We start from the raw sequence: 112959 nt of genomic DNA on the forward strand, positions 1-112959 counted from the left end.
GAAAACTACGGGAGTGGACTGATGTACCCGGAGTCGCACTCCAAGTTCTTCCACTCGGCCGCACCTCGCACGCCGGCCTCGACGGGCCGTTCATCCTGCTGGAGACCCCTGAGCACCAGCGGCTCGCGTACATGGAGACGCAACGCGGCAGCCAGCTGATCGCCGATCCGGGGGAGGTAGGGATCCTGACACAGAAGTATGCGATGCTGCGGACGCAGGCCCTGAACACCGAGGACTCAAGGGCCATCTTGGATCTTCTCCTGGGAGAACAATGACTGGCACCGCACTTGCGTGGTTCAAGTCCAGCTACAGCGGCAGCGAAGGCGGCGCCTGCCTCGAAGTCGCCTACACCTGGCGCAAGTCGACGCACAGCGGCAGCGAAGGCGGCCAGTGCATTGAGGTATCCCCCCACCCCACCGCCATCCACATCCGCGACTCCAAGACCCCGAACGCCGCCCACCTCACCGTCACCCCCAAGGCTTGGGCCGCGTTCCTCCCCGTACCGTCGGAGCGGAGCTAAAGCGTCACCGGCATGCGGTGGTCGGATGTGCGGCCGTGCGTCGGGCAAGGTTCACCGGACGCCTGTGGGCAGAGCATGAAGTGTTCGGTCACCGACGCCCGATACGCACGGTATCGTCCGGGAGGCCGGAACGCCGCCGGCCCCTGACCGAACGGCGCTGCCCCGAGGTAGATCTCCAGGCCCCGGTCCAAGTCCGCCCCGGCCAGCTCGCACGCGGTGGCGCTCATGTACACCGCCTCGTCGGAGCCCGGCTCCTGCTGCGAGTTGAACACCACGATGCCGACGCGGGGCCGCACCGCTATGTTGCGGACCTGGGTCGCCTCGGGTGAGGAGATCCAGTAGAAAGTCGCATACCCGTCGGCCACATAGAAGACGGGCGAGACCCAGGGGTCGCCCTCGGCGTTCGCGGTTCCCAGCGTCATGAACCGGTTGCCGTCGATAATCGCGCGGCCCTTGACCTCTAGTTGCCCAGTGCCCATGGCGTAGACCGTACATCCGAGCTCCCACAGCGGTCGCCGAACTGCGGAACAGGACGGAACCACCACCATGGCCGGCGTTGTCGAGCTGACGTACTACCCGGTCAAGGGGTGTGCCGGGACGTCGGCGGGCGAGGTGATGCTTACTCCTGCCGGGCTCGCGTACGACCGGGTGTTCATGGTCGTCGGTGAGGACGGGGTGGGGCGGACGCAGCGGCGGGATCCCCGGCTGGCGTTGGTGCGGCCCTCGGTCGGGGACGGTGGAGCGCGGCTCACCCTCCGTGGGCCCGGTGTCGAGGCGTTGGAGCTGCGGACCGACACCGTCTCCGCCCGGCGGAAGGTGCAGATGTTCGGGAACATCCACCAGGGCGTCGATCAGGGAGACGCCGTCGCCGGGTGGTTGTCCGACGTGCTCCGTGCGCCCAGTCGGCTCGTGCGGGTGCCGCCCGAGCATGAGCGGGTGACCGGCGGCCGGACGCCCGGCACCTCCGCCTACGCCGACAGTTGCGCCCTGCACGTCCTCTCCCGGGCCTCGCTCGATCTGCTCAACCGCAAGCTGGCCGGGCACGGACTCCCGCCGCTGCCGATGAACCGCTTCCGGCCCAACATCGTGATCGACGGCTGGGAGGACCCCCATACCGAGGACCGCGCCCACCACATCCGCATCGGCGACACGGAGTTGGGCTACGCCAAGCTCGCCATCCGCTGTGCCGTCACCATGGTGGAACAGGGGACCGGCGCGAAGGCCGGCCCCGAGCCGTTGCGTACCCTCGCCGGGTACCGGCGCGCCGCCGAGGGCGGTGTCGCCTTCGGGACGAAGTACGCCGTGCTCCGCACCGGCACACTGGCCGTCGGTGACACCGTGGACGTCACCTCGTGGGGGCGGTCCGAGTTGTAGAGGCTGACTGCTCCTCAGTCGTCCAGCTCGGCGCAGAGGGTGCTCACCTTGTCGTGGGCGGCGACCGCCTTGGCGCCCTCCACCTCGAAGCTCTGCACCAGTCCCGTGGCCTTCAGCATCGCCTTGTCCAAAGCCTCGTAGCGGTCGTCGAGTACAGCCGCCGAATGAGCCAGGGTCGAGGCACCGCCGACCCGGTTCCAGTAGACCTCGGTGACCTTGTCGTCATCGCCGACCACCTTGTCCAGCGCCGGGACCCTCGCCCACACCTGGCACGCGCCCGCCGCGTCGGCCGCCGCGTCGTCGAGGCCGGTCCCGGAGGCCGCGCTGTCGGCGCCGGACCACAGCAGCCAGCCCAGCCCGATGCCCGCACCCGCCGCGACGACGGCGGCCACCGACGGCACCACCCACCGGGCGGACGCGCGGCCCTCGGTGGAGGGAACCGGCGGGGCGGAGGGCGGAGGCGGTATGGGGGCAGAGCCAGTCATCGAACGGAGTCCTTCGGCATAGGCGTACGGGCGGACGGCCTCGGCGGCCGCGAACCGCCCCAGTGAACCACCTCCCTCACCGGCCGCGGAGCCTGATGTCGCGCTCCCCGACGTCGGTGCGGGAGTTCAGCCGTACACCACCGACCACGGGCGCGGAGTGTCGTCGGGCGGGTGGGAGGTGACCGCGCGCCGTGAGGTGGCGGTGTGGTGGCGGGCCAGGACGTCGGCGGCGAGTTCGGCGAAGCGGCGGGCAGCCGGGTGGGCACCGCGGCCGGCGGGCCAGGCACCGCTGATGCGCAGGGTGAGAGGGCGGCCCGCCAGGGGACGCCATGCGACGCGGGGTTCCTTGCGGGCCGCCGGTCCCTGATCGAAGGCGACTCCGTGTCCCGCCGTCACAAGGGCGAGCAGGAACTCGGGGTTGGAGGCGTGGCGCAGCCGGCCGGGGACGAAGCCTTCGGCGCGGCACGCGTCGAGGATGTGGTCGTGCCAGCCGGGTGCGTGCGCCCGGGGGAAGAGCACCAGGTCGTGGCCGGAGAGGTCGCCGAGCGTCACTTCCGGCAGCCGGGCCAGTGGCGAGGTGCGCGGGAGGACGACGCCCAGGTCCAGTGAGACGTCGGGGCCGAGCCGCAGTTCGGTGGCGTCGACGGGGTGGTGCACCAGTCCGACGTCCAGGCCGCCGGAGGCCAGCAGCCGCAGTTGCTCCGCGGTGGTGACCTCCTGCAGGTCGACGGAGAGCTCCGGAGCGTGTTCCGCGCACGCGGAGAGCAGCGCGGACAGTACGGCGGCCGTGGTGTCGGGCGGCACGCCCGCGCGCAGCACGCCGAGGCCGCCGTCGGCGGCGCGACGGGCCAGGGTGCGCAGCCTCTTCTCCCGGGCGAGGAGTTCGTGGGCCTCGTCCAGCAGCGCCGCTCCGGCGGCGCTGAGCCGGACGCCCCGCTGCGAGCGGTCGAACAGTTCGGTGCCGAGTTCCCTCTCCAGCCGGCGGATCGCCTGACTGAGCGGTGGCTGGGCCATGCCCAGTCGCCCGGCGGCCCGGCTGAAGTGCAGCTCGTCGGCGACGGTGACGAAGAAACGCAGGTGGCGCAAGAGATCCACAATCAATGATCCTATGCGGAAGCCGTCTTGGGACGGATGGACCACTGGCCGGCCGATGACGGGGAACGTCGATACCCGGGAATGAGCAGCGATGAGCACGCGAACAGCGACCGAGGACCGGATCAGGCAGGTCTTCGCCGAGGCGGGCGCCAGGGGGCAGTTGCACGCTGTTCCGGTCCGGGCGGACCTGCCGGCCGCCGACGGGACCGACGGCGAGCGGGAGGCCCGCGAAGTCGCCGTGGGCGCCGACGACGCCGTCGTCATCGCCTCGATCTTCAAAATACTGCTGGTGCTGGAGTTCGCCCGCCAGGTCGTGGCCGGCCAGCTCGATCCGAGGGAGCGGGTCCGGGTGACCTCGGCCGACCGGCTCGGCGGCTGGGGCACCGCCGGCTGTCTGGACGATGTCGAGCTGTCGCTGCGCGATCTGGCGTACTTCGCGATGTCGGTCAGCGACAACTCGGCCGCCGATCTGCTGCTGGGCCGGGTCGGCCTGGACACCGTGGGACTGCTCGCGAAGGAACTCGGCCTGGACCGGACACGCGTCGTGGGCGGCCCCCGGGACCTGCTGGATTCGATGCTCGCGGAGGTCGGGGCACGCGACGAGAGGGAGTTCGCCGTGCGCTACCCGGCCCTGCCCGACGAGAGGAAGCGACGGCTGGCGGTGCTGGACCCCCACCACACCACGGCCAGTACGCCGCGCGAGATCACCCGGCTGCTCCGGCTCGTCTGGACCGATGCCGCCGGCCCGCCGGAAGCCTGTGCGCTCGTGCGCGATCTGATGGGCAGGCAGGTCTTCCGCCACCGGCTGGTGTCGGGTTTCCCGGACGACGTCATGGTCGCGGCCAAGACCGGCACCCTGCCCGGGCTTCATATGGAAGCGGGCGTCGCCCATTACCCGGACGGCGAGCGCTACGCGATCGCCGTGTTCGCGCGCACGCACGATCTGACCGCCTCGCGTGCCACGGTGGACGCCGCGATCGGCCGGGCCGCCGGAATGGCGGCCGCCTTCCTCCGCGGCGACGACCGCTGACCGGGGCACATATGCGTTCGCGTATCAACAGTGCCTCGATCCGGTCTTGGACAGTGCACTTCACGCCCTGATCTGCTGACGCCATGACCAAGGACACACACGCCGCGCGCAGAGCAGACGTCTCCTCCGGCCGCGGGTTCGACCGCCGTACGGTGCTGCGGGGCGCCGCGATCGGTGCGGCGTCCCCGCTGATCCCGGCCACGGCGGCCACGGCCGCCGCCGCGTCCGCGAGCGCCGGCCAAGGCCGCGGCGGGACCACCCCTTCCGTTTCGTTCCGCTGGCTCGGCACCGCGGGCTGGCGCATCGACGTGGACGGCCGCACCGTGCTCTTCGACCCCTACCTCACCCGTTTCCGGACCGGCCTGTTCGACGTCGACGGCCTCGACTCGAAGACCGAGCTGAAGACGGATCCCGTCGTCGTGGACGCGCACATCGGCCGTCCCGAAGTGGTGCTGGTGAGCCACTCCCACTGGGACCATCTCGGTGACGTGCCGTACATCGCCAAGACCACCGGCGCCCGCGTCATCGGCACCGAGACCACGTATCACCTGCTGGTCGCCCTCGGAGTCGACTCGGGACAGATCTCCGTGGTGAAGGGCGGCGAGGTCCTCGACATCGGCGGGCTCACCGTCGAGGTCGTACCCAGTCTGCACAGCCGCAACAAGAAGTGCGCGTACTTCGCCCCGGGCACGCTGAACGCTCCGCCGGCGAAGGTTCCCAGCACCATCGCGGACCTTCCCGAGGGCGACACCCTGGCCTTCCGGGTCACGGCCGGAAAGCACGGCCCGTCGGCGTTCCTGATGGGGGCCAGCGACTTCTCCGAGCGGGCCGTGCGGGGACTGCGCCCCGACCTCGCGATGGTCGCCGTACCCACCGTCACCAGCACCACCCACGACTACGTGTCCCGGCTGCTGAGCGCCCTGGACACTCCCGATGTGGTCGTCCCCGTCCACTGGGACAACTTCGAGCTGCCGTTGAGCGGTTCCCCCGTCATCGACCCGGCGATGGACCTCGACGCCTTCCTCAAGCAGGTCCAGAAGGCGTCGCCGGCCACGCGGATCGTCGTCCCGGACTACCGCACCGTGTACGACGGCGCCATGCGGCCCACGCACCGGTAGGCGAAGCCGGCCGGGCCGTTCCGATCCAGGGGCCCGGCCGGGGCCGTTCTCGTGCGGTCCCGAAGGGCCGGCCCGGAGCTTCTGGGAGCGGCCCACCCGCGGGGTGTCTACGCTGGGACCCGCAGGTGAGCGAAGGGAGGCCGTGGTGGCCACGACGACGGCGGCCGAGGTGATGGCCGAGCTGGCCGCGCTGGAGGACCCGAAGATCCGCGCGGTGAACGAGAGGCACGGTGACGATCACGGTGTGAACCTCGGCAAGCTGCGCGCGATCGCGAAGCGGCTCAAGACGCAGCAGGAGCTGGCACGCGAGCTGTGGCGGACGGGCGACGGCGCGGCCAGGCTGCTCGCGCTGCTGATCTGCCGGCCGAAGGCCTTCGAGCGGGACGAGCTGGACGGCATGCTGCGCGAGGCGCGCACGCCCAAGGTGCACGACTGGCTCGTCGGCTACGTGGTGAAGAAGAGCCCGCACGCGGAGGAGCTGCGTACGGCCTGGTTCGCCGACCCGGATCCCGTGGTCGCGAGTGCCGGGTGGGCGCTGACCACCGAACGGGTTGCCAAGCGGCCCGAGGGACTCGATCTGGAACGGCTGCTCGACCTCATCGAGGCCGGGATGAAGAGCGCCCCGGACCGGCTGCAGTGGGCGATGAACCACTGCCTCGCCCAGATCGGGATCGAGCACCCCGAACTCCGTGCCCGCGCGCTCGGCATCGGCGAGCGGCTGGAGGTCCTCAAGGACTATCCGACCTCCCCCGGCTGCACGTCCCCGTTCGCGCCCATCTGGATCAACGAGATGGTGAGCCGGCAGAGCTCCTAGCGCTCAGTGCCGGCGCAGGGCGCCACTGCGGCGCAAGCGGCCCACTATCGAACGGAGTTCGGGGGACGGGGCCGTGTCCGATGCGGTGGGTGTGGTCCACAACGCCAGTTCTCGGTCCCGGGGGCCGTGTTCGACGTGCGGGGCGCCGTCGCCGTAGATCTGCACCGGGTGGTGGGAGTCCCAGCGGTCCCAGCCCGGCGCGCCGTCGGTGACGAAGCGCACCCACGCTCCGTGCATCGCGTCGGCCAGGTCCTGCGGGGCGCCCTCGCCCGCGAGTTTGCGGGCGTCGGGCTCGTCGCTGCTGTCGAAGACGAAGCCGAGTTCCAGGGCGTGGCAGGCGCCCATGCCGGGGCGGCGGGAGGGCCAGGCGAACTCGTAGACGTACGACGGGTCCCGGCGGCCGTCGGCGAGGCGGTGCAGCGGATTGCGGAGCAGGTGGTCGGTGACGAGCTGGCCGACGAGTTCGGCGGTGCCGGCGTCGGGATGCAACGCACGGTATCCGCGCGGGACTTCGCTGCCGCAGCGGCAGCGGGCCATCGCGCCGGCGAGGGCGACCGCGCCGAGTCGGTCGACGCGTTCGACCAGGCCGCCGGGGACGAGCCAGAGGCGGTACTCGTCGCGGGTCCAGCCGGTCAGGAGGTCGACGCCGGGGGCCGCGCCGTCGATCAGGGCGTCCAGGGGGTCGCGCGGGACCAGGTCGCCGTCGACGACGACGCCGAACGCGGGGCCGCCGAGGACCGGGCTGCTGAGGCGGCCGACGTCGGCCTGGGCACGCAGGAGTTGGTCACGGTCGGCGGCGGCGAAGGCCTCGGCGGTCGCGGGGATCCTCAGCCGGCCGGCCATACGGCGCACCACGCGCCGTACCTTGTCGCGGTCGGTGGTCTCCGGCGCACCGCTCTGCAGGACCGCCCGCCGGACCAGCCCCCGCGTCTGCGGGGCGGCGATGAGCGCGCCCGTGCTGATCGCTCCCGCGGACTGGCCGCCGAGGGTGACGCGGTCCGGGTCGCCGCCGAAGGCGCCGATGGAGTCGTGGACCCAGCGGAGCGCGGCGAGCTGGTCGCGCAGGCCGGCGTTGGCGGGGGCGTCCGGGAAGAGGCCGTAGCCCTCGACGCCGAGACGGTAGTTCACGGACACGAACACCACGCCGTCGCGGGCGAAGGTGCTGCCGTCGTAGACGGGGACCCCCGAGGAACCCCTGGTCAGGGCCCCTCCGTGCAGCCATACGAGGACGGGGAGGCGGGCGCCGGGGGCGGGGTGCGGCGTCCAGACGTTGAGGTTGAGACAGTCGTCACCGGGGACGGCCGGGTCGGCGAGGTACTGCGCGAAGGCCTCGGAGTACGGGGGCTTCGGGGCCGTGGGGCCGAACGCGGCGGCCTCGCGCACGCCCTCCCAGGGCGTTGGCGGGAGCGGCGGGCGGAAGCGGTTCGCGCCGAAGGGCGGTGCCGCGTAGGGGATGCCCCGGAAGACGGCCACCTCCCGTTCCCAGCGGCCGCGCACCGCGCCGTACGGGGTTCTGATCAGGGGATTCGCCCGGTCTGCCGTCATGTGCCCACCAGCCCTTCACCGCGCCGCGCCGCGTCACGCGCCGGCCTGACCCGCCGGTAACACAAGAGCGCCACGGAGCCCGTCGGTATTCCTGGGTACGCGTGAGAGTTCTTCCCGCGGAAGGGTGCCGGATCTACAGTAGGAAGCGCTTTCTACTCGGAGAGGTGGGTGCTCGATGGTCCGTGCGGGGAGTGCGGGGAGTGCCGGCGTGACGGCCGGGCCGACGCTGGCGGTGGTGGCCCGGGAGGCGGGGGTGTCCGTGCCGACCGCGTCCAAGGTGGTCAACGGCCGTGAGGACGTGGCCCCGGAGACCCGCCGCCGTGTCACCGAGGCACTGGACCGGCTCGGCTACATCAGGAGACCCCGGTTCGACGGCGGGAGGGCGCCACGCATGGTGGACCTCGTCGTGCACTCGCTGGAGACCTCCGGGGCGGGCTCGGTGCTGCACGGCGCGGAGGAGGCGGCGCACGACGCGGGGCTCGAGCTCGTCGTCTCGGCGGCCCTGACGCGGGGCCGGCCGGAGGCCTCGGGGCGGGGCTGGCTGGACAAGCTCGTGCTGCGGGGGTCGTCGGGCGTGCTGTTCCACCTCGCCGAGCTGAGCGATCCGCAGTACGCCTGGCTGCGGCAGCACCGCATCCCCTTCGTGATGATCGACCCGGTGCTCGCACCACCGCCGGGCGTCGTCTCGGTGGGCGCGGCGAACTGGCAGGGCGGGGTGACGGCGACCGAGCATCTGCTGGCCCTGGGCCACGAGCGCGTCGCGGTCGTGGCCGGCCACCGGCACTCGCCGTCCGCCGACGCCCGGATCGCGGGCTACCGCTCGGCGCTGGCGGCGGCGGGCGTACGGCACCGGCCGGAGTACGTCCGGCACGCCGGGGCCGGTGAGGGCGCGGCCGGCCGCCGGATGCGCGAACTGCTCGAGCTGCCCGAGCCGCCCACGGCCGTCTTCGTCGGCTCGGACCGGATGGCGCTCGGTGTCCACGAGGCCCTGGCCGAGCGGAAGTTGCGCGTACCGGACGACATGAGCGTGGTCGGCTTCGGCGATCTGCCCGAGGCCCGCTGGCTCACCCCGGCCCTCACCACGGTCCGCCAGCCGCTCTCCGAGATGGCGGCGACGGCCCTGCGGCTGCTGCTGCGCATGATGGACGGCCACCGCCCGGAGAGCACCCGCACCGAGCTGTCCACCCGGCTCGTGGCACGTGCCAGCACGGCACCGCCCCGGGACGTGTCCCGTCCTCCAGGGGAGGTGTGATAGCACAACGAAGCGCCGTCACGGGCCACTTCGTACGGTAGTCAACCGCACGGGTGACACCGACCGGTATGCCACCTTGTGCGTCTCTAAGCTGCGCGCGTGACCAACGACGTGACGAGCGCCGCCGCGAGTCCCCCGACGGGCGCCGGTCCCCCGGGCGACGACGGTCCTCGTCCCTCGTGGCTGCGGCGTGCGGCGCTGCGGGTCCGCGACGCCGCCGCCGGCGCGTGGGTGATCACCTTCCTGCTGCTGGCCGACCTCGTGACCGTCCTCGGGGCGGGTGCCGTGTGGCTGACGCTCGGCGGGGACGCCACCCTGGTCGGGGTGACGGCGGCGGCTCTGCTGGCGTTCGCCGCCGCCATGCTGCCGCTGATCGGGCGCCGGGGCCCCGACGGGCAGGCACCGCTGTGGCCGCCGTTCGTCCTCGTGGTGATCCCGCTGGCCGTCCTCGCCGTGGGACTGCCGGCCTGGGGCACCTGGGCGTTCCTGGACAGCCGCCCCGTGGATGTGGCGCACCGCGTCGAGCTCGACACCGCCGCTCCCCTGGTGCACGACGACACCGTCCACGCCTCCCTGCACACCGACGACCCGAAGCCCCGGCTCACCATCACCTTCGACGTCACCCCGCACGACCCCGCCGCCCCGGTGTGCGTGCCCGGCACCGAGCTGACCGTGACCTCCTCGGCCGGCGCCGGGAAGGACCAGGTGCGGGCGGGCGCCCCCGGTACGGAGTTCACCTTCACCCTGGGGCGCGGGGTGACCGATGTCGAACTGTCCGTCCTGCTCGACGCCGAGCAGGGCTGCGAAGTGGACCTGTCCGTCGCCTCCGCGTACCTGGATGACTAGGAAAAGAGCCAGTGACAGCCAAGACGCACGCCCCGCGCCGCACGCACTCCCTCCGCTCCCCCGGTCACCGGTGCGCGCGGCTCACGGCGGCCGCCGCCCTGCTGTTCACCGTCGCGGCCTGCGGGTGGACGGCGGACGGGGCGGACCAGGAGTCCTCCCTCACCGGCACCGTCTACATCGGCGGCAAGACCGACCAGCCGGGGTTCAACCTGCACAGCGAGCACACCGACCGCGGTTTCGAGCCGGACCTGGCCGCCTATCTCGGCAAGCGGCTCGGCTTCTCTCCGAGATGGCACGACGTGGTGTCCGCCAAACGCGAGCAGGAACTCGTCGAGAAGTCGTCGGCGCTGGTCATCGGCACCTACTCGATCACCCCGTCGCGGGACGAGCAAGTGGACTTCGTGGGACCGTACTTCGTCACCAAGCAGGCCTTCCTGGTCCGCGCGGACTACGACGGCATCACGACCGAGAAGGACGTCGGGGACAAGGTGATCTGTACGGTCGAGGGCTCGACGGCGCTCCGCGCCGCACTGCCCGGCGGCGCGACCCGGCACACCGAGAGCGACTACTCGACGTGTGTGCGCAAGGTGCAACAGGGCGATGTCGACGCCGTGTTCACCGATGAGGCGCTGCTCTACGGCTATGTGGAACAGCAGAAGAACAGCGCCACGCCCGTCAAGGTCGTGCCCGACGTGTCGTTCGGCAACATCAACCGGTACGGCATCGCGCTGCCGGAGGGCCGCCGGGCCGACTGCGACAAGCTGCGGGACGCCCTGCGCCGCTACATCACCGACGAGTGGGCCAGCGATGTGAAGGCCCAGCTGCCCGCCCTGGTCGCCGCCTATCCCGGTGACTGGGAGAACCGCTTCCGTCCCGAGCCGCAGGACGTGAACACGTACTCCTCCTGCAAGGAGTGATCAACGGGCCTCGGTGGCCCAGGTGATGCCGCCGAGCAGATGGGCGCGGAAGTCCGGGTCGTCGTAGGCCTCGTCGGCATGGCCGAGGGCGGTGTAGAAGACGCGGCCCGCGCCCTGTTCCCTGCACCAGGCGAGCGGGTGGTCGGCGCCCATGCCACCGCCCTCGTACGACGTCTCGTCGGCGGATATCAACACCCGTACCGACGCACGCGGGTTGGTGCGGAAGTCGTACCACTCGTCGATGAACTCCCATACGGCGGGCAGGTGTCCGGTCGCCGGGTGGTCGTGGTCGTCGGTCAGGACGCGGCCCGGCTGGAAGGCGGGGTGCTTGTCGAAGCGGGCGCCGAGGAGTTCGCCGTAGTACGGCCAGTCGTACTCGGTGCAGGCGGCCGCGTGGACGCCCACGAATCCGCCGCCCGACTCGACGTACGCCGCGAGCCGTTCCCTCCCCGCCGGGGTGAGGACGTCGCCGCTGGTGGAGAGGAAGACGATGCCGGCGTACGCGTCGAGCGGTGCCTCGAAGGCGGCCGGGTCCTCGGTGACGTCGACGGTGAAGTCGCCGAGGGTGCGCAGGGCGGCGACCGCGGCGGGGATGGAGTCGTGGCGGTAGGCGGTGGTGCGGGTGTACACGAGAAGCGCGGGAGCGGACATGGGGCCGAGCCTATGCGGCGGGCGGCGGAAACCCGATGCCGGGCGGGCGGGCCGGTCCTCCAGAATGGGCGGATGATCGGCAACCGGATCACCTCTCGCATGGCGGACGGCATACGCGTTCCCGGAACCTGGCGGCACGCCTTCATCCGCAACGGCGACTACCACCTCACCGACCTGTTCATCTACGCGGACGGGCTCATCGACTGCTGGGGGCTGGTCACCCTGGAGGAGTTCGAGGAGAAGCTGCGCAGCGGCTGGGTCGCGACCGAACTCCCGGAGGGCGCGCGGGCGTCCGCCTTCGAACTGGCCCGGTGGAAGTTCACCGAACCGCGGACCTGGCTCACCCCCGAGTTCCTGATCGCCGAGATACGGGACACGATCGACCAGCTCAACAAGCGCCCGGACTCCACGGACCGCTGTCTGGCGGCGGTCGACGTGTTCCTGGCGGACCGCACCGAGGAGAACCGGGAGGCGGCCCGCGAGGCGTACTTCGCCATTCCCGAGACCCAGCGGCACTACGCGCTGGGCGACATGGACCACAAGGACTGGCCGTTGCAGATCCTGGTGACCGGCCCCGGCGGGAGGGGCGACCGCCGCCCGGACGAGGAGATCACGCAGGAGGACTACGACTGGGCGCTCTCCTACTTCGAGGAGCGGGCCGAGTGGAGGGCGAAGGCGCCTTCGCGCGTCCCGGCCGACGGTCCGGCGACCGGCGTCGCCCCCGCGATCCACGTGTACGAGAGCCACCCGCTCAAGCCGTCCGACGATCCGGGCACGCGGGCACTGCGCAACGAGTACCCGGCGCCCGTAGAGGCCGACGGTGTCACCTACCCGACCGTCGCCCACGCCTACTGGGCCCTCTCCGTCGCCGACCCCGCGCTGCGGGAGGAGATCGCCACCGCCGACAACACGTTCCACGCCCGGAACCTGGCCGCCGGCGCCGAGCGGAGCGAGGACTGGGAGCGACGGCGGACCGCGGTCATGGCCTCGCTGCTGCGCGCCAAGTTCACCCGGCATCCGTCGCCGGCCCGGGCCCTGCTCGACACCGGGGACGCGACGATCGTCTACGACGACTCCGACTCCGCGTTCTGGGGCGACCGCGGTGGCCGGGGCCGCAACTGGACCGGCCGGCTGCTCGAGCTGGTCCGGTCCGAGCTCGCGTGTCCGATTCCTTCAAGACCGGCGTAGGGGCCCGGCCCTACGGTGGCCGTATGAGTGCACGATTCGATGCCATCGGGCTGGTCGTCTCCGATATGACCGCCACTGTTCAGTTCTACCGGCGACTCGGGTTCGCCATCCCGGAAGGGGCCGAGACGGAAGGACACGTGGAAGCCGAACTGCCCGGCGGGCTGCGGCTGTTGCTGGACACGGAGGAGGTGGTCCGGTCCTTCCACCCGTCCTGGGAACCGCCGTCGGGCGGGGGCCGGACGTCACTGGCGCTGCGGTGTGACAGTCCCGGGGAGGTCGACTCGCTGTTCGCGGAGCTGACCGGTGCGGGGAGCGGGTTCGAGCTCAAGCCGTGGGACGCGGTGTGGGGGCAGCGGTACGCGGTGCTCCTGGACCCGGACGGGAACGGCGTGGACCTGTTCGCGCCGCTGGCCGGTGGCCAGTAGGGCGGTCAAGGGCAGGCCCGCCAGGTCCCGGATGTCACGGGAAAGGTGGGCCTGGTCCGCGTAGCCGGTCCGGGTGGCCGTTTCCGCGAAGGGGACGCCCGCGCGGGCGAGGGTGAGGGCGCGGCGCATGCGGAGGATACGGGCGAGGGTCTTGGGTCCGTAGCCGAAGGCGGCGAGGGAGCGGCGGTGGAGTTGGCGGGGGCTGAGGTTCAGGTCGTCCGCGGTCGCCGCGACGGGGTGGCCCGCGTCGAGGGCTGCCACGAGGTGGGTGAGCAGGGGGTCGGGCGGGGGTGTCTCCGCCGCTCGGTGCAGGGCGAGGGTTTCCAGGGCCCGGGCGGGGTCGGGTGCGGCGTTCACCCGGGCGGTGAGGTGGCGTACGGCCGTCTGTGGCCAGAGGTCGGTCAGGGGTACTCGGCGGTCGCGCAGTTCGTGGGCGGGGATGCCGAGGAGGGTGGGGGCGGTGCCGGGGTGGAAGCGGATGCCGGCCCAGGTGCGGGGGGTGGCTTCGGTGAGGTGGGCGTGGGTGTCGGGGCCGGCCACCAGGAGGCGGCCCTCGGTCCAGAGGAGGTCCATGCAGCCGTCCGGGAGTACGCGGGTGCTGCCGCCGCCGGTCGGGGTGTTCGTCCATACGACGGCGCCCGGCAGTCGTGAGGGCCGCTCGGTGTACACGGAGGCCAGGGTACGTCGTGGGTGTCTCCGCCCCCGCCGCCCTTCCCGTCCCGACCCCGGGGCTCCGCCCCGGACCCCGCTCCTCAAACGCCGGAGGGGCTGACTTACTTCCCCTCCTCCTTCGGTCCCTCCCCGTTCCGCGGGTGCGGGGACTTCGCGTGGGTGCGCAGGCGTGCCGTGACGTCCTCCGGAGGGAGGAAGCGGGACCACCGTTCCGGAAACTCCGACGGCATGTCGGGATCGGCCTCACCGGCCGCGGAGGTGCGGGCCACGTACTCCGCCACCTGCGCCTGCCGCAACCGCTCGTTCGCCTCCCGCGCCGCCGCCGTCGCGGCGGCCGGCCACACCCGGTCGATCGCCGCGTTGACCGCCGCACCCACCAGCACGGCGAACGCCGACACACCGATCCACAGCAGCACGGCGACCGGCGCCGCGAGCGAGCCGTAGATCGTCGGCCCCTCGACCGTGTTCGTCAGATAGAGCCGCAGGAGGAAACTTCCCAGCACCCACATCGCGAGCGCCACCAGCGCACCCGGAACGTCCTCGATCCACGGCGACCGCACCGGCACTGACACGTGGTACAGCGTCGTCAGGAACGCGACCGACAGCACGATCACGACCGGCCAGTACAGAATCTGTACCAGCGTCGTCGACCACGGCACCACCCGGACCACCGCGTCCGGCCCCGCCACCATCAGCGGCAGCGCGATCGAGCCGATCACCAGCGCCACGATGAACAGCAGGAACGCCAGCAGCCGCGTCTTGACGATGCCCCGGACGCCGTCGAGGCCGTACATGACGGTGATGGTCTCGATGAAGACGTTCACCGCGCGGGAGCCCGACCACACGGCGATCAGGAAGCCGAGGGAGATCACATCGGGTCTGCCCCCTTTGGTGACGTCCCGCAGGATCGGCTCCGCGATCTCCGTCACGCCCCGGTCGGACAGCACCGTCTGCGAGGCGTCCAGGAGGTTGCGCTGCAGGCTCTGGATGGTGTCGGCGCCGGTCCAGGCGTCGACGTAGCCGAGCAGGCCGATCATGCTGAGCAGCAGCGGGGGGACCGACAGCAGCGTGAAGAACGCCGCCTCGGCCGCCAGACCCAGGATGCGGTACTCCATGCACGAGTTGACGGTGTCTTTCAGCAGCAGCCAGGCGGTCCTGCGTTTGGAGACGTTCCGGTACAGGGCCCGGGCACGGTGGAGGCGGCCGGAGGGCTCGTCGGGGGATTCACTTGCTGGCTGCACGAACTAAAGGTATCCGTCGTAGCAGGTGGCACTCACCCACAGGCCGGATCGACGGGTGAGGCCGGCGTACGGCGGGGTACGTTCGTGGACATGGCAGGCACCACGCACACCGTGACCAATCAGGCTCCCCCACTGGTGCAGTACGACGTCTTCCGCGCCGACCGGGTTCTGGTGGAGGCGGTCGAGCGGCATCTGGACCCGGACGTGCTGGACGAGGGCCTCTCCGAACTGTCGGGGCTGGGCCTGACCGCCGGGTCCGCGCAGGTGCAGGAGTGGGGGGTGCTGGCCAACGAGAATCCCCCGGCGCTGCGCACCCACGACCGCTACGGTCACCGGATCGACGAGGTCGACTTCCACCCGTCCTGGCACCGGCTGCTCGGCAAGGGCGTCTCGGCGGGGCTGACGGCGGCCTGGGACCGGCCGGGCGGGCATGTGCGGCGGGCGGCGGCGTTCCTGGTGTGGACGCAGGTCGAGGCGGGCAACTGCTGTCCGCTGTCGATGACCCATGCGGCGGTCCCCGCGCTGCGTACCGATCCGGCGCTGGCCGCGGAGTGGGAGCCTCGGCTGACGTCGCTGGTCTACGACCGTGCGCTGCGGCCGGCCGGGCAGAAGCCCGGTGCCCTGTTCGGGATGGGCATGACGGAGAAGCAGGGCGGCAGCGACGTACGGGCGAACACGACGGCGGCGCGGCCGCTGGCGGAGGACGGCGCGTACGAGCTGACCGGGCACAAGTGGTTCTGCTCCGCGCCGATGTCCGACGCCTTCCTGGTGCTGGCGCAGGCGCCCGGCGGCCTGACGTGTTTCCTGGTGCCGCGCGTGCTGGGGGACGGCACGCGCAACGTGTTCCTGATCCAGCGGCTCAAGGACAAGCTGGGCAACCGGTCCAACGCCTCCGCCGAGGTCGAGTTCGCCGGGACGTGGGCGCGCCGGGTCGGGGAGGAAGGGCGCGGGGTGTCCGCCGTCATCGGGATGGTGGCGGCGACCCGGCTGGACTGTGTGCTGGGTTCGGCGGGGCTGATGCGGCAGGCCGTGGCGCAGGCGGTGCACCACAGCTCGTACCGGGAGGCGTTCGGCGGGAAGCTCGTCGACAAGCCGCTGATGCGGAACGTACTGGCCGATCTGGCGCTCGAGTCGGAGGCGGCCACCACGCTGGCACTGCGGCTGGCGGCGGCGTACGACGACGGCGGCGAGGGCGAGCGGGCGCTGCTGCGGATCGCCGTGCCGGCGGCGAAGTACTGGGTGACCAAGCGGTGCGCTCCGCTCGCGGTGGAGGCGGCGGAGTGCCTGGGCGGCAACGGGTACGTCGAGGAGTCGGGGATGCCCCGGCTGGTGCGGGAGTCCCCGCTGAACTCCATCTGGGAGGGCGCGGGAAACGTCCAGGCGCTGGACCTGCTCCGGGCCCTGCGCCGGGAGCCGGCGGCCCTGGACGCCTATCTCCGGGAGGTCGGCCGGGCACGCGGCGCGGACCATCGCCTGGACGCGGCGATCAAGAACCTCCTGACGGACCTGGCCGACCTGGACGCCGTGGAGGGCCGCGCCCGCCGCCTGGCCGAACGCCTGACCCTGACCCTCCAGGCCTCCCTACTGGTCCGCCACGCCCCACCCGAGGTGGCCGACACCTTCTGCGCCTCCCGCCTCTCCGGCGACGCGGGCACGACCTTCGGCACCCTCCCCCACACCCTGAACCTGAAGTCCCTGGTAGCCCGGGCCCACCCGGCCGCCTAGGGAACCGCGCACGGCGGCAGAGCAGGGGCGAGCCCTCCGGCGCGGGCCCACACCCGCCCCCTCAGGGGCGCGGGGAACTGCGCGATCAGCCACCGACGGCCCGCAGCCGCCGGCGCACAACACACCCCACCCCGTGCCGCGACCCCAAGAAAACAAACCGCAGGGGTGGTGCTGCGCCGACACGGCACCACCCCTGCGTGACTCAATCTTCAAACACCCACACCCACCGATCCAGAGTTGCAAGGGGTTGCAACTTCCCGGCACGACCCGCGTACTGAGCCCCCACGCCGTGGGCAGACGGCAGTATGGCTCCGACAGCTTTCTCCCGGGAGGACCGGTGGCGCTCTCGCCGATGGACGTGCCGCATCTGACCGCCGTGGACACCACGCGCGCGGCGCGGGTGCTCGACGAGGTCCGCTCCGCCGCGCTCGCCGGGCAGCGCACCCCGGTGGCGCCCCGCCCGGTGATCGGTCAGTCCTGGCAGCGGATGCTGCGAGGCGGCGTGGACCCGGACCACGGCGTCCGCAGCGGACTGCTCACCCACGAGGAGGTGCAACGGCGACGCGAGTCGTCGGCGCTGCGGCATGTGCTGCCGATACTGCGCGAGGGCCTGCTGTCCGTCGCGGACGTCGCCCACCACATCATGGTGGTGGCCGACGAGGACGGCCGGCTGCTGTGGCGGGAGGGCAGCGCCCCGGTGCTGCGCAAGGCCGACGGCATCGGCTTCGAGGTCGGCGCGGACTGGCGCGAGGAGGTGGTCGGCACCAACGGGGTGGGCACCCCGGCGGTGACGGGCCGGCCCGTACAGGTGTTCGCGGCCGAGCACTTCGTACGGTCGCATGCCGCGTGGACGTGCGCCGGGGCACCGATCAGGGACCCGCGGGACGGGCGGCTGATCGGCGTGGTCGACGTGAGCGGCCCGCTGGAGACGATGCACCCGGCCACACTGGCGTGGGTCGACTCGGTGGCCAAGCTCGCCGAGGCGCGGCTGCGGGAGACGCACGTACGGTCCCTGGAGCGGCTGCGCGCGGTGGCGGCGCCGGTGCTGGCCAGGACCGGCGGGCGGGCGCTGGTGGTGGACCGGCAGGGGTGGACGGCGGCGGTGACCGGGATGCCGTACACGGAGCGGCTGACGCTGCCCGCGTCGGTGTCGGCGGGGATGCGGTGGCTGCCGGCGCTGGGCCGCTGCTCACTGGAGCCGCTGGCCGGGGGCTGGCTGGTGCGGGCGGCCGACGAACCGGTGACACGTGCCGCGACCCGGATCGGGCTGGACCTGCGGGCGTCGCGCCGCTGGTCGGTGACGGCGTCCGGCGGGGCGGGCTCCTGGACCAGGGAACTGAGCCCCCGGCACGCCGAGTTGCTGTATCTACTGGCCGTGCACCGCGCGGGGCGCAGCGCCGCGGACCTGGCCGGGGACGTGTTCGGCGACCCGGCCCGTACGGTGACGGTCCGCGCGGAACTCTCCCGCGTACGCCGCTATCTGGGCCCGCTCCTGGACCACCGCCCCTACCGGTTCACGGAGACCGCCGAAGTGGAACTCCTGCTTCCGGACGACCCCCACGACCTGTTCCCGTACTCCACGGCACCGTTCCTGCGCCCCCGGCGGCGGCCGGTACGGGGCTGCTGACCGGCGTCCGTCAAGGCCGCCCGGAGTCGTACAGACGTCCCCTGGGGCACGCTCCGGAGGTCGCTGTTTCGCATATTTGCAGGGTCTTCCTCTTCAGGGCGGGTCGGCTGCCGTAGCATCCGGGTACGGGTCACCCCAACTGCTCCACGGTCAACGCTCGGACCAACGGACGCAGTTGGCTCGCCTCGGGAGGGCATCATGAAGCATCGCGGCAGACACCGCCGGCGCAGGCGGGGCAGGGCGCTGCGGGCCACGCTGGCCGGAACCGCCCTCGCGCTGACGGCGGCGGCCACCATGATCAGTGCCTCCCAGGCCACCGACGCCGACGACCCGGGGGCGCTGAAGCCGCTCACCGCGTCCACCGCGACCGCGCCGCTGCGGCTGACCGAGCACCCGGTGCCGGGTGACGCGCTCGACCGGCTGTCGAAGGGGATGGGCAAGCCGGTGGGGGTCGCCTCCCTGCTCGCCGATCCCGACGGTTCGCTCGGCGGGGCGGAGGACTGTACGGACGACGACCGGCGGGCCCTGCCGGTCGAACCCGCCGCGACGCACGCCTACTGCTGGCCCGGCGCGGACACCGACGGCTGGCGGTCCGGCGCGGTCACCACGTCCGGGGACGCGGACGACGACGGCCGCTGGGGCGAGAACCGGGTGGTCCTCTCGGGCTGGAGCCGCAGCACCGGCACTCCGGCCGAGGACGGGCTCGCCCGCGTCGCCTTCGTGGACGCCGCCGATCCGGACGACCTCCGCTACACCTGGGCCCTGCTGGCCGTTCCGGTGGACGGCGGCCGTGACTACCGCGGTCTCGGCTCCACTGTGTCCGGCATGGTCTGGTACCAGGACAAATTGCTGGTCACCGCCGGTCCGGCGGACGACAGCGCGCTGTATGTGTACGACGTCGACCGGTTCCAGCGGGTCACGGCGGACGGGACGAAGGTCGGCCGGGTGCCCGGCGGCTGGTCGGCGGCCGGGGCGGCGAAGTACGTGCTGCCGGCCGTCGCCTCCTACCGGACGAACGGGGCCGGTGCGCCCCGGCCGGGCGGTATCTCCCTGGACCGCAGCACCGCGCCCGACAGTCTGGTCGCGTACGAGGCGATGCCCGCGGACGAGAACGGGCCGACCCGGCTGTGGCGGTACGACTTCAGCGGCGAGCCGCAGCGGGCGGGGCTGATCGACACCGATCCGGTCGGGGTGTACGAGACGGAGCTGACCGGGGTGCGCGGCGTGCTGTCGTACGGGGCGGGCTGGTATCTGGGCCGGATGACCGGGACGCCGGAGGAGCGCGGCACGCTGTGGCGGCAGGACACGGACGGTGCCCGTCCCACCCGGTGCGGCGCGGACGAGACGCACCGCTGCTGGAGCGGCCCGGCGGCCGCGATGTCGTACTGGCAGGAGACCGGCGAGGTGTGGTCCCAGTCCGGCCGGATGCTGTTCGCGCTGCCGCTCGTGTCGGTGGACCGGTCCCTCGACCAGTAGACAGGCGTTCGACAGAAGCTCGTACCGGATGGTTCCCTTTCCGGCATGACGACCATCTCCGTGACCACCTGGTCCCTGGAGCAGACCGCGCCCGCCGATCTCCGCCCGGCCACCGTGCCCGACGGGGACGTGCGGGTCGTCCGCTCCGAGGTGCCCTCCCCCGAGTTCAGCCGGTTCCTGTACGCCTCGGTCGGCGGCGACATCCGCTGGACCGACCGGCTGGGCTGGACGTACGCGCGGTGGCTGGAGCATCTGGACCGGCCCGAGGTGGAGACCTGGGTCGCCTACGACCGCGGGACGCCGGCCGGGTACGTGGAGCTGGAGGCCCAGGCGGACGGGGTCGTCGAGATCGTCTACTTCGGGCTGCTGCCCGCCTTCCGGGGCCGGCGCATCGGCGGCCATCTGCTGTCGTACGGCACCGCCCGCGCCTGGGACATCGCGGAGCGCCTGCCGGGGGCCAAGCCGACCACGCGGGTGTGGCTGCACACCTGCAGCAAGGACGGCGAGCACGCCCTGGACAACTACCGGCGCCGCGGCTTCACCCTGTTCGACACCAGGGCCGAGGACGAGCCCGAGGTGCCGGCGCCCGGACCCTGGGCCGGGGCCTACCCCGCCTGACCAGCAGCGACAAGAGCGCCTGCGGCGCTTGTGACCAAGCACACCCTTGTCTCGTTCTTCGAGACAAGGGTGTCCGCATCTCGGACGATGCTGGACTGTGTCCAGAACGCCATGACACGCTTCCGTCATGTCTGGAACTGGAATCGCCTTGGTGAGTCGGCGGCACGTCGACCTCGGCCGCATGTCCAGCGCCATCTGTCCGGCGCGCTGAGAGCACCCAGCACCCCCGGCTTCCCCTTCTTCGTCTCCCTCCCCGCGCAATGACGCGCACTCAGCTCAGTGCGCACGTATGCGCAGGTCAGAGCCGTACGTTTCCGTCTGTCCCGAAGGGCATATCAACCATGGCCGCCACCCCGCAGAATCCTGCCGCCGCGCAGAAGCCTGCCACCGCGACTCCCCGCCGCAAGGTGAGCCGTCACCGCGGGGAGGGACAGTGGGCCGTGGGGCACCTGACCCCGCTCAACGGCGCCGAGCAGTTCAAGAAGGACGACGACGGTCTCAATGTGCGGACACGCATTGAGACGGTCTACTCCAAGCGCGGCTTCGACTCCATCGACCCCAACGACCTGCGCGGGCGCTTCCGTTGGTGGGGCCTCTACACCCAGCGCCGCCAGGGCATCGACGGCGGCCGTACCGGGATGCTGGAGCCGGAGGAGCTCGAGGACAAGTACTTCATGATGCGGGTGCGCATCACCGGCGGCCGGCTCACCACCGAGCAGCTGCGGGCGATCGGCGAGGTCTCCGAGTCGTACGCGCGCGGCACCGCCGACATCACCGACCGGCAGAACATCCAGTTCCACTGGGTGCGCATCGAGGACGTGCCCGCCATCTGGGAGCGCCTGGAGTCCGTCGGCCTGTCCACCACGGAGGCGTGCGGCGACTGCCCGCGCGGCATGCTCGGCTCCCCGGTCGCCGGGGTCGCCGAGGACGAGATCATCGACGGCACGGCGGCGCTGGACGAGATCGCCCGCCGCTACATCGGCGACCCGCGCTTCTCCAACCTGCCGCGCAAGTACAAGACGGCCGTCTCCGGCTCCCCGCTGCTCGACGTCGCCCACGAGATCAACGACATCTCCTTCGTCGGCGTGGTCCACCCCGAGCACGGGCCCGGCTTCGACCTGTGGGTCGGCGGCGGTCTGTCCACCAACCCCAAGTTCGGTGTGCGGCTGGGCGCCTGGGTGCCCGAGGCGGACGTGCCGGACGTGTGGGAGGCCGTGACGTCCGTCTTCCGTGACTACGGCTACCGGCGGCTGCGCAACCGCGCCCGGCTGAAGTTCCTGATCGCCGACTGGGGCGCGGAGAAGTTCCGCCAGGTCGTGGAGGACGAGTACCTGGGCCGCAAGCTGATCGACGGGCCCGCCGTCGAGATGCCGGCGCAGCGCTGGCGCGACCACATCGGCGTGCACCGGCAGAAGGACGGCCGCTTCTACGTCGGTTTCGCCCCGCGCGTCGGCCGGATGGACGGCTCGCTGCTCACCAAGGTCGCCGCGCTGGCCGAGGACCACGGCTCGGGCCGCGTCTCCACCACCGTCGAGCAGAAGATGATCGTCCTCGACGTTCCGCGGGACCGGGTCGACTCCCTGGTCGACGGGCTGGAGGCACTGGACCTCAGGGTCAGCCCCTCCCCGTTCCGGCGCGGCACGATGGCCTGCACGGGCATCGAGTTCTGCAAGCTCGCCATCGTCGAGACCAAGGAACGCGGCAGCGACCTCATCGACGAACTCGAGCGCCGGCTCCCGGGCTTCGACGAGCCGCTCACCATCAACATCAACGGCTGCCCGAACGCCTGCGCCCGCATCCAGACCGCGGACATCGGTCTCAAGGGCCAGCTGGTCACCGACGACGAGGGCAAGCAGGTCGGCGGCTACCAGGTGCACCTGGGCGGCGCGCTCGGCCTGGAGCCGTCGTTCGGGCGCAAGGTACGTGGTCTGAAGGTGACGTCGGACGAACTGCCCGACTACATCGAGCGGGTGCTGCAGCGCTTCCAGGCGGAGCGCGAGGACGGCGAGCGCTTCGCGGCCTGGGTCGGGCGGGCTTCCGAGGAGGCCCTGTCGTGAGCGAGCGCGCGGCGCCGTTCTACTGCCCCTACTGCGGGGACGAGGACCTGCGTCCGGGCGAGCAGGGCCATGGAGCCTGGGAATGCGGTGCGTGCAACCGGGGCTTCCAGCTGAAGTTCGCGGGGCTGCTGGCCCGCGGGTTCGAGCGATCCGACACGGGAGGGGACCGGGCATGACGGCGGTTCAGGAAGAGCGCACCACCGAGGAGTTGAAGGCGCTGGCCGAGCGGGCGGGCCGGGACCTGGAGGACGCCTCCGCCCTGGAGATCCTGCGGTGGGCCGCCGAGACCTTCGGCAGGCGGTTCTGTGTGACCTCCTCGATGGAGGACGCGGTGGTCGCCCACCTCGCCTCCCGCGCCATGCCCGGCGTCGACGTCGTGTTCCTCGACACCGGCTACCACTTCCCGGAGACCATCGGCACCCGGGACGCCGTGGAGGCCGTGATGGACGTCAACCTCATCACGCTGACCCCGCGGCAGTCGGTCGCCGAGCAGGACGCGGAGTACGGCCCGAGGCTGCACGACCGCGACCCCGACCTGTGCTGCAAGCTACGCAAGGTGCGGCCGCTGGAGGAGGGGCTGAAGGGCTACACGGCCTGGGCGACCGGCCTGCGCCGCGACGAGTCCCCCACCCGGGCGAACACCCCGGTCGTCGGCTGGGACGAGAAGCGCCGCAAGGTGAAGATCTCCCCCATCGCCGCCTGGTCTCAGGAGGACGTGCAGGCGTACGTCGACGAGCACGGCGTGCTCACGAATCCGCTGCTGATGGACGGCTACGCCTCCGTGGGCTGTGCCCCCTGCACCCGCCGGGTGCTGGAGGGCGAGGACGCCCGCGCCGGACGCTGGGCGGGCCGCGCCAAGACCGAGTGCGGGCTGCACGGCTGACATGACGACGACCACAGAGATCCAGGAGAATCACGTGACGACCGGAGCCACCGTCTGGCTCACGGGTCTGCCGAGCGCGGGCAAGACCACCATCGCCCACGAGCTGGCCGGCCGACTGCGCGAGCGGGGCAGCCGGGTCGAGGTGCTCGACGGCGACGAGATCCGCGAGTTCCTCTCCGCGGGCCTCGGCTTCGGCCGAGAGGACCGGCACACCAACGTGCAGCGCATCGGCTTCGTCGCCGAACTGCTCGCCCGCAACGGCGTCATCGCGCTCGTCCCGGTCATCGCCCCGTACGCGGACAGCCGGGACGCGGTCCGCAAGCGGCACGAGGCGAACGGCACGCCGTACGTCGAGGTGCATGTGGCGACCCCGGTCGAGGTGTGCTCCGTGCGCGACGTGAAGGGTCTGTACGCCAAGCAGGCCGCGGGCGAACTCACCGGGCTGACCGGTGTGGACGACCCGTACGAGGAGCCCGAGACCCCCGATCTGCGGATCGAGTCCCAGAACCAGACCGTGCAGGAGTCCGCGGCGTCCGTGTACGCGGCGCTCAGCGAAAGGGGACTGGCATGACGACCGTCGCCACCGTGAAGGAGGGCACGGACAGCCCGTACGCCCTCTCCCACCTGGACGCCCTCGAGTCCGAGGCCGTGCACATCTTCCGCGAGGTGGCGGGCGAGTTCGAGAAGCCGGTGATCCTCTTCTCCGGCGGCAAGGACTCCATCCTCATGCTGCATCTGGCGCTGAAGGCGTTCGCGCCCGCGCCGGTGCCGTTCTCGCTGCTGCACGTGGACACCGGGCACAACTTCCCCGAGGTCCTCGACTACCGGGACCGTACGGTCGCGCGGCACGGACTGCGGCTGCATGTCGCCTCCGTGCAGGACTACATCGACCGCGGGGCGCTCAAGGAGCGTCCGGACGGCACCCGCAACCCGCTGCAGACCGTGCCGCTCACCGAGAAGATCCAGAGCGAGCGGTTCGACGCCGTGTTCGGCGGCGGGCGCCGCGACGAGGAGAAGGCCCGCGCGAAGGAGCGGGTGTTCTCCCTGCGCGACGAGTTCTCCCAGTGGGACCCGCGCCGTCAGCGGCCCGAGCTGTGGAACCTGTACAACGGCCGGCACGCGCCCGGTGAGCACGTGCGGGTGTTCCCGCTGTCCAACTGGACCGAGCTGGACGTGTGGCAGTACATCGCCCGCGAGCGCATCGAGCTCCCGCAGATCTACTACGCGCACGAGCGGGAGGTGTTCAGCCGTGCCGGCATGTGGCTGACCGCCGGTGAGTGGGGCGGCCCGAAGGACGGCGAGAGCGTCGAGAAGCGGCTGGTGCGCTACCGCACCGTGGGCGACATGTCCTGCACCGGCGCGGTGGACTCCGACGCCGACACCATCGAGAAGGTGATCACCGAGATCGCCGCCTCCCGGCTCACCGAGCGCGGTGCCACCCGCGCCGACGACAAGCTCTCCGAGGCCGCGATGGAAGACCGCAAGCGCGAGGGGTACTTCTAGACATGAGCACCATCACCACCGAGGAGCTCGCGGCCACCACGCTGCTGCGGTTCGCCACCGCCGGTTCCGTCGACGACGGCAAGTCCACCCTGGTGGGCCGGCTGCTGCACGACTCCAAGTCGGTCCTCACCGACCAGCTGGAGGCCGTGGAGCGGGCGTCGGCGAACCGGGGCCAGGAGGCGCCCGACCTCGCCCTGCTGACCGACGGACTGCGGGCCGAGCGGGAGCAGGGCATCACCATCGACGTGGCGTACCGCTACTTCGCCACGCCCCGGCGCCGGTTCATCCTCGCCGACACGCCCGGCCATGTGCAGTACACGCGGAACATGGTCACCGGCGCCTCCACGGCCGAGCTGACGGTGATCCTCGTCGACGCCCGCAACGGTGTCGTCGAGCAGACCCGCCGGCACGCGGCGATCGCCGCCCTGCTGCGCGTCCCGCACGTCGTCCTCGCCGTCAACAAGATGGACCTGGTCGACTACCGGGAGCCGGTGTTCGCCAGGATCGCCGAGGAGTTCACGGCGTACGCGACCGAGCTGGGCGTCCCCGAGGTCACCGCGATCCCGATCTCCGCACTGGTCGGGGACAACGTGGTGGAGCCGTCCGCGCACATGGACTGGTACGGCGGGCCGACCGTGCTGGAGCACCTGGAGACCGTCCCGGTCAGCCACGACCTGGCGCACTGCCACGCCCGGCTGCCCGTGCAGTACGTGATCCGGCCGCAGAGCGCCGAGCACCCCGACTACCGCGGCTACGCGGGCCAGATCGCCGCCGGCACCTTCCGGGTGGGTGACCCGGTGACCGTGCTGCCGTCCGGGCGGACGACGACGGTCACGGGGATCGATCTGCTGGGCGAGCCGGTCGAGGCGGCCTGGACCCCGCAGTCGGTGACCCTGCTGCTCGCCGACGACATCGACATCTCCCGCGGCGACCTCCTCGTCCCCAGCAAGGACGCGCCGGCCACCACGCAGGACGTCGAGGCCACCGTCTGCCATGTCGCCGACCAGCCGCTGACCGTCGGCCACCGGGTGCTGCTCAAGCACGGCACCCGCACCGTCAAGGCGATCGTGAAGGACATCCCGTCCCGGCTGACGCTGGACGACCTGTCGCTGCACCCGCACCCGGGCACGCTGAACGCCAACGACATCGGCCGGGTGAAGATCCGTACCGCCGAGCCGCTGCCCGCCGACTCCTACGCGGACTCGCGGCGCACCGGTTCGTTCATCCTGATCGACCCCAGCGACGGCACCACGCTCACCGCCGGCATGGTCGGTGAGTCGTTCGCCGCACCGGAGCCCGTCAAGGACGCGGCCGAGGACGACCGGTGGGACTTCTGAGCATGAACTCCCCCGATTTCTACTCCGAGTTCGCGAAGGAGGGCGGCCGCGTCGGCAGCGGCACCCTCGGCAGCGGGCAGGGCGGGGTCGACCGATGTGTGCGCTGACGTACGCGCACCGCATGCGCGCCCTCACCCCCCACCGCCGTAGACGAAAACCTGCCGACCTCCCGGCCACGGCCTGATCAGACCAGGACCGTGACCGCCGGGCCTCCGAGAGGACCACCTCCCGTGCCTGCAACAACCGCCCTGCGCCGTACCCTCGCGGTGATAGCCGCGCTGCCACTGCTCACCCTGGCCGCCTGCGGCTACGGATCCCAGGCCGAGGACGACGACTCCGCGAAGGTCGCCGCCGGGGCGAAGAAGATCGACGGACTCGACTCCGTCAGGATCGGCTACTTCGGCAACCTCACCCACGGCACCGCCCTGGTGGGCCATCAGAAGGGCCTGTTCCAGAAGGAACTCGGCGCCACCCGGGCGAAGTACGCCGTCTTCAACGCGGGGCCGTCGGAGATCGAGGCGCTCAACTCGGGTTCCATCGACATCGGCTTCATCGGCCCGTCGCCGTCCGTCAACGGCTACACCAAGTCCGGCGGCAAGAACCTGCGCATCATCTCCGGTTCGGCGTCCGGCGGGGTGAGCCTCGTGGTGAACCCGGACAGGATCAAGTCCCTGAAGGACGTCAAGGGCAAGCGGATCGCCACCCCGCAGCTCGGCAACACCCAGGACGTGGCGTTCCTCAACTGGGTGGCCGAGCAGGGCTGGAAGGTCGACGCGCAGAGCGGCAAGGGCGATGTCACGGTCGTCCGCAGCGACAACAAGGTCACCCCGGACGCGTTCAAGGCCGGGTCGGTCGACGGCGCCTGGGTACCGGAGCCGACCGCCGCGAAGCTGGTCGCGCAGGGCGGCAAGGTGCTGCTGGACGAGGCGACGCTGTGGCCGGACGAGAAGTTCGTGATCACGAACATCATCGTGCGCCAACAGTTCCTGAAGGACCATCCGAAGGCCGTCGAGGCGGTACTGAAGGCGTCCGTCGAGGCGAACAGGTGGATCAACGCCAACCCGGACGAGGCGAAGGCAGTCGCCAACAAGCAGTTGGAGGCCGACTCCGGCAAGGCGCTGCCCGTCGAGGTGCTCGACCCGGCGTGGAAGTCGATCAGGTTCATCGACGACCCGCTGGCCGCGACCCTCGACTCGCAGGCGGAGCACGCCGTGAAGGCCGGTCTGCTGGAACAGCCGGACCTCGACGGCATCTACGACCTCACGCTGCTCAACAAGGTCCTGAAGGCCGCCGGTGAACCGGCCGTCGACGACGCCGGTCTCGGCGTCAAGTAAGCCCGGATTCCGATGAGTTCCCAGGAGGTGACGACCATGGCCACGACCCTCGCCAAGGCCGCCGACGGCACCCTGGCGGCCACGCACGCCGCCCGGATCGAGCATGTCTCGAAGTCGTTCGCGGGCCCCGCCGGACAGCAGCTCGTGCTGGACGACATCAGCCTCGATGTCGCGCCCGGTGAGTTCGTCACCCTCCTGGGTGCCTCGGGCTGCGGCAAGTCCACGCTGCTCAACCTGGTCGCGGGGCTCGACCGGCCGTCGGCCGGCACGATCGGCACGGACGGCCGGCCGGCCCTGATGTTCCAGGAGCATGCCCTGTTCCCGTGGCTGACCGCGGGCAAAAACATCGAACTCGCCCTGAAACTGCGGGGAGTTCAGAAGAACGAACGCCGTGAGCGGGCCGAGGAGTTGCTCGAGCTCGTGCGGCTGAAGGGCGCGTACGGCAAGCGGGTGCACGAGCTGTCCGGCGGTATGCGCCAGCGGGTGGCGCTGGCGCGGGCGATCGCCCAGGACAGCCGGCTGCTGCTGATGGACGAGCCGTTCGCGGCGCTGGACGCGATCACGCGGGACGTGCTGCACGACGAACTGACCCGGATCTGGCGTGAGACGCGGCTGTCCGTCCTGTTCGTCACGCACAACGTGCGCGAGGCCGTGCGGCTCGCGCAGCGGGTGGTGCTGCTGTCCTCCCGTCCGGGGCGGATCGCCCGCGAGTGGACGGTCGGCATCCCGCATCCGCGCCGTATCGAGGACACCGCCGTGGCGGAACTGTCCGTAGAGATCACCGAAGAGCTCCGGGGGGAGATCCGCCGTCATGGCCAGCACTGAGACGACCGCGAAGGACCGGGACGGGGGCGACCTCGCCGGTCTGGAGGCGGGGCTCGACGCACTGGAGACGGTGCAGACCGGCCGCAAGCCGTTCCGGCAGACCTTCGTGGAGAAGATCCTGCCGCCGGTCATCGCCATCGCGCTGGTGCTGGCGGTGTGGCAGGCCCTGGTCTCCTTCAAGATCGTCGACGATCCGACCAAGCTGCCCTCACCGGGCGCGGTGTGGGACGTCGTCCGGGACGCGTGGCTGCGGGGCGACCTGCTCGGCTACATCTGGACCAGTGTGTCGCGCGGTCTGCTGGGCTTCTTCTTCGCGCTGCTGATCGGCACCCCGCTGGGGCTGCTGGTGGCGCGGGTGAAGTTCGTGCGCGCGGCGATCGGGCCGATCCTGTCCGGTCTGCAGTCGCTGCCGTCGGTGGCGTGGGTGCCGCCGGCGGTGATCTGGCTGGGTCTGAACAACCAGATGATGTACGCCGTCATCCTGCTCGGCGCGGTCCCCTCGATCGCCAACGGCCTGGTCTCGGGCGTCGACCAGGTGCCCCCGCTGTTCCTGCGGGCCGGGCGGACGCTCGGCGCGACGGGGCTGAAGGGCACGTGGCACATCGTGCTGCCGGCCGCGCTGCCGGGCTATGTGGCGGGACTGAAGCAGGGCTGGGCGTTCTCCTGGCGTTCGCTGATGGCCGCGGAGATCATCGCCTCGTTCCCGGACCTCGGTGTGGGCCTCGGCCAGCTGCTGGAGAACGGCCGCAACGCCAGCGACATGGCCATGGTCTTCGAGGCCATCCTGCTGATCCTGACCGTCGGTATCGCCATCGATCTGCTGATCTTCAGCCCGCTCGAGCGGTGGGTGCTGCGCAGCCGCGGTCTGCTGGTGAAGAGCTGAGGGAACTGAGGGAGCTGAGGGGCATCATGCGCCGTCCGGTACTTCTCGTCGTCGCCCACGGCAGCCGCGATCCGCGGCACGCCGCGACCGTGCACGCCCTGGTGCGGCGGGTGCGGGCGCTGCGGCCCGGGCTGCGCGTGGAGACCGGGTTCCTGGACTTCAACATCCCGTCCGTCACAGGGGTGCTGGAGTCCCTGGACGCGGAGGGCGTCCGTGATGTGGTCGCCCTCCCGTTGCTGCTGACCCGCGCCTTCCACGCCAAGGCGGACATCCCGGCGGTGCTGGCGGAGGCGCCGCCGCGGCTGCGGATCCGGCAGGCCGAGGTGCTGGGCCCCTCCCCGCTGCTGCTCACCGCCCTGGAGCGGCGGCTGTACGAGGCGGGCCTCACGCCCGCCGACAAGTCCTCGACCGGGGTCGTCCTGGCCTCGGCGGGGTCCTCCGACCCGGAGGCGATCGCAGTGATCGCAGCAATCGCGCGGGAGTGGCGGCACACCGGTTGGTGCGCCGTGCGGCCTGCGTTCGCCTCCGCATCCCTGCCCCGCACCGAGCAGGCGGTACGCGAACTCCGCGCGCTCGGCTGCGCACGCGTCGCCGTCGCCCCGTACGTCCTGGCCCCGGGCTTCCTCCCGGACCGGATCGCCCGGGGGGCGGCGGACGCGGACGTCCTCGCGGACGTCCTCGGCCCGTCCCCGGAGGTGGCCCGGCTCCTGCTGGACCGCTACGACGCGGCACGGGTGCCGGTACTGGCCGCGGTGGGCGCCTGACCGGTCGGGGGGTGCGGAACGGCGTGCCCTGCCGGCAGCACAGGCGCCGGCCCGCCCGGTGTCAGCCATCGGTGAGCTCCGCCAGTTTGCGTACGGTGTTCCAGTTGCGGCTGGTGGCGATGACGCCCTTGTTGAGGCGGGGCTTGGAGAGGTGTACGGCGAGTTTGGAGCGGCCGAGACCTTCGGGGGCGCAGAGGTAGAGGGCGCGGTCGCCCAGGCGGAACTCCTCGGGCAGGTAGGCCTGTTGGTCGATCTCGGCGAAGCGGTCGGGGTCGACCGGGGTCGAGAAGTAGGTGACGTGGAGCTGCTTGGGCTCCAACTCGGCTGCCGGGAACGGGCATTGCTCGACCACGGCGCTCAGATAGGCGTGGTCGCGCACGATCACGTCCACGGCGAAGCCGAAGTGCCGCTCGATCGCCGCCGCCAACCCGTCGGCCAGTGACCCCTCGTCGCCCTGCTCCGAGGTGAACACCGCCTGCCCGCTCTGCAGATGGGTGCGCACCCCCTGATGGCCGAGGCCTTCCATCAGGGTGCGCAGTTCGGCCATCGGGACTTTCCTGCTGCCGCCCACATTGATCCCGCGCAGCAGCGCCGCGTATCTCGTCTCCATGCCGCCCACCCTAGGACGGCCGGTGTACCCCGTGGGGGTGACGCGCACCCTGATCGTCGCCCCCGACATCCCGGATACATGTAGGGGCCCGCTGTCCTCCCCAGTGGGGAGGAGGTGAACTCCGATCGGATGAGGCCGGCGCTGTCGGCTTCACCGGACAGCACGACGAGCTGGGCTTATCCGGCCCATACCTTCGAAAGGTCAGGTGGCGGCAGGGGGTCGCTGCCGAACACGAGGGAGCGAGCCCGTCATGGGGAACGGAGAATCACGGGTGCGGGGCCTCGCCGCACGGGCCGGCGGCTGGAGCGCCCGGCACCGCTGGGCGGCCGTCGGCATCTGGGTGCTGTTCGTCGTGCTGGCGATGGGACTCGGTTCGGCCGCGGGCCGGGTCGACGTCGGCGACAGCGATCAGCTCAAGGGTGAGACCCACACCGCCGCCCGCATCATCGAGGACGCCGGCATCGAGGAGCCGGCCAGTGAGACCGTACTGATCCAGGCGAAGGACGACAGCGGTCCGAAGGCCACGGACGCCGCGTTCAGGTCGGCGGTCGACGCGGTCGTCGCGGCCGTGGAGAAGACCGGCGAGGTCACGGACGTCACCTCGCCGTACGAGAGCGACACCATCTCCAAGGACGGGCGCAGCGCGCTGGTCCAGTTCGATGTGCGCGGCGACTCGGACACCGCCGGTGAGCGGGTCGAGCCGGTGCTGGACGCGGTCGCGGGCGTCCAGAAGGACCACGAGTCGCTGCGGATCGAGGAGATCGGCGGCGCCAGCATGATGAAGACGTTCGACGACGCGTTCGGCGACGACTTCAAGAAGGCCGAGTACTCCGCGGTGCCGGTCGCCCTCGGCATCCTGCTGATCGCGTTCGGCGCGCTGGTGGCGGCGCTGCTGCCGGTGGCGCTGGCGATCACCGCGATCATGGCGACGATGGGTCTGATGGGCCTGGTCAGCCACCTCCAGCCGATGAGCGACACCGCGAACTCGGTGATGCTGCTGGTCGGCCTGGCCGTCGGCGTCGACTACTGCCTGTTCTATCTGCGCCGTGAGCGTGAGGAGCGGGCGGCCGGACGGGACGCCGGGACGGCGCTGCGGATCGCCGCCGCGACCAGTGGCCGCGCGATCGTCGTCTCCGGTGTCACGGTGTGTGTCGCCATGGCGGGCATGCTGTTCACCGGTCTCGCCGAGTTCGAGGCGATGGGGCTGGCCTCGCTGATGGTCGTGGCCGTCGCCATGGTCGGTTCCGTCACCGTGTTGCCCGCGCTGCTGTCACTGCTGGGCGAGCGGGTCGAGAAGGGCCGCATGCCGTTCCTGCGCCGGCGGCGCACGAGCGGCAGCACGGAGAGCCGGTTCTGGAACGCGGTACTGAAGCGGGTGCTCGCCAAGCCGGTGCTCGCCGCCGTGGTGGCCACGGGCGCTCTGCTCGCGGTGGCCGCTCCCGCGATCGGGATGAAGACGCAGAACCTCACCCTCGACCAGGAGTTCGGTGACTCGCTGCCGATCGTGCAGACGTACAACCGGGTCAACGACGCATTCCCCGGCGGCTCCGAGCCGGCCGAGGTGGTCGTCGAGGCCGACGACATCAACGCGCCCGAGGTGAAGGCCGCGCTCGCCGAGTTCCGTGAGCGGGCGGTGAGCTCGGGGGCCTCGCGCGGGCCGGTCGAGATCAAGCTGCACGACCAGCAGAACGTCGCGTTCGTCTACGTCCCGCTGGTGGGCGGCTCCGACCAGGACAAGGCGGGCGAGAGCCTGGAGACGCTGCGTGACGAGGTACGGCCGGCCACGCTCGGCGAGGTCGACGGTCTCGAGGCGCCGATCACCGGGCAGGTCGCCGGGAACAAGGACTTCAACGACCAACTGGTCGGCTCCGTGGTCCCGGTCTTCGCGTTCGTGGTGGTCTTCGCCTTCCTGGTGATGCTGCTGTCGTTCCGCTCGCTGACGGTCGCGATCACCTCGATCGTGCTGAACCTGCTGTCGGTGGGGGCGGCGTACGGGATTCTCGTGGCGGTGTTCCAGCACGGGTGGGGCGCGTCCCTGGTGGGGGCGGAGGGGGTCGGCGCGATCATCACGTGGCTGCCGCTGTTCCTGTTCGTGATCCTGTTCGGTCTGTCGACGGACTACCACGTGTTCGTGGTCTCCCGGATCCGTGAGGCGCGGCTGCGGGGGCGGTCGACGCGGGACGCCGTCCAGCACGGTGTGGTCACCACGGCGGGTGTGGTCACCAGCGCCGCGATCATCATGGTCGCCGTGTTCGGGATCTTCGGGACGCTGTCGATGCAGTCGATGAAGCAGATGGGGGTCGGTCTGGCGGCGGCTGTGCTGATCGACGCGACGATCATCCGGGGGGTGCTGCTGCCGGCGGTGATGTCTCTGCTGGGTGAGCGCAACTGGTACCTGCCGAAGTGGCTGCACCGCATGCCGGACCTGACCCACGACGAAACGCCGGAGGCGGTGGCGGCGGCGCCGTCGCCCCGGGGCGAGGGCGACCGCGTGCCGGTGTGATCCGCTGACGTGACAAGGGCCCGGCGGTTCCTCCGCCGGGCCCTTGTCACGTCCACGGCCGCCCGTGCCACGGGGCTGCGAGACCCGGTCCCGCAACTGCGGGCAACCGCCCCGCAGGGCGGCTCGGGTGGGGTGGGGGTCCGCGGCTATGTCGGCAGTTCTGCCTCGATCAGGTCTGCCGCTCGGTGTGTGCCGCCTTCCGCCGCCATGTCCTTCTGGATGGACTTCAGGCGGGTCGCGGCCTCCGGGGAGTTCAGCAGGGTGAGGGCCGCGGCCCTCAGCGCCTCCGCGCTCGCCTCGGACGACGGGACGTGTCGCGCCACCCCCAGCCCCTCCAGCATCTCCGCGTTGCCGAACTGGTCCACCGCCTGCGGTACGGCGATCATCGGGGTGGCCGTGGCCAGCCCCTCCTGGCTGCCGCCGGCCCCCGCGTGCGTGACGAACAGATCCGCCTGCTTCAGGATCGCGAGCTGCGGCACCCAGGACCGCACCTCCACGTTCCCCGGCACATCGCCGAGTTCGGCGACATCGACGTGCTTGCCGACCTGAAGCACCACATGCCACCCCGCCAGCTCACCGAACGCCTTCACACACTCCCGGTAGAACGCCGGCTGCTTCGTGAAGGACGATCCCAGCGAGACGAGGACCACCTTCTCGGCCCCGGCCGGCCGCTCCCAGGCACCCTCCGCGCCCCGGTCCCCCTGGCAGGCTCCCACGAACGAGTGCACGCTCTCGTCGACCCGGTCGGCGTTGGGCTGAAGCGCCTTCGGGATCAGCACGATCGACCGGGCCGGCCGGCCGACGAACGGATCGGGATGCTCGGTGATCCCGTTCTCCGCCAGCCACGCCCGGAAGCGGGCGTAGTACGCCTGGCCCCGCTCGGTCTTCAGCGGCTCCTCCCACATCGGCTCCGCCACCTCCTGCTCGTATCCCTCCCAGGCGACGAGGTTCGGCGAGAGGGACACCGCCGGCACACCCCACCGATGGGCGAGCACCCGCGCCGGATAGGAGGTGATGTCGTGCAGCACGAGGTCGGGCGTGTCCCCCTCGTACGCCGAGATGAGCTGCGGAAGCGCCTGGACGGCGTCCGCGAGGAACGGCTCCACGTTGTCCAGCAGCGTGGAACCCCAGGCCTCCGGATCGTCGTCGGGCCCCGGCAGCGTGCTGTTCCACGGCTTGGGCTCGGCACCGGTCTCGGCGACCTTCTCCGCGAACAGCGGCGGAATCGCGTACGTGACCCGGTGGCCGCGCGCCACGAGCTCGCGGATCACCTCGAGGCTCGGGTTCACGTGCCCGTGGGCGGCGATGGAGAACATGGCGATGTGAGCGGGACTGGTCATGCCCCGACCCTAAGCGAGACGATACGTATCGTGCAATTGATATGTCCGCGTACCCCTCAGCGCTGGTAGCGGGCCAGCACCAGGTTCCCGTCCTCCTCCAGCCGCCGGCGCAGTTCCTCGAGACCGATCGCCCCGCTGTAGTACTCCTGGAGCGCCGGGGTCGCCACCTTGTCCTTCCATTCGGGATAGCCGCGTACGGTCTGCGCGGGGGCGGGCCGCAGGTGCGCGGCGAGTGCGGTGCCGGTGGCCCAGCCGTGTTCGGCGGTGTGCAGGGCGGGGTCGGCGAGGGCCCGGCTGCCGGTGGGGAGCATCCAGTCGCCGAGGGCGAGACGGACCATGTTCTCCGGCCGGAGCAGGAAGCCGAGGAAGGCGGCGGCCTCCTTCTTGTGCGGGCAGTCCTCGGCGACGGAGAGGGTCTGTGGGCTGACGCCCTGGGTGAGTCCGTCCGCGCCGGCCGGGGCGGGCAGCACCTGCCAGTCGAAGCCCTCGAGTGCCTGCTGGACGATCTGCTGCCGGTAGGAGAAGCCGAGCGGCACCATCGCGTACTTTCCGGCGAAGAAGCCGGGCAGGGTGTCGGAGCCACCGCTGCCGAGCGTGGTGGGCGAGGCACTGCCGTCGGTGTTCACCTGGTCGTGGACGGTGCGCGGGACGACCTCGTCGCCCTCCTCGAACCGCACGGTCACCTTGCCGTCGTCGCCCCGGTGGAAGAGCCGGCCGCCGGCGGAGAGGGAGAGGTTGAGGGTGGCCGAGACGGGTTCCTTGAGCGGCCAGGCGACACCGAACGTCCCGTCGCCGCTCAGCTCGTCCGTCACCTGCCGGAACTCCGCCCAGCTCCAGGGGTGTTCCGGCGTCGGGATCCGGACGCCGGACTTCTTCAGGAGGGCCGAGTTGGCGATCAGCACCCGCGGTTCCTGGAGGAAGGGCACGCCGTACACACCCCCGTCGAAGGTGACGGTCTCCCAACTGCGCGCGGGGATGTCGGACTTCAGCCGCTCGGGCAGCAGCCCGGTCAGGTCGGCCAGATAGCCGCCGTAGGCGAAGTCGGCGAGGTCGTCGGAGGCGTCGTGGACGATGTCGGGGGCCTCGCCGCCCTCGAAGGAGGTGAGCAGCTGGTCGTGGACGCTGTCCCAGCTGCCCTGGACGTACTCCACCCGGATGCCGGGGTGCGCGGCGTTCCACTCCTCGACCAGCTCCCTGTTGGCGTCGACCGACTCCTTCTGCCAGGCCAGGGACTGGAAGCGCAGGGTGATCCGGCCGTCGTCGCGGGTGCCGCCCGCGGAGCAGCCCGTCAGGAGCAGGGCGACGGCGAGGGCCGCCCCGAGGATTCTGGTCCGCATCAGCTCTTCACCGCCCCGGCGAGCATGCCGCCCGTGATCCGCCGCTGGATGATCGCGAAGACGACCAGGGAGGGCAGCGTCGCGAGGAACGCGGCGGCCGCCAGCGGGCCGAGGTCGGCGACTCCCTCGGCGCCGATGAAGTGGGTGAGGACGACCGGCAGGGTCTGCTTCTCCGGGGTCTTGAGCAGGACGAGGGCGAAGAAGAACTCGTTCCACGCCGTGATGAACGCGAACAGCGCCGTCGCCACGATGCCCGGAGCGAGCAGCGGGGCGGTGACCGACACCAGGGTCCGCAGCCGCCCGGCCCCGTCGACCGCCGCCGCCTCCTCCAGTTCGGCCGGCACGGCACGGACGTATCCGGTGAGCATCCACAGGGCGAAGGGGAGAGCCCAGACGACGTAGACCATGACCAGCCCGGACACGGAGTCGATCAGCCGCAGGTTCTTCAGCACCAGGAACAGCGGGATGATCAGCAGCACGAACGGGAACGCCTGGCTGACCACCACCCAGCCGGACGCGGCCCGGGCGAGCGCGCCGCGCCGGCGGGCCATGACGTACGCCATCGGGGTGGCGATGACGACGGCGACGACGGCCGCCGACAGTGCGGCGGTCAGGGAGTTGAGGGCGGCGCGCAGCAGCGGCTGTTCGTCGAAGGCCTGACGGAAGTTGGCGAGGGTGGGGTCGCGGGGGATCCAGGCCGGGTGCAGACTCGCCAGTTCGGTCGCCGGTTTGAACGCCGTCGAGACCAGCCAGAGGAACGGGAAGGCCAGGAAGACGAGATACGCCAGCAGTGCGGCGTACTGGCCTGCGCGGGCACGTCGACGGGGCCTCATGCCGTGTCACCTCCGCGGAGCCGTCCGGCGAGGAAGACGGCCAGCGCGACCGAGATCGCGGCGACCATGACGCAGCCCATCGCCGCCGCGTAGCCGAACTGTCCGTAGCGGAAGGCCTCTTCGTAGGCGAAGAGCATGGGCAGCCGGGTGCGTCCGCCGGGGCCGCCGTTGGTGAGGACGTAGACCAGGGCGAAGGAGTTGAAGTTCCAGATCAGGTTGAGCGCGGTGATGGCGAGGGCGATGGGGCGGATGGCGGGCCAGGTGACCGTGCGGAAGCGGCGCCAGGGGCCGGCGCCGTCCACCGCCGCCGCCTCGTGCAGTTCGCGCGGGGTGTTCTGCAGTCCGGCGAGCAGGGCGACCGTGGTCTGGGGCATGCCGGCCCACACGCCGACGACGATCACGGCGGGCAGGGCGGTGGCGAGTCCGCTGAGCCAGTCCCGGCCGTCGCCGAGGCCGAGGTCGCGCAAGGTCTCGTTGAGGACACCGGCGTCCGGGTTGTAGACGATGCGCCACATCACACCGACGACCACCTCGGGCATCGCCCAGGGGACGATCGCGAGGGCGCGGGCCGCCCAGCGCAGCTTCAGGTCCTGGTGGAGCAGCAGGGCGAGGCCCAGGGCGAGCAGGAACTGCGGCACCGTCACCCCGACGGCCCACACCAGGCCGATGCGGAACGACTCCCAGAAGAGCGTGTCGTGCAGCAGGTCCTGGAAGTTGAGGGTGCCGATCCACCGGGTGGGTTCGGTGCGGCCCGACTGTGCGTCGGTGAAGGCCAGCAGGACGCCGTAGAGGAGCGGGCCGACGCTGAGGACCAGGATCGGGATCAGCGCGGGCAGCACCAGGAACCACGGCCCGTGGTCGGGAGCGCGTCCCGGTGGGCGGCCCGGGCCGGGCGCGTGGGGCGCCGGTCTCCTCGCCTCGGTCACCGATGTCACGGAATCAGCCCCTTTGCGCGGCGCGGGTGGGCCAGATCATGTTCGTGAAGGGGGTCCGCCTCGTCAAGGGACCGCACACACCGGCCGACCTGTGCGAATGCGACACTGACCGGCGGATGGCCGGATCACGGCGGTCGGACGAGGGTCGGACACGGAGGCGGACGGATGGACGAGGCACGGGCACGGGACGTACTCGCGGCGGCGGGAGTGCTGCCCGGTGCGGCGGCGGACGCGCGGCTGCTCGCCCTCGGCGAGAACGCGGTGTTCGCCGCCGGTGACCTGGTCGTCAAGGTGGGCCGGGACGTCGAGTTGCTGGACCGGGCCCGCCGGGAGCTGGCCGTCGCGGGCTGGCTGGCGGCGGAGGGCGTGCCGGCGGTACGGGCGGCGGAGCCGGAGGCGCTGCTGGTCGACGGGCACCCGGTGACGGTGTGGCACCGGCTCCCCGAGGCCGTACGGCCCGCCGAACCCCGGGATCTGGCCGGACTGCTGCGGCTGGTCCACGCACTGCCCACTCCTCCCTTCGTCCTGCCGCCCCGCGAACTGCTGGGCGGTGTGGAGCGCTGGCTGCGGCTGGCGGGCGACACCGTCGACCCGGAGGACGCCGCCTATCTGCGCGAGCGCCGGGACGGATTCGCGGCGGCCGCGGCCGCGCTGACGCCCCGGCTGACTCCGGGGCCCATCCACGGCGACGCCCTGCCCCGCAATGTGCACATCGGACCGGACGGGCCGGTCCTGGTCGACATGGAGACCTTCTCGTCCGATCTGCGCGAGCACGACCTGGTGGTCATGGCCCTCTCCCACGACCGCTACGGGCTGCCGGACGAGGCGTACACGTCCTTCACCGACACCTACGGCTGGGATGTGCGCGCCTGGGAGGGCTGCTCGGTGCTGCGCGGCGCGCGGGAGACGGCCAGCTGTGCCTGGGTCGCCCAGCACGCGCCGGGCAACCCCGGGGCACTGGCCGAGTTCGAACGCCGGGTGGCGTCCCTGCGGGACGGGGACGAGTCGGTGCGCTGGTACCCCTTCTGACCAGGACCGGGACCGGGACAGGACAGGGACCGGGGCGGTGTCCGCCGGTCAGACCCGCTGCTGCGCCAGTTCCCGCAGCGGCCAGGTGCCGTCGACCAGCGCGGTGGCATCGCCCTTGCGGCGCAGGAAGCTCTGGAAGTCCGCCGCCCAGGCCGCGTACCACTCGATCTGGCGGAGGTGCAGTTCCGCCGGGGTGAGGGCCGCGACCTTGGGGTGGCGGCCGGCTATCGCACAGGCCAGCCGGGCGGCGGCGAGGGCGTCGGCGGTCGCGTCGTGCGCGGTGCCGAGCACCACGCCGTACTCCGCGCAGACCGCTTCGAGATTGCGCTTGCCCCGGCGGTAGCGGTCGACGGCACGGTCGATCGTGTACGGGTCGATGACCGGGGCGGGGTCGATGCCGCCCAGGCGGTCGCGCAGGGACGGCAGTCCGTGCCGCCGCAGTTCGGCGGCGAGCAGGGTCAGGTCGAAGGCCGCGTTGTAGGCGACGACCGGGACGCCCGCCTTCCAGTGGTCGGTGAGGACGCCGGCGATGGCGTCGGCGACCTGGTCGGCGGGGCGGCCCTCCGCGGCCGCCCGCTCGTTGCTGATGCCGTGGACCGCGACCGCGTCCTCCGGGATCGGTACGCCCGGGTCGGCCAGCCACTCCCTGCGGCCCAGCGGCTCGCCCGCCCTGACCTCGATCACGGCCCCCGTGACGATCCGTGCCTCGCGCGGATCGGTACCCGTCGTCTCCAGGTCGAAGCCGATCAGCGGCTCCCGGTGCCAGCCCATGGGCTGCCCCCCTTCTGTGTGGTGCGTTCCCCCAGTGGTTCCCACCTTCGCACGCACCACTGACAATCAGAGGATCGCGTTCCGCTTGACCACCCGGAGGGTTCCCCGCGGCCCGTTCACGACACCGGCCGGGAATCCGCCCACATCTGCTCGAACTCCTCGCGATAGGTGGGGAACAGCCCGCCTTCCTCGACTTCGCCCGGCTTGACCACTTTGGTCCCGTTGCGCAGGACCAGCACCGGCGCCTCCATGCCGCGGGACCGGCGCAGGTGGTTCTGCACGACGGCGACACCGTCCGTGCCGTCGCCGTCCACCAGGTAGGCGGTGCAGCGGGGCGTCTCGTCGTAGACCTGGATCCCGAAGGCAGCGGGGTCGCGCAGCCGGGAGCGGACGCGGCGCATGTGCAGGATGTTCATCTCGACGCTGCGGCCGAGCTCGCCGCGTTTGAGGCCGAGTTCGCGCTCGCGGCGCTTGACCGCGCTGGAGGCCGGGTTGAGGAACAGCAGCCGCACCCGGCAGCCGGCCTCCGCGAGGCGCACCAGCCGGCGCCCGGAGAAGTTCTGCACCAGCAGGTTGAGGCCGATGCCGAGGGCGTCCAGCCGGCGGGCGCCGCCGAAGATGTCCTCGGCCGGGAACTGGCGCAGCAGCCGCACCCGGTCGGGGTGGACGGCGACGACGTCGGCGTACCGGTCGCCGACCAGGTCCTCGACCGCGTCGACGGGCAGCCGGCGCGCGGACGGCACGTCGCCGCCGGTGCCGAGCATCTCGAGGAGCCGCGCGGAGGCCCGTTCGGCCTGGCTGAGGACCGCCTCGGACAGCGCGCGGTTGCGGGAGACGACGTTGCGGGTGACCTCCAGCTCGTCCAGGGCGAGTTCGACGTCCCGGCGGTCGTCGAAGTACGGCTCGAAGCAGGGCCAGTGCGCCACCATCAGCTCGCGCAGCTGCGGCAGGGTGAGGAAGGACAGCACGTTGTCGTCGGCCGGGTCGAGCAGATAGCCCTTGCGGCGGCTGACCTCGCGGACGGCGACCGCGCGCTGCACCCACTCCTGTCCGGCGGGTCCGGCGGCGGCGACCACCCAGTCGTCGCCGTGCACGGGCTCGTAGACGGGCCGCAGGACGGCGGCCACGACCGTGCGCAGCCGCTGCTCGACGAGGTTGAGCCAGATGTAGGCGCGGCCGGCCCGCTGGGCGCGGGTACGCACCTCGCGCCAGGCGTCGGCGCCCCAGTCCAGCTCCGGCCCGATCGAACCCGCCGCGTCCATCGGCCGTGCCAGGGACACCGCGCCGGGCGGGGCGTCCGTGGAACTGCTCCCCTCGTGACCGCCGTCACCAGGGGGCAGTTCCAGCCCTCCCGCGCCCACCCGCGTACCGCCTTCCACTCCCCCGAACACTCCCGTCCCAACGATCAAGGAGAGTACTCCGCCAGCGGTGCACGGTGCAGCCCGATGGACAGGGTCGTTTCCCAACTTCCCGTATCCACGGGACCGTTCCGCCGGGCGGGCTCGCGCAAGTGAGCTGATTCATAGCGGGACCGGGTGGTCGCGGGGGTCGTGGAGGGCCGCGGCGGGGGTACGCGACCGGCACTCCCTTTCGGGGAGACTCGGGGACACTCGGAGCCAAGGCGTCCCCCGGGCGCCGTACACCTGGAAGAGTCGTATCCATGCAGGTCTGGCCTGGCGAGGCGTATCCGCTCGGTGCCACGTACGACGGCGCCGGAACGAATTTCGCGGTCTTCACGGAAGCCGCGGACCGAGTAGAGCTGTGTCTGCTGCACGACGACGGCTCGGAGACGGCGATCGAACTGCGGGAGAGCGACGCGTTCGTGCGGCACGCGTATCTGCCCGGCGTGATGCCCGGGCAGCGGTACGGCTTCCGGGCGCACGGGCCGTACGCCCCCGAGCGGGGGCTGCGCTGCAATTCGGCGAAGCTGCTGCTCGACCCGTACGCGCGTGCGATCAGCGGGACGGTCGGCTGGGGCGAGGAGGTCTACGGCTATCACTTCGGCCGACCCGAGAAGCGCAACGACCTCGACTCGGCGCCGCACACGATGACATCGGTCGTGGTCAATCCGTACTTCGACTGGGGCGACGACCGGCGCCCCCGGACGGAGTACCACCACACGGTGATCTACGAGGCCCACGTCAAGGGCCTGACCATGCGTCATCCGGGGCTGCCGGAGGAGCTGCGCGGCACGTACGCGGGACTCGCTCACCCGGCGGTGATCGATCACCTGACCGAACTGGGGGTGACGACACTGGAGCTGATGCCCGTTCACCAGTTCGTGAACGACCACCGTCTGGTGGACATGGGCCTCAACAACTACTGGGGTTACAACACGATCGGCTTCTTCGCCCCGCACAACGCGTACGCCTCCTGGGGCGACCGGGGCCAGCAGGTGCTGGAGTTCAAGTCGGCGGTGAAGGCGCTGCACGAGGCCGGGATCGAGGTGATCCTCGACGTGGTCTACAACCACACCGCCGAGGGCAACCACCTGGGCCCGACCCTGTCCCTCAAGGGACTCGACAATCCGTCGTACTACCGGCTGACCGACGACCCCCGGTACTACATGGACACGACAGGCACGGGGAACTCCCTGCTCATGCGGTCCCCGCACGTACTGCAGATGATCATGGACTCGCTGCGGTACTGGGTTCTGGAGATGCATGTCGACGGGTTCCGCTTCGACCTCGCGGCGACGCTCGCACGCCAGTTCCACGAGGTGGACCGGCTGTCGTCGTTCTTCGACCTGGTGCAGCAGGACCCGGTGGTCTCGCAGGTGAAGCTGATCGCCGAGCCGTGGGACGTGGGCGAGGGCGGCTACCAGGTGGGCAACTTCCCGCCGTTGTGGACCGAGTGGAACGGCAAGTACCGGGACACCGTACGGGACCTGTGGCGGGGCGAGCCGCGCACGCTCGCGGAGTTCGCGTCCCGGCTGACCGGCTCCTCCGACCTGTACCAGGACGACGGGCGCCGACCGCTGGCCTCCATCAACTTCGTGACCTGCCACGACGGTTTCACCCTGCACGACCTCGTCTCGTACAACGACAAGCACAACGCGGCGAACGGCGAGGACAACCGGGACGGCGAGAGCCACAACCGGTCCTGGAACTGCGGGGCCGAGGGCGAGACCTCCGATCCGGAGGTGCTGCGGCTGCGGGCGCGGCAGATGCGGAACTTCATCGCCACGCTGATGCTGTCGCAGGGTGTGCCGATGATCAGTCACGGTGACGAGGTGGCCCGTACCCAGCGGGGCAACAACAACGCGTACTGCCAGGACAACGAGGTGTCCTGGCTGGAGTGGCCCGCCGAGTCCGGTGAAGGGGAGGAGCCGCGGCGGCGGTTGCTGGAGTTCACCCGCGCGATGGTGTGGCTGCGGAAGGACCATCCGGTCTTCCGGCGGCGGCGGTTCTTCCATGGCCGGCCGGTGGAGGGTACGCATGACGATCTGTCCGACATCGCGTGGTTCACGCCCGAGGGGGCGGAGATGACACAGCGGGACTGGGATTCCGCGCGGGCGTCGGCGCTGACGGTGTTCCTGAACGGGAACGCGATTTCCGAGCCGGGGCAGCGGGGGGAGCGGATCACGGACGACTCGTTTCTGCTGATGTTCAACGCGTCGCCGAAGACGCTGGATTTCGTGGTGCCGGTGGATCACGGGCGGGAGTGGGAGGTGGTGGTCGACACCGCGCGGGAGGATGGCGTGCCGCCGGGGAGTGGGCGGAAGGTGGGGGCGGGGACGCGGCTGAGTCTGACGGATCGCAGCATGACGGTGTTGCAGCGACCGGTGTAGTCCCGCGTTTCTTCCGCCCCCGCCGCCCCTTCCCGTCCCGAAACCGGGGCTCGGCCCCAGACCCCGCTCCTCAAACGCCGGAGGGGCTGGATTCAGCCCCTCCGGCGTTTGAGGAGCGGGGGTCCGGGGGCAGCGCCCCCGGCCAACCCGCACCCCCCGACGGAGGACTCCCCATGACCCCGCCCACGGCCACCTACCGCCTGCAGCTGCACCCCGGCTTCCCGTTCCGCGCCGCCGCCGACGCCGTCCCCCACCTCGCCGGCCTCGGCGTGTCCCACCTCCACCTCTCCCCCGTCCTCGAAGCCGTCCCCGGCTCACAGCACGGCTACGACGTCACCGACCCCACACGCGTACGCGAAGAACTCGGCGGCGAACAAGGGCTGCGCGACCTCGCCCGTACCGCGCGAGGACACGGCCTCGAACTGGTCGTGGACATCGTCCCCAACCACATGGCGATGTCCCCCCGCCACAACCCCGCCCTGTGGGAGGTGCTCCGCGACGGCCCCGCCTCCCCCCACGCACGCTGGTTCGACATCGACTGGGAGGCCCAGCACGGCCAGGTCCTCCTCCCGGTCCTCGGCGGGCCGCTGGGCCAGGAGGCCGAACACCTCGAACCCGACGGCGACGTACTCCGCTACTACGACCACGTCTTCCCCCTGCGCGAGGGCACGGCAGCACTTCCGCTCCCGGCGCTCCTCGACGCCCAGTGGTACCGCCCGGTGTGGTGGCGCCTGGCCCGCACCGAGCTGAACTACCGCCGCTTCTTCAGCATCTCCGAGCTGATCGGCGTACGCGTCGAGGACCCCGAGGTGTTCGAGGCCACGCACGCCAAGATCCTCGAGCTGCTGAGGGAGGGCGTGATCGACGGGCTGCGTGTCGACCACCCCGACGGGCTCGCCGACCCCGAGGGCTATCTGCGGCGGCTGCACGACGCCACGGGCGGCCGGTGGACGGTGGTGGAGAAAATCCTCTCCGACGGGGAAGCGCTGCCCGCCTCCTGGCCGGTGGCCGGCACCACCGGCTACGACGCCCTGCGGCACGTGGACGGCCTGTTCACGGATCCGGCGGGGTTCGGTCGACTGCTGTCCCACTACCGCCGGTTCGCCGCCCCGCAGACGGACCGGGGTGGCGACTGGGACGCGACGGTGCGGCGGGCCGCGTACAAGGTGCTGACGCACGAACTGGCCGCCGAGGTGGACCGGCTGACCCGGGTCGCGGACCGGCTGTGCGCGACCTCGCCGGAACCCGCCCTGCGCGACCGCGCGCCCTGGGCGCTGCGCACCGCCCTCCAGGAACTGCTGGTCCGGCTGCGCGTGTACCGCCCCTACGGCACCGCCGACGCGGCCGCCGTCGTCACCGAGGAGGCCGCGGCCGAGGCCCGGCGCGCCTTCGCCGTCCCGGAGGAGGCCGGGGCGGTGGACGTCGTACGGGATCTGGCGCTCGGACGGTACGGGGACGGGCCGGCGCATGTGGAGTTCCGTACGCGGTTCGCGCAGACCGCGTCGGCGCTGCGCGCCAAGTCCGTGGAGGACACGGCCTTCTACCGCTATGTGCCGCTGCTGTCGGCGACGGAGGTGGGCGGGAACCCCGGTGATCCGGCGGTGTCCCCGGAGCGGTTCCACGCGTACTGCGCGCGCGTGCAGCGCGACTGGCCGTCGACGGGGACCGTCGTCTCGACGCACGACACCAAGCGCAGTGCGGATGTGCGGGCGGCCCTGCATGTGCTCACCGAGTGCCCGGAGCGGTGGGCGGACCTCCTGGCCGAGGTGACGCACAGCGGCGAGGATGTGCCGGACGCGCAGCTGGCGTGGGCGGCCTGGCAGACGGTGTTCGGGCTCGGGGCGGTGGAGGACGCGGAGGAGAGGGTGCGGGGCGCGCTGCTGAAGCATGTGCGTGAGGCGGGGCTGTACACGAGCTGGACGGAGCAGGAGGCGCCGTACGAGGAGGCGGTGGCGCGGTTCGTGGCGGCGGGGCCGTGTGGGGTGCCGGGGGAAGGGGTGGCGGAGTTCCGGGGCTCGGTGGAGGCGCATGTCTGCGCCAATGTGCTGGGGATGGCGCTGGTGCAGCTGATGATGCCGGGGGTGCCGGATGTCTATCAGGGGGCGGAGCGTGAGTTCCGGGCGCTGGTCGATCCGGACAATCGGCGGGGGGTGCGGTTCGGGGAGGGCGGGGGTGTGAAGGAGAGGGTGACGCGGGGGGCGTTGCGGTTGCGGGCCCGGCGGGCGGATGTGTTCGGGGCGGCGGGGTCGTACGAGCCGCTCGCCGCGGATGGGCCCGGGGCGGCGCACTGTCTGGCGTTCGCGCGGTCGGGTGAGGTGGTTGTCGCGGTGACTCGGCTGTCGTTGCGGCTGGCCGAGGCGGGGGGCTGGCGGGGGACTCGACTGGTGTTGCCTGCGGGACGGTGGGTGGATGTACTGGAGGGAGGGCGGGTGTTCGGTGGGGATACGCCTGTGGCGTCGTTGTTCGGGGGCTTGCCGGTGGCGTTGCTGGAGCGGGTCGGGGACTGAGCCCGGCGTTGGGGCTGGGCGGGGGGTGTTGCGCGGCCCGGCGTTCACGGGGTGCCGCTGCGCCCACCCGTGCCGCCATAGCGGCACGACTGCCCGCAGCGACGCGGCACGGGCGGACGCGGTCACGCGGCACGGACACCCGCAGCAACGCAGCGCAGGTGCCCGCCGTCACGCGGCGCGGAACGCCCGCAGCGACGCGGCACGGGCGGACGCGGTCACGCGGCGCGGAACGCCCGCAGCGACGCGGCACGGGCGGACGCCGTCACGCGGCGTGGACGCCCGCAGCGACGCGGCACGGGCGGACGCCGTCACGCGGCGTGGGCGCCCGCAGTTGGGCGGGCAGGCGCTCTTGGTGGTGGGCGTGGGGGGCTATGTCTCGTCCAGGGTGAAGAGCGCGCCCGTTTGGGCTGTCATCGTGCAGGGGTTGGGGAAGGTGTGGGTGTAGGTGATCGGCTGGCCCTGCCATTGGCCCGTCGCCTGGGCGGTTACGGGGGCGTAGAGCATGGGGCAGATGGCGTTCTCCCTGGGCGGGATGTCGGGGATCTGGCCGTTCGCCCTGATCAGGTCGGCGCAGGCTTCGGCCGCGTGGCGGTGGCCGCGGGGCGGGTCGCAGCGGAGCGTCGTGCCGTTCTGGGCCGTGGACGGAGTCTCGCCCTGGGTCACCGTGAGCAGCAGCCAGCTGTCCTCGCCGGAGGCGTCCGGCCGCGCGGGTGCCGCGCACGCGAGCAGGACGAGGGCGGCGAGCAGTCCCGCCCGTACGGTTCTCACCGAGGTGTGTGTCATTCCCGATGCATCGGCACGGCGGTCCCCGGACCCCACCCCGGCTCACCCGAACGGAAGGGTCCGCGGCCGGCCAGCTCGAACGCGGCGAGGACGACGCGCGCCTGGTACTCGGCCTGGCGTGCGACCGTGATCCAGCGCGCCCCGAACCCGTCCCGGCAGTCGGCGCACCGCGCGTCGATGAGCCGGTCCAGCTCGGGCAGTGCCCCGCCGGGGTCGCGTCCGGCCCGGGTCACCAGCTGGTGCAGCAGTCCCGCCGTACGCAGGGCGAGCCGCCGCCCGGCGAGGCGCAGCGCGGCGAGGCCGGCGGTGGTCATGGACGGCAGCGGATGTGCAGAATCGTTACCCCAGTCGGGGTCCCACGCGTTGGCGAGCCCGGGACAGACCAGGAGATAGTCGTCGACCGGGGCGAGCAGCCGCTCCGCGTCGGGGACGCCGGCGAGATACGGCCGGATACGGGCGGTCAGGCCCGTCAGCAGCAGGGTGTCCTGGCGCAGGGTGCGGCTGACGGACCGCAGCTCCGCCTCCGCGTCGGGGTGCGGGGAGCCGTCCCCCACGGCCGCCACGCCCCACATGGGGGCCTCGACGACCGCGGTGACGGTGCCGTACCGGTGCGGGTGGAACCACGTCGACTCGACGGCGGCCTCGGTGATGGCGGCAGCGAGGTCGCGGCGGTGCGGGGGCGGGATGCCGTAGACGGCGGGACCGAGACGGGGCCAGTACAGGGCGTCGTAGGCGCCGAGTTCGCGTGGGACGCCGAGACGGGTGGCGATGGTCGCCACCCGCCGGTCCAGGCCCGGCAGGTCGCGGGTGAGTTCGACGAAGCCGCCGCCGATGTCGACGCCGTGCAGGGAGCACTGGAGGAAGGGCCGCAGTTCGTCCTGGAGGGCGAGCAGGGTGCGGGTCTCGGGCAGCGCGGCCGCGGCGGCGCCGTCGGGCAGCCATTCGGGCTGCTCCAGGAAGCCGGGCCGGAAGAAGTTCCGGAAGTGCCGGCCGAGCGTGTACGGGCCGGTGAGCCAGCGCTCGTTGCGGCGCAGTCCGTCGGGGTCGAGGCAGAGCAGCAGGTTCCAGGTGGCGTCGGCGCCCTCGGTGAGCCGGGGGTCGGCCAGGGCGCGCTCGGCCAGGCGCAGCACGGTGGCGCCGCCCATGGGCTCGTTGGCGTGCGGTCCGGCGACCACGAGAGCCTGGCGGCTGCCGTGGCCGACGCTGAGCAGCCACAGGGGGATGCCCGCGCGGGAGACGCCGACGCGGCGCAGCCGGGCGTCGCGGGGGTGGCGGGCGACGAGGGCGGCGGCCCGCGCGCCCAGTTCGTCGACGGTCGGGTAGCGCAGGAGGGGCGGCAGGGCACACCTCCGTGAAGTGGCGCCGTCGCATCACCGGGAGTGCGTGGCGTACGCACAGTCAGTCACGACTTCGGGGGTACGTCAACACCGCCGCGGCCATGGGGACTTGCCCGGGGTCCGGCGGGGTCAGTGCGTGGCGAGCCGGTAGGTGATCCGGCCGAAGCCGATCTGGTCGCCCTCGCGGACGACGGCCGCGCCGACCACGCGACGCCCGTTCACCGTGGTGCCGTTGGTGGAGCCGAGGTCGCGAAGCACCCAGAGGCCGCCCTGGTGGCGGAGTTCGGCGTGCACGCGGGAGACCGTCTCATGGCTGATCCGCAGCCCGCTGCCGGGGTCGCGGCCTATCCGCAGGGGGTGGCCGGACGCCGGAAGCGGCAGCAGCAGTTTGGGGAGCTTCTCGGCCTGCCAGGCGCGGCGCAGCCGTACGGTGAATCCGGAGACGGCGGCCACGCCGCCGAACACCAGGCGCGAGAGGCGGCTCTCCTGCGGGAGGTCGGCGGTGAGCGCGGCGAGTTCGTCGGAACCGCGTGCCGCGAGGGCGAGTTCCATGCGCCGGACGAAGGTGTCGTGCGACAGGCGGCCCATGGCGACGCCGTCCCGCAGCACGCTCAGCGCTTTGTCGCGCTCCGCGTCGGAGAGCCGCGCGGGGTACGTGTGGAACTCGAAGGACGACGTCACACCGCTGATTGTCGGTCAGTGACGGCCGGGCTGTCCAGAAAGCGGGGAAACGGTCACCGTGCGCGCGTGCCGGGCGACACCTGCCGCAAAAGGGCGGATCCCCCGGCGAATTGATCTCCCATGGCGCACGATGGACGCGCTACCTCACAGTGAGCAGACGAAGGGGAACCGTCCGTGCAGTTCGAGGTGTGGGCACCGCAGGCCGGCCGAGTGACGCTCCGGTGCGAGGACGTCACGCGCGGGTTGGAGCGCGATCCGGAGCGGGAGGGGTGGTGGCGGGGGGAGGCCGGGGCGCGCGACGGCTCCCGGTACGGCTTCGCGCTGGACGACGGCCCCGTCCTGCCCGATCCGCGCTCGCGCCGCCAGCCGGACGGGCCGGACGGACTCAGCGCGGTCGTCGACCAGGACCGGTTCGAGTGGCGTACGGAGTGGGCGGGGCGTCCGCTGCCCGGCGCGGTGCTGTACGAGCTGCACGTGGGCACGTACACGCGCGAGGGCACCTTCGACGCGGCGGCCGAACGGCTCGGTCATCTCACGGACCTGGGTGTGACGCATGTGGAGCTGATGCCGGTGTGCCCGTTCCCGGGTACGCACGGCTGGGGGTACGAGGGGGTGTCGCTGTGGGCGGTGCACGAGCCGTACGGCGGCCCCGAGGGCCTGAAACGCTTCGTCGACCGGGCGCACGCGCTCGGGCTGGGTGTCGTACTGGACGTCGTGCACAACCATCTGGGGCCGTCCGGGAATTACCTGCCGCAATTCGGGCCGTACTTCACGGACACGCATCACACGCCGTGGGGCGCGGCCGTCAATCTGGACGCGCCCGGCTCGGACGAGGTGCGCGCCTTCCTCGTGGACAGCGCGCTGGCGTGGCTGCGGGACTACCGGATCGACGGGCTGCGGCTGGACGCGGTGCACGCGCTGGTGGACACGCGCGCGTGCCACTTCCTGGAGGAACTGTCCGGGGCCGTGGACGCCCTCGCCGCCGACACCGGCCGGCCGCTGTTCCTGATCGCCGAGTCGGATCTCAACGACCCCCGGCTGATCACGCCTCGCGCGCAGGGCGGTCTCGGACTGCACGCGCAGTGGAACGACGATTTCCATCACGCGCTGCACACCGCGCTGACGGGGGAGGGACAGGGCTACTACGCCGACTTCGCGCGTGACCCGTTCGCGGCCCTCGCCAAGACGCTCACCGGCGGGTTCTTCCACGACGGCACGTATTCCGGCTTCCGGGGCCAGCACCACGGCCGCCCGCTGGACCTGGACCGGATGGCCGGGCACCGGCTGCTCGGCTACAGCCAGACCCACGACCAGATCGGCAACCGCGCCCGCGGCGACCGGCTGGCCGCGCTGGTCTCCCCCGGGCTGCTGGCCTGCGCGGCGGCCCTGACGCTGACCGCTCCGTTCACGCCGATGCTGTTCATGGGCGAGGAGTGGGCGGCGGGCACGCCCTGGCAGTTCTTCACCGACCACACGGACCCGGAGCTGGCGAAGGCGGTGAGCGCCGGCAGGCGGCGGGAGTTCGCCGCGCACGGCTGGGCCGAGCGGGACGTGCCGGATCCGCAGGACCCCGCCACCCGCGACCGCTCCTGCCTGGACTGGTCGGAGCAGGAGCGCGAGCCGCACGCGCGCGTACTGTCCTGGTACCGGGACCTGATCGCCCTGCGCCGCGAGCAGCCGGACCTCACCGACCCCGACCTCGCCGACACCAAGGTCGCCCACGACCAGGAGCACCGCTGGCTGGCCTTCCGCCGGGGCGACGTCCGGGTGGCCGTCAACCTCGGCAAGGAACCGGCGGCGATCCCCCTGGGCATCACCGACGCGCGCGTACTGGCGGCTTGGGAGCCCGTGGAGCCCCCGGGCGCGGACGGGGTGCTGCGGCTGCCCGCGGAGTCGGCGGTGGTACTGCTGCGGGCGTAGGCGGCCGCGGGGCCGCTCCCCGGCGGGCGCGCCCGGTCACTGCGGCCGCCGCGCGGACGGGGTACCGCCGCGCGAGGGCGGGCGGCTACGGGGCCTCGTCGCCCCCGCCGAGGTCGCTCACGCGTTCCAGCATGATCGGTTCCCAGGCGTGGCGCAGCCGGGTACGCAGGGTGAGCGGCGGGGTGGCCCTGCCCCCGGTGAGGGTGTCGGCGAGGTGGAGGACGGCGTCGCAGCGGGCCAGCCACAGGCCGCGCAGGCAGGGGCGGGCGCCGTAGCCGGCCAGGGTGGCCGCGCGTACGGCGGCCGGGGCGCCGACGGCGAGCGCGAGGCCCGCGATGTCCTCGGCGGGGTCGCCGACCACCGCCGTCTCCCAGCCGAGGACACCCCGTACGCGCCCGTCCGCGCCGACCACGAGGTGCCCGCCGGTGAGGGCGTGGTGGACGAGGACGGCCGTACCGGGCTGGCAGGCGAGCTGGACCGCGGCGGGCGGGGTGAGCCGGTTCAGCCGGACCGGGTCGAACTCGTCGGCGGCCGCGAGGCGTTCCGCGGCCTCCGCGGCGGCCCGGCGCAGGGCCTCCAGGGAGCGCGGGGGGACGCGTGGCACGCCGAGCGTCTCCGCCTGCCGTACCGGCACCTCCCGCAGCCCCGCGAGCAGCCCGGCCAGGTCGGCCTCGCCGACGGCCGACACGGTGTGCTCCTCCCCCGTCCCGCCGGCCAGCCGGGTCTCCAGGGCGCAGAACAGGCCGGGCGCCCACTCGCCGTGTGCCACGGCGGACGGCAGCGCGACCGGGAGGTGGGGGCGTACGAGGTCGCGCAGCCGCAGTTCGCGGCGCCGGAGCGTGCCGGTCTCACGGTCCGGGGCGAGGCGCAGCACATGGCGGGTGCCGACCCACCAGGTGGCGCGCTCCGCGCCTTCGGCGACGGGCCGGACGTCGGGCCCCGCACCGCCGCCGCCGTCGTCGTCGCTCAGCAGGGTGCGGGCCAGCCGGCGGACGGTGTCCGCGGTGGGGGTCGGTGCCTGGGTCATGGGCGCGCCGTTGCCGTTCGGGGAGGCGGTCGGGGGACGTGGGGAACCGTTCAGTCCACTATGACCATCTCCCGCTCGGTGTTGTTCAGCCGCCGGCCGCCGTCCTCGGTCACGGTCACGATGTCCTCGATGCGCACACCGAACCGGCCGGGCAGATAGACGCCCGGTTCGACGGAGAAGCACATGCCGGGGACGAGGGGCCGCTCCTCGCCCTCGATCATGTACGGCGGTTCGTGCGTGGTGACGCCGATGCCGTGGCCGGTGCGGTGGATGAAGTACTCCCCGTACCCGGCGTCGGCGATCACCGCGCGGGCGGCCCGGTCGACCTCCTGACAGGCGACGCCCGGCCGTACCGCGAGGAAGCCGGCCTCCTGCGCCTCGCGCACGAGGCCGTGCACCCGGCGCTCCTCGTCGGTGGGTTCGCCGACGTGGACGGTGCGGGAGGTGTCGGAGCCGTAGCCGTCCTTGAGGCCGCCGAAGTCGAGGACGACCATGTCGCCGCGTTCGATGACGCGGTCGCCGATCTCGTGGTGCGGGTTGGCGCCGTTGGGGCCGGAGGCGACGATCGTGAAGTCGACCTGGGAGTGTCCGAAGCGGCGCAGCAGGGCGGCGAGATCGGCGGCGACGTCGGTCTCGCGGCGGCCGGCGAAGGCGACCTGCCTGATCTCCTCGAAGGCGGCGTCGGCGGCGGCCCCCGCGGCGGCCAGGAGCTCCAGCTCGGCGGCGTCCTTGACGGCGCGCAGCATGGGCAGGGCCTCGGTGAGGGAGGCGTACGAGGTGCCGGGCAGGGCTGCCTGCAGGCCGAGCAGATGCATGGCCCAGGCGTTGTCGCTGATGCCGAACCGGCCGTTCGCGTCCAGCAGGGCGGCGGTGGCCGCGTAGGGGTCCTTGCCGTCGGTCCAGTCGCGCAGGGTGAGGGCGGAGGCGCCGAGGGCGCGTTCGGCGTCGGGGGCCTCCAGGGTGGGGACGACGAGCACCGGGTCGCGGCCGGCGGCCAGGACCAGCAGGGTGAGCCGCTCCGTGGCGGCGGTGGGGGTGTAGCCGGTGAGCCACACCAGGTCGGGGCCGGGTGCCACCAGCAGTCCGGCGAGCCCGGCGTCGGCGGCCTGCCGCACCGCGCGCTCCATGCGGGCCCTGTAGTCGTCGGCGGTGAAGGACGCGGACGCGGCGCCGGTCATACGAGGGCCTCCCAGGGCGGACGTCAGGTTACGGGCAGCATCCTGCCCGCCGGACGGGGGTGGCGCGAGCCGGTTGCCGGTGTTCGCCCGGCGGACCACCGACGCTAATGCCAGATCATTGCGCTGCCATTAGAACTAATGGTTTGATCACACTGAACCGTTAACAGGGACATCGGGGAGGCATACGACCATGCTCGTACTCGCGCACATCAGCGATCTGCATCTGGACGGCACCGCGCGGGCGACGGAACGTGCCCGGCGGGTACGGGACCGGCTGTGGGAGCTGCCGGCCGCGCCGGACGCGCTGCTGGTGACCGGCGACATCGCGGACCACGGCGCCGAGTCCGAGTACGAGGAGGCCGCCCGTCTGCTGGGACTGCGCGACGGCACCGCCCCGTTCCCGGTGCTGACGTGTCCGGGCAACCACGACAGCCGGGCCCCGTACCGCAAGGCCCTGCTGGGTGAGCCGGCCGCCGACGGGCCGGTCAACAGCGTGCGTGTACTGGACGGCGGCGCGGTGCTGATGTGCGACTCCAGCATTCCGGGCCGCGACGACGGGGACCTGGACGAGGAGACCTGCGCCTGGATCGAGTCGGTGCTCGACGGACTCGACGACGGCCTTCCGGCCCTGCTCGCCTTCCACCACCCGCCGGTGCCGCTGCACCACCCCCTGCCCGACTCCTACCCCCTGCGCTCCCCCGACCGGCTGGCCGCCCTGCTGGCCCGCCGCCCCCGGATCGCCGGGCTGATCACCGGTCACGCCCACACCCCGGCCGCGACCACCTTCGCGGGCCGGCCGGTGCTGGTGGGACCGGGCGTGACCTGGACGCTGCGACTGCCCTGGGAGGGCGAGCAGATCGCGGACCGGGACGCCCCGGTCGGCCTCGCCTTCCACATCCTGGACGACGAGGGCCGGCTGACGACCCACTTCCGGGTGGTCACGTGACGATGCCGGGGACGGCCGTCAGCTGCCGGTGGCCGCCGCCTCGATGGCGCACCGTCAGTCTCACCTCGTCACCCGGCCGGGAGCGGGCGACGGCCCGTGCCAGGTCGGCGGCGGAGTCGACCCGGGTGGCGCCGAAGGCGAGGAGGACGTCGCCGCGCACCAGGCCGGCCGAGAAGCCGGGCCCGGGGATGTGCACTGCGACGACCAGTGCTCCGGGTCTCCTGTCGTCGGCGACCTCCACACCGAGCCGGGTGACGGGCGCGGACGGCGCGGCGGACCGCGCCACCGGTGCGGCCATGGGCATCTCCCCCGCCTGCCGCCTCAGCTCGGTCGGCCCGCCCGCGCCGACGACCGTGACCCCCACCGCCCCCAGCCCGGCCCCGGACAGCACCAGCAGCACCCCGGCCAGCACCCTCAGCAGCACGGCCGGCAGCCGCCGCCCGCGCCGCCGGGCGGGCGGGCCGGAGCCCGGCCCGCCGCCGGGCCCCTCGCCCCTGCCGGCCCCGTCGCCGGGCATCGGCCGGGGCCGCAACGCGGTCTGTTCCATGGTTGCCTCCGCCTCCGGTACGGGCTGGTCGGGTCGGGTGTCAGACCAGCACGGGCCGGGCCGGTACGCGGTCCGGCGCGAAGCCGTGGACCCGGCCGGACAGGTATTCGTCCTTGTACCGGTCGACGCTGCGGTGCCAGTTGAGGATGCCCGCCATCCAGTTCCGCAGGTCCGCCACATAGCCCCGCATGATCGCCCGCGCCTCGTCCGACAGCTGGAAGTCGTCGTACACGACAGGCAGTTCGTGCTCCACCACGTGCTCGAACTGGCGCATGCGCTGGTTCATCAGGTCCTGCACCACGGGCAGCGCGGTCGGATAGTCGACGCCGAAGAAGCTCTGCACGACCAGGACCGCGTTGTGGACCTCGCCCTCGAACTCGATCTCCTTCTGGTAGGAGAAGACGTCGTTGAGGAGGCAGGCGTAGTCGATCGCCGCGTTCTCCAGGGAGCGGACGGGCCCGCTGCGGTAGACCTCCGGCGGCACCGCGGGACCGTGCCCGGCGCGGCACAGCCCGAGCGTGAGGTCGGAGCCGAAGGTGGCGCGCCGCATCTCCAGATAGTCCACGGGGTCCGGGACGCGGTGCTGGATCTGGTTGGACAGCTCCCACACCCAGGACTCGGTCATGACGTCGACGGCCGCCCTGAGGGGCCGGCGTTCGTCGGGTGTCATACCGGCCGTGGTGCGCCCCCACAGGTCGATCAGGGACCGCTCCATGGCGTTGACGGGCGGCGGCGCGACCTCCTCGGTGCCGAGGGGCATGCACGCCGACAGACGGGCCGTGGTCAGCCGGGCGGCGGCCAGATCGCGGCGGTGGCCGTAGACGAGCGGGTAGTAGTCGTCGCCGTAGGTGCCGAAGGCGAGCCAGTCGGAGGCGAGGTCGAGCTGCTCCTGGGTGGCGTCCGGGTCGAGGCCCGCCGCGCACAGGGCGAGGTCGCAGCTCTCCAGCTTGTCCTCGTCCCAGACGCCCTCGCCGAGGATGCCCATCCGCCGCGACCACTCCAGCAGATGCCGCCGCGCGCCGTCGAGGGCGGGGCTGAGCTCCAGCGGGAACGGCATCCGGATGTCGGGGATGACCGACGGGCCGACCTTCTGGTACGGCACGTGTGTGTGGGCGCGCAGCCGCTCGGCGCCCGCCGTGGCGAGGAGCGCGCCGACGTCGGCGGCCGATGTGCCGGGGCCGGACGGGGACTGCCAGGGGGAGGCGGAACGCGCGCCCTCGTTCATGTAGCGGCTGGAGCGCAGATGCCATTCGTGGCCGCCGGACTGCCAGTCCTGAAGTCCCTTGGTGTACGCCGCGATCGCCGCGGTCCGGTCCGGGGTGAGTCCGTTCTCCAGCGCGACGGCGGGCACTTCGGTGAACGCGGTGTGCTCGAACTGGTGGAGCCGTGAGGTGAGGACGTCATTGACGATGTCGGCGGCCTCCTGGGTGGTGCAGCCGAAGAAGGTCTCCAGGACGAGGACGCCGTTGCTGAGTTCGCCCTCGTCCTCGACCTCGCGCTGGTAGGAGAACAGGTCGTTGCGCAGGTGGACGGCGTCGGAGAAGGTCTCCATCAGCACCCTGAGCGGCCTGGTCCCGGCGACGGCGGCGGGGACCTCGGCGGTCGCGTACTCCACGAGTCCGGCCGACCAGGGGGCGCCGCCCACCTTGCGGCGCATCTCGATGTATTCGACGGGGTTGGCGATCCGCCCCTCGTTGATGTTGGACAGCTCCCACATCGACTCGTTGAGGAGGTGCTCGGTGGCGACGGCGAACCGGCGGCGCCAGTCGGCGGACATCGCCGGCACGGTGCGGGCCCACAGGTCGGCGAGGCCCGCCTCGACCGGGTTCCGCGGCTCGGGGACGCCGGCCGCCGGGTCGAGCGGCATGAACAGCGGCAGCCGGTCCAGATGGGCCTTGCCGGCGGCGCGGTCCTGGCTGCGCTTGAACTTCTCCAGGAAGTGGTCGTCGAAGAAGAAGACCCACACGTACCAGTCGGTGATGAGGGAGAGGGCGGGCCCGTCGCAGTCGGGGTGGGTGTAGGCACAGAGCAGGCCGTAGTCGTGCGCGTCGAGGTCGGCCTGCTCCCAGACCCCGCTGCCCTCCAGCATGCCCATCTCACGCGCCCACTCGGTCGAATGGGCGCGCGCCTCGTCGACATGCGGGTTGAGTCGCGCGGGGTGCGGCAGGTAGAAGTGCGGGAGTTCGAACGGCTGCGTCATGGCCGGGGGCTACCCGTGGCCCGCCGGCGGCATCCGTCCGGCCGGGCATGATCACACATTCGCGTGAACCGTGCCCCGTACGGGAGTTGTGGAGCCCCTAGGTCCGGACCTGGATCAGCGCGTGGGTGCCGCCGGTGCGCCAGCGTTGTCCCTCCGCCGCGACCAGTGCCGCCTCGGTGTCGGCGGTCAGTCCGGTGATCACATCCGACTTCAGGGTGCGCAGGGCCGCGACCGGCCCCGGGAAGCAGGCCGTGGCCTCGGCGAACGGTGTGGTCGGGGGCCAGTACCGGTCGCCCACGAGCCGCCGGTAGTTGAGGTCGCCCTTGACGACGGTGAGCGTGGCGGCGGCGAAGTCCGCGCGGAGGTCGTCCGGCATGTCGGCGTACGGCAGTGGCGCGCAGGAGAACGGGTGCGCGCGCAGGACGAGCCGGCCGTCGGTGAGGGCGGACCACAGCCCGCGCCCGTACGCGGCGGCCGCTCCCCCGGCGCCGGTGAGCCGGCGCACCGCGTCGAGGACGTCGGCGGTGGTGGCGTCGGAGACGTAGTACGGGTACGGCTTGACGTGCAGTACCGCCCGGCCGATCCGGCCGTGGGCCAGCAGATGGGCGATGAGCAGGAGGTCCGGGACGAGTTCACGGCCCGCGTTGTCGGCGACGAGACACAGGGTGCCCGTGCCGGATGCGGCGAGCAGGGACCACAGCCGTTCGCTGTCGTCGGCCACCAGGGCGGGTACGGCGGCCTTCTCCTCGGCGCCCTCGGCGGACAGCCGGAAGCCGAGGTCGGCGCGGTTGCCCCACAGGGAGCCGTGCAGCAGGGCGCGCGCCCGCTCGTGCTCCGGGCGGCCGGTGAGGTCGTCGAGCGCGGCCAGTTCCTCGTCCGTGGCCGGTGAACCGAGTTCGGCGAGTTTGGAGGGGCGGAACGGGTCGACGCCCTGCCAGGGCCCGGGGGCGAAGTAGCCCACGGCGTCCAGCAGCCGGCGGTAGAACCAGCTCTCGGACCACAGCCACGGGACGTCGAACCAGGAGCGGCCGGCGTAGGTGTCCGTGCCCCAGGTCCGCCAGCGGTCCCGGTCGTGCGCGTCGGCGGGGAGGGGTTCGATCGTGCCCTGCGTGCACTCGGTGAGCAGCGCGTCGAGGGCGCGCTGCCGCTCGGGCCCGTACGGGAGGGCCTCGCGCACCTGCCGGATGATCGCGGGGTGCCGGTCGGCCAGCACGCCGTGCGGGAAGGTGCCGGGTTCGTCGCCGAGGATCACGGGCGCGGTGGGGTGATCGGACATACGGATCACCGTAACGCGGCGTGGATCAGACCGGTACGATCTCCCGCTCCAGCCGTGCGGCCAGGCTGAGATAGCGGGCGCGCCGGGTGACGGGGACCAGCCCCCTGATGAGGAGCTGCCACATCTCGGCCGTACGGCGGGGCTGCCGGGCGACGGATTCGCGGGAGCGGCCGACGACGCGGGTGCCGACGAAGAAGCAGACCAGGGAGTGCGCCACGACGTCGATGTCGACGTCCGGGTGGACGTCGGCCTCCTTGACCGCGCCGAGGAGCCGCGCGGTGACGATGTCCAGCCACTCGGTGAACGGATGGCTGAGCGGGGGGCGCGGGCGGGTGCCGCCGGTGGCGAGCCGCAGTCCGGCCCGCAGGACGGGGTCCTCGGCCGACATCCTGGCTATGCAGAAGGTGAGGCGCATCAGCGCCTCCAGGGAGGTGTGCCCCCGCAACTCGGTGTCTCTGGCCAGCCGTCGGCTGGTGGCGGACTGGAGTTCCAGGATGGCGTGGGCGAGGTCCTCCTTCGCCGCGAAGTGGAAGTAGAGGGCCCCCTTGGTGACCCGGGCGTGTTCGACGATGTCGCTGAGACTGGTCGATTCATAGCCCTGCCGGTCGAACAGCTCGGCGGCGGCCGTGATGATCGTCGCGCGGGTCTGTTCGGCTCGTACCTGCCTCGCCATCGCCTGAACTCCTGAGCCGGAAAGGAACGGGTCGTGCCGTTTGTTTTAACGCCGAGTACACGATAACTCACCCTGCGGCAATGGTCATCAGGCGGGATTCGCCCCGGACTTGGACACAATGACCAAAACGTACGCGCTCCTCGAAAGAAAACAGCACGTCCGGTATCTAAGTGTGTCAGGTGCCGGCACAAAAGAGAACGGCGGGCCGACCGACCACGGGGAAACCCCCGACGGTGAACGCGCCGGGGGGGCGCCTCCGTACTGCTCTGAGGAATTCCCGCGTTCCTCCGAAGGAGGCGGTCCGGATGCCCCGGACGACCGCACACCGCACCGCGCTCGCGGCGGCCCTCACGGCCCCGCTGCTGCTGCCGTTGTGGGCCGCGGCACCGGCGGCCGCCCACGGGGCGCCGACGGATCCCGTGAGCCGGGTCGTGGCCTGCTCACCCGAGGGCGGCGACCGCGCGGGCTCGGCGGCCTGCCGGGCGGCCGTGGCCGCGAACGGGGCGCCGTTCACGGCGTGGGACAACCTGCGGGTGGCGGGCGTGGCCGGCCGGGACCGGGAGCGCGTTCCCGACGGGAAGCTGTGCAGTGGCGGCCTGCCCGCCTACCGGGGGCTCGACCTCGCCCGTGGAGACTGGCCGGCGACCCGGGTGAGACCCGGCGGGGCGCTGCCGATGACGTACGTCTCGACGATCCCGCACACCGGCACGTTCCGCATGTATCTGACGGAGCCCGGCTACGACCCGGCGAAACCGCTCACCTGGTCCGATCTGCCCCAGAAACCGTTCGCCCAGGTCACGGACCCGGCGCTGACGGACGGCGCCTACCGGTTCCGGGCGACGCTGCCGTCGGACCGGACGGGGCGTCATGTGCTGTACACGGTCTGGCAGAACAGCAGTACGCCGGACACCTACTACTCGTGCTCGGACCTGGTGTTCCCCGAGAAGGAGGAGGAGACGGCCGGACCGGCGGCCGGGAAGAGCCCGGCGCGACCGTCCGCGACTCCGGGCCCGAAGACGGCGAACACCCCTGCGGCCCCCGCGCCCACGGCCACCCCGGCGTCGACCGCACCCGTCGCGAGGACCACCACCGCCGCCGCCCCGTCCGGCCCCTCCGCCCCGCTGCTCGCGGGCGGGGCCGCCGCCGTGCTGGTGGTGACGGGTGGCACGGCTCTCGCGCTGCGCCTGCGCCGGCGCTGAGGGCCGGGAGCCGTAGCAGGCCCGTACCGTCCGTTCGGTCCGGAGTCCGCGGGTGGCGTCGCCGCACTCACGGTTCATCACAATGCGGCAGCATCGCCTCACTTCACGTGGCTGTTCACTTGACGACCAGTGGTTCCACAGGGTTGGCTCCGGGCCAGTGGGAGTCATCCGTTCGGCGTACACCTGTGTGGTGCCGTCGGGGCTCCCCTCCCTGCTCTTGCTCGGCCGTACAGCGAGGTCCGTACTCGTCATGAACACTCGTCCCCCGTCCCGCCGCCTTCCGAGACGCCGTCTGGTGGCGCTGGCAGCCGCCGTCGGCCTGCTGGCGACCGGCTGTTCCGCCCTCGGCTCGGACGACGACTCCTCGGGCTCCGGCGCGAGCACGTCCGGCTCCAAAGGCATGAAGGTCACGCTGGTGACCCACGGCGACGAGGGCGACGCCTTCTGGGACCGGGTGCGCAAGGGCGCCGAGGCGGCCGCCGCCAAGGACGGCATCGAGCTGACGTACGTCAGCGATCCGGACCCGGCGGGACAGGCGGAGCTGGTCCGCGAGGCGGTCCGCGCCGGTGTCGACGGCATCGCGCTGACGCTGGCCAAACCGGCCGCCATGAAGGGCCCGGTGAACGAGGCACGGGCCGCGGACATCCCCGTGGTCGGGCTCAACTCCGGTATCGACGCCTGGAAGTCGTCGGGGCTGCTGGAGTACTTCGGCCAGGACGAGAGCGTGGCGGGCCGGGCCGTCGGCGACAAGCTGAACGAGCTCAAGACCAAGCACGCGCTGTGCGTCGTCCACGAGCGTGGCAACGTTGCCCTGGAGGCCCGCTGCGCCGGCGTGAAGAAGACGTTCGGCGGGACGACCGAGAACCTCTACGTGGACGGCACCGACATGCGGGCCGTCGCCGGCATCATCGCCGCCCGGCTGCGGCAGGACCCGTCCATCGACGAGGTCGTCACCAACGGGGCGGCCTACGCCCTCACCGCGGTCGACGCCGTCGCGGAGGCGGACAGCGAGGCCGACATCGCCACCTTCGACCTCAACCAGGAGATCGTGGACGCGGTGCGCAGCGGCAACGTCCAGTTCGCCGTCGACCAACAGCCCTATCTTCAGGGTTACCTCGCCGTTGACGCGCTGTGGCTGTACAGGACCAACGGCAACATCAGCGGCGGCGGGGTCGCGCCCGTGCTCACCGGGCCGGCGTTCGTCACGAAGTCCAACTCCGCCTCGGTCGCCGGGTTCGCCGCCGCGGGCACCCGCTGACGGGCCCGCCCGTGCGTACCCCTCCCACCAACCGAACGCTCTAGGACCACGATGTCTCCACGGACAGGTGCCCGGCGCCGTCTCGGCTCCATACGTCTCTCGCTGTTCCTCCTCGCCCTGGTGCCCAGCGTCACCCTCGCCGGCATGTGGGGCCTGACGACGATCCAGATGTTCTCCGAGGGGCTGCAACTGCGCTCCCAGACCGAACTGAGCCGGTCCACCGGCGCGATGGGCACACACGCCACGCTCGCCCTGCAGCAGGAACGCCGGCTCACCGCCGCCTGGCTGGCCGAGCCGAGGACCTCCCGGACCGCCCTCGACGCCCAGCGCGAGCGGACCGACGAGGCGGTGGCGAAGCTGGTCGGACAGGCCGACACGATCGCCGAGGCACCGGCCCGCATCTCGGACCGGATGTACGGCGTCCTGGGCTCGGTGGGCAGCCTCGAGTACTACCGGGACCAGGTCGACCAGCCCAGCGACATCACCGCCGAGCAGGCGCTCGACCAGTACACCTCGATCATCGACGACCAGATCCACGCCTTCCAGGAGCTCTCCCAGGTCGACGACGGCGACCTGACCTCCCAGGCCGGACCGCTGGTCTCGCTGGAGCACGCGGCCGAACTGATCTCCGAGGAGGACGCGCGGCTCACCCTCGCCTGGCCCGCCGGACGGCTGGACACCCAGGGCTGGAGCGACTTCGCGAAGCTGGTCCACACCCGCCGCTGGCTGGTCGAGGACCAGATCGTGCCGTCCCTGCGCGGCGAGACCAAGACCCAGACCGAGCGGATCCTGCAGAGTGCCGAGTGGCGCGCCCTGGAGGCGGTCGAGGACCAGATCCTCGCCACCCCGCCCACCGGTGAGAAGCGCAGGGTCGACCTGCCGGACCTGCGGGAGCGGTGGCAGGAGGCCATGGACCGGGTCTCCCCGCAGTACGCCACCATGATCCGGCAGCAGACCGACGCACTGCTCACCCGCAGCGCCGACGAGGCCCGCAGCCTGCTGCTGACGGCCGCCTCGCTGAGCGCGGCCGGACTGCTCGCGCTGCTGCTGTGCGTCGGCCTGTCCTGGCGCATCACCCGCTCGCTCTCCCGCCGGCTGCGCGGTCTGCGGGTGGCCACCCTGGGCCTCGCCGAGGAGCGGCTGCCCGACGTGGTGGCCCGCCTGGAGCGGGGCGAGAAGGTCGACGCCGAGTCGGCCACCACCCCGCTGGACTACGGACACGACGAACTGGGCCAGGTGGCGCAGGCGTTCAACACCGCGCAGCGCACCGCCGTGCACACGGCCGTCGAACTCGCCGACACGCGGCGCGGTTTCCAGAAGGTCATTCTCGGTATCGCGCGGCAGAGCCAGAACCTGGTCAACCTCCAGCTCAGCAAGCTCGACGCGCTGGAGCGCCGGCACACCGACCCCGAGGTCCTCAAGGGCCTGTACGAACTGGACTCCACGGCCAGCCAGTTGCGCCGGTACGAGGAGAACCTGGTCATCGTCAGCGGTGAGCGCCCCGGCCGTTCCTGGAGCGAACCGGTCGCGCTGATCGACATCATGCGCAGTGCCGTCGGTGAGGTCGCCGAGTACCAGCGGGTGGAGCTGCACACCGAGGAGGAGGTGTCCGTCGCGCCGCCCGCGGTGGCCGACGTCATCCATCTCCTCGCCGAGCTGATCGACAACGCGACCGTGTACTCGCCTGCGCCGAGCCCCGTCGGGGTGCGGGCGGCGATGGTGGCCAAGGGCCTCGTCGTGGAGATCGAGGACCGGGGCCTCGGCATGTCGGACGACGACTACGCCTCCCTGAACGGCCAGTTGGCGAAGGCACCGCAGTTCGACGTGGTGGCGCTCGCCGACGACCTCCGGCTCGGCATGTTCGTGATCTCCCAGCTCGCGCACCGGCACGGCATCGGTGTGACCCTGCGGCCGTCGCCGTACGGCGGGACGACGGCGATCGTGCTGATCCCGCACGAGATCGTGGTGCGGGACGCGGCGTCCGGCGGTGCGCGGGGGGAGACCGGCGCGGACCGGGCGGACGTCAACGGCCGGGCGGACGACGCCCACCGGGAGAAGGTGACCGCCGGAGCCGCGGCGTCCCGGCCGGCGGCCGCCGTACGGACCGCGCCCGCCCCGGCCGCCGCGCCGGAGCCCGCTCCACGGAAGGACGGACTCATCCCGCTCCCCCGCCGGGTGCCGCAGACCAGTCTGGCCGCCGAACTCCGCGAGGACTCCGCGCCGGACACCGACGACGACGTCGCCGACTTCACCGCGGAACACGCCGCATCCTCCCTCGCCGACTTCCAGCTCGGCACCTCCCAGGCCCGGGACGACGACACCGACGACGCGGACGGGACGGCCGCGCCGGCACACGTGCCCGCCGCCCCCGACGAACTCCCGACTCCGCCCGCCGACCGCTGACCGCCGACCGTTCACGAAGGAACACCGTCATGACACGCCCCATCCCCGCCACCCACACCCAGCTGGACCAGCTGCTGACCGGACTCGTCGAACGGGTCGCCGACGTGAACCAGGCCGTGGTGCTCTCCGAGGACGGACTGGTGGTGAGCAAGTCCACCGGCTTCCTGCGGGACGACGCGGAGCGCCTGGCGGCGACCGCGTCCGGGCTGATGAGCCTCAGCAAGGGCGTCAGCATGGACTTCCGCGGCGGCCCGGTGCGCCAGGCCCTGATCGAGATGGCGCACAGCTACCTGATCCTCACCTCGGCCGGTCCCGGCGCCCATCTGGTGGTGCTGACCGGGCCGGGCGCGGACGTCGGCGTGGTGGCGTACCAGATGAACATGCTGGTGAAGAAGATCGGCGAGCACCTCAGCGCCGCCCCGCGGGACGTCGCCGGGCCCGCCGCCGACCCCGGCGTGTGAGGTGGGCGGAAGCGACTCGGCGGGGCGCCTCGTACGGCCGTTCACCCTGACCGGTGGCCGGACCCGGCCCAGCCGCGCCGACTTCACGCTCATCACCACGGTGACGGCGGCGGATCCGCAGCCCGAGGGGGCGGCCCGGCCGCAGCCCGAGCATGCACGGATCCTGCGGCTGTGCGCCGAGCCGGTGGCGGTCGCCGAGCTCGCCGCACGTCTCGACCTCCCCATGAGCGTGGTCGTCATCATGCTGTGCGACCTGCTGGAGGCGGGCCGGATCAGCATCCACCCCCCGCACCCCGTCAACCGCACCACCCCGGATCTGGATCTGCTGCAGAAAGTGAGGGAGGGCCTTGGCCGGCTCTGACACCACCGCCGCGCGTCCGGCACCCGACACGGTCAAGATCCTCATCGCCGGTGGCTTCGGCGTGGGCAAGACGACCATGGTCGGCTCGGTCAGCGAGATCGTCCCGCTGCGCACCGAGGAGCCGCTGACCATGGCGGGCCTGGACGTCGACGACCTCAACGGCGTCGAGGAGAAACGTGCCACCACGGTCGCGCTCGACTTCGGCCGGATCAGCGTCTCGGACGACCTGGTGCTGTATCTCTTCGGTACGCCGGGGCAGCAGCGGTTCTGGTTCATGTGGAACGACCTGGCCGTCGGCGCGCTCGGCGCGGTGGTCCTGGTGGATGTGCGCCGGCCCAAGACGAGTTTCGCGGCGATCGACTTCTTCGAGCGCCGGGGCATCCCGTTCGTGATCGCCGTCAACGGCTTCCACGGGGAGCACCCGTACCCGGTGGAGGACATCCGGGACGCGCTGACGCTGCCGGACGGCGTGCCGGTGATGTTGTGCGACGCGCGGGAGCGGGAGTCGTGCCGGGACGTGCTGATCGCGCTGGTCGACCGGCTGATCGCGCAGGCGGAGGCGGAGGCGGCAAGCTGAACGCGTAAGGGGGGTGCGGCGGGTGCGCCGCACCCCCCTTGCGCGGGATCAGGCCAGGCCGGCCGACTTCAGCCAGGCCTTCGCCACGTCCAGCGGGTCCTTCTTGTCCAGCTGCACCTGGGCGTCGAGGTCGAGGAGCGTCTCGGTGTCCAGCTTCGCGGACACGGCGTTGAGCGCCTCCACGCCCTCCTGCGGCAGCCCCTCCTTGCTGACCAGCGGGGTGACGTTGGCGAAGCCGAAGAGGTTCTCCGGGTCCTTCAGGACGACGAACTTCTCCTTGACGATGGTCGGGTCCGTGGTGAAGATGTCCGCGGCCTGGACCTCGTTGTCGGTGAGGGCCGCCTGGGTGAGCGGGCCGCCCGCGTCGAGTGCCTTGAACGACTTGAACTTGAGGCCGTAGACGGTCTCCAGGCCCTTCAGCCCCTGCTGCCGGGTCTGGAACTCGGGCGAGCCGCCGATCACGATGTCGGGCGCCGCGTCCTTGAGGTCGGCGAGGGTCGACTCGGCGGTGAGGCCGTACTTCTTCGCCGTCGCCGCGTTGACGCTGACCGAGTCCTTGTCCTCGGCGGGCGAGGACTCCAGCAGCGTCAGCGACGTGTCCAGTTTGGCCTTGGCGGCCTCGTTCACCGCCTCGGCCGACTCCTGCCCGGCCTTCGGGTCGAGATAGGCGAGAAGGGAGCCGTTGTACTCCGGCAGGACCGTGATGGAGCCGTTCTTCATCAGGCCGTACGTCGTCTCACGGCTGCCGATGTTGTGCTTGTAGTCGACCTTGAGGCCCTTGGCGCGCAGCGCCTCGCCGTAGATGTCGGCGAGCAGGGTGCTCTCGGCGAAGTTGTTCGAGCCGACGACGACGGTGCCGGCCTCGGCCTTCTCTCCGTCGAGGGGGTTGTCGGAGGTGTCGCCGGAGGAGGAACAGCCCGCGAGCAGCGCCGCCGCGGCGAGCGCGACAGCCGCCACGCCGGTGGACCTCGTCCTGGACCTGCTGCTTTTCGCGGTAAGAGTCATTCGCCGATCCAATCCAGCCGTTCACGGGGAGTCAAGAACGTCCAAGTTACGGTTTGTCGTACACCTGATCGAACATCAGCGCCTGCGGACCCCGGGGGACACCGCCACCCGGGCCACCGCCCAGAACAGGGCGAGGGTGAGCAGCGCCAGGAAGGCCACCAGGGTGGCGCCGCCGACGACCTTCTCGTAGTCGCGCTGGTAGAGCCCGTCGATGATGTAGCGGCCGAGTCCGCCGAGACTGACGTACGCGGCGATGGTGGCCGTGGACACGATCTGGATGGCGGCGGAGCGCAGACCGCTGAGGATCAGCGGGAGCGCCACCGGCACCTCCACCTGGAAGAGGATCCGCGACTCGTGCATGCCCATGCCCCGCGCGGCGTCCACGGGGGCGGGGTCGAGGGAGCGGACCGCCTCGTAGGTGGTCACCAGGATCGGCGGTACGGCGAGGACGACCAGCGGGATCATCACGGGCAGCAGACCGAAACCGATCAGCAGCACGGCGAGCACCAGCAGTCCGAAACTGGGCAGCGCGCGGGCGGCGTTGGCGATGAAGGCGAGCGCGTTGCCGCCGCGTCCGGTGTGGCCGGTGAGCAGACCGACGGGCAGGCCGATCGCGGCGGCGATCGCGAGGGCCAGCAGCGAGTACTGGAGGTGCTCGAGGAAGCGCTGCGGGATGCCGTCGTAACCGTGCCAGTGGGCACTGTCGCTGAAGAAGGCGTTGCCGAAGTCGATGATGTTCATCGGACCGCGCCCTCCGGGGTGATCCCTTCCCGCCGGGGGGCGGGCTTCGGACGGCTGCCGGCGCGCGGCATCCACGGGGTGAGCAGCACCCGCAGCCCGACCAGCAGGGCGTCGCAGAGGATCGCCAGGACGGCCATCGTGAGCACGGCGTTCACCGCGAGTTCGGGCCGGTCGTACTTCTGCGCGGCGGCGAGCAGATTGCCGAGGGCGCCCTGGTTGCCGATCAGGGCGCCGACGCTGACCAGGGAGATGCTGGACGCGGTGGCGACCCGCAGTCCGGCGATGATGGCGGGCGCGGCGATCGGCAACTGCACCTGGAGATAGCGGCGTACGGGGCCGAAGCCCATCGCGGTCGCGGCGGCGAGGGTCTCGTCCGGCACCGAGCGCACCCCGTCGACGATGGCGGGGACCAGGACGACCAGGCTGTACAGGGCCAGCGGGATCATCACGGTGAGTTCGGTCTGGCCGGTGTAGTCGATCAGGACGACGAAGAACGCCAGGGAGGGGACGGCGTACAGCACGGTCGTCATGCCCAGCACCGGCGGGTACAGCCAGCGGAAGCGCCCGCACAGCTGCGCGATCGGCAGCGCGAGGAGCAGCCCGGCGGCGACCGGCAGCAGGGCCTCCCGCATGTGCAGCCCGATCAGACCGGCCCAGCTGTGCTGGAGGTCGCTGGGGATGTCGAAGAAGCGGCTCATCCCGCGACCTTCTCGTCCTCGGCGCGGCCGGCCGCGTGGGCGGCGCGGATCGCCTCGCCGATGGTCTGCTGGGAGACGACGCCGGTCACCCGGCCGCTGTCGTCCACGGCGACCGCCCAGCCGACGGGCGAGAGCACGGCGCAGTCGAGGGCGACGCGCAGGGAGTCGACGCCGGGCACGAACGGCCGCCCGTACGACCGCAGCCGGTCGGTGCGGATGTCACCGGCGGTCAGTTCGTCGCGCTCGGCCCAGCCGAGCGGGCGGCCGTCGGCGTCGGTGACGAGGAGGTGGGTCGCCTTGCCGGCGGCGATCCGGCCGGCGTCCGCGTCGGCCGGGATCACGGCGTCGGTGGTCAGTTCCAGTGCGGCGGACGGGACGAAGGACAGGCCCCGGATACCGCGGTCGGCGCCGAGGAAGTCCTCGACGAAGCCGTCTGCGGGGCTCGCCAGCAGCTCGGCCGGCGGCGCGTACTGGGCGAGCCGGCCGCCCTCGCGCAGTACGGCGACCATGGTGCCCAGCTTGATCGCCTCGTCGATGTCGTGCGTGACGAAGACGATGGTCTTGCCCAGCTCGTCCTGGATGCGCAGGAGTTCGTCCTGCAGCCCCTTGCGCACCACCGGGTCGACGGCGGAGAACGGCTCGTCCATCAGCAGCACCGGCGGGTCCGCGGCGAGCGCCCGGGCCACGCCGACGCGCTGCTGCTGGCCGCCGGAGAGCTGGTAGGGGTAGCGCCCGGCCAGCGCGGGGTCGAGGCCCACGCGCTCCATCAGCTCCGCCGCCCGCTCCCGGGCCCGCTGCTTGCCCCAGCCGAGCATGCGGGGCACGGTGGCGATGTTGTCGACGATCGTGCGGTGCTGGAAGAGCCCGGCGTTCTGGATGACGTATCCCATGGACCGGCGCAAAGTGGTGACCGGCTGCCGCCGGGTGTCCTCGCCGTCCAGAAGGATCGTTCCCTCGGAGGGTTCGACCATCCGGTTGATCATGCGGAGCGTGGTGGTCTTGCCGCACCCGGAGGGTCCGACGAGGACGGTGATCGAGCGGTCGGGGATATCCAGCGACAGCCGGTCGACCGCCACCGTGCCGTCCGGGTACCGCTTCGTGACTGAATCGATCCGTATCAAGACGCCGAAAGCCCTTCGGGTGGCAGATGTTTACGACCGAGGTTGCCCGTTTGTCGCCGGTCGAGTGTAAACGTCACCACCGGCGGAACCCCGTAACCCCGTGCCCCCGGCCGAAGCGGCCCCGGGCTACGCCGCCGCCTGCCCGGATTCGGCCACGGGAAACCCCGCCGTTCGCAGTACGCGCCGGTCCGCGGTCACGGCGAACACCTCGCAGCCGGGGCGCGCGGCCGCCCAGTCGACGCCGTCCCGTCCCAGTGCGAAGGCGGCCGTGGCGACGGTGTCCGCCTCGGTCAGGGTGGGGGCGGTGACCGTCAGGGCGAGCAGGCCGGTGGCCGGGCGGCCGGTGCGGCCGTCGATGATGTGGTCGCCGCGTTCGTAGCGCGCGGAGGTGGCGACCGCGCCGTCGGTGAGCTCGACGACGGCGCACAGCCGGCCGGCGTCCTCGGGGTGCCGTACGCCCACGCGCCAGGGCCCGCCGGCGGCGGTCACGTCACCGCCGGCGTTGAGGCAGAACCGCCGCGCTCCCGCCGCCCGCAGCAGGTCGGCGCCCTTCTGCACCGACCAGCCCTTCACCACGGCGCACGGATCGAGACCCCGGCCCGGCAGCCGCACGTCGAAGGCGCCCCCGGTGTCGGCCCGGTAGCGCTCGCTCAGGGCGAGGACCTCGGCGAGCTCGGGGCTGATCCGGTCCGGGGCCGGCTCGCCCCGGTCCAGGCGGGAGACCTCGCTGTCCTCGCGGAACGGGCTGAAGCGGGCGTCGACTTCACGCAGCCAGGCGAAGAGAGCGTCGGCCGCGGACTCCCAGGACCCCTCGTCGTCGACGCGCAGCGACACCGGGAAGCCCATGACGTGTTCGACGCGCCGCATGTCAGGAGCCCTGTGCGTCGAGGGCGGCCTGCAGCGACTCGCGGTAGCCGTCGCTGGTGACCGTGGCGCCGGAGACCGTGTCGACGCCGGCGCTCTGGGCCTGGAGCGTCTCCTCGATCAGGACCGGTACGGCGGCGGTCGTCTGCGGGTGGTCCGGCTGCTGGAGCATCCGGACGGCGGTGATGCGGTCGCCTTCGAGGGTGACCTCGACCCGCACGGGGCCCTTCTCGGTGTCGACGGTGGGACCGGCGACGACCCGGGTGGTGCCGCCCGGCGCGGTGGACACCGAGGGGGTGGGCGCGGGTTGGGCGACCGACGGCCCGGGGGCCGCCGGGGTGTAGCGCCAGACCGGGATCAGTCCGGCGACGCTCAGGACCAGGACGGGCAGTACTCGCTTCACGGTGTTCTCCTCTGTCGCCCCGCGCTCGTCATCCGGCCAGGCTGAAGCGCTCGTAGTGGATCTGCTGCCTCGGTACGCCGAGTTCGCGCAGGCCGCGCAGCACGGCGGTGGTCATGCCGGGCGGGCCGCAGACGTAGACGTCCCGGTCGGTGAGGTCGGGGACCAGCCGGGTCAGTTCGGCGGGGGCGAGCCGGTCCGGTACCGGCGGGCCGGTGATCAGGTGCAGTTCGGCGCCCTTGGCGAGGGCGAGTTCGCGCAGTTCCCCGTGGAGTACCGCGTCGGCCTCCGAGCTCACCCGGTAGAGGACGACGGCGTGGCCGTGCAGTTCCTCCAGCAGGGCGCGGATCGGGGTGACACCGACACCGCCGGCGATGAGCAGGGTGCCGGGGCGGGTGCGGTGGAGCGTGGTGAAGGCGCCGTAGGGGCCCTCGGCGAAGACCCGGGTACCGGGCCTGAGGTGGCGCAGGGCCGCGCTGCCGTCGCCGGCCGCCTTCACGGTGAGCCGCAGAGTACGGCCGTCGGGGGCGGCGGACAGGGAGAACGGGTTCGCCTGCCACCAGCGGTCCTTCGTCAGGAACCGCCACAGGAAGAACTGGCCGGCGCGGGCCGGCAGCCGGTCCAGATCGCGCCCGGTGATGTGGACGGACACCACGTTGTCGCTCTCCGGCACGACCGCCGTCACCCGGAGCCGGTGGCGCCGGTTGCGCCACAGCGGGAGGACCAGCCGGCCGGCGACCACGGCGGCGAGGGCGGCGCCCCACAGCCCGTACCAGTAGGCGGTGGCGGCGGCCGAGGCGGTGAACGTGGAGCCGACGGCGACCTGGTGGGTGAAGGCCAGCACCACGGCGACGTACATGTACAGATGGATGAAGTGCCAGGTCTCGTAGGCGAGCCGGCGCCGCGCGCGGCGGGCGGAGAGGGCGCCGACGACGAGGATCAGCGTCAGCGCGACGACCGCGCGCAGCACGCCCTCGACGGTCTCGGCGAGGTCGACGAGCTGGTTCACCGGGTCCATGGAGGACATCTCGGCGTAGCCGAGGACGATGAAGACCGCGTGCCCGAGGAGCGTCCACAGCAGTCCGAAGCCGACCCAGCGGTGCCACAGGGTCAGCCGGTCCATGCCGATCCTGCGGTCCAGCCAGGGCAGCCGGGCCACCAGCAGCAGCTGGAACGCCATCAGCAGGGCGGCGTACAGGCCGGTGAGGCGGCCCAGTACGACGAGGGCGTTGGCGCCGAAGCCCGCCCGGACGAAGAAGACGGCCACCACCACCGCGTTCGCGGCGAGCAGACCGTACAGGCCGATGCGCGCCACCACTTTGGGGCGTCGCCTCGCGGCGGGGGGTGCGGGAGGCGATGGGACAGCTGTCACGCCACAAGCTCCTTGATCGGGTCCTGGGCCTTCGAGCTTGGTCACGGGCGCTGTCGATCACCTGTCGGTCGACTTTCAAGTTTTTATCGATCGGGATGCGATCGCGCACCGCCTCTGGCGCCGGAAGCGGTGTGCCGCAGTATGGGCGGGTGGAAAAAGTACGACTCCTCGTCGTGGACGACGACCCGCCGATAGCCGACCTGGTGGCGACGGTCGCCCGCTACGAGGGCTGGGAAGCGGTCACCGCCAACTCGGGTGAGGACGCGCTGCGCCGCGCCGCCGAGTTCCGCCCGGACATCGTGGTGCTCGACCTGATGCTGCCGGACGTCGACGGTTTCGGCGTGCTCGACCGGCTGCGGCGCTCCGGGACGATGGTGCCGGTGGTGTTCCTCACCGCGCGGGACGGGGTCGCCGACCGGGTGGCGGGGCTCACCCGGGGCGGGGACGACTACCTGGTCAAGCCGTTCGCCGTGGAGGAGCTGATGGCGCGGCTGCGGACGGTGCTGCGGCGCAGCGCAGGGCCCGGCTTCCAGCGGTCGGTGCTGCGCGTGGCGGACCTGTCGATGGACGAGGACACCCGGGAGGTGCGGCGCGGTGAGCGGCTGCTGTCGCTGACGCCGACCGAGTACGAGGTGCTGCGCTATCTGATGCGCCGCTCGCCGACCGTGCTGACGAAGGCGCAGATCCTGGACCATGTGTGGGAGTACGGCTTCGGCGGCCGCTCCAATGTGGTGGAGCTGGTGGTGAGCCGGCTGCGGCGCAAGCTGGACGACACGGGTGAGCCGCTGATCCAGACGGTGCGGGGCTTCGGGTATGTGATCCGGCAGGCCGCCGGGTGACGGCGGCGGCGCGGCGGCTGCGGGAGACGTACCGGCGGACGCGGCTCGGCACCCGGCTGACGCTCGGCCTCGGGGTGCTGTCCCTGGCCGTGTTCGCGGTCGTCGGCACCGCCCTCACCACGTACATGCACGACTATCTGGAGCGGCAGCTCGGCGACCAGCTGAAGCTGGTCCAGGCCGTGCAGGCCAAGGACGCGGCGGTGCACGGCACGGTCAAGCAGAAGGCGTACTACGGCTGGTACACGGCGGTGTACGACGTCACCGACGACGCCGTCACCCTGCGCAGGCCCTCCGACGTGCCCGCCGACACCCGCGCGATGGCCGACCTCGCGCGGGCCATGGCGCACTCCGACACCGAGCTGATGCGCACCGCGCGCATCGACGGGAAGGGTAGCTACCGGCTGCGCGGCTGCGAGGTCGAACCGGGGGTGGTGCTGGTGAGCGCCGCGCCCGCGAAGGACGTCGAGGAGACCGTCGAGCAGCTGATCACGGTGCAGGTGGTGGTGTTCGCCCTCGCGCTGCTGGCGCTGGTGGTGTCCGGGCGGCGGATGCTGCGGCGCGGGCTGAAGCCGCTGAGCGACATGGCGCACACCGCGCACGGGATCACCTCGCACGATCTGACCGAGTCGGCGGCCCGGCTGCCGCTGCGCGCGGACGGGCGGGACGGGGGCCGGGAGGTGGCGGACCTGCGCACCGCGTTCAACACGATGCTGGAGCACATCGACGACTCCCTCGCGGTGCGCGCGGAGGCGGAGTTGCGGCTGCGCCGGTTCGTCGCGGACGCCTCGCACGAGCTGCGCACCCCGCTGATGTCGGTACGCGGCTACGCGGACCTGTTCCAGTACGCCGCCGCCAACGAGCCCGCCGAACGCGAGCGGCATCTGGCGCGGCTGCGCGCGGAGGCCGCCCGGATGGGCTTCCTGCTCGACGACCTGCTGCTGCTCGCCCGGCTGGACGCGGCGGAGGTGGAGGCACCGCTGCGGACGGCGGACACGGACCTGGTGGACCTGGTCCAGCAGGCCGCCGACGCGTTCCGCGCGGGCCACCCCGGGCATCCCCTGACGGTGGCCTCGGACCCCGGCCGGCTGGTGCTGCGCCTCGACCCGCAGCGCGTACGCCAGGTCCTGGACAACCTCCTCACCAACGCGGCCGTCCACACGCCCGCCGGCACCCCGGTCTCGGTGACGGTGTCCACGGCCCCCGGGGCGGCCCTGCTCCGGATCACCGACGCGGGCCCCGGCATCCCCCCGGACGACACGGAACGCGTCTTCGACCGCTTCTACCGCGTGGACAAGGCCCGTAGCCGTGACCGGGGCGGCACGGGCCTGGGCCTGGCGGTGGCCCGCTCCCTGACCCGCGCCCACGGAGGCGACATCACCCTGACCAGCACACCGGCCACAACAACGTTCACGATCCGCCTGCCCCTGTAGCCGCTCCCCGCCGTACTCCGCCCAGCCGCGGGCAGTCGTGCCGCGGGGCGGCACGGGTGGGCGCCACGGCACCCCGCGGGCAGCCGCCTCCGCCGGCCGCGGGCAATCGTGCCGCAGGGCGGCACGGGTGGGCGCGACGGCACCCCGCAAACGCCGGGCCGCGCGACCCACGCCCGGACCCCACCGTCTTACGGACCCGTGACGCCAAGGGCGCGGCGCCCCACTCCCGCGCGCCGCGCCCCTACCGTGAGCGCATGCGCGTACTGGTCACCGGCGGCGCCGGTTTCATCGGGTCCCACATCGTCGAGGCGCTACGCGCCCACGGACACACCCCCGTCGTCTTCGACATCCGCACCGGACCCACGGCGGACGTCCGCGACCCGCAGGCGCTCCGCGACGCCCTCGCCGGCGTCGACGCCGTCTGCCATCAGGCCGCCATGGTCGGCCTCGGCACCGGCTTCACCGACGCCCCGGACTACGTCTCCCACAACGACCTGGGCACGGCAGTGCTCCTGGCCGCGATGGCGGAGCGGGGAATCAACCGGCTCGTCCTGGCCGGCTCGATGGTGGTCTACGGCGAGGGCCGCTACACCTGCCCCCGGCACGGCACGGTCCGCCCCGGCCCGCGCGACGTCACCGCCCTGACGGCCGGACACTTCGAACCCCCCTGCCCCGTCTGCGGCGCGGACCTCGCCCCCGGCCTCGTCGACGAGGACGCCCCATCGGACCCGCGCAACGTGTACGCCACCACCAAACTGGCCCAGGAGCACCTCGCCGCCGCCTGGGCCCGTTCGACGGGCGGTTCGGCCGTGTCGCTGCGCTACCACAACGTCTACGGCCCCGGCATGCCCCGCGACACCCCGTACGCCGGCGTCGCCTCCTTCTTCCGCTCGGCCCTGGCCCGCGGCGAGGCCCCGCGCGTCTTCGAGGACGGCCGTCAGCGCCGGGACTTCGTCCATGTGCGGGACGTGGCGTCGGCGAACGTCGCCGCGCTGACGGCGGACCCGGCGGCCGGAGGGCTCACCGCGTACAACACCGGCAGCGGCACCCCGCACACGGTCGGCGAGATGGCCCGCGCCCTGGCCGCCGCGTACGGCGGTCCCGACCCGGTCGTCACCGGCGAGTACCGCCTGGGCGACGTCCGCCACATCACGGCGGACTCCTCCCGCCTGCGCGCCGCCCTCGGCTGGAAGCCGGAGGTGGACTTCGAGGAGGGCATGCGGGAGTTCGCTTCGGCGGGCCTGCGGGGCGAGTGAGTCAGCCGGCCGTCGCCGGCAGGGTCACCTCGAAGCGGCAGCCGCCGGTGACGTTGCGGACGGTGGTGCTGCCGCGGTGGGCCTCGACGATGCCCCGGACGATGGCGAGGCCGAGGCCGGCGCCGGCCGGCGGCGTCCGGGCGTGCGTGCCGCGCCAGCCGGTGTCGAAGACGCGGGGCAGGTCCTCCTCGGGGATGCCGCCGCAGCCGTCCGTCACGGACACCACCACGCCGTCGTCCGAACGCCGGGCCGCGACGGCGACCGTACCGTCGGCCGGGGTCCGGCGGATCGCGTTGACCAGCAGATTGCCCAGCACCCGGCTCATCTCCCGCCCGTCCACCTCCACCGGCACCGGCTCCACCCGGTCGCCGACGAGCCGGACGCCGTGCTCGCGGGCGAGCGGGTCCGCGCCGGCGAGGGCGTCGCCGATGAGGTCGTACAGGGAGATCCGGGAGGGCGAGAGGGTCAGGGCGCCCGCGTGGATGCGGGAGAGTTCGAAGAGGTCGCCGACCATGCCGTTGAGGCGTTCCACCTCGGTGCGGATCTGCCGCAGATAGCGGTCGGGTTCGGCGGCGACGCCGTCCTCCAGCGCCTCGGCCATGGCGCGGAGTCCGGCGAGCGGGGTGCGCAGGTCGTGGGAGATCCAGGCGACGAGTTCCCGCCGGGAGGACTCCAGGGCGCGTTCCCGGTCCCGGGACTCGGCCAGTCTGACGCTGGTCGCCGCCAGCTCCCGGCTGAGCGCGGCGAGTTCGGCGGTGGACGGGCGCTCCGGCGCGGCGAAGTCCCCGCCGTCGCCGAACGAGCGGGCGGCGAGGGCCAGTTCGCGGCTGCGGGCGACGACCCAGCGGCCCAGCAGCAGCGCGGTGACGGTGGAGACGACGGCGGCCATGGCGACGACCGTCGTCACCACGCTCAGGTCGTGCGCGGAGAGGAACATCGCCCGGGCGACGGCCAGGGTGCCCGCGAGCATCGCGGCCACCGCGACCCCGGCGACCACCGCGAGGTGCGCCGTCAGCGACCGCCGCCGGATCAGCAGCAGCACGCACGCGCCGACGACACCGGCCGCGGCGGCGCCGAGGAAGGCGAACAGGGCGATGAGCAGCATGTCCCGCACGCTCACTCCTCCCCGGAGGCGACGGCGGGCTCGAAGCGGTAACCGACGCCCCACACCGTCCGGATGAGCCGGGGCCGTGCCGGATCGTCCTCGACCTTGCCGCGCAGCCGTCGCACATGGACGGTCACGGTGGACAGGTCGCCGAAGTCCCAGCCCCACACCTCGCGCATCAGCTCCTCCCGCGCGAAGGCCCGCCCAGGGTGCCGCAGGAAGAAGGAGAGGAGGTCGAACTCCCTGATGGTGAGGGCGAGTTCGGCGCCGTTCTTGGCGGCCCGGCGGGCGGCGGGGTCGACGGAGAGGCCGGCGGCCCGCAGCAGCCCGGACGCGGGGGCCGGGGCGGGGCGGGCGCGGCGCAGCACGGACTCGACGCGCAGGACGAGTTCGCGCGGACTGAACGGCTTGGTGACGTAGTCGTCGGCGCCGACCTCGAGGCCGAGGATGCGGTCGTCCTCGTCGCCGCGCGCGGTGAGCATGATGACCGGCACGGGCCCGCGCCCGCGCATCCGCCGGCACACCTCCAGGCCGTCCATGCCGGGCAGCATCAGGTCGAGGACGACGAGGTCGGGCCAGTGGGCCGCCGCGCGGGCGAGCGCGTCGGGGCCGTCGCCGGCCCGGTCGACGACGTAGCCGGCGCGGTCCAGGTAGCCCGTGACGATCTCGGCGACGGTGGGGTCGTCGTCGACGACGAGGACCCGGGCCCCGGCCTCGGCGTTCGGTGGTCGCTGCTCCATGCGGCCAGCCTCGCACCACACGCGCGCGAACCGCGTGGCCGGGCCGCCGACGTCCGCGTTCCGTAAGGAGCCGATGCCCGGTATGTCCTTTTCGTGTTCGTAGGGTGAGAGCCGTGACCACCTCCTCCCCCGCCCCAGAACCGGGCCCGCCGTCCGTGGACGTCGTCCTCCCCTGTCTCGACGAGGCCGCGGCGCTGCCGTGGGTGCTGGAACGCGTGCCGCCCGGCTGGCGCGCCCTCGTCGTGGACAACGGCTCCACGGACGGCTCCGACCGCATCGCCCGTGAGCTCGGCGCGAGCGTCGTGCACGAGGAACGGCGCGGTTTCGGCGCCGCCTGCCACGCCGGGCTGACCGCCGCCACCGCCGACATCGTCTGCTTCTGCGACTGCGACGCCTCCCTCGACCCGGCGGACCTGGTGCCGTTCGTGCGCGAGGTGTGGTCCGGCGAGGCGGACCTGGTCCTGGGCCGGCGGCGGCCGCGGGGGCGCGGCGCCTGGCCGGCGCACGCCCGCGCGGGCAACCTCGCCCTGTCCCGGCTGCTGCGCCGCCGTACCGGACTGCGGCTGCGCGACCTCGGACCGCTGCGGGCGGCCCGGCGCGAGGAACTGCTCGCCCTGGACCTGACGGACCGGCGCAGCGGCTACCCGCTGCAGATGGTGGTCCGCGCCGCCGACGCCGGCTGGCGGGTCACCGAGCACGACGTCGTGTACGCGCCGCGCACCGGAGCCTCCAAGGTCACCGGAACCTGGCGCGGCACCCTCCAGGCGGTACGGGACATGAGCCGCGTACTCCAGGAAGGGGCGGCCTCATGACCACCGTTCCTTCCGTGACGCTGCTCGTCATCGCCAAGGAGCCCCGTGCCGGCCGGGTGAAGACCAGGCTGACCCCGCCGTTCACCCCCGGGGAGGCGGCGGGACTCGCCGAGGCCGCGCTCGCGGACACCCTGGACGTGGTGGCGCGGACGCCCGCGCGGCGCCGGGTACTGGTGCTGGACGGGACGCCGGGACACTGGCTGCCGGCGGGCATCGAGGTCGTACCGCAGTGCGCGGGCGGGCTCGACGAGCGGCTGGCCGCCGCGTTCGCCGGGTGCGACGGCCCCGCCCTCCTCATCGGCATGGACACGCCCCAGGTGACCCCGGAGCTGCTCACCGTGGACTTCGATGACTGCGACGCCTACTTCGGCCCCGCCGAGGACGGCGGCTTCTGGGCACTGGGCCTGGCCGAACCCGATCCGGCGCTGCTGCGCGGGGTTCCCATGTCGGTACCGGAGACCGGGGCCGCGCAGCGGCGACGGCTCTCGGGGCTGCGGGTCCGCGAACTGCCGCTGCTGCGGGACGTGGACACGGCGTACGACGCCACGCTGGTCGCCGCCGCGGCGCCCGGCGGGCGGTTCGCGGCGCGGCTGGCCCGGCTGACGGCGGCCCACCGGTGAGCGGGACGCGGGCGGCAGCGCGCGTCGGACACCAGCGGACGGCCCCCGCCGCCGAGCGGGCCTGGTCGGCCGACCCCTACGCCGACGCCCTGCGCGCCGGCCGGGGGCCGCTGTTCCTGCGCCGCGCCGACGGCCGGCTGCTGCCGCTGGACGTGGAGCGCTGGTGCGCGGAGGCCGACGCGGCGGACCTGGAGGTGCTGGGGCGCTGCGAGGGCTCGGTGCTGGACGTGGGGTGCGGACCGGGGCGGCTGGTCGCAGCACTGGCCGCCGAGGGGCGTCGCGCGCTGGGGATCGACGTCAGCGAGGCCGCGGTGGCGCGGACCGTCGGGCGTGGCGGGCAGGCGTTGCGCCGGTCCGTCTTCGATCCGCTGCCGGGGGTGGGGCGCTGGGGTACGGCGCTGCTGCTGGACGGCAACGTCGGTATCGGGGGCGATCCGGTGGCGCTGCTGCGCCGGCTCGGCCGGCTGGTGGCGCCGGGTGGTCTGCTGATCGCCGAGGCGGTTCCGCGTCCGGAGGTCGACGAACGCGTGCTGGTGCGGGTGACCGATGGACGTCGTCCGCCCGGGGCGGCGTTTGCGTGGGCGCGGGTCGGGGGGACGGCGCTGGTCCGCTACGCGCGGGGCGCGGGGTGGCGGGTGGACGACCAGTGGTCGGCTGAGGGGCGGGTGTTCGTGGCGCTGCGGGGGGAGTAGGAGGGGTTCTTCGCCCCCGCCGCCCCTTCCCTTCCCAACCTGGGGCTCCGCCCCAGACCCCGCTCCTCAAACGCCGGAGGGGCTGGTTTTAGCCCCTCCGGCGTTTGAGGAGCGGGGGGTCCGGGGGCAGCGCCCCCGGGGACGGGACGGGACGGGAAGGGGCGGCGGGGGCGAAACCAACCCGCCGTCACCCCCTCCTCCGCCGCACCGCGAACACCACCGCCGACCCCACGAACAGCACAGCCGTGATGATCAGCCACCGCTCCGCGTACCCCTGCGCGGACTGTCCCGCGACGCCGGCGTACCGCTCCGACACCCGCCCGCTGATCAGCGGAAACCACACCAGCAGCAACAACCCCGACAGCGCCGCCGGCACCCGCACGTGGTTGACCCACCGCCCCGCCCCCTTCACCAGCACACGGTCGGCCCCCGCGTACAACGGCAGCAGCACCAGATCGTGGACCACCGCCGCCCCCACGAACCACAGCGCGACCAGGAACCAGTCCCCGTCGAGCAGCCGTACCCCCGCGTACACGCAGAGAACGAACGAACACACCAGCACGGCCGGCTTCACAGCGCACCGAAGGTCAGCCGGGCGACCCACTTGGTGTTGAGCACACCGGGCGCCGCGGGCACGATGATCCGGGCCGGATAGCCGTGATCGGGGGTCAGTTCCTCGCCGTTGACGAACAGGGCGAGCAGGGAACGCGGATCGGCCACCTGATTGGCCCGCAGCGCACCCCGCCGGAACGCGCCACGACGCTGCAGCGACTCCACGAACACGTCCACCGGCTCCCGGTGACCGGCGAGCGCCGCGAGATCCCGCAGCCGTACCCCCCGCCACCACTGGTCGGAGGTGGACCAGCCCTCCACGCAGGCGATGGGCAGGGCCGCGCTGTGCAGCGGCAGTCCGAGCAGGTCGGCCCTGCTGAGCCGTACGGTGCCGGCGGGCCCGGTGACGACCAGCCGCCACGCCTCCTCGGTCGTCTCGGCGGTGCGGATTCCGGCGTACGCGGCCGTCTTGTTGATCTGGAAGCCCCCCGGACCGCTACCGGGTTCGGGGCCGCCGTGCGGGGTGAGGACGGCGGTCTCGCGCAGCGGTCCGTCGAAGCTGCGCCCGGCGGAGGTGGCGAACAGCAGCAGCGAACCGCCGCCGACCAGCCCGAGCGCCCCGCGCCGCGAGACCGTCGGCGGATCGGGACGGGGAGCGACCAGCTCCTCACCGCCGTCCCGCACGTTCCGCATGTGGCGCAGGTTCCGCATCGCCGTCGGCGCCTTCAGCACCGTGTGGGCGACGAACGCCCCGATGAACACCCAGGCGCCGTAGAAGTGCAGTGGGTAGAAGGAGCCGGGGAAGACGTAGTCGAGCTGGACGTTGAGGATGCCCGTGGTGAACTGGAACAGCGCCCCGCCGACCAGGAGCAGCAGCGAGATCCGCTCCAGCGCGTGGGTGAGCGAGCGGGCCGGGGGCAGCGTGAACAACCTGGGCACGACCGACCACAGCTTGGCCAGCAGCACCGGGACGAGCACCAGGCCGAGCGTGACGTGGACGCCCTGGGTGAGCCGGTAGAGCCAGGGCGGGTCGGTGGGCCAGGGGAAGAGGTAGAAGCCGAGGAGCCCCTTGCCGGGGGTCTTGTCGTTCACCCGCGCGAGGTCCGGGTTGTACGCGGCGTACGACAGCAGTCCCGTCACGAACAGGATCGTGACGCCGCCGAGGAGGACCACGCCGAGCACCGAGGTGAACCAGGGACCGCGCAGCGGGCTGCGCCAGAAGTCCGGCGCGAAGGGGCCGCGCGCGGGAACGGTGGGGAGGAATGACCGAGCCATGTCCCGACCGTAGAACCGCGCCACCCCGGGAGGGGGTGCGTGAGCGATGACGAAACGCTGACGTCCGCCCTCGTCAGCCGGTCGGCGCCGCTCCGGCGGCCTAGCGTGGCGGCGTGAACCGCGATCTCCCCCGTACCGTCCCCCGCGGCCGTACCGCCCCTCGCGGCGGGCTCGCCCGTGATCTGTCCGCCGTCGGGGCCGCCGCCCTGCTCGTCCTCGCCGCCGCCCTGATCGGCACCCGGATCCAGGACCGTCACGGCACGCTGTACGTGAACTGGCCGCCGCTGGTGGGCGACTGGATGCCACACACGGGTCCGGGCACCCCGGCCGCGGTGGTGGTCGCCGCGGCCGTCGTGGCGTACGGGCCCGCCCTGGCCGCCCGGCTGTCCTGGCGGCCCCTGCTGCTCGCCACATGGGGGGCGTCCCTGGCATGGACCTGGTCGCTCGCCCTCGTCGACGGCTGGTCGCGGGGTGTCGCCGGGCGACTGACCGGCAAACACGAATATCTGCGGGTCATCGACCGTTTCGGTGACATCCCGGCCGCGCTGCGGGACTTCGACGGACACATCCTCCTCGACAGTCCGGACAACTGGCCCGCGCATGTCGCCGGGCATCCGCCGGGCGCCACCCTCACCTTCGTCCTGCTGGACCGGATCGGGCTGGGCGGCGGCGGCTGGGCGGGCGCGTTCGTCATCACCGTCGGCACCACGGCGGCGGTCGCGGTCCTGATCGCCGTACGCCGGCTCGCCGACGAGTCGCTCGCCCGCCGTGCCGCGCCCTTCCTCGTCCTGGCCCCGGCCGCGGTGTGGGCGGGCGCGTCCGCCGACGGCTATTTCACGGCGGTGACCGCCTGGGCCGTCGCGCTGCTCGCCCTCGCCGTGACCGGACACCGCCCCGCGTGGACCGGCCTCGGCTCGGGACTGCTGTTCGGGCTCACCGTGTATCTGTCCTACGGGCTGACCCTGTTCGCGGTCATCGGCGCGGCGGTACTGCTGCTGGGCAGGCGGCGGCTGCGGGTGCTGCCCTGGCTGGTCGCCGGGTTCCTGGTGGTGCCGGTGGTCTTCGCCGTGCTGGGCTTCGACTGGTGGGAGGCGTACCGCCTGCTCGTCACCCGCTACTACCAGGGTGCGGGCGGGGTACGGCCGTACGGGTACTGGGTGTGGGCGAACCTCGCCTGCACGGTGCTGATCACCGGCCCGGCGACGGTGGCCGGGCTGCGCAGGGCCGCGGGCGCGTTCGGGGACCGGGGTGCCGGCGCCCGGCTCGCGGTGCTCGTGGCGTCCGCGCTCCTCGCCCTGCTGATCGCCGATCTGTCCGGGATGAGCAAGGCGGAGACGGAGCGGATCTGGCTGCCGTTCGCCTTCTGGCTGCTCCCGGCGGCCGCCTTCCTGCCCGGCCCGCGCGCCTGGCTGGCCGGCCAGGCGGTCCTCGCACTGCTGCTGAACCACCTGCTGCTCACCGGCTGGTGAACCGGCCACGACGGACGGGCGGCGCCGGACACGGAGCCCGGCGCGCAGAAGCCGTACGCCGGCGCACCGGCCACAGGCGGTTCCACGGGCTGAGCGCGAGAGCCCGCGGGTGCTTCACCGCGGCCGGGCCGATCGAGGCGCCCGCCGTCCGCTCGGGCACGCGCCCCCGGCCGGCGCCGTGCTGGGGACGCATCGGCGGACCACGCCCGGTGAGGGAGCGGCCTCACCACAGGAGAGCGCCCTTCACCGTCGTCGCCAGTGCTCCCGCCACCGCGATGACGATCACCGCGCGGTGGGCCGCCTTGTCGGGGACGCGGCCGGCCAGGACGTGGCCGAGGGCGAGACCGATGCCGACGGCCGCGAAAAGGACCGCGCACTCCACGGGGTCGGGCAGTTCCTGGCCATCCTTGAGAACGAGTGCCAGGGCCGCCTGGCCGGCGAAGTTGAGCTGGGCGGTCGCGGCGAAGCCCGCCTGCCGCCAGGCGGTGGCCAGGGCGTAAACGGTGAGCGCGGGGCCCCCGACGCCCGCGGTGGCGGTCATGAAGCCGGAGGCGGCTCCGGCCAGGCTCGTGAGGGCGGGATGCGGGCTCGGGTCACCGCAGGGGGCGCTTTTCGGACCGTGCGCGGCGGCAGGCTCCCCCGGAACGGGCCGGCCCGTCCCGAAACCCTCCGCGCGACCGCCTCCGGTGGTCCGGTCGCGCCCGGCGACACGGTCCGCCCGGGAGTTCCGGACCACCCTCCAGATGGCGCCGGCCAGGCCCAGCAGCGTCAGCAGGCCGATCACGGTCTGGAGCGGCCCGGCTGAGAGGGTCCTGGCCACCCAGACTCCGGGAAGCACCCCGAGCAGTCCGAACGGGACCAGGGCGGCGGCCCGCCGCGGCTCCACCTCACGCCACGACACGGCGAGCACGGAGCCCGCGACGAGCAGGGCGAGCAGGTTCGCCAGCACGATCCCCTGGTACGGACCGCTCATCAGGGTCAGCAGCGGTGCGGCGATCAGGGCGAACCCGAGACCGGTCATCCGCTGGCTGACCGCGCCCACGAGGACGACCGCCGCTGCGGGTATCAGGACGGAGGTGATGGCGCATCCTCCAGGTGAAGGGCGCGAACTGGCTCGGACGGCAGAAAGTACTGTGCGGTACACCCCTATCGTAGGCGGGGCGTGACGAGCCGGGATCAGATGCGGACGGGGTGTCATATGCGTGTTGCGGTCGCGGAGCTGACCGAGGCGGTCGCCGGGAAACTGACGCGTGCGGGGGCCTCCGCCCGTTCGGCCTCGGTGACCGCGGAGGCCGTCGTGTACGCCGAGGCGTCGGGCATCGTGTCCCACGGGCTGGTCCGGGTACGCCCGTTGGCCGAGCAGTTGCGCAGCGGGAAGATCAACGGCGCCGCGCTGTTCACACCCGTCGCGAAGGGGGAGGTCCTGCGTCTGATCGACGCGGAACACGGACTCGGGTATGCGGCGGCGGCCGCGGCGACGGAGGCCGTGATCGAGGCCCTGGAGTCGTCACCGATGGCCGTGGCGGCCGTTTCCCGGTCCCATCATTTCGGTGTGGCGGGGCGCTACACCGAGCGGTTGGCGGCTGCCGGCCATGTCGGAATGGCGCTGAGCAGCACCTTCGGGGCCATCGCGCCCATCGGGGGCGCGGCGGCGCTCCTGGGCAATCCTCCGGTGTCGGTGGCGGTGCCGCGCCGGGGCGACGACCCGGTGGTCGTCGACCTCGCCCCCGCGGTCACGGCCCGGGGCCGTATCGCCGCCGCGGCGGAACACGGGGAGCCCATCCCGCTCGGCTGGGCGCGCGACGAACACGGGGAGGCCACCACCGATGCGGCTGCGGCCATGCGCGGCACCCTCGAGGCGATCGGCGGCGACAAGGGTGTGGTCCTCGCGATGCTGGCCGACGTGCTGGTGGCCGCTCTCACCGTGTCCGACCTGCCCGGCGAGGCGTCCTCGGTGTTCACGCCGGACGGACCGCCGCCACGGCTCGGGCACGTGATCATCGGGTTCGATCCGAAGGCGTTCGGAGTGGACGCCGAAAGCCGGACGGAGGCGTACGTCGCGGCGCTGGGCGCCGGCCGGACGCGGATGCGCGTGCCCGGCGGGCGACGCCGCGAGAGGCGTGCGCAGGCAGCCGAGCACGGGGTGGAGGTGGCGGCCGGGAACTGGACGTATCTCACGGGAGAATAGCGGGAGTGGCGGGATTCCGGCGGGCCGGCCGCCACGTCGGCCGAGGGCCGTGAGGCTGTCTTGTGCCGTGGACCGGGCGCTCGCATACTGCCGTTGACACATCGGGGGACACGGGGAGGGGATGTGTCGCGCGACTCCGGCGAGGGCGGGTACCGGGCACGGCACACCTTCGCGTTGTCCTGCTGGGTGCCCCGGACGCGGATGCACATCGACGAGATCGCCGAGGTCAACGGCCGGCTCTCCTGGGGTCCCGGCCGACTCGTACGCCACGCGGACGGAACGCTGCACTGGCCCGGACGGCGTTGTGACATCGACGGTCTGATCTGCCGTGAACTCAGCTTCACGCTGGCCACGGACGGACACCTCTTCATCACGGGCCACCTCGGTGAGCTCGGCACCGGCGTCGACCGGCGATCGGTCCTCGGTCGGCTGACCGAATGGGCACACGCCCGCTACATGGAAGTCCTCGCCAGCTGGACCGCGCTCCACTCGGATGTGCTGGCGGGGGCCGTGGAGGTCGGCAGGGCCGGCGTACTGGGCGCCGTGCACGGAGACACGCTGGGCGTATACGCGGCGGACGCGGGAGTGATCCCGGACGGTCCGCTCACGCTCGACCAGATACGGCCACTGCTCCTGATCGCGGCCTGCCGCCGGTTCGTCTATTCCACGACGGCGCAGTTCCGGGCCCTGGACCGCGAGGCGAAGGCGCTGCGCGAGGCCGCCACCACCGGCGGTGTCGACCAGGTCGAGCGGCTGTCCGTCCTGGCCAACTCGCGCATCGACGGCAGCAGGACCGCGCGTTCGCGCTTGGAGATCGCGGTGCAGACCCTGCGCAACCAACTGGAGAACCATCCCGAGACCACCGCCCCGGTCCGTCAGGAGTTCCTCGACCTGATCCTCGTCGCGGAACACATGGCGTCCGTATGGCAGACCAAGGAGACGAATCTGGAGTGGGTCGTGCAGCATGCCGCGCTGCGTGTGGGAATCGCGGAGCGCAGGGCCACCCGTTCCTTCACCGCCGCCGTGTTCGCGGTCGCCGTCGTCGCCGTGATGCGTGACATCGTCGACTCGTCCCTGAACGCCGGGATCATCGAGTGGTCGATGTACCGGGTGCTCGTGCTCGTCCTGAGCAGCGCGGCGGTCGTCGTCCTCTCGTACCTCCTGTATCTCGTCGCCAAACGATTCATCCGCTGATCCCGTGACACGTCCACGGCAGGCCGACGACCGAGGAGACCGCCTTTGACGACGTGGCATCCCGACAAGCTGCCCGGCCCCTTCCAGGCCCTGGGCAACACTCCTCTCGTAGCCGTCACTCTGACCACTCCGGCCGGACGCGCCGTCCGCGTCCACATCAAACTGGAGGGGCTCAACCCGAGTGGCAGCGTCAAGGACCGGGCGGCCGTCTCCATGATCAAGGCGGCGATCCGGGAGGAGCGGCTGCGGCCCGGGCACGTGCTCCTCGATGCCTCCAGCGGGAACATGGCCGGCGCGCTCGCCACGTACGGCCGGGCGCTCGGCGTCGATGTCCATGTGGTGTGCAACGACACCATCACCGAGGCGAAAAGACAGATGATCGAGCACTTCGGCGGATCGGTCATCGTCAACGACGAGGGTCCGTACACCTACGACGGTTACCGGAAGTGTCTGCGTCTCCTGACGGGAGGTCACCGGGCGTACTGCTTCCTGGACCAGCTGCACAGCCCGCACAACCCTGCCGCGCACGAGCACGGAACCGGACCTGAGCTCCTCAGCCAGTACCCCGACGCCCGGCTGATCGTCGGATCGCTCGGTTCGGGCGGTACCGTGCTCGGCGTCGCACGCGCCGTCCGCGCCGCCGGACACCCTGCCGCGCTGGCCGCCGTGAGCAGCGTGTCCGGCAGCAGGCTGCCCGGCGTGGGCGCCTTCGACGACGGCGACTACCGCACGCCCTTCATCCGGGAGTTGCGCGCGGGCGCCCTCGTCGGCCATTGGCCGAAGGTGACCAGCGCATCCGCTGCGAGGACCCTTCGGCAGGTCACCGCGGCGGGGCTGCTGTGCGGGCCGCAGACGGGTGCCGTCGTGAGCGCCGCCCTGGACCTCGCCGACGAACTGGACCTGGCCGAGGGCATCGTCGCGGTTTCCGGCGACGCGGGCTGGAAGAACTGGACCCCATGAGGCAGGGCGCGGCGGGGAACGGAGACCGGGCCGAGGCGCGTGGCCCGGACGAGGGGAGCCGGCGGGCGGGCGGCCGGTGCCGGTATCTCGTGTGCATTCCCGACGGCGCCGCGGACGATCCGTCGTCCGCGCTCGGCGGACGCACCCCTCTCGAGGTCGCCTCCATGCCCGTCCTGTCCGCTCTCGCCCTGGCCGGACGACGGGGCGAGGCACGCACGATACCCACCGGCATGCCGGCCGCGTCGGACGTGGGCATCATGGCGATCCTCGGCTACGACCCCGCCGTTCACCACACCGGCCGCGCGCCCCTGGAAGCCGCGTCGCTGGGCGTCCCGGTGCGTGCCGGCCGGACGGTGTTCCGGGCCAATCTGGTGACGGTCGACGACGACGGCACCATGGTCGACTTCTCGGGCGGTCACCCGCCGCCGGACCTGGCACGGCAGGCCGTCCGACTGCTGCAGGACCGCCTCGGTGGTGAGGCGACGTTCCACGCGGGTCTCGGCTACCGCAACCTGATGGTGGCGCCACGCGCCTGGGGCGGCGCCGTGTGCGTACCGCCGCACGACACCGTCGGCCGTGTCGCGCCCGCCCCCCGCGGTCCGGGCGCGGCCGCGCTCAGCCGTGTGATGGCCGCCTCGCGCACCGTGCTCGACCCGCTGCCCATGGCGGCGAACCAGATCTGGCTGTGGGGCCAGGGCACGCCGCTCCGGCTTCCCGCCTTCCGGCACCGGTACGGAGTCGGGGGAGCACTCGTGGGAGCCGTCCACGTGGCACGGGGGACGGCGGTCGCGGCCGGGCTGACCGTGCTCGACGCGCCGGGGGCGACCGGCTGGTACGACACCGATTACGCCGCGAAACGCGATACGGCGATCGCCGCGTACCGCTCGGGGGCGGACGTGGTGGTCGTCCACGTCGCGGCGACCGATGAGGCCGGGCACGCCGGTGACCTCCGGGCGAAGACCGCCGCGCTGGAGGCCTGGGACCGTCAGATCCTCGACGGCCTGACCAGGTACCTGGCCGCCACCGGCCGCTGGAAACTGCTCTGGATACCCGACCATGTGACCTCGACCGAGCTGCGGGCGCACACCGACGGGCCGGTCCCGTACGTCGTGTACGACTCGGCCGGTCCGGCCCCCTGCGAGCCGCATCGCGGACGCCGCGGGCCCGTGCCCGCGCACCTGCTGCTGCCCGCGGTTCTGGGACTCCCCGCAGCGGCGGCCGGGGCGCGCGTGCGGTGATACCCGGCGGGCCGGCCCGCAGGAGCGGTGCGCTCTCCCGGCCCGTCCGCCGGCACCATGACGTGCCCGGTGCCGGCGGGTCCGCCCGCCGGCTCCGGTCAGCCCTGCTCCGGTCAGCCCTCGGTGGGCCGCAGCGTCAGCGAGATGCTGTTGATGCAGTACCGCTGGTCCGTGGGCGTCGCATAGCCCTCACCCTCGAACACGTGCCCGAGGTGGGAACCGCAGCGGGCACACCGCACCTCGGTGCGGACCATGCCGTGCGTGCGGTCCTCGATCAGCTCCACGGCCTCGGTGTCCTTCGGGTCGTAGAAGGACGGCCAGCCGCAGTGCGACTCGAACTTGGTGCCCGAGGTGAACAGCTCGGCACCGCAGGCGCGACAGGAGTAGACGCCCGTCGTCTTCGTGTCGGTGTACTCACCGGTGAAGGCGGGTTCCGTGGCCGCCTGGCGCAGAACGGCGTACTCGGACGGAGACAGTTCCGCGCGCCACTCCTCGTCCGGCTTCTCGACGTCGTACGTCATGAGACTCGAACCCCTTACTTCGTCAGACGGTCCAGGATCCGCGGGCCGAGGTCGGTGACATCGCCCGCTCCCATGGTGAGAACCAGATCACCGGGCTTCGCCATTCCCGCGACCACCTCGGGGATCTCCGCCTTGTCGTGGACGGCGGTGACGTCGGCCCCGGCCGCCCGCGCCGCTTCGACGATCAGCTCGCTGGTGACGCCGGGGATCGGGTCCTCGCGGGCCGGGTAGATGCCGAGGACCACCGACGCGTCGGCCAGGGACAGCGACTGCCCCATCTCCTTGCCCAGCTCGCGGGTGCGGGAGAACAGGTGGGGCTGGAAGACGACGAGGATACGGCCGTCGCCGGCGGCGGAGCGCATCGCCTCCAGGTCGGCGGTCATCTCGGTCGGGTGGTGCGCGTAGGAGTCGACGACCTGGACGCCGGCCGCCTCGCCCTTGAGCTGCAGGCGCCGCTTCACACCGGTGTACGCGGCCAGCGCGGGCGCCAGCTCGGTGGCGGGGATGCCGAGCGCCACGCCGGCGGCGAGCGCGGCCACCGCATTGTGCGCGTAGTGCCGGCCGGGCACGGACACGGTGAACGTGAGCGGGGCGCCGTCGAACTCGACGGTCACCTCGCTCTTCAGCCCCTGCGGGACGACCGACAGCACCCGGACGTCGGCGTCGTCGGACTCGCCGTACGTCACGGTGCGCACCGATCCGTCCAGCCGCCGGGTCAGCTCGCGGGCGCCCTCGTGGTCCGCGGAGATCACCAGGGTGCCGCCGGGCACGATCCGGCCGACGAACGTCGAGAAGGACTCGTGGATCTCCTCCATGGACGCGTAGTTGGCGTGGTGGTCCAGCTCCACGTTGAGGATGATCGCGACCTCGGGCGCGTACGTGTGGAAGCTGCGGTCCGATTCGTCCGCCTCGGCGACGAAGATCTCGCCCGTGCCGTGCAGCGCGTTGGAGCCGGGGGCGTCCAGGTCGCCGCCGATCGCGTACGACGGCTCGCGGCCCAGCGCGGTGAGGGAGACCGCCAGCATGGAGGTGGTGGTGGTCTTGCCGTGGGTGCCGGCCACCGCGATCGGGCGCAGGCCGTCCATCAGGGCGGCGAGGGCGTCGGAGCGGTGCACCACCGGGACACCGAGCTCGGCCGCCCGCACCAGTTCGGGGTTGTCCTCGCGGATCGCGGACGATACGACGACACAGCTCGCGTCGTCGGCGAGGTGCGCGGCGGCGTGCCCGATGTGCACGGTCGCGCCGAGGGCGCGCAGGGCGTCGGCGGTGGCGGAGTCCCTGGCGTCGCTGCCGGCCACCTTCGCGCCGCGCTGGGCGAGGATCTTGGCGATGCCCGACATCCCGGCGCCGCCGATGCCGATGAAGTGCGGTCGGTCCATGGCGGTAGGAAGGCCGGGTGCCATGCGTGTTCTCCCAGTGGTACGACGAGCGGGACGGCGGTCTTCGCGCCCTCGCCGGACGAACCGGGGAAAGCCGGGGAGAGCCGGGAGCGCGCCGCCCCAGCCTATGCCTTGCTGTGGGAGAAGAGTTTCAGCACCGGCACCCCGACCTTGTGGCGGGCCCGGGAGGCCCAGTCGCGGTGGAAGAACTCCTCCACGTAGTGCGGATCGGTCAGGACGATCACCTCGTCCGCGCCGACCTCCTCGACCATGGCCCTGAGCGCGTCCAGCGGGTGGTCGGCGATGAGCCGGCCGTCCGCCGTGTCGCCGGTGGCGCGCAGCGCCCGCAGGGACACCTCCAGGGCCTGCTCCCCCATGTCCTGGGCGTCCTCGCCCTCGGGGGTCTCGCCCTCGCGGGCGGCCTCGTCGATCTCGCCGAGTGCGACGTCGTCGATGGCTCTCAGCAGCCGGTCGGCCTGTTCGCCGCGTGGCTGGAGCAGCACATGGAAGGAGACCGGCTCGTCGCCGTGCAAGGTGGTGACGAAATCCACGTCGGCGGACGTCAGGGCCTTCTCGATCATCAATACGCTGGTGAACACCACGCGCCCCTTCTCCTCGGAGGACCCGCGGGCCCCCTCTCCGCTCCGCGGGCCGCGCCGGGCCCCCGGGGAAACCATCCTGCCCCGCGTGTGCGCACGGGTACTGCCGGATTCAGTGTTCCCTCTTCCCGCACCGGCCGGACCGATGTGTTCCGCCGATCACCGGACAAGCGGCCCCCATCGGGCGCCCGCCCCGGACGTCAGGACCGCTGGTAGCGCGTGAACAGGAAACCGTCCTCCTCCAACATCGACTTCAGCGTGAAACGCCGCGGAAGTGTTACTGAGGGTCCACCGGCAATGCGCTGAGCGTCACCCGCGGTGAGTATCGGTGCGAGGGTCAGACAGATCTCGTCCAGTACCCCGGCCGCGATCAGCTCGCCGAGCAGTCGCGGCCCGCCCTCGGTCAGCAGCCGGGTGTGTCCGAGGTCGGCGAGGGCCCGTACCGCCCGCGCGGGGTCCACCGCGGTCCCCTCCCCCGCGACGACCACCCGGGCGCCCGCCGCCTCGGCGGCGGCGACCCGGTCCGGGGCGGCGGCGGCGCCGGTCAGCAGCAGCGTCGGCACGAGGGGGGAGGTGAACAGCGGCAGCGAGAAGTCCAGGTCCAGGCTCGCCGTCACCACGGCGATCACGGGCGCGGGCCCCTGTCCGGCGGCCTCCCGCGCGGCGGCGAACTCCGCACGCGCGCGTGCCGGACGGTAGCCCTCCTGCCGTACGGTCTGCGCGCCGACGACCACGACGTCGGCGAGGGCCCGCAGCACGCCGAAGATCCGCATGTCGGCCGGGTGGGAGAGGGGCTGCGAACGTCCGTCGTGCTGGGCGGCCCCGTCGAGCGTGGACACCATGTTGGCCCGCAGCCACGGCTCCCGCCCCCCACCGGGATGGGCATAGGCGGCGGCGAGCTCGGCGAGCCCCCACTCACGAACGGCCGTCTCGTCGGTCACATCGGTCACGGGGAACAGGCGTCGCATGTCAGGCAGTGTTCCACGGCCCGTAGCATGGGGGACCGTGTCGTCCTCCTCCGCCGCTTCCCGTCCCGGTCCGATAGCCGACGTGGCCCCGCTCTCGCTGTGCGCGCGTGAACCGCGCGTGCCCGCGGACCGGCTCGTCGCCGAGATGGTGCCGCCGCCGCGGTTCGACTCGGTCCGCTTCTCCACGTACATCCCGGACCCGGGCCGGCCGAGCCAGACCGAGGCCGTGGGCGTCCTCGAGGGCTTCGCGGCGGGCCTGACCGGCGGGGCGGGCGGCGATCCGGGCCGGCGCAGGCTGTTCGGCTTCGGCAAGGCGCCGAAGCGGACCCCGGCAGGTCCGCGCGGTGTCTACCTCGACGGCGGTTACGGCGTCGGCAAGACCCACCTGCTGGCCTCCCTGTGGCACGCCACCCCGGCCGAGCCCGCGCTCAAGGCGTTCGGCACGTTCGTGGAGCTGACGAACCTGGTCGGCGCGCTCGGCTTCCAGCAGACGGTGAAGACGCTCTCCGGGCACCGGCTGCTGTGCATCGACGAGTTCGAGCTGGACGACCCGGGCGACACCGTGCTCGTCTCCACCCTGCTCGGGAAGCTGGTCGAAGCCGGTGTGGCGCTCGCCGCCACCTCGAACACGCTGCCGGGCAAGCTCGGCGAGGGCCGGTTCGCCGCCGCCGACTTCCTGCGGGAGATCCAGGGCCTGTCGGCCCACTTCCACGCGCTGCGCATCGACGGCGAGGACTACCGCCACCGGGGTCTGCCGGATGCTCCGGCCCCGCACTCCGACGAGGTGGTGACCCGCACGGCGCACACCGTGGAGGGCGCCTCGCTGGACACCTTCCCCGACCTCCTCGACCACCTCGCACGGGTCCACCCCAGCCGCTACGGCGCCCTGACCGACGGCCTCCGCGCGGTCTGCCTCACCGGCGTACGCCCGGTCCCGGACCAGTCGACGGCCCTGCGCCTCGTCGTCCTGGCGGACCGCCTCTACGACCGCGAGATCCCGGTCCTGGCCTCGGGCCTCCCCTTCGACCGGCTCTTCAGCGAGGAGATGCTGAACGGCGGCTACCGCAAGAAGTACTTCCGAGCCATCTCCCGCCTGACGGCACTGGCCCGGGACGCGGGAAGGCTCACATAAGAAGCACGGGGACGGCGGCCCCGCAGGGGCGCGGGACCGTATCGATCTGCGGCTGCGCCGCGCGGGCGCGGAACGGGGGTCCGGGGGCGGAGCCCCCGGGGACGGGACGGGAAGGTGCGGCGGGGGCGAAAACGCACCCTTCCACCGTGGCCCCACCCACAACACCGGGCATATCGTTGCAATAGCAGCCGAAGACCTCTGACCGGGAGGTCGACATGCTCGACGAAATCCTGACCGCCGCCGCGGCGACCGCCGCCGCCACCGCCACCTACCTCGTCGCAGCGGCCCGAGTCGTCAAACAGTACGAACGCGGCGTCGTCTTCCGCCTCGGCCGCCTCCACGGCGACGTACGCACACCCGGCTTCACCCTCGTCGTCCCCGGCGTGGACCGCCTGCACAAGGTCAACCTGCAGATCATCACCATGCCGGTGCCGGCCCAGGAAGGCATCACCCGCGACAACGTCACCGTGCGCGTGGACGCGGTCGTCTACTTCAAGGTCGTGGACGCCTCGGCGGCGATCATCAACGTCGAGGACTACCGCTTCGCCGTCTCCCAGATGGCCCAGACCTCGCTCAGGTCGATCATCGGCAAGAGCGACCTCGACGACCTCCTCTCCAACCGCGAGAAACTCAACCAGGGCCTCGAGCTGATGATCGACAGCCCCGCGATCGGCTGGGGCGTCCAGATCGACCGGGTCGAGATCAAGGACGTCTCCCTCCCCGACACCATGAAGCGCTCCATGGCCCGCCAGGCCGAGGCCGACCGTGAACGCCGCGCCCGCGTCATCAACGCCGACGCCGAGCTCCAGGCCTCCAGAAAGCTCGCCGAGGCCGCCCAGCAGATGTCGGACACCCCCTCCGCCCTCCAGCTCCGCCTGCTGCAGACCATCGTCGCCGTGGCCGCCGAGAAGAACTCCACCCTCGTCCTGCCCTTCCCCGTCGAACTCCTCCGCTTCCTGGAACGCGCCCAGCAGCCGGACCACGCCGTGGAACCCGGCCACAGGCCCGACGGCGCGTGACACGAGCTACGCGCGTGGTTCCCGTGACCCGCACCAGGTGATAGACACGGCGGGTCACAGTTCCTGTCCGCCAACAGGAAGGTTTCCCCATGCCAGAAACCGGGTCCACCACCGGCTCCCCCGCGACACGACGTGAACTGCTCGCCCGCTCCGGCGCCCTCGGTGCCGGCATCGCCTTCACCGGCGCCCTCTCCGAACTCTTCACCGGCACCGCCGCCGCGCAGAACCTCGGCCACGCCGGCTACGGCCCCCTGATCCCCGACCCCGACGGCCTGCTCGACCTGCCGAAGGGCTTCCGCTACAAGGTGCTCTCCCGCGAGGGCGACCCGCTGCGCTCCGGCGAGGGCCCGGTCCCCTCCAACCACGACGGCATGGCCGCCTTCGCCGGCCGCCACGGCCGTATCCACCTGGTCCGCAACCATGAGAACCGCGCGAGCGGCAGAGTCCCCGTGCCGGTGATCGAGGGTCTGACCTACGACCCGCAGGGCAAGGGCGGCTGTACGGCGCTGACCCTCGACCACCACAACCGGGTGCTGTCGGAGCGGGTCGCGATCGCCGGTACGGCGGTGAACTGCGCGGGCGGGCCGACCCCCTGGGACACCTGGCTGACCTGCGAGGAGACCGAGGACCGGGCCGGCACCAACGGCTACACCAAGGACCACGGCTACATCTTCGAGGTCGACGGCGCCGACCCGCGCCGTACCGGCGCCGTACCGCTGACCGCGATGGGCCGCTTCCAGCACGAGGCGATCGCCGTGGACCCGAAGCGGGGCGTGGTCTACGAGACCGAGGACGCCTTCGAGCGGCCCTTCGGCCTGTTCTACCGCTTCCTTCCGAAGAAGCCGCTGGGCGGCACCGGTTCGCTGCGCGCGGGCGGCCGGCTCCAGGCGATGCGGGTGCCCGGGGTGCCCGACCTGTCCTCGATCCAGGAGATCGGCGCCCGCTTCGACCACATCGAATGGGTGGACGTACCGGACCCGCAGGCAGCCGAAACCCCGATCCGCCACCAGGACTTCGGCGCGAAGGGCATCACCCACGCCCAGAAGCTGGAGGGCTGCTACTGGGGCGGGAGCTCGGTCTACTTCGTCTCGTCGTTCGCCCACAGCGCCGAGGGCTCGGCGGCCGACCACTACGGCCAGATCTGGCGCTACGACCCGGACCGGCGCCGCCTCACCCTGGTGATCGTCTTCGGCCCGGACACCGACGTACAGCTGCCCGGCGAGTCACCGGACAACATCTGCCTCGCGCCCAGCGGCGGCCTGATGGTCTGCGAGGACGGCAACGGCGCCCAGCACGTCTACGGCGTCAACCGGCGCGGCGAGGTCTACGCGATGGCGCGCGGGAGGCAGAACATCGGCACGCCCGAGGAACCGGAGTGGGGCGAGTTCGCCGGCGTCACCTTCTCCCCGGACGGCGACACGATGTACGTCAACTGCTACACCCCCGGCACGACGTTCGCCGTGACGGGCCCCTGGCGCAGGTAGCGGGGCGACGACGACCGGGGCGGAGGGCGGCAGGCCCTCCGCCCCGGCGCCGGACTCAGTTCGCGAGGAGGCCGTCCATCTGGCCGACGGCCTGGGTCATCCCCTCCACCATGCCCATCTCGGCCAGCTGCTCCATCTGCTCGCGGGTGTCGAAGACGGAACGCAGCTCCATCCGGGTGCCCTCCCCGTGGCCGGTGAGCGTCATCCGTACCTCGGTGGTCGGCATCTCCGGGTTCGGCTTACCCTCCTGGTCGGAGAAGCCGTCGGTGAACTCGAGGGCCGTCGGCGGGGTGACCGAGGAGATCCGCCACCAGCCGCCGTACTTCTCGCCCTCCGGGCCGGTCATGTGGTACTTCATGCCGCCGCCCGGTGTGAGGTCGTGCTCCTCGAAGGTCGCCGGGTAGCTCGGCGGCCCCCACCAGCGCTCCAGCAGCCGGGGGTCGGCCCACAGCTGCCACACCCGCTCCACGGGGGCGGCGAAGTCGGCGACGAGGGTGAGGGTGAGGGCGTCGACGTCCTTGTCCACGCTGGTGACAGTCATCGGTCCGGTCCTTTCGCAGGGGTGCCGGGGCCGGCGGCCTCCGTGAGCAGACCGGACATCCGGTCCACCCGGGCCCGCCAGGCCGACTCCAGTTCGTCCAGTGCCCGCCGGGCGCGGGCCAGCGCGTCGGGGTCGGTGCGTACGAGCTGCTCCCGTCCGCGCCGCTCCTTGCCGACCAGTCCGGCCCGCTCCAGCACCGTGACGTGTTTCTGCACCGCGGCGAAGCTCATCGGATACGCCGCGGCCAGACGTGACACGGACAGCTCACCCCGGCCGCAGCGACGGAGTATGTCCCGCCGCGTCGCGTCCGCCAGGGCATGGAACAGCCGGTCCACGCCGTCGGTCTCGTCCAATCCATCTACAACCATTTGGTTGTACGTTAATCCCGTACCGGCCGCCCCGCAAGGGGAGGGTCGCGCCACTGAACCCGGCGCACGCGGGTACTCAGCCCGTATGACGGAGAACCAGCAGGTCAGCGGCTCGTACTGGCTGGAGACCGCACCGGACGGCCGATACCCGGCACCGACCGGGGATCTCGAGGTCGACGTGGCCGTCATCGGCGCGGGCGTCGCCGGTCTGTGCACGGCCCGGGAGCTGGCGCGGGCCGGGAGGACCGTCGCGGTGCTGGAGGCCGGGCGGGTCGCGGCCGGTGTCACCGGACACACCACGGCCAAGGTCACCGCCCTGCACACGCTGATCTACGACAAGCTGAGCCGGACCCGGGGCGCCGAGGGCGCGCGGCTGTACGCCCGTTCGCAGTCCGAGGCGATCGAGCACACCGCCCGGGTCGTGGCGGAGCTCGGCGTCGACTGCGAGTGGGAGCGCCGGAGCGCGTACACCTACGTCCGTGACGCGGACCGGGTGGAGGAGTTGCGCGCGGAGGCGCGGGCGGCGCGGGAGGCGGGGCTGCCGGCCTCCTTCGTGACCGAGACGGGCCTGCCGTTCCCGGTCGCGGGCGCCGTCGAGGTGACGGGGCAGGCGCAGTTCCATCCGCGCAAGTACCTGCTGGCCCTGGTCGGCGACATCGTCGCGCACGGCGGGCGCGTCCACGAGGACACCACCGTCACCGGTCTGGAGGAGGGCACGCCGTGCCGGCTGTCGACGGCGGCCGGGACGACGGTGACGGCCCGGGACGTGGTGGTCGCCACCCACTACCCGGTCTTCGACCGGGCGCTGCTGTTCACGCGCCTCTCCCCGCGCCGCGAGCTGGTCGTCGCGGGTCCCCTCCCGGCCGGCCGGGACCCGGGCGGGATGTACATCACCCCGGAGGAGAACACCCGCTCGGTGCGCACGGCTCCCTACGGCGAGGACGGCTCCCGCCGCTTCCTCGTGGTCACCGGTGAGCACTTCACGCCGGGCACGGGCGACCCGCGCGCCCTCTTCGGCCGGCTCTCCGCCTGGGCCCGCACCCACTTCCCGGACGTGGAGCTCACCCACTCCTGGGCCACGCAGGACAACGATCCCACCGACACCGTGCCGCTCGTCGGCCCGCTGCACCCGGGCGCCCGGCACACCTACGTCGCCACCGGTTTCGGCGGCTGGGGGCTGAGCGGGGGCATGATGGCCGGCCTGCTCCTCACCGCGCGGATCACCGGGGAGGAGTGCGCGTGGAGCGAGCTGTACGACCCGCGCCGGCTGGCCTCCGCCGTGCGTGAGGCGCCGTCCTTCCTCAAGCATCAGGCGCAGGTGGCCAAACACTTCGTCGGCGACCGGCTGCGTCCGGCACCGCCGGCGGAGGCGCTGCCGCCGGGCGAGGGCGCGGTGGTGCGCACCGAGGGCGGCCGGCTCGCGGTGTACCGCGACGACGCCGGCACCCTGCACGCCGTCTCCGCCCGCTGTACCCACCTCGGCTGCCTGGTCGCCTTCAACGCGGCCGAGCGCGCCTGGGAGTGTCCCTGTCACGGCTCCCGCTTCGACACGGACGGCAAGGTCGTCCAGGGCCCGGCGACGCGACCGCTGGAGCGGCGCGACATCTGATCCGGGACGGGCGCCCACCCGGGTGAGACCGGCTCCGAACCGGCCCTACAAGCCCAGGAACGTACAGAAACCACTCATATCGTCATACGGTGATCACTCTCGTACACCGATCAGCCGCCGTATGCCTCCTGGCCACCGCGCTCGCCGCCTGCGGCACCACCCGCCCCGCCCCGCAGGCACCGCCCCGCCCGGCGCCCTCCGCTCCCCCGGCGCCGCCCACGCTCGCGCCGGGCCCGTCCGGACTCACCCCGGTCTTCCGGCACGGGCCGCGCACCGGTGGCAGGACCGTCGCCCTCACCTTCGACGCCGACATGACCGCCGACCAGGGGCCGAGGGCTGCGGCGGGCGAGCGCTTCGACCATCCGCGGCTCATCACGACCCTGCGGGCGCTGAAAGTGCCGGCGACGGTGTTCATGACGGGCCGCTGGGCCGAGGAGTACCCGGACCAGGCCCGCTCCATCGGCCGGGACCCGCTCTTCGAGGTCGCCAACCACTCCTACAGCCACTACGCGTTCACCGAGGACTGCTACGGCCTGCCGGCCGTCCCCGCGGACCGGATGCGGGCGGACGTGGAACGGGCGTACGACGTCTTCCGGAAGGTGGGCGTGCCCGACGCGAAGCCGTACTTCCGTTTCCCCGGCGGCTGTTACGACCGTACGGCGCTGAAGGCGCTGGCCCCGGCCGGGGTGACGGCCGTGCAGTGGGACGTGGTGGGCGGCGACGCGTTCGCGACGGACGCGGAGGCGGTGGCCGCTCAGGTACTGGAGGGCGTACGCCCCGGCTCGGTGGTCGTGCTGCACTGCACCCGCAGCGCCGCCCCGACGACGGAACGGGCCGTACGCGAGGCCGTTCCGGAGCTGCGCCGCCGGGGCTACCGCTTCGTGAAGGTGTCGGACCTGATCGCGGCGGCCGACGGCCGGGGCTGAGCCGTCCTACGCTGGAGGCATGAGCGACACCGACGACGACTACTGCCTGATCGACGCGTCCCGGCCGCCGAAGGCCGACGGCCCGCCGTACGCGGCCTGCGTGCTCTGCCAGGAGCCGACGGAGTACCCGGAGTCGTACAAGGGCATCACGATGTGCCCGGTCTGCGAGTGGCGCGAGGCCGAACGCACGTCCTGCTCGGGCTGACGGCACTCCCGCGCGGGTTGGCACACTGTCCTCGTGAGCGACAACCGAACGTCTTCCGCCGACAGCCCCTTCCGCCCCGACCCCGGCGCCCGCGACGAGGCGCCGCAGTTCGTCCTGCCGCTGGTGGTCCGCATCGAGCGGGCGGCGCCCCCGGCCCGTACGGACGCCCTGGAGACGGCGGCCCGCGCGGTACTGGCGATGCTGACCGACGAGCGGTCGGTGGGTGACGGTGAGTGGGCTCGGGCGATGCGCGACTGGCAGGACGCCCGGATCCGCAAGGTGGTGCGCCGGGCACGCGGTGCGGAGTGGCGCCGCGCGGAGGCGCTGGACGGCATCACCGTCACCGGCAAGTCCGCGGAGGTCCGGGTCTTCCCGCCGGTGCCGCTGGACGGCTGGCCCAAGGACCTGGCCCGGCTCCAGGTCTCCGGTACCGACCTGGACGACCCCGAACCCGTACCGCCCGCGGACCCGGCGGTCCCCGTCCTCTGGCTCAACCCCGGACTCGGCATGTCGGCCGGCAAGGCCATGGCGCAGGCCGGTCACGCCGCCCAGCTGGCCTGGTGGGAACTGTCCGACGAGGCCCGCACGGCCTGGCACGCCGCCGGCTTCCCCCTCGCGGTCCGCACCGCCGCCCCGGCCGACTGGCCCGCCCTGACGGCCGCCGGCCTCCCCACGGTCCGCGACGCGGGCTTCACGGAGATCGCCCCCGGCTCCAGCACGGTGGTGGCCGACCACCCGGCGCTGCGCGGACGGTGAACGCGGGCCGCCTGACCGCCGCCGCCGTGCCCCCGCGGCCTCACAGCCGGTAGCGGGCCCGGTCCAGGATTCTGCGGATTCCCCGGCGGCTGTGGTGCAGCGTCCTGGAGAGGTCGGCGATGATCACCATCGACTCACCGAACTGACGTAATAAGTCGGGCGAGTCCGGCTGCCATGCGGCGGGGTGCTGCTCGCCGACCGCCCGGCACTTGTCGACGAGTTCCGTCATCAGGCGGTGGAACGCCTCGACATCGTCGCGCGTGAAGTCATCGGTGTGCAGCGTCGCTTGCGGTCTCAACGGATTCACCGGAATTTCCTCGAGGCGGGTCGCCCATGCCTACTCGAACTCGCCGGCCATGGCACTCACCGCGTGTCACGGGTGGAAGTGGTGCTGGGGCACCGGGTGTGAGGCCTGGTGCCCCAGCCGAGGTCGAGGACGGACCGCGCGGCCTTCGGCGGCGCGGTCCTGCTGGCGTCCCGACCCGACCCGGCCCGAGGACGGGATCCTTGGACCGGGCGCTCTCTCAAGGGGGTTTTGAGGCGGTGCGGATCCGGCGAGCGAAGGTGCCCGTGCTCCCCGGATGCGGTCAGCGGTGCCTGCGCCATCGTCGTTCTCCTTCTCAGGGCCGTCGGCGGCCCGCTCGAGGGTCATGGGACAGAGCACGGCGCGGGCCGGCCCTCCCCCAAGCCTGGCCGGCCCTTCGCACGGGACCGATCCTCGTAGAAGCCCCCGCACACTGTCAACATCTGTAAACACGCGGAGAGTTGGGACGCACGTCGTACGAGCGCCGGTCAGCCGACTGCGCCGGGCCGTGAGCCGGGATAGCCTCGTGTCACCACCCTCCGGAGCACTGGACACCCTGGGAGAGCGACTGGTGACGGATGCCGCATCGGCGGACGACGCGTTCACGGCCGTACTGGCCGAGGGTGACCGGCTCCTCGGCGATCTCGGGCTCACCTGGGACCGTCTCCTCGATGTGGGCGCCGTCGGCTTCGCCACCGGCGTCACACCGGAGCGGGTCGCCGCACGGCTGGCGGGCGGGCCGGCGGACACGGCCCGCAGGCCGTTCAGCGAGCGTCTGCTCTTCCTGAAGCGGACCCGGCTGGACGCGCGGGGCAAGGAGTACTCGACGCGCGCGATCTCCGCGGGCACCGGCCATGCCGTGTCCCAGGGAGGAGTGCACCACCTGCTGTCCGGCCGGAACGAGCCGGGCCGGGAGGTCGCCGCCGCTCTGGAGCGCTTCTTCGGGGTGCGGGTGGGATGGTGCTCGCTCAGCGAGGGCGAGGCGCTGGCTTCGTATGTCGGCCCGCTCGTGCGGCAGTTGAAGACCGTGAAGATGCTGGCCGATCTGCAGGCCCGCGGTGTGCGGTCCATCGCGGCCCGCAGCGCCCCGGGCCACGCCGAAGGGCCGGAGCTGCTGGAGGCGCTGCTCCCGACGCTGCTGGCGGAACTCGGGCCGGACCGGCCCCCGGCGGCGGACGGATGAATCCGTACGGCGCCCGCGCGCGCCGATTCCCGTCGCGCCCAAGCTGATTCCCGCGTCCCACGTGTGCGCGGCCGAACACACCGGACTGCGGCGGTTTCCGGACGTCAACCGGTCTTGATATCGCCCGCAAATCCTCTTGAAGTCCCCTGTTCGGTGGCTATCGTTCACTGCGGACGCCGGTAGCCGACAAGAGGGGATCCGCAGGTGCGAGCACCGCGTGCGGCCCTCGCCACGACCCTGAGCCGCATCGACGGCCTGCTCCTTGATCCCGGCCGGACGCGTGGCGACGTACTCGACATCGGCGGGCTCCATCGGGAGACGGGAGTCCCGCCCGATGTGATCACCGGGCTGCTGCGCGGGGAAGAAGTGGCCGAGGAGCCCTTCGGTGACCGGGTCCGCCACCGCATCCGGCATCTTCGTGACACGCGCCGCCGCCCGGACGGAACACGTCCGTCCTATCAGGAGATCGCCACGTCGTTCGGCCTGTCGGGCGCGGCCATCTCCGCGATCGTCAGGAGCAGCGCGCAAGGTGGTCCTCTGGCCGCGACGCAGGCCGGCATCGAGACGTACTTCTTCGGCAGACCCAACGGATTCCTGTCGGTCGAGGCGGTACCCGCACTCGACGCGGCACTGCAGCCCGTACTCCGACGGCTGCGGCTCGAGGCGCGGTCGGCGGCGGGACGGACCCCGGCGTCCGGGGCCGCCCGGCTGTCGGACCACGACGACGTCCGGGGCATCGCCCTGAGACGGGCGCACGCCCTGCCCGAGAAACAGTGGCGGGTCCTCGACGCGGCACTGACGGCGCTGCTCGAGCAGGAACAGGACGACGAGGGCGAGGACGAACGGTGAGATCCGGCGCCATGACCATGCGACGCCTCAATGCCCGGCTGATCGCCGCGCTCGACGTCCCGGACCGCGACGAGGACCTGGTCGCCGCGGTCGGAAGGGCCTCCACCGAGGTACGTGGCCGGCCCGTCCGGCTGCGTGCCGTGGCGTTTCCGCCCGACACCGCCAGCGGGGTGTGGATCGACTGCGCCGAGTTCGACCTCCTGGCCTACGAGAAGCACACCGATCCCGGCCACCAGCTTGTGATCATCGGCCATGAGCTCTGGCACATGTTCCAGGGGCACCGGTCCTCGCTCACCGAACACGGGGCGATCGCCACGCGCGCGCGGAACCCGTCCGCCGCCGGGTCCCTGGAGCACCTCGTCACCCTGCTGTCGGAGGGGGAGGCCGACGCGTCGCCGGTGGTCGGGCACGGCGACCTGGGGCTCCATGTCGCCATGCGGGCGGACGCCGGCGAGGCGCATCAGGAAGGAGAGGCCGAGATCTTCGGTGTGCGCTTCGCGACGACCGTGCGCACCGCCCTGACGGAGGCCCGCTCGTCGGCGGACCTGGAGGATCTGGCCGGCCGCATCCGGGGGTCGCTGGCGCACCGCATCAGAGGGTTCTGACGCGTTCCCACGACACTGCCCGCCTCTCCCACCGAGGAGTCCCCGGTGACCCACGGCCCCAGCAACACCGCGTTCTACATCTGCGGGGCGTTACTCCTGGCGATCTGCCTGGTGAAGCTCCCCGCGCTGTTCCGCCGGCGCCAGGACACGCTTCTGCGGGTGGCGTGCCTGCTGCTCCTCACCGCGGCATTGGTCTTCTTCTTCGCGGCGCCCGATTCGATCGCCGCGCTCAACCGCTTCACCGGGGTGCCGAACTTCGCCGCGCCGGTGGCGTATTCGGCGATGGCCGCGTTCTCCGGGGCCAGTCTGCTGCTGATCATCAACTGGCGTCCCTCGCCGCCAGAGCGGACCCGCCGGGCCTCACGCGTCTGCGTCGCGGTCTACAGCCTCGTCGTCGTGGCGATCGTCGTGCTGTTCCGGCTGGGCGACGCGCCGGTGGAACAACTCACGCTGTTCGACGGCTACTACGCCACCACGCCGTACATCAGGGAGATGATCGTCGTGTACCTGCTGGCGCAGGGTGCGGCGACCCTGTCCGTCAGCGTCCTGTGCTGGCGCTGGTCCACGCAGGTGCACGGTTCGCTGCGCGCCGGTCTGCGGATCCTCGCCCCCGCCTACCTGCTCCACGTGTGTTACGACGTCGTCAAACTCGTCGCGGTCGGCGCGGCGTGGACCGGGCACGACCTGAACTTCCTCATCGACCGGGTCGCCCCCCAGTTCGCCGCTCCGTCCGCCCTGCTCGCCGTCACCGGGTTCAGCCTTCCCCTGCTCGGTCCGCGTGCGGCGGAGACACTGGGCTCGCTGCGCCGGTTCCGGGCACTCGCCCCGCTGTGGCGGGAGCTGCGGCATGTGCCGACGCCCGGGGCCGGCCGCACGTCGCTGCCGTGGTGGTCCTCGCCGGCCGTGCGCCTGACGTGGCGGCAGACCAGCATCTACGACGCGCTGCTCGTCCTGGCCCCGTACCTCGACACCGCGGTACGCGACCGCGCGCACCTCGCCGCGCTCTCCCGGGGAGTCGACGACCGGGGCGCCGCGATCGCCGCGGACGCGGCCATGATCGTCGCGGCCGGGGCTCAGCGGCCGGCGGCCGGGCGCGCCAGGACCGCCGGGCCGCCGCCGTGGCGTCCGCACGACCTCGTCCCGCTCTCCCGGGCACTCGCCTCCCCCGTCGTCACCGATCTCCGCGGCACCGCGGTGCCCCCGCAGAAAGCAGTTCGTCATGACTGAACGGTCACACCCGCGGCCGACCAGAGCCGTCGTCATCGGCGGCAGCATCGCCGGCATGCTCGCCGCCGCCGCCGTCAAGGACCACGTCGACCGGGTCGAGATCCTCGAGACGCACGAGATACCCGCGGGGCCGGAGCCGCGCGCCGGCGTGCCGCAGGCCGCGCACTTCCACATCCTGCTCTCCGGCGGGGCCGACGCGGTCGACGACCTTCTGCCGGGAGCGGTCGGCCGGCTCCTCGCGGCGGGCGCGCACCGCGTACCCATGACCACCAACATGATCATGTACTCCCCCGAGGGCTGGTACCGCCGCTGGAAGCGGGACAGCCACCATCTGATCGCCGCCAGCAGGGACCTGACCGACTTCGTGGTCCGTGAGCACGTCCTCAAGGCCCCGAACGTCACCGTCCGCCCGCTCACCAGGGTCACCGCACTGCTGGGGGACGCCCGCCGGATCACGGGCGTACGCGTACGGGAGGCCGGCGGTGCGGAGTCGGAGGTGACCGCCGACCTCGTCGTCGACGCCTCCGGCCGCGCCTCGCGTACCCCGCGCTGGCTGGCGGAGCTGGGACTCGGGCGGGTACGGGAGGACCGGCTCGACTCCGGGCTGGCCTACGCCAGCCGCGTCTACCGCGCTCCCGTGGCCACCCGGAACTGGCCCGTGATCAACATCCAGGCCGACCCGCGGCTGCCCCGGGCCGGCGGCATCGTCCCCATCGAGGACGGGCGCTGGCACGTCAGCCTGATGGGTACCTCCGGCGGGCAGCCCACCCGGGATCCGGACGCCTTCGCGCCGTACGCCCGGACGCTGCGGCATCCCGTCGTCGCGGACCTGCTCGACCGTGCGGAGCCGCTCACCGACGTCGTGGTCACGCGCAGCACGGTCAACCGCCGCTACTACTACGAGCGGTTGGGATCCTGGCCGGAAGGGCTCGTCGCGGTGGGCGACTCCGTCGCCGCGTTCAACCCGGTCTACGGCCACGGCATGTCGGTGGCCGCACTGGGCGCCGTCGCGCTCCGCGACCGGCTGGCGGCCGCCGGCCTGCGCACCGGACTGGCGCGGCAGGCGCAACGGGCCATCGCCCGCCCGGTTCACCTCGCCTGGAGCCTCGCCGTCGGCCAGGACATCCACTACCCCACGACCACGGGCGGGAAGGCCGGCTTCGCCGACCGGCTCCTGCACCGCTACGTCAGCCGCCTCTCCCGCACCGCCACGGGCTCGTACCACGTCGCGACGGCGATGACGGACGTACTGACGCTGCAGACGTCAGGCATCTCCCTGCTCCGCCCCGGCGTCCTGGCCGCGGCGGTGAGGGGCCCGTCGCGCCCCCAGCTCACCGCTCCCACGTTCACACCGTCGGAGCGCCGCCTCATGGACGAGGCGGACATCGTCCTGTCGGCGGCCGGTGGCTGATTGACGTCGGAGGCCCGCGCGGGACGCGTAGGGTGCGGCGCCGTGGCTGTGGATTGCGATCATCATCCTGTTCTCTGGCGTGACCGGCAGTTCCTGCTGCTCGCCTCGGCCCGGACCGTCTCGGTCCTCGGCAACGGGTTCGCCCGGGTGGCGCTCGGGTTCGCCGTGCTGGGGCTGCCCGGTGCGACGCCGGGTCGGCTGTCGCTGGTGCTGGCCTGTCAGGCGCTGCCGCAGCTGTTGTTCATCCTGGTCGGCGGGGTGATCGCCGACCGGATGTCCCGGGCGCGGCTCATGGTGGCCGCCGACATCGTGGGCGCGGGCGCGTACGCCGGTCTGGCCGCCCTGGTCCTGTCGGGGCACGCCCCGCTGCTCCTCATGTGTGTGCTGGCGGTGGTGGCCGGCACCGCGACCGCCCTGTTCTCCCCCGCGATGGACGGTCTGGTGCCGCTCGTGGTGCCGGCGGGTCGGCTGCAGCAGGCGAACGGGCTGCTGCGGGTGGGCACCAACACGTCCCTGCTGCTCGGGCTCGCCCTGTCGGGCGTCACCGTCGCGTGGATCGGCGCCGGCTGGGCGCTGGCGCTCAACGCCGGGTCGTTCGTCGTCAGCGCGGTGCTCACGGCGCGGCTGCGGGTCCCCGGCCGGGCGGGGAAGTCGTCCTCCGCCCTGGACGATCTGAAGGAGGGCTGGCGGGAGTTCGCCTCGCGCCAGTGGCTGTGGGTGGTCGTGGCGCAGTACACCGTCGTGGTGGCCGCGCTGAACGCCAACGCGGGTGTCCTGGGGCCCCTGGTGGCCGAGGAGGAGCTGGGCGGCGCCCGCGCGTGGTCCGTGATCGTCGCAGCGCAGGCGCTCGGCACCATCGCGGGCGCCGGGCTGGCCGCCCGGGTGCGGGTCGGCCGGCCCGTGCTGGTGGCGGTGCTGGCCACGTTTCCCGCCGCCCTGCCGATCGCCCTGCTGGCCGCTTCGGCACCGGTGTGGGTGACCGCCGTGGCCATGTTCTGCTCGGGGATCGCCGCGGACGTCTTCGCCGTGCTGTGGTCCACCACCATCCAGCGCGAGATCCCCGAGGAGTCGCTGTCCCGTGTCGCCTCCTACGAGTGGTTCGGGTCGCTGGCGTTCGCGCCGCTGGGGCTGCTCGTGGCCGGGCCCGCCGCCGATGCCGTCGGCACCCAGGAGGCGCTGGCGGGGTGTGCCGGGCTGATCGTGGTCGCCACCGCCGCGGCCCTGCTGGCTCCCCAGGTCCGCGGGCGGCGGTGACCGGGGGTCAGGGGGCCGCGGTGAGGGCCGACAGGGCGCCGGCCTGGGTGCGCCAGTCGGTCTGGTTGGGGGTGGTGCCGGACCAGCGTTGGCCGAGGCGGTTGAGGGGGTCGCGGTCGGTGGTCCAGATCGAGTCGGACTGGCGGGCGAGGTAGGTGCGGTAGGCGGTCGAGCCGGTGGCGTCGGCGAGGTCGGCGAGGTGGCGTACGAAGATTCCCTTGAACTGCTTCTGGTTGTCGTCGCAGGAGGCCGTGCCGATGTCGCAGGACTCGGTGAGGATGCCGTCGCGGGTCAGCCGGGGTGAGGTCGTCGCCGCGTCCGCCAGGCGTCGGGCGGTGTCGAGATAGCGGGCCCCGCCGGTGGACCGCCAGAGCTGGGTGAAGGCGCCGATGGCCAGGCCCTGGTTGTAACTCCACACCGTCTGGCCGTTGTTGGCGCAGGAGCGGGTCAGGCCGTCGTTGACCAGGCCCGAGGAGTTGATCAGCCCGCTGTCCAGGTACCAGTCCGCCGCCGTGGTCGCGCGCTCGCCCCACACCGTGTCACCGGCGAGGCGCTGGTGCAGCGCGGTCGTCAGCCACAGGTACAGGCCGCTGGTGACGGCGTTCTTGTAGGTGTGCTCCCGGTCCCACCACATGCCGCCGCCGCAGGTGGACGGGTCCCAGTGCTGGTGCAGATAGCCGGCGATGGTCACCGCCTCGTCCAGGTAACGCCGTTCACGTGTCCGGTCGTACGCGGTCACCCACGCGATGCCCCACCAGCCCGCGTCGTCGACGGCGCGGCTGATGAAGTGGCCCTCGACCGGGTCCGAACTGCGGGCGCCCGCGGGGAAGACGCCCTTGTTCTGCTCGAAGGTGCGGGAGACGGCCCAGTCGTAGTCGTGCCGTCCGGTCTTCCGGGCGAAGTCCATGACCGTGGTGATCGCGACCGCCGAGTTCCACCAACTGCTGCGCCACCAGCCCTCGTCGGTCCGGTACGACGCCATCAGCGCGTCGGCCGCGGCGCGTGCCCGGGTCGGCGCGGGCCGGGCCCACGCCGTACAACCGCCCTCCTGGTGGGCCGCTTCCCGGCCGCACGCGCGGACCGCGCCGCCGGGGAGAAGGCCGCGCGGGTCCCGGGTGGCGTACATGTCCGTACGGGTGCCGGCCGCGCCGGACGGGACGCCCGTGCGGCCGAGGGAGGAGCCCTCCGGCCAGGTCGCGCCGCCGTCCCAGGAGCGGTCGAGCCAGATCTCGTCGCCCGCGCCGCCGTTCTCGATGACGCCCCACGCCATGCCGTTCGCGTGGTCCATGTGGAGGCTGATGGTGCGCCCGAACAGGGTCGCCGCCGGTACCGGGCGGTCGTCGCCGGCCGCGCCGGCCGGGTCGGCGCCGTCGCACGACGTGCCGTCGCAGACCCGCGGGTACACCCAGTCGGTGCAGGCGACCCCGGCCGCGTCGCCGCAGGCGCGGATCCAGCCGCGCCGGCGGCCGACCGGGTCGGTGATGTTGTACATCAGCGTCCGCGTACCGGTCCAGGTGCCGGGAACGGACGCCTTGCCGAGGAGGGGTTCCCAGGTGGCGCCGCGGTCCCAGGAGCGGTCCAGCCATACGGCGTCCCCGGTGACAGCGTTGTCGATGCTCGCCCAGGCCATGCTGTCCGGATCGGACACATGCAGCCGCAGGGTCCTGCCGTTGATGTTCCGGGCCGGTACGGGGAAGGTGTCCCGCGCCGCCCTGGACGGGTCGAGGGTGTCGCAGGCCAGCGCGCACACCGGCGTCGCCGCCCGCGCGGGGGCGGGCAGGGCGACCAGCCCGGCCAGGGCGAGGCCGAGGGCCACTATGGTGCCGAGGAAGCGGTGAGCGCGGTCGGACATCATCTCTTCCCTTCCGTCGGTCGGGGTGCGGCGTTGAACAGATCGACGGCGCTGTGCTGACGCGCCGCGTCCACGGTGTCGAGCGGCCCGTACCAGCGCAGCCCGTACTGGTCGAGGGCGTTGCGGTCGCTCGCGTGGGCGCGGTCGGCCTGCCGCCGGAGGTAGGGGGTGTACGGGTGGTCCGCGAGTACGGTGTTCAGCTCCCCGAGCCCGCGTACGTGCGCGCCCTTGAACGACGGCCCGTCCGCGCCGCAGTCGCCGTTCTCGCAGGGGTCGCGCAGGATGCCGTCCGCCGTGTTGAGCGCGGACGAGGTGGTGGCGGCGTCGGCGATCCGGCGTGCGTCGGTGAGCAGGCCGCCGTCGCCGGTCGCCCGGTACAGCTCGGTGAGGGCGCCGAGCAGCACGCCCTGGTTGTACGACCACACCGTGTCGCCGTTGTTGCGGCAGGTCCCGAGGCCGATACCGTCGTTGACCAGGTTCGAGCCGTTCACCATGCCCGTGCCCCGGAACCAGGACCAGCCGGCCCGTGCCCGGTCGAGGTGGGTCCGCTCGCCCGGGATCCGGTTGTGCAGCGCGGCGTTGAGCTCGATGTAGAGGGAGTTGGCGATCGCGTTCTTGTACGTCCGGGCGGTGCTCCACCACACCCCGCCGCCGCAGGTGGAGTCCCAGTGGGCGGCCATGTGGTCGGCGTCCGCGCGGGCGGTGGCGAGATAGCGGCTGTCGCCGGTGAGATCGTAGGCGGCCACCCAGGCCAGGCCCCACCAGCCGGTGTCGTCGACGTACTCGTTGCGGAACTGCCCCTGCCGCGCGTTCACGTTGAGGTCGTAGGTGCGGGCGACGGCGTACCGGTAACTGCCCATGCCCGACACGCGGATGTTGTCGATGACGGCGGTGAGCGCGTTCGCCGAGTTCCACCAGCCGGTGGTGGCGAACAGGCCGGTCGAGTAGTCGTAGAGCGTCATCAGCCCGGTGGCCGCCGCGGTGCGCCGGTCGCCGGCGTTCCATGTGGTGCGCGCCCAGGCGGTGCAGGCGATCTCGGGGCGGTCACCGGCCCTGCCGCAGGCCCGCAGCGCGCCGACGCCGTGCGCGCCCCAGTCGTCGACGTTGTACATCAGGGTGCGCCATCCGCGCTGCCCCGACGGTACGGCGGTGGCGCCGAGCCTGCTTCCCCGGCTCCAGGTCCGGCCGCCGTCGAAGGAGCGGTCGAGCCAGACCTCGTCACCGGGGCCGCCGTTGCCGACCGAGGCCCAGCCCATCGCGTCGGCGTCGTCGAAGTGCAGGACGACCGACCGTCCGTGGACGCTCGCCGTGACGGGTGCGCGGTCGCCCGGGGAGAGGGCGGGGTCACGGCCGTCGCAGTACGTGTTGCAGACGGCGGCGGAGACGGACGCGGACGCGGTAGGGGGCAGCAGCGCGCACAGGGTGAGCGCGAGCAGGACCGCGAGCTGCCGTCGGCGGGTTCTTCGGAGGAGATCCATGGGCGGACTGCTCCCTCTGTGGGGCGCCTTCCTGCCCTGATGACACCTGAGGGGGCCGCGCGCGGACCCGCCGGCGACAGCGACGGGCCCCTCGCACACGGGGCAGGGTGCTAGGCGGAGGTGGGGGGTTGAGAGCGCTCTCGCAAAGTAGTACTGAGCAGGGAGAGCGTCAACGAGTCGGACATGAAAGGAAGTTGCGCGAGAAAGTGGAGGGTTGCCGGTACTTCGTGCCGGATCCGCACCGCCACGGCGCGGCGTGGCGCCGGCCCTCGGCGCAACCTCAAATGTTGCTCTGAAGGCGGCGGAGGACGGTTCGGGGGCGAACCGGGGGGTGATACCCCTCTCACTACGGGGGCCGGACGGGGCCGGGAGGGGTGGGGACGATGGTGTGGCTGGGGACGGGGATCGGGTGGCGGCCGGAGATCGCGGAGGCCGTCGAGAACATGCCGGGGATCGACTGGGTCGAGGCCGTGGCCGAGAACGTGTGTCCCGGGCATCTGCCCGAGTCGCTGGTACGACTGCGCGAGCGCGGGGTGACCGTCGTGCCGCACGGGGTGTCGCTCGGGCTCGGCGGGGCCGAGCGGCCCGACGAGGGGCGGCTGGCCGCGCTCGCGGAGCGGGCCGAGGCGTTCGGGTCGCCGCTCGTCACCGAGCACATCGCGTTCGTCCGGGCGGGCGGCGCGCTGACCGCCTCCGGGCCGCTCGAGGCCGGGCATCTGCTGCCGGTGCCGCGCACCCGCGACGCCCTCGACGTGCTGTGCGAGAACGTCCGTATCGCGCAGGACGCGCTGCCCGTGCCGCTCGCCGTGGAGAACATCGCCGCGCTGATCTCCTGGCCCGGGGAGGAGATGACCGAGGGCCAGTTCCTCTACGAACTCGCCGACCGGACCGGCGTACGGCTTCTCATCGACGTCGCCAACCTGCACACGAATCACGTCAACCGGGGCGAGGACCCGGCCGAGGCGCTCGCCGGACTGCCCCTGGAGGCCATCGCGTACGTCCATGTCGCCGGCGGGTTCGAGCGGGACGGCGTGTGGCACGACAGCCACGCCCACCCCGTGCCGCGGCCGGTGCTCGATGTGCTCACCGACCTCGCCTCCCGCGTCTCCCCTCCCGGCGTACTGCTGGAGCGGGACGAGAACTTCCCCGAAGCGGAGGAGATACGGGGGGAGTTGGACGCCATCCGGCGGGCCGTCGAGGAGGGGGCGGGGCGCCGACCGAAGACGGGGGCGGCCCCGGTCGCGGGCGTCCGCACCGGCACCCGGCAGGGCGCCGGTGACGCCACCCGGCAGCGGCTCGCGCTCGCGCAGACCGCCGTGCTGTCCGCGCTGGTCGCCGGGACGCCCGTGCCCGAGGGGTTCGACCGGGTGCGGATGGGGGTGCAGGCGCGGGCGCTCGCCGCCAAGCGGGCCGATGTCGTCGCCAGGGTCGCGCCCGAACTGCCGGTGATCCTCGGCGACGGCTACCGGGCCGCGTTCCTCGCGTACGCGCAGACGCGGCCGATGACGGGCGGCTACCGGCGCGACGCGCTGGACTTCGCCGAGCACGTACTGGCCGAACGGCCGGGGAACACTCCCGCACGGCGCGAGCTGCGGGAGTGGTGGCTGGAGCGCGCCGGGTCGAGGCCGCGTTCGCGCAGGCCGGCGGTGCGGCTGGCGCGGGCCACCCGGCGGGTGCTGCTGCGGCGCTGAACCCCGGCGCACAGCCGACAATCCAAGCGGAACGTCACATACCCACAACACTCCGTCCGGATGGTGAACAAGGCATGGCGCGTTCGTGACCGTGTCGCTTACAAACAACTCATGTTCTGGGTCCCTCTGCTGCTCCTGGCCTGGGCCGTCGCCGGTGTGACGTGTCTGCGGCTGTGCCTGGCCGCCGTGCGCGGCGCCGCCATGGCCGACCCCGGCCCCGACACGGGAGCGGGACGCGATCTGACGCTGTACGAGGCCGCGTTCCTGTCCGGCGGCCCCGCGCGGGTCGCCGACGTCACGCTGATCGCGATGGCCCGCCAGCGGCGGCTGCTGCTCGCGCACACCGGCTGGGCGACCGTGGTCGACCCGCGCGGGCGGGACGAGATGGAACGGTCGGTGATAGGGGCGATAGGGCCGCAGGGTCAGTCGCCCCTCGCGCCGGTGCGGGCCGCCGCGGCGGCCGCGGACGCCGTGCGCGGGATATCCGAGCGGCTGGTCGGCGCCGGCCTCGCGGTGCCCGACGATGCCGGCACGAGCGTCGTGGACGCGGTACGGCAGGTGCGGCTCGCCGTGCCGGCGGTGGCCGGGCTGGGGGCGGTCGCCCTGCTGATGCCGGTCGCGTCGGAGATGCCGCGCCCGCTCGTCGCGCTGTGGTTCGTACTGCCGCTGGTGCTCACGCTGGGCTGTCTGGCCATAGCGCGGTTCGAGGTCCTCCCGTACTCGCCCTGGGCCTCCCCGGCGGGAGCGCGCCTGCTGGGCGCGCTCCCGCACGGCACCGACGACGACCGCGCGTATCTCACCACCGTCGCCGTGCGCGGCCTCCGCGCAGTGGGCGAACCCGAACTGCGCGCCGCCTTCGCGCACCGGGGGTCCCACGAGGCGCATTGACGCCGACACCCCGGCGATCGGTGCTTGCCTCGGGCCGCCGGCGTGCGAAACATCCCTTTTGTCGCCGCCGTGCACCGAAGGGATCGCCGATGAGAACCGCCGCCGTCCATATGGCCGCCGGGTCCTTGCTGCTCACCACCCTGGCCGCCGCCCCGGCCGCCGCACAGCCCGTCGGCGCCGCGGTGCGCGGCACGGCGACGGCCGCCGCGCGGGCCGCCGCGGCGGGCGTCGACTTCGGCGCGTGCCCCGCCGCACAGGAGCTCCCGGGCACCGTCCGGTGCGGCACCGTACGCGTCCCGCTCGACTACGCCCGCCCGGACGGCAAGCAGCTCGAACTCACCGTCAGCCGCGTCCGCGCCACCGGCAAGGACCCGGACAACGACAAGCACAAGGTGCGCCGGCAGGGCTCGCTGGTCCACAATCCGGGCGGGCCGGGCGCCAGTGGCATGTACTTCCCCATGGTGGGCGTGCTGCCCGAGTGGAAGCGCGTCGCGGCGGCCTACGACCTCGTCGGCTACGCCCCGCGCGGGGTGGGCCGTTCGGCACCGCTGTCCTGCGCGGACCCGGGGACGTTTTTCAAGGGCCCCGCGCAGGCGCCCGTACACCCGACGGCCGCGGAGAAGCGGGAGCGCGTCGCACGGGCCGAGGCCTACGCGCGCGGGTGCGCCGAGCGGGGCGGCGGCTCCCTGCGGTACTACAACTCACTCAACAACGCCCGTGACCTGGACGTCCTGCGCGCCGCGCTCGGCGAGAACCGGCTGACGTTCCTGGGCTCGTCGTACGGCACGTACCTCGGCGCGCTGTACGCCACCCTGTTCCCCTCGCACGTACGGCGGATGGTGTTCGACTCGGCGGTGAACCCGGACCCGAAGCGGATCTGGTACCGCAACAACCTCGACCAGTCGGCCGCGTTCGAGGACCGCTGGAGCGACTTCAAGACGTGGACGGCCCGGCACGACGACGTGTACGGACTCGGCGGCACCGCGCGCGAGGTGCAGCGCGCGTACGAGAAGGCGGCCGCGCGGCTGGCGAGGAAGCCGGCGGGCGGGAAGGTCGGGCCGGCGCAGTTGCAGGCGGCGTTCCTCAAGACCGGCTACTACGACGACTACTGGCCGTACCGCGCGCACGCCCTGTCGGCGTATCTGAAGGGCGATCCCGCGCCGCTGGTCGAACAGGCCCAGGACTGGCCGCAGGCCGCGGCGGAGGCGGAGAACACCCGCGCGGTGTACCTCGCGGTGGAGTGCAACGACGCGCCCTGGCCGGCGGACTGGGACGTGTGGGACCGGGACAACACCCGGCTCGCGCGCCGGGCGCCCTTCGAGACCTGGGGCAATGTGTGGACCAACCTGCCGTGCGCCTTCTGGAAGGCACCCCGGCAGCGTCCGCTGGACGTGCGCGCGGGGAGCGGCGAACTGCCGCCGACGCTGATCCTGGCGGCCGAGCGGGACGCGG

At 72.5% G+C, this 112959-nt stretch carries 109 protein-coding genes and 1 pseudogene (2 of these 110 only partly in view); 66 read left to right on the plus strand and 44 right to left on the minus strand.

Translation table 11 applies throughout. The annotated features are described in order from the left end of the window. Nucleotides 1-275, plus strand: partial view of a helix-turn-helix domain-containing protein gene (locus tag IF28_RS0101010; RefSeq protein WP_030212336.1) — the end only. Its footprint begins 544 nt before the window's first position; 275 of the gene's 819 nt are visible here — the last part of the coding sequence; its start codon lies beyond the left edge, outside the window; it ends in the stop codon at nt 273-275. Continuing rightward, nucleotides 272-520 (plus strand): DUF397 domain-containing protein, encoded by a 249-nt coding sequence (locus IF28_RS0101015; RefSeq protein ID WP_030212338.1) that lies wholly within the window; start codon nt 272-274, stop codon nt 518-520. The genes IF28_RS0101010 and IF28_RS0101015 overlap by 4 nt, the downstream gene beginning before the upstream one ends. Here IF28_RS0101015 and IF28_RS0101020 read toward each other — a convergent pair. Beyond that, nucleotides 517-999: a pyridoxamine 5'-phosphate oxidase family protein gene (locus tag IF28_RS0101020; RefSeq protein ID WP_030212340.1), complete on the minus strand. Its 483-nt coding sequence runs from the start codon at nt 997-999 to the stop codon at nt 517-519. The genes IF28_RS0101015 and IF28_RS0101020 overlap by 4 nt on opposite strands. Before the next feature lie 67 nt (nt 1000-1066). Here IF28_RS0101020 and IF28_RS0101025 point away from each other — a divergent pair, with 67 nt between their 5' ends. Then, a complete protein-coding gene (locus tag IF28_RS0101025; RefSeq protein WP_030212344.1) occupies nt 1067-1894 on the plus strand; it encodes an MOSC domain-containing protein in 828 nt (275 codons plus the stop codon). Nucleotides 1895-1908: 14 nt separating this feature from the next. Here the strand turns inward: IF28_RS0101025 and IF28_RS0101030 are convergent, their stop codons facing one another. Beyond that, entirely contained in the window at nt 1909-2379 is a 471-nt protein-coding gene (locus tag IF28_RS0101030) for a hypothetical protein (protein ID WP_158713631.1), read from the minus strand. A 126-nt stretch (nt 2380-2505) separates the two neighbouring features. Then, nucleotides 2506-3465 carry a LysR family transcriptional regulator gene (locus IF28_RS0101035; protein WP_030212350.1) on the minus strand — a complete coding sequence of 320 codons (960 nt, stop codon included), beginning with the start codon at nt 3463-3465 and terminating at the stop codon, nt 2506-2508. Between the two features lie 100 nt (nt 3466-3565). Here IF28_RS0101035 and IF28_RS0101040 point away from each other — a divergent pair, with 100 nt between their 5' ends. From IF28_RS0101040 to IF28_RS0101050, 3 genes are all read left to right on the plus strand, one after another. Beyond that, the gene (locus IF28_RS0101040; RefSeq protein ID WP_030212353.1) at nt 3566-4504 is read left to right on the plus strand and encodes a serine hydrolase; all 939 of its coding nucleotides are present in this window, start codon (nt 3566-3568) and stop codon (nt 4502-4504) included. Nucleotides 4505-4587: 83 nt separating this feature from the next. After that, complete coding sequence (locus IF28_RS0101045; RefSeq protein WP_030212356.1) at nt 4588-5622, plus strand: MBL fold metallo-hydrolase; 1035 nt, start codon at nt 4588-4590, stop codon at nt 5620-5622. 172 nt (nt 5623-5794) lie between these two features. Further along, entirely contained in the window at nt 5795-6436 is a 642-nt protein-coding gene (locus IF28_RS0101050) for a DNA alkylation repair protein (RefSeq protein WP_037892362.1), read from the plus strand. A 3-nt stretch (nt 6437-6439) separates the two neighbouring features. Here the strand turns inward: IF28_RS0101050 and IF28_RS0101055 are convergent, their stop codons facing one another. Next, nucleotides 6440-7981, minus strand: coding sequence for a carboxylesterase/lipase family protein (locus IF28_RS0101055; RefSeq protein WP_030212363.1), 1542 nt, complete (start codon nt 7979-7981; stop codon nt 6440-6442). 175 nt (nt 7982-8156) lie between these two features. Between IF28_RS0101055 and IF28_RS0101060 the strand changes: the two genes are divergently transcribed. The 3 genes from IF28_RS0101060 (at nt 8157) to IF28_RS0101070 (ending at nt 10996) form a co-directional block, all read left to right on the plus strand. Then, nucleotides 8157-9233: a LacI family DNA-binding transcriptional regulator gene (locus tag IF28_RS0101060; protein ID WP_030212366.1), complete on the plus strand. Its 1077-nt coding sequence runs from the start codon at nt 8157-8159 to the stop codon at nt 9231-9233. Between the two features lie 99 nt (nt 9234-9332). Next, a complete protein-coding gene (locus IF28_RS0101065) occupies nt 9333-10079 on the plus strand; it encodes a hypothetical protein (protein ID WP_030212368.1) in 747 nt (248 codons plus the stop codon). A gap of 11 nt (nt 10080-10090) precedes the next feature. Continuing rightward, nucleotides 10091-10996 (plus strand): transporter substrate-binding domain-containing protein, encoded by a 906-nt coding sequence (locus tag IF28_RS0101070; RefSeq protein WP_051713559.1) that lies wholly within the window; start codon nt 10091-10093, stop codon nt 10994-10996. Here the strand turns inward: IF28_RS0101070 and IF28_RS0101075 are convergent, their stop codons facing one another. After that, nucleotides 10997-11647 carry a ThuA domain-containing protein gene (locus tag IF28_RS0101075; protein ID WP_030212373.1) on the minus strand — a complete coding sequence of 217 codons (651 nt, stop codon included), beginning with the start codon at nt 11645-11647 and terminating at the stop codon, nt 10997-10999. 72 nt (nt 11648-11719) lie between these two features. On the opposite strand from IF28_RS0101075, the gene IF28_RS0101080 reads away from it, so the two are divergent. Together IF28_RS0101080 and IF28_RS37355 are read left to right on the plus strand one after the other, a co-directional pair. Beyond that, complete coding sequence (locus IF28_RS0101080; RefSeq protein WP_030212378.1) at nt 11720-12835, plus strand: NADAR family protein; 1116 nt, start codon at nt 11720-11722, stop codon at nt 12833-12835. 23 nt (nt 12836-12858) lie between these two features. Then, nucleotides 12859-13260 (plus strand): VOC family protein, encoded by a 402-nt coding sequence (locus tag IF28_RS37355; protein WP_078620793.1) that lies wholly within the window; start codon nt 12859-12861, stop codon nt 13258-13260. Here the strand turns inward: IF28_RS37355 and IF28_RS0101085 are convergent. Both IF28_RS0101085 and IF28_RS0101090 read right to left on the minus strand, forming a co-directional pair. Continuing rightward, nucleotides 13252-13929: pseudogene (locus IF28_RS0101085) on the minus strand (helix-turn-helix domain-containing protein); the annotation flags it as partial. The gene IF28_RS37355 and the pseudogene IF28_RS0101085 sit on opposite strands and share 9 nt — an antisense overlap. 104 nt (nt 13930-14033) lie before the next feature. Further along, complete coding sequence (locus IF28_RS0101090; protein ID WP_030212383.1) at nt 14034-15173, minus strand: YihY/virulence factor BrkB family protein; 1140 nt, start codon at nt 15171-15173, stop codon at nt 14034-14036. 90 nt (nt 15174-15263) lie between these two features. Here IF28_RS0101090 and IF28_RS0101095 point away from each other — a divergent pair, with 90 nt between their 5' ends. From IF28_RS0101095 to IF28_RS0101165, 15 genes are all read left to right on the plus strand, one after another. After that, complete coding sequence (locus IF28_RS0101095) at nt 15264-16898, plus strand: acyl-CoA dehydrogenase family protein (protein ID WP_030212391.1); 1635 nt, start codon at nt 15264-15266, stop codon at nt 16896-16898. Nucleotides 16899-17250: 352 nt separating this feature from the next. Next, nucleotides 17251-18525, plus strand: coding sequence for a GAF domain-containing protein (locus tag IF28_RS0101100; RefSeq protein WP_037892368.1), 1275 nt, complete (start codon nt 17251-17253; stop codon nt 18523-18525). Nucleotides 18526-18723: 198 nt separating this feature from the next. Beyond that, nucleotides 18724-20001, plus strand: a complete 1278-nt coding sequence (locus IF28_RS0101105; RefSeq protein WP_030212393.1) for a hypothetical protein — start codon at nt 18724-18726, stop codon at nt 19999-20001. A gap of 45 nt (nt 20002-20046) precedes the next feature. Beyond that, complete coding sequence (locus IF28_RS0101110) at nt 20047-20619, plus strand: GNAT family N-acetyltransferase (RefSeq protein ID WP_030212394.1); 573 nt, start codon at nt 20047-20049, stop codon at nt 20617-20619. A gap of 127 nt (nt 20620-20746) precedes the next feature. Continuing rightward, nucleotides 20747-20830: a putative leader peptide gene (locus IF28_RS40245; RefSeq protein WP_310591794.1), complete on the plus strand. Its 84-nt coding sequence runs from the start codon at nt 20747-20749 to the stop codon at nt 20828-20830. Nucleotides 20831-20960: 130 nt separating this feature from the next. Continuing rightward, nucleotides 20961-22676 carry a nitrite/sulfite reductase gene (locus tag IF28_RS0101115; protein WP_030212395.1) on the plus strand — a complete coding sequence of 572 codons (1716 nt, stop codon included), beginning with the start codon at nt 20961-20963 and terminating at the stop codon, nt 22674-22676. After that, nucleotides 22673-22852 carry a hypothetical protein gene (locus IF28_RS0101120; RefSeq protein ID WP_030212398.1) on the plus strand — a complete coding sequence of 60 codons (180 nt, stop codon included), beginning with the start codon at nt 22673-22675 and terminating at the stop codon, nt 22850-22852. Before IF28_RS0101115 ends, IF28_RS0101120 begins: the two co-directional genes overlap by 4 nt. Beyond that, on the plus strand, nt 22849-23559 hold the full coding sequence (locus IF28_RS0101125; RefSeq protein ID WP_030212401.1) for a phosphoadenylyl-sulfate reductase: 711 nt from the start codon (nt 22849-22851) through the stop codon (nt 23557-23559). Before IF28_RS0101120 ends, IF28_RS0101125 begins: the two co-directional genes overlap by 4 nt. A gap of 34 nt (nt 23560-23593) precedes the next feature. After that, nucleotides 23594-24130, plus strand: a complete 537-nt coding sequence (gene cysC / locus IF28_RS0101130) for an adenylyl-sulfate kinase (RefSeq protein WP_037892370.1) — start codon at nt 23594-23596, stop codon at nt 24128-24130. Then, nucleotides 24127-25062: a sulfate adenylyltransferase subunit CysD gene (gene cysD / locus IF28_RS0101135; RefSeq protein WP_030212406.1), complete on the plus strand. Its 936-nt coding sequence runs from the start codon at nt 24127-24129 to the stop codon at nt 25060-25062. Before cysC ends, cysD begins: the two co-directional genes overlap by 4 nt. Nucleotides 25063-25064: 2 nt before the next feature. Then, nucleotides 25065-26399, plus strand: coding sequence for a sulfate adenylyltransferase subunit 1 (locus tag IF28_RS0101140; protein ID WP_030212407.1), 1335 nt, complete (start codon nt 25065-25067; stop codon nt 26397-26399). Nucleotides 26400-26629: 230 nt separating this feature from the next. Then, the gene (locus IF28_RS0101150) at nt 26630-27733 is read left to right on the plus strand and encodes an aliphatic sulfonate ABC transporter substrate-binding protein (protein ID WP_030212409.1); all 1104 of its coding nucleotides are present in this window, start codon (nt 26630-26632) and stop codon (nt 27731-27733) included. A 36-nt stretch (nt 27734-27769) separates the two neighbouring features. Further along, nucleotides 27770-28558 carry an ABC transporter ATP-binding protein gene (locus IF28_RS0101155; protein ID WP_030212410.1) on the plus strand — a complete coding sequence of 263 codons (789 nt, stop codon included), beginning with the start codon at nt 27770-27772 and terminating at the stop codon, nt 28556-28558. Then, the gene (locus IF28_RS0101160) at nt 28545-29441 is read left to right on the plus strand and encodes an ABC transporter permease (protein WP_030212412.1); all 897 of its coding nucleotides are present in this window, start codon (nt 28545-28547) and stop codon (nt 29439-29441) included. Before IF28_RS0101155 ends, IF28_RS0101160 begins: the two co-directional genes overlap by 14 nt. A gap of 26 nt (nt 29442-29467) precedes the next feature. Next, nucleotides 29468-30205 carry a sirohydrochlorin chelatase gene (locus IF28_RS0101165; protein ID WP_030212415.1) on the plus strand — a complete coding sequence of 246 codons (738 nt, stop codon included), beginning with the start codon at nt 29468-29470 and terminating at the stop codon, nt 30203-30205. Between the two features lie 61 nt (nt 30206-30266). Here the strand turns inward: IF28_RS0101165 and IF28_RS0101170 are convergent, their stop codons facing one another. Continuing rightward, complete coding sequence (locus tag IF28_RS0101170) at nt 30267-30815, minus strand: DUF1697 domain-containing protein (protein ID WP_030212418.1); 549 nt, start codon at nt 30813-30815, stop codon at nt 30267-30269. Between the two features lie 250 nt (nt 30816-31065). Here IF28_RS0101170 and IF28_RS0101175 point away from each other — a divergent pair, with 250 nt between their 5' ends. After that, nucleotides 31066-33318 carry an MMPL family transporter gene (locus tag IF28_RS0101175; RefSeq protein WP_030212421.1) on the plus strand — a complete coding sequence of 751 codons (2253 nt, stop codon included), beginning with the start codon at nt 31066-31068 and terminating at the stop codon, nt 33316-33318. A gap of 146 nt (nt 33319-33464) precedes the next feature. On the opposite strand, the gene mgt is transcribed toward IF28_RS0101175, so the two are convergent. From mgt to IF28_RS0101195, 4 genes are read right to left on the minus strand one after another with little or no spacing between them, the layout of a single operon-like run. Continuing rightward, nucleotides 33465-34658, minus strand: coding sequence for a macrolide-inactivating glycosyltransferase (gene mgt, locus IF28_RS0101180; protein WP_030212426.1), 1194 nt, complete (start codon nt 34656-34658; stop codon nt 33465-33467). A 56-nt stretch (nt 34659-34714) separates the two neighbouring features. Next, complete coding sequence (locus IF28_RS0101185; RefSeq protein WP_030212430.1) at nt 34715-35995, minus strand: ABC transporter substrate-binding protein; 1281 nt, start codon at nt 35993-35995, stop codon at nt 34715-34717. Next, a complete protein-coding gene (locus IF28_RS0101190; RefSeq protein WP_030212432.1) occupies nt 35995-36828 on the minus strand; it encodes a carbohydrate ABC transporter permease in 834 nt (277 codons plus the stop codon). The genes IF28_RS0101185 and IF28_RS0101190 overlap by 1 nt, the downstream gene beginning before the upstream one ends. Continuing rightward, nucleotides 36825-37763 (minus strand): carbohydrate ABC transporter permease, encoded by a 939-nt coding sequence (locus IF28_RS0101195; RefSeq protein WP_030212434.1) that lies wholly within the window; start codon nt 37761-37763, stop codon nt 36825-36827. Before IF28_RS0101195 ends, IF28_RS0101190 begins: the two co-directional genes overlap by 4 nt. 165 nt (nt 37764-37928) lie before the next feature. On the opposite strand from IF28_RS0101195, the gene IF28_RS0101200 reads away from it, so the two are divergent. Next, nucleotides 37929-38792: an aminoglycoside phosphotransferase family protein gene (locus IF28_RS0101200; RefSeq protein ID WP_030212436.1), complete on the plus strand. Its 864-nt coding sequence runs from the start codon at nt 37929-37931 to the stop codon at nt 38790-38792. Nucleotides 38793-38840: 48 nt separating this feature from the next. Here the strand turns inward: IF28_RS0101200 and IF28_RS0101205 are convergent, their stop codons facing one another. Beyond that, a complete protein-coding gene (locus IF28_RS0101205; RefSeq protein WP_030212438.1) occupies nt 38841-39563 on the minus strand; it encodes a 3'-5' exonuclease in 723 nt (240 codons plus the stop codon). A 116-nt stretch (nt 39564-39679) separates the two neighbouring features. Next, complete coding sequence (locus tag IF28_RS0101210; RefSeq protein ID WP_030212440.1) at nt 39680-40954, minus strand: SAV2148 family HEPN domain-containing protein; 1275 nt, start codon at nt 40952-40954, stop codon at nt 39680-39682. Nucleotides 40955-41223: 269 nt separating this feature from the next. On the opposite strand from IF28_RS0101210, the gene glgX reads away from it, so the two are divergent. Both glgX and treY read left to right on the plus strand, forming a co-directional pair. Continuing rightward, the gene (gene glgX, locus IF28_RS0101215; RefSeq protein ID WP_030212443.1) at nt 41224-43353 is read left to right on the plus strand and encodes a glycogen debranching protein GlgX; all 2130 of its coding nucleotides are present in this window, start codon (nt 41224-41226) and stop codon (nt 43351-43353) included. A 173-nt stretch (nt 43354-43526) separates the two neighbouring features. Continuing rightward, a complete protein-coding gene (gene treY, locus IF28_RS0101220) occupies nt 43527-45860 on the plus strand; it encodes a malto-oligosyltrehalose synthase (RefSeq protein ID WP_030212446.1) in 2334 nt (777 codons plus the stop codon). A gap of 369 nt (nt 45861-46229) precedes the next feature. On the opposite strand, the gene IF28_RS0101225 is transcribed toward treY, so the two are convergent. Together IF28_RS0101225 and IF28_RS0101230 are read right to left on the minus strand one after the other, a co-directional pair. Next, nucleotides 46230-46628, minus strand: a complete 399-nt coding sequence (locus tag IF28_RS0101225; RefSeq protein ID WP_234324824.1) for an SSI family serine proteinase inhibitor — start codon at nt 46626-46628, stop codon at nt 46230-46232. A gap of 11 nt (nt 46629-46639) precedes the next feature. Beyond that, nucleotides 46640-47896: a M14 family zinc carboxypeptidase gene (locus IF28_RS0101230; RefSeq protein ID WP_234324837.1), complete on the minus strand. Its 1257-nt coding sequence runs from the start codon at nt 47894-47896 to the stop codon at nt 46640-46642. Here IF28_RS0101230 and IF28_RS39640 point away from each other — a divergent pair. Next, nucleotides 47837-47998 carry a hypothetical protein gene (locus IF28_RS39640; protein ID WP_234324825.1) on the plus strand — a complete coding sequence of 54 codons (162 nt, stop codon included), beginning with the start codon at nt 47837-47839 and terminating at the stop codon, nt 47996-47998. The two genes, IF28_RS0101230 and IF28_RS39640, sit on opposite strands and share 60 nt — an antisense overlap. A 111-nt stretch (nt 47999-48109) precedes the next feature. On the opposite strand, the gene IF28_RS0101240 is transcribed toward IF28_RS39640, so the two are convergent. Beyond that, on the minus strand, nt 48110-48661 hold the full coding sequence (locus tag IF28_RS0101240) for a DUF1707 and FHA domain-containing protein (protein WP_030212460.1): 552 nt from the start codon (nt 48659-48661) through the stop codon (nt 48110-48112). Nucleotides 48662-48835: 174 nt separating this feature from the next. On the opposite strand from IF28_RS0101240, the gene treZ reads away from it, so the two are divergent. Then, nucleotides 48836-50581, plus strand: a complete 1746-nt coding sequence (gene treZ / locus IF28_RS0101245; RefSeq protein ID WP_030212461.1) for a malto-oligosyltrehalose trehalohydrolase — start codon at nt 48836-48838, stop codon at nt 50579-50581. A gap of 85 nt (nt 50582-50666) precedes the next feature. Here treZ and IF28_RS0101250 read toward each other — a convergent pair whose 3' ends face one another. Further along, nucleotides 50667-51608, minus strand: a complete 942-nt coding sequence (locus tag IF28_RS0101250) for an aminoglycoside phosphotransferase family protein (RefSeq protein WP_030212462.1) — start codon at nt 51606-51608, stop codon at nt 50667-50669. 50 nt (nt 51609-51658) lie between these two features. Beyond that, a complete protein-coding gene (locus IF28_RS0101255) occupies nt 51659-52786 on the minus strand; it encodes an aminopeptidase P family protein (protein ID WP_030212468.1) in 1128 nt (375 codons plus the stop codon). Nucleotides 52787-52976: 190 nt separating this feature from the next. On the opposite strand from IF28_RS0101255, the gene IF28_RS0101260 reads away from it, so the two are divergent. Then, nucleotides 52977-53732 (plus strand): metallophosphoesterase, encoded by a 756-nt coding sequence (locus IF28_RS0101260; RefSeq protein WP_030212471.1) that lies wholly within the window; start codon nt 52977-52979, stop codon nt 53730-53732. On the opposite strand, the gene IF28_RS0101265 is transcribed toward IF28_RS0101260, so the two are convergent. The 4 genes from IF28_RS0101265 to IF28_RS0101280 all read right to left on the minus strand — a co-directional run bounded on the left by IF28_RS0101265 (nt 53725) and on the right by IF28_RS0101280 (nt 58428). Next, a complete protein-coding gene (locus tag IF28_RS0101265) occupies nt 53725-54279 on the minus strand; it encodes a PDZ domain-containing protein (protein ID WP_030212473.1) in 555 nt (184 codons plus the stop codon). The genes IF28_RS0101260 and IF28_RS0101265 overlap by 8 nt on opposite strands. A gap of 40 nt (nt 54280-54319) precedes the next feature. Continuing rightward, entirely contained in the window at nt 54320-56479 is a 2160-nt protein-coding gene (gene cyc2, locus IF28_RS0101270) for a germacradienol/geosmin synthase Cyc2 (protein ID WP_030212475.1), read from the minus strand. A 97-nt stretch (nt 56480-56576) separates the two neighbouring features. Beyond that, nucleotides 56577-57755 (minus strand): damage-control phosphatase ARMT1 family protein, encoded by a 1179-nt coding sequence (locus tag IF28_RS0101275; RefSeq protein ID WP_030212478.1) that lies wholly within the window; start codon nt 57753-57755, stop codon nt 56577-56579. Nucleotides 57756-57780: 25 nt separating this feature from the next. After that, entirely contained in the window at nt 57781-58428 is a 648-nt protein-coding gene (locus tag IF28_RS0101280) for a ScbR family autoregulator-binding transcription factor (protein WP_030212480.1), read from the minus strand. A 305-nt stretch (nt 58429-58733) separates the two neighbouring features. On the opposite strand from IF28_RS0101280, the gene IF28_RS0101285 reads away from it, so the two are divergent. From IF28_RS0101285 to IF28_RS0101310, 6 genes are all read left to right on the plus strand, one after another. Continuing rightward, on the plus strand, nt 58734-59627 hold the full coding sequence (locus IF28_RS0101285) for a lytic polysaccharide monooxygenase (protein WP_030212482.1): 894 nt from the start codon (nt 58734-58736) through the stop codon (nt 59625-59627). 250 nt (nt 59628-59877) lie between these two features. Then, the gene (locus IF28_RS0101290; RefSeq protein WP_030212484.1) at nt 59878-60885 is read left to right on the plus strand and encodes a substrate-binding domain-containing protein; all 1008 of its coding nucleotides are present in this window, start codon (nt 59878-59880) and stop codon (nt 60883-60885) included. 51 nt (nt 60886-60936) lie between these two features. Next, entirely contained in the window at nt 60937-63288 is a 2352-nt protein-coding gene (locus tag IF28_RS0101295; RefSeq protein ID WP_030212486.1) for a nitrate- and nitrite sensing domain-containing protein, read from the plus strand. A gap of 29 nt (nt 63289-63317) precedes the next feature. Then, entirely contained in the window at nt 63318-63749 is a 432-nt protein-coding gene (locus IF28_RS0101300) for a roadblock/LC7 domain-containing protein (protein ID WP_030212488.1), read from the plus strand. Nucleotide 63750: 1 nt separating this feature from the next. Continuing rightward, the gene (locus tag IF28_RS0101305; RefSeq protein WP_030212491.1) at nt 63751-64110 is read left to right on the plus strand and encodes a DUF742 domain-containing protein; all 360 of its coding nucleotides are present in this window, start codon (nt 63751-63753) and stop codon (nt 64108-64110) included. Next, complete coding sequence (locus tag IF28_RS0101310) at nt 64097-64687, plus strand: GTP-binding protein (protein WP_030212494.1); 591 nt, start codon at nt 64097-64099, stop codon at nt 64685-64687. Before IF28_RS0101305 ends, IF28_RS0101310 begins: the two co-directional genes overlap by 14 nt. 48 nt (nt 64688-64735) lie before the next feature. On the opposite strand, the gene IF28_RS0101315 is transcribed toward IF28_RS0101310, so the two are convergent. From IF28_RS0101315 to IF28_RS0101345, 7 genes are all read right to left on the minus strand, one after another. Continuing rightward, nucleotides 64736-65692, minus strand: a complete 957-nt coding sequence (locus IF28_RS0101315; RefSeq protein ID WP_030212497.1) for an ABC transporter substrate-binding protein — start codon at nt 65690-65692, stop codon at nt 64736-64738. 75 nt (nt 65693-65767) lie between these two features. Further along, the gene (locus tag IF28_RS0101320) at nt 65768-66433 is read right to left on the minus strand and encodes an ABC transporter permease (RefSeq protein ID WP_030212498.1); all 666 of its coding nucleotides are present in this window, start codon (nt 66431-66433) and stop codon (nt 65768-65770) included. Continuing rightward, nucleotides 66430-67131 (minus strand): ABC transporter permease, encoded by a 702-nt coding sequence (locus IF28_RS0101325; protein WP_030212499.1) that lies wholly within the window; start codon nt 67129-67131, stop codon nt 66430-66432. Before IF28_RS0101325 ends, IF28_RS0101320 begins: the two co-directional genes overlap by 4 nt. Next, a complete protein-coding gene (locus tag IF28_RS0101330) occupies nt 67128-68252 on the minus strand; it encodes an ABC transporter ATP-binding protein (protein WP_030212501.1) in 1125 nt (374 codons plus the stop codon). Before IF28_RS0101330 ends, IF28_RS0101325 begins: the two co-directional genes overlap by 4 nt. 126 nt (nt 68253-68378) lie before the next feature. Next, complete coding sequence (locus tag IF28_RS0101335; RefSeq protein WP_030212504.1) at nt 68379-69119, minus strand: FAD:protein FMN transferase; 741 nt, start codon at nt 69117-69119, stop codon at nt 68379-68381. A gap of 1 nt (nt 69120) precedes the next feature. Further along, nucleotides 69121-69519 (minus strand): FMN-binding protein, encoded by a 399-nt coding sequence (locus IF28_RS0101340; RefSeq protein ID WP_030212507.1) that lies wholly within the window; start codon nt 69517-69519, stop codon nt 69121-69123. A 28-nt stretch (nt 69520-69547) separates the two neighbouring features. Then, entirely contained in the window at nt 69548-70888 is a 1341-nt protein-coding gene (locus IF28_RS0101345) for a ferric reductase-like transmembrane domain-containing protein (protein WP_030212510.1), read from the minus strand. A 149-nt stretch (nt 70889-71037) separates the two neighbouring features. Here IF28_RS0101345 and IF28_RS0101350 point away from each other — a divergent pair, with 149 nt between their 5' ends. The 3 genes from IF28_RS0101350 (at nt 71038) to IF28_RS0101360 (ending at nt 74413) form a co-directional block, all read left to right on the plus strand. Further along, a complete protein-coding gene (locus tag IF28_RS0101350) occupies nt 71038-71727 on the plus strand; it encodes a response regulator transcription factor (RefSeq protein WP_030212513.1) in 690 nt (229 codons plus the stop codon). After that, entirely contained in the window at nt 71724-73157 is a 1434-nt protein-coding gene (locus IF28_RS0101355) for a sensor histidine kinase (protein WP_030212516.1), read from the plus strand. Before IF28_RS0101350 ends, IF28_RS0101355 begins: the two co-directional genes overlap by 4 nt. A 254-nt stretch (nt 73158-73411) precedes the next feature. Further along, the gene (locus IF28_RS0101360; RefSeq protein ID WP_030212518.1) at nt 73412-74413 is read left to right on the plus strand and encodes an NAD-dependent epimerase/dehydratase family protein; all 1002 of its coding nucleotides are present in this window, start codon (nt 73412-73414) and stop codon (nt 74411-74413) included. Between the two features lies 1 nt (nt 74414). Here the strand turns inward: IF28_RS0101360 and IF28_RS0101365 are convergent, their stop codons facing one another. Together IF28_RS0101365 and IF28_RS0101370 are read right to left on the minus strand one after the other, a co-directional pair. Continuing rightward, nucleotides 74415-75527: a sensor histidine kinase gene (locus tag IF28_RS0101365; RefSeq protein ID WP_030212522.1), complete on the minus strand. Its 1113-nt coding sequence runs from the start codon at nt 75525-75527 to the stop codon at nt 74415-74417. Nucleotides 75528-75529: 2 nt separating this feature from the next. Further along, entirely contained in the window at nt 75530-76258 is a 729-nt protein-coding gene (locus IF28_RS0101370; RefSeq protein WP_030212523.1) for a response regulator transcription factor, read from the minus strand. Between the two features lie 104 nt (nt 76259-76362). On the opposite strand from IF28_RS0101370, the gene IF28_RS0101375 reads away from it, so the two are divergent. From IF28_RS0101375 to IF28_RS0101385, 3 genes are read left to right on the plus strand one after another with little or no spacing between them, the layout of a single operon-like run. Further along, nucleotides 76363-77070, plus strand: coding sequence for a glycosyltransferase family 2 protein (locus IF28_RS0101375; protein WP_030212526.1), 708 nt, complete (start codon nt 76363-76365; stop codon nt 77068-77070). Further along, entirely contained in the window at nt 77067-77690 is a 624-nt protein-coding gene (locus IF28_RS0101380) for a TIGR04282 family arsenosugar biosynthesis glycosyltransferase (RefSeq protein ID WP_030212530.1), read from the plus strand. The genes IF28_RS0101375 and IF28_RS0101380 overlap by 4 nt, the downstream gene beginning before the upstream one ends. Then, entirely contained in the window at nt 77687-78382 is a 696-nt protein-coding gene (locus IF28_RS0101385) for a class I SAM-dependent methyltransferase (RefSeq protein ID WP_037892292.1), read from the plus strand. Before IF28_RS0101380 ends, IF28_RS0101385 begins: the two co-directional genes overlap by 4 nt. A 187-nt stretch (nt 78383-78569) precedes the next feature. Here IF28_RS0101385 and IF28_RS0101390 read toward each other — a convergent pair whose 3' ends face one another. After that, nucleotides 78570-78986 (minus strand): hypothetical protein, encoded by a 417-nt coding sequence (locus tag IF28_RS0101390; RefSeq protein WP_030212540.1) that lies wholly within the window; start codon nt 78984-78986, stop codon nt 78570-78572. Continuing rightward, nucleotides 78953-80209 carry a molybdopterin-dependent oxidoreductase gene (locus IF28_RS0101395; RefSeq protein ID WP_030212543.1) on the minus strand — a complete coding sequence of 419 codons (1257 nt, stop codon included), beginning with the start codon at nt 80207-80209 and terminating at the stop codon, nt 78953-78955. Before IF28_RS0101395 ends, IF28_RS0101390 begins: the two co-directional genes overlap by 34 nt. A 113-nt stretch (nt 80210-80322) precedes the next feature. On the opposite strand from IF28_RS0101395, the gene IF28_RS0101400 reads away from it, so the two are divergent. Continuing rightward, complete coding sequence (locus tag IF28_RS0101400; RefSeq protein WP_051713560.1) at nt 80323-81678, plus strand: hypothetical protein; 1356 nt, start codon at nt 80323-80325, stop codon at nt 81676-81678. Between the two features lie 223 nt (nt 81679-81901). Here IF28_RS0101400 and IF28_RS35970 read toward each other — a convergent pair whose 3' ends face one another. Beyond that, entirely contained in the window at nt 81902-82876 is a 975-nt protein-coding gene (locus IF28_RS35970; protein WP_078620795.1) for a sulfite exporter TauE/SafE family protein, read from the minus strand. Between IF28_RS35970 and IF28_RS0101415 the strand changes: the two genes are divergently transcribed. From IF28_RS0101415 to apgM, 4 genes are all read left to right on the plus strand, one after another. Further along, a complete protein-coding gene (locus tag IF28_RS0101415; RefSeq protein WP_051713561.1) occupies nt 82877-83866 on the plus strand; it encodes an Ldh family oxidoreductase in 990 nt (329 codons plus the stop codon). It begins immediately after the preceding gene. Between the two features lie 123 nt (nt 83867-83989). Further along, nucleotides 83990-85060, plus strand: a complete 1071-nt coding sequence (locus IF28_RS0101420; protein ID WP_030212552.1) for a hypothetical protein — start codon at nt 83990-83992, stop codon at nt 85058-85060. 45 nt (nt 85061-85105) lie between these two features. Further along, complete coding sequence (locus tag IF28_RS0101425) at nt 85106-86020, plus strand: PLP-dependent cysteine synthase family protein (RefSeq protein ID WP_030212554.1); 915 nt, start codon at nt 85106-85108, stop codon at nt 86018-86020. Next, nucleotides 86017-87258 carry a 2,3-bisphosphoglycerate-independent phosphoglycerate mutase gene (apgM, locus tag IF28_RS0101430; protein ID WP_051713562.1) on the plus strand — a complete coding sequence of 414 codons (1242 nt, stop codon included), beginning with the start codon at nt 86017-86019 and terminating at the stop codon, nt 87256-87258. The genes IF28_RS0101425 and apgM overlap by 4 nt, the downstream gene beginning before the upstream one ends. A gap of 113 nt (nt 87259-87371) precedes the next feature. On the opposite strand, the gene msrB is transcribed toward apgM, so the two are convergent. From msrB to IF28_RS0101450, 4 genes are all read right to left on the minus strand, one after another. Further along, nucleotides 87372-87779, minus strand: coding sequence for a peptide-methionine (R)-S-oxide reductase MsrB (msrB, locus tag IF28_RS0101435; protein WP_030212559.1), 408 nt, complete (start codon nt 87777-87779; stop codon nt 87372-87374). A 14-nt stretch (nt 87780-87793) separates the two neighbouring features. Then, nucleotides 87794-89182: a UDP-N-acetylmuramate--L-alanine ligase gene (gene murC, locus IF28_RS0101440; protein ID WP_030212562.1), complete on the minus strand. Its 1389-nt coding sequence runs from the start codon at nt 89180-89182 to the stop codon at nt 87794-87796. Between the two features lie 101 nt (nt 89183-89283). Next, the gene (locus IF28_RS0101445; RefSeq protein ID WP_030212565.1) at nt 89284-89757 is read right to left on the minus strand and encodes a hypothetical protein; all 474 of its coding nucleotides are present in this window, start codon (nt 89755-89757) and stop codon (nt 89284-89286) included. 200 nt (nt 89758-89957) lie between these two features. Continuing rightward, a complete protein-coding gene (locus tag IF28_RS0101450; protein ID WP_030212568.1) occupies nt 89958-90725 on the minus strand; it encodes a pyrimidine reductase family protein in 768 nt (255 codons plus the stop codon). 37 nt (nt 90726-90762) lie between these two features. On the opposite strand from IF28_RS0101450, the gene zapE reads away from it, so the two are divergent. The 3 genes from zapE to IF28_RS0101465 all read left to right on the plus strand — a co-directional run bounded on the left by zapE (nt 90763) and on the right by IF28_RS0101465 (nt 94360). Next, nucleotides 90763-91857 carry a cell division protein ZapE gene (gene zapE / locus IF28_RS0101455; protein ID WP_030212570.1) on the plus strand — a complete coding sequence of 365 codons (1095 nt, stop codon included), beginning with the start codon at nt 90763-90765 and terminating at the stop codon, nt 91855-91857. Between the two features lie 215 nt (nt 91858-92072). Continuing rightward, complete coding sequence (locus tag IF28_RS0101460) at nt 92073-92876, plus strand: slipin family protein (protein WP_037892298.1); 804 nt, start codon at nt 92073-92075, stop codon at nt 92874-92876. 89 nt (nt 92877-92965) lie between these two features. Next, complete coding sequence (locus IF28_RS0101465; RefSeq protein WP_030212577.1) at nt 92966-94360, plus strand: PhoX family protein; 1395 nt, start codon at nt 92966-92968, stop codon at nt 94358-94360. 55 nt (nt 94361-94415) lie between these two features. On the opposite strand, the gene IF28_RS0101470 is transcribed toward IF28_RS0101465, so the two are convergent. Continuing rightward, nucleotides 94416-94901 (minus strand): SRPBCC family protein, encoded by a 486-nt coding sequence (locus tag IF28_RS0101470; RefSeq protein WP_030212580.1) that lies wholly within the window; start codon nt 94899-94901, stop codon nt 94416-94418. Beyond that, nucleotides 94898-95269 carry an ArsR/SmtB family transcription factor gene (locus IF28_RS0101475; RefSeq protein ID WP_030212583.1) on the minus strand — a complete coding sequence of 124 codons (372 nt, stop codon included), beginning with the start codon at nt 95267-95269 and terminating at the stop codon, nt 94898-94900. The genes IF28_RS0101470 and IF28_RS0101475 overlap by 4 nt, the downstream gene beginning before the upstream one ends. Nucleotides 95270-95354: 85 nt before the next feature. Here IF28_RS0101475 and IF28_RS0101480 point away from each other — a divergent pair, with 85 nt between their 5' ends. From IF28_RS0101480 to IF28_RS0101495, 4 genes are all read left to right on the plus strand, one after another. Then, nucleotides 95355-96878 carry an FAD-dependent oxidoreductase gene (locus IF28_RS0101480; protein ID WP_030212586.1) on the plus strand — a complete coding sequence of 508 codons (1524 nt, stop codon included), beginning with the start codon at nt 95355-95357 and terminating at the stop codon, nt 96876-96878. 89 nt (nt 96879-96967) lie between these two features. Then, nucleotides 96968-97804 carry a polysaccharide deacetylase family protein gene (locus IF28_RS0101485; RefSeq protein WP_030212589.1) on the plus strand — a complete coding sequence of 279 codons (837 nt, stop codon included), beginning with the start codon at nt 96968-96970 and terminating at the stop codon, nt 97802-97804. Between the two features lie 19 nt (nt 97805-97823). Beyond that, entirely contained in the window at nt 97824-98009 is a 186-nt protein-coding gene (locus IF28_RS0101490; protein WP_030212591.1) for a hypothetical protein, read from the plus strand. A 33-nt stretch (nt 98010-98042) separates the two neighbouring features. After that, nucleotides 98043-98765, plus strand: coding sequence for an aminoacyl-tRNA hydrolase (locus IF28_RS0101495; protein WP_030212593.1), 723 nt, complete (start codon nt 98043-98045; stop codon nt 98763-98765). Between the two features lie 40 nt (nt 98766-98805). On the opposite strand, the gene IF28_RS0101500 is transcribed toward IF28_RS0101495, so the two are convergent. Continuing rightward, a complete protein-coding gene (locus tag IF28_RS0101500) occupies nt 98806-99072 on the minus strand; it encodes a hypothetical protein (protein WP_234324826.1) in 267 nt (88 codons plus the stop codon). A 568-nt stretch (nt 99073-99640) separates the two neighbouring features. On the opposite strand from IF28_RS0101500, the gene IF28_RS0101505 reads away from it, so the two are divergent. The 6 genes from IF28_RS0101505 to IF28_RS0101530 all read left to right on the plus strand — a co-directional run bounded on the left by IF28_RS0101505 (nt 99641) and on the right by IF28_RS0101530 (nt 105598). Beyond that, nucleotides 99641-100252, plus strand: coding sequence for a hypothetical protein (locus IF28_RS0101505; protein WP_030212596.1), 612 nt, complete (start codon nt 99641-99643; stop codon nt 100250-100252). 204 nt (nt 100253-100456) lie between these two features. Then, nucleotides 100457-101101 carry a hypothetical protein gene (locus tag IF28_RS0101510; protein WP_051713564.1) on the plus strand — a complete coding sequence of 215 codons (645 nt, stop codon included), beginning with the start codon at nt 100457-100459 and terminating at the stop codon, nt 101099-101101. Between the two features lie 11 nt (nt 101102-101112). After that, nucleotides 101113-101706, plus strand: a complete 594-nt coding sequence (locus IF28_RS0101515; protein ID WP_051713565.1) for a hypothetical protein — start codon at nt 101113-101115, stop codon at nt 101704-101706. Nucleotides 101707-101751: 45 nt separating this feature from the next. Next, entirely contained in the window at nt 101752-102933 is a 1182-nt protein-coding gene (locus IF28_RS0101520) for an MAB_1171c family putative transporter (protein ID WP_037892302.1), read from the plus strand. Further along, the gene (locus tag IF28_RS0101525) at nt 102926-104344 is read left to right on the plus strand and encodes an NAD(P)/FAD-dependent oxidoreductase (RefSeq protein WP_030212603.1); all 1419 of its coding nucleotides are present in this window, start codon (nt 102926-102928) and stop codon (nt 104342-104344) included. Before IF28_RS0101520 ends, IF28_RS0101525 begins: the two co-directional genes overlap by 8 nt. A 42-nt stretch (nt 104345-104386) precedes the next feature. Further along, nucleotides 104387-105598 carry an MFS transporter gene (locus tag IF28_RS0101530; protein WP_037892304.1) on the plus strand — a complete coding sequence of 404 codons (1212 nt, stop codon included), beginning with the start codon at nt 104387-104389 and terminating at the stop codon, nt 105596-105598. A 7-nt stretch (nt 105599-105605) separates the two neighbouring features. Here the strand turns inward: IF28_RS0101530 and IF28_RS0101535 are convergent, their stop codons facing one another. Both IF28_RS0101535 and IF28_RS0101540 read right to left on the minus strand, forming a co-directional pair. Next, nucleotides 105606-107450, minus strand: a complete 1845-nt coding sequence (locus IF28_RS0101535) for a glycoside hydrolase family 76 protein (protein ID WP_030212607.1) — start codon at nt 107448-107450, stop codon at nt 105606-105608. Beyond that, nucleotides 107450-108928 carry a glycoside hydrolase family 76 protein gene (locus IF28_RS0101540; protein ID WP_030212610.1) on the minus strand — a complete coding sequence of 493 codons (1479 nt, stop codon included), beginning with the start codon at nt 108926-108928 and terminating at the stop codon, nt 107450-107452. Before IF28_RS0101540 ends, IF28_RS0101535 begins: the two co-directional genes overlap by 1 nt. A 383-nt stretch (nt 108929-109311) precedes the next feature. On the opposite strand from IF28_RS0101540, the gene IF28_RS0101545 reads away from it, so the two are divergent. The 3 genes from IF28_RS0101545 to IF28_RS0101555 form a co-directional block, all read left to right on the plus strand. Beyond that, nucleotides 109312-110619, plus strand: coding sequence for a DUF692 domain-containing protein (locus IF28_RS0101545; RefSeq protein ID WP_030212613.1), 1308 nt, complete (start codon nt 109312-109314; stop codon nt 110617-110619). Nucleotides 110620-110730: 111 nt separating this feature from the next. Then, entirely contained in the window at nt 110731-111507 is a 777-nt protein-coding gene (locus tag IF28_RS0101550; protein WP_030212615.1) for a TIGR04222 domain-containing membrane protein, read from the plus strand. 89 nt (nt 111508-111596) lie between these two features. After that, on the plus strand, nt 111597-112959 hold the 5' portion of the coding sequence (locus IF28_RS0101555) for an alpha/beta hydrolase (protein ID WP_030212617.1). Its footprint extends 248 nt past the window's final position; the window shows 1363 of its 1611 coding nt (coding positions 1-1363); the start codon lies at nt 111597-111599; the stop codon falls past the right edge of the window.

It is taken from the genome of Streptomyces sp. NRRL WC-3626, assembly GCF_000718785.1.
Taxonomy (GTDB): domain Bacteria; phylum Actinomycetota; class Actinomycetes; order Streptomycetales; family Streptomycetaceae; genus Streptomyces; species Streptomyces edwardsiae.

Excerpts from the sequence above, each read along its gene's own strand:
- IF28_RS0101075 (WP_030212373.1), bottom strand. The coding sequence starts at position 11,647 with ATGTCCGCTCCCGCGCTTCTCGTGTACACCCGCACCACCGCCTACCGC.
- IF28_RS0101275 (WP_030212478.1), bottom strand. The coding sequence starts at position 57,755 with ATGTCCGATCACCCCACCGCGCCCGTGATCCTCGGCGACGAACCCGGC.
- IF28_RS0101525 (WP_030212603.1), top strand. The coding sequence starts at position 102,926 with ATGACTGAACGGTCACACCCGCGGCCGACCAGAGCCGTCGTCATCGGC.
- IF28_RS0101290 (WP_030212484.1), top strand. The coding sequence starts at position 59,878 with ATGAACACTCGTCCCCCGTCCCGCCGCCTTCCGAGACGCCGTCTGGTG.
- IF28_RS0101265 (WP_030212473.1), bottom strand. The coding sequence starts at position 54,279 with ATGGAACAGACCGCGTTGCGGCCCCGGCCGATGCCCGGCGACGGGGCC.
- msrB (WP_030212559.1), bottom strand. The coding sequence starts at position 87,779 with ATGACGTACGACGTCGAGAAGCCGGACGAGGAGTGGCGCGCGGAACTG.
- IF28_RS0101320 (WP_030212498.1), bottom strand. The coding sequence starts at position 66,433 with ATGAACATCATCGACTTCGGCAACGCCTTCTTCAGCGACAGTGCCCAC.
- IF28_RS0101470 (WP_030212580.1), bottom strand. The coding sequence starts at position 94,901 with ATGACTGTCACCAGCGTGGACAAGGACGTCGACGCCCTCACCCTCACC.
- mgt (WP_030212426.1), bottom strand. The coding sequence starts at position 34,658 with ATGACCAGTCCCGCTCACATCGCCATGTTCTCCATCGCCGCCCACGGG.
- cyc2 (WP_030212475.1), bottom strand. The coding sequence starts at position 56,479 with ATGACGCAGCCGTTCGAACTCCCGCACTTCTACCTGCCGCACCCCGCG.
- IF28_RS0101250 (WP_030212462.1), bottom strand. The coding sequence starts at position 51,608 with ATGACCCAGGCACCGACCCCCACCGCGGACACCGTCCGCCGGCTGGCC.
- IF28_RS0101450 (WP_030212568.1), bottom strand. The coding sequence starts at position 90,725 with ATGCGACGCCTGTTCCCCGTGACCGATGTGACCGACGAGACGGCCGTT.
- IF28_RS0101475 (WP_030212583.1), bottom strand. The coding sequence starts at position 95,269 with ATGGTTGTAGATGGATTGGACGAGACCGACGGCGTGGACCGGCTGTTC.
- IF28_RS0101175 (WP_030212421.1), top strand. The coding sequence starts at position 31,066 with ATGGGGAACGGAGAATCACGGGTGCGGGGCCTCGCCGCACGGGCCGGC.
- IF28_RS0101260 (WP_030212471.1), top strand. The coding sequence starts at position 52,977 with ATGCTCGTACTCGCGCACATCAGCGATCTGCATCTGGACGGCACCGCG.
- cysD (WP_030212406.1), top strand. The coding sequence starts at position 24,127 with ATGACGACCGTCGCCACCGTGAAGGAGGGCACGGACAGCCCGTACGCC.
- IF28_RS0101255 (WP_030212468.1), bottom strand. The coding sequence starts at position 52,786 with ATGACCGGCGCCGCGTCCGCGTCCTTCACCGCCGACGACTACAGGGCC.
- IF28_RS0101060 (WP_030212366.1), top strand. The coding sequence starts at position 8,157 with ATGGTCCGTGCGGGGAGTGCGGGGAGTGCCGGCGTGACGGCCGGGCCG.
- IF28_RS0101280 (WP_030212480.1), bottom strand. The coding sequence starts at position 58,428 with ATGGCGAGGCAGGTACGAGCCGAACAGACCCGCGCGACGATCATCACG.
- IF28_RS0101025 (WP_030212344.1), top strand. The coding sequence starts at position 1,067 with ATGGCCGGCGTTGTCGAGCTGACGTACTACCCGGTCAAGGGGTGTGCC.
- IF28_RS0101165 (WP_030212415.1), top strand. The coding sequence starts at position 29,468 with ATGCGCCGTCCGGTACTTCTCGTCGTCGCCCACGGCAGCCGCGATCCG.
- IF28_RS0101480 (WP_030212586.1), top strand. The coding sequence starts at position 95,355 with ATGACGGAGAACCAGCAGGTCAGCGGCTCGTACTGGCTGGAGACCGCA.
- IF28_RS0101125 (WP_030212401.1), top strand. The coding sequence starts at position 22,849 with ATGACGGCGGTTCAGGAAGAGCGCACCACCGAGGAGTTGAAGGCGCTG.
- IF28_RS0101155 (WP_030212410.1), top strand. The coding sequence starts at position 27,770 with ATGGCCACGACCCTCGCCAAGGCCGCCGACGGCACCCTGGCGGCCACG.
- IF28_RS0101285 (WP_030212482.1), top strand. The coding sequence starts at position 58,734 with ATGCCCCGGACGACCGCACACCGCACCGCGCTCGCGGCGGCCCTCACG.
- IF28_RS0101300 (WP_030212488.1), top strand. The coding sequence starts at position 63,318 with ATGACACGCCCCATCCCCGCCACCCACACCCAGCTGGACCAGCTGCTG.
- IF28_RS0101080 (WP_030212378.1), top strand. The coding sequence starts at position 11,720 with ATGATCGGCAACCGGATCACCTCTCGCATGGCGGACGGCATACGCGTT.
- IF28_RS0101550 (WP_030212615.1), top strand. The coding sequence starts at position 110,731 with ATGTTCTGGGTCCCTCTGCTGCTCCTGGCCTGGGCCGTCGCCGGTGTG.
- IF28_RS0101515 (WP_051713565.1), top strand. The coding sequence starts at position 101,113 with ATGACCATGCGACGCCTCAATGCCCGGCTGATCGCCGCGCTCGACGTC.
- IF28_RS37355 (WP_078620793.1), top strand. The coding sequence starts at position 12,859 with ATGAGTGCACGATTCGATGCCATCGGGCTGGTCGTCTCCGATATGACC.
- IF28_RS0101395 (WP_030212543.1), bottom strand. The coding sequence starts at position 80,209 with ATGGCTCGGTCATTCCTCCCCACCGTTCCCGCGCGCGGCCCCTTCGCG.
- IF28_RS0101325 (WP_030212499.1), bottom strand. The coding sequence starts at position 67,131 with ATGAGCCGCTTCTTCGACATCCCCAGCGACCTCCAGCACAGCTGGGCC.
- IF28_RS0101540 (WP_030212610.1), bottom strand. The coding sequence starts at position 108,928 with ATGGATCTCCTCCGAAGAACCCGCCGACGGCAGCTCGCGGTCCTGCTC.
- IF28_RS0101110 (WP_030212394.1), top strand. The coding sequence starts at position 20,047 with ATGACGACCATCTCCGTGACCACCTGGTCCCTGGAGCAGACCGCGCCC.
- IF28_RS0101170 (WP_030212418.1), bottom strand. The coding sequence starts at position 30,815 with ATGGAGACGAGATACGCGGCGCTGCTGCGCGGGATCAATGTGGGCGGC.
- IF28_RS0101030 (WP_158713631.1), bottom strand. The coding sequence starts at position 2,379 with ATGACTGGCTCTGCCCCCATACCGCCTCCGCCCTCCGCCCCGCCGGTT.
- IF28_RS0101140 (WP_030212407.1), top strand. The coding sequence starts at position 25,065 with ATGAGCACCATCACCACCGAGGAGCTCGCGGCCACCACGCTGCTGCGG.
- IF28_RS0101160 (WP_030212412.1), top strand. The coding sequence starts at position 28,545 with ATGGCCAGCACTGAGACGACCGCGAAGGACCGGGACGGGGGCGACCTC.
- IF28_RS0101370 (WP_030212523.1), bottom strand. The coding sequence starts at position 76,258 with ATGGAGCAGCGACCACCGAACGCCGAGGCCGGGGCCCGGGTCCTCGTC.
- IF28_RS0101535 (WP_030212607.1), bottom strand. The coding sequence starts at position 107,450 with ATGTCCGACCGCGCTCACCGCTTCCTCGGCACCATAGTGGCCCTCGGC.
- IF28_RS0101185 (WP_030212430.1), bottom strand. The coding sequence starts at position 35,995 with ATGCGGACCAGAATCCTCGGGGCGGCCCTCGCCGTCGCCCTGCTCCTG.
- IF28_RS0101040 (WP_030212353.1), top strand. The coding sequence starts at position 3,566 with ATGAGCACGCGAACAGCGACCGAGGACCGGATCAGGCAGGTCTTCGCC.
- IF28_RS0101545 (WP_030212613.1), top strand. The coding sequence starts at position 109,312 with ATGGTGTGGCTGGGGACGGGGATCGGGTGGCGGCCGGAGATCGCGGAG.
- IF28_RS0101190 (WP_030212432.1), bottom strand. The coding sequence starts at position 36,828 with ATGAGGCCCCGTCGACGTGCCCGCGCAGGCCAGTACGCCGCACTGCTG.
- IF28_RS40245 (WP_310591794.1), top strand. The coding sequence starts at position 20,747 with ATGTCTGGAACTGGAATCGCCTTGGTGAGTCGGCGGCACGTCGACCTC.
- IF28_RS35970 (WP_078620795.1), bottom strand. The coding sequence starts at position 82,876 with ATGACACCCCGTCCGCATCTGATCCCGGCTCGTCACGCCCCGCCTACG.
- IF28_RS0101105 (WP_030212393.1), top strand. The coding sequence starts at position 18,724 with ATGAAGCATCGCGGCAGACACCGCCGGCGCAGGCGGGGCAGGGCGCTG.
- murC (WP_030212562.1), bottom strand. The coding sequence starts at position 89,182 with ATGGCACCCGGCCTTCCTACCGCCATGGACCGACCGCACTTCATCGGC.
- IF28_RS0101465 (WP_030212577.1), top strand. The coding sequence starts at position 92,966 with ATGCCAGAAACCGGGTCCACCACCGGCTCCCCCGCGACACGACGTGAA.
- IF28_RS0101460 (WP_037892298.1), top strand. The coding sequence starts at position 92,073 with ATGCTCGACGAAATCCTGACCGCCGCCGCGGCGACCGCCGCCGCCACC.
- apgM (WP_051713562.1), top strand. The coding sequence starts at position 86,017 with ATGAGGCAGGGCGCGGCGGGGAACGGAGACCGGGCCGAGGCGCGTGGC.
- IF28_RS0101380 (WP_030212530.1), top strand. The coding sequence starts at position 77,067 with ATGACCACCGTTCCTTCCGTGACGCTGCTCGTCATCGCCAAGGAGCCC.
- IF28_RS0101095 (WP_030212391.1), top strand. The coding sequence starts at position 15,264 with ATGGCAGGCACCACGCACACCGTGACCAATCAGGCTCCCCCACTGGTG.
- IF28_RS0101015 (WP_030212338.1), top strand. The coding sequence starts at position 272 with ATGACTGGCACCGCACTTGCGTGGTTCAAGTCCAGCTACAGCGGCAGC.
- IF28_RS0101490 (WP_030212591.1), top strand. The coding sequence starts at position 97,824 with ATGAGCGACACCGACGACGACTACTGCCTGATCGACGCGTCCCGGCCG.
- IF28_RS0101360 (WP_030212518.1), top strand. The coding sequence starts at position 73,412 with ATGCGCGTACTGGTCACCGGCGGCGCCGGTTTCATCGGGTCCCACATC.
- IF28_RS0101050 (WP_037892362.1), top strand. The coding sequence starts at position 5,795 with ATGGCCGAGCTGGCCGCGCTGGAGGACCCGAAGATCCGCGCGGTGAAC.
- IF28_RS0101115 (WP_030212395.1), top strand. The coding sequence starts at position 20,961 with ATGGCCGCCACCCCGCAGAATCCTGCCGCCGCGCAGAAGCCTGCCACC.
- treY (WP_030212446.1), top strand. The coding sequence starts at position 43,527 with ATGACCCCGCCCACGGCCACCTACCGCCTGCAGCTGCACCCCGGCTTC.
- IF28_RS0101055 (WP_030212363.1), bottom strand. The coding sequence starts at position 7,981 with ATGACGGCAGACCGGGCGAATCCCCTGATCAGAACCCCGTACGGCGCG.
- IF28_RS0101415 (WP_051713561.1), top strand. The coding sequence starts at position 82,877 with ATGCGTGTTGCGGTCGCGGAGCTGACCGAGGCGGTCGCCGGGAAACTG.
- IF28_RS0101205 (WP_030212438.1), bottom strand. The coding sequence starts at position 39,563 with ATGGGCTGGCACCGGGAGCCGCTGATCGGCTTCGACCTGGAGACGACG.
- glgX (WP_030212443.1), top strand. The coding sequence starts at position 41,224 with ATGCAGGTCTGGCCTGGCGAGGCGTATCCGCTCGGTGCCACGTACGAC.
- IF28_RS0101295 (WP_030212486.1), top strand. The coding sequence starts at position 60,937 with ATGTCTCCACGGACAGGTGCCCGGCGCCGTCTCGGCTCCATACGTCTC.
- IF28_RS0101335 (WP_030212504.1), bottom strand. The coding sequence starts at position 69,119 with ATGCGGCGCGTCGAACACGTCATGGGCTTCCCGGTGTCGCTGCGCGTC.
- IF28_RS0101315 (WP_030212497.1), bottom strand. The coding sequence starts at position 65,692 with ATGACTCTTACCGCGAAAAGCAGCAGGTCCAGGACGAGGTCCACCGGC.
- IF28_RS0101045 (WP_030212356.1), top strand. The coding sequence starts at position 4,588 with ATGACCAAGGACACACACGCCGCGCGCAGAGCAGACGTCTCCTCCGGC.
- IF28_RS0101100 (WP_037892368.1), top strand. The coding sequence starts at position 17,251 with ATGGACGTGCCGCATCTGACCGCCGTGGACACCACGCGCGCGGCGCGG.
- IF28_RS0101200 (WP_030212436.1), top strand. The coding sequence starts at position 37,929 with ATGGACGAGGCACGGGCACGGGACGTACTCGCGGCGGCGGGAGTGCTG.
- IF28_RS0101020 (WP_030212340.1), bottom strand. The coding sequence starts at position 999 with ATGGGCACTGGGCAACTAGAGGTCAAGGGCCGCGCGATTATCGACGGC.